At 60.6% G+C, this 115343-nt stretch carries 100 protein-coding genes and 1 riboswitch (1 of these 101 only partly in view); of the genes, 42 read left to right on the top strand and 58 right to left on the bottom strand.

Annotated features, from left to right (window positions below; all coding sequences use genetic code 11):
- From gltB to N6L25_RS10870, 9 genes are all read right to left on the bottom strand, one after another.
- Positions 1-2460, bottom strand: the 5' portion of a protein-coding gene (gene gltB, locus N6L25_RS10830; RefSeq protein WP_271980113.1) for a glutamate synthase large subunit. 1989 nt of this gene lie to the left of the window's left edge; 2460 of the gene's 4449 nt are visible here — the first part of the coding sequence; the start codon lies at positions 2458-2460; its stop codon lies off the left edge, out of view.
- A gap of 213 nt (positions 2461-2673) precedes the next feature.
- Complete coding sequence (locus N6L25_RS10835; RefSeq protein WP_271980115.1) at positions 2674-4212, bottom strand: AAA family ATPase; 1539 nt, start codon at positions 4210-4212, stop codon at positions 2674-2676.
- Positions 4213-4227: 15 nt separating this feature from the next.
- On the bottom strand, positions 4228-5343 hold the full coding sequence (gene aroB / locus N6L25_RS10840) for a 3-dehydroquinate synthase (RefSeq protein ID WP_271980117.1): 1116 nt from the start codon (positions 5341-5343) through the stop codon (positions 4228-4230).
- Positions 5336-5902 carry a shikimate kinase AroK gene (gene aroK, locus N6L25_RS10845; protein ID WP_271980119.1) on the bottom strand — a complete coding sequence of 189 codons (567 nt, stop codon included), beginning with the start codon at positions 5900-5902 and terminating at the stop codon, positions 5336-5338. Before aroK ends, aroB begins: the two co-directional genes overlap by 8 nt.
- Before the next feature lie 125 nt (positions 5903-6027).
- Positions 6028-8076, bottom strand: coding sequence for a type IV pilus secretin PilQ (pilQ, locus tag N6L25_RS10850; protein WP_271980121.1), 2049 nt, complete (start codon positions 8074-8076; stop codon positions 6028-6030).
- Positions 8077-8141: 65 nt separating this feature from the next.
- Positions 8142-8690: a pilus assembly protein PilP gene (locus tag N6L25_RS10855; RefSeq protein WP_271980123.1), complete on the bottom strand. Its 549-nt coding sequence runs from the start codon at positions 8688-8690 to the stop codon at positions 8142-8144.
- A 2-nt stretch (positions 8691-8692) separates the two neighbouring features.
- Entirely contained in the window at positions 8693-9304 is a 612-nt protein-coding gene (locus tag N6L25_RS10860; protein WP_271980125.1) for a type 4a pilus biogenesis protein PilO, read from the bottom strand.
- A complete protein-coding gene (locus N6L25_RS10865; RefSeq protein ID WP_271980127.1) occupies positions 9301-9867 on the bottom strand; it encodes a PilN domain-containing protein in 567 nt (188 codons plus the stop codon). The genes N6L25_RS10860 and N6L25_RS10865 overlap by 4 nt, the downstream gene beginning before the upstream one ends.
- Complete coding sequence (locus N6L25_RS10870) at positions 9867-10931, bottom strand: pilus assembly protein PilM (protein WP_271980129.1); 1065 nt, start codon at positions 10929-10931, stop codon at positions 9867-9869. The genes N6L25_RS10865 and N6L25_RS10870 overlap by 1 nt, the downstream gene beginning before the upstream one ends.
- Before the next feature lie 185 nt (positions 10932-11116).
- On the opposite strand from N6L25_RS10870, the gene N6L25_RS10875 reads away from it, so the two are divergent.
- A complete protein-coding gene (locus tag N6L25_RS10875; protein WP_442915231.1) occupies positions 11117-13561 on the top strand; it encodes a penicillin-binding protein 1A in 2445 nt (814 codons plus the stop codon).
- A 69-nt stretch (positions 13562-13630) separates the two neighbouring features.
- Here the strand turns inward: N6L25_RS10875 and N6L25_RS10880 are convergent, their stop codons facing one another.
- Positions 13631-14896, bottom strand: a complete 1266-nt coding sequence (locus N6L25_RS10880) for a malic enzyme-like NAD(P)-binding protein (RefSeq protein WP_271980497.1) — start codon at positions 14894-14896, stop codon at positions 13631-13633.
- A gap of 304 nt (positions 14897-15200) precedes the next feature.
- Complete coding sequence (rpmE, locus tag N6L25_RS10885) at positions 15201-15422, bottom strand: 50S ribosomal protein L31 (protein WP_271980134.1); 222 nt, start codon at positions 15420-15422, stop codon at positions 15201-15203.
- A 259-nt stretch (positions 15423-15681) separates the two neighbouring features.
- Here rpmE and N6L25_RS10890 point away from each other — a divergent pair, with 259 nt between their 5' ends.
- The 6 genes from N6L25_RS10890 (at position 15682) to N6L25_RS10915 (ending at position 22816) form a co-directional block, all read left to right on the top strand.
- On the top strand, positions 15682-17841 hold the full coding sequence (locus N6L25_RS10890) for a primosomal protein N' (protein WP_271980136.1): 2160 nt from the start codon (positions 15682-15684) through the stop codon (positions 17839-17841).
- 137 nt (positions 17842-17978) lie between these two features.
- Complete coding sequence (gene argS / locus N6L25_RS10895) at positions 17979-19664, top strand: arginine--tRNA ligase (protein ID WP_271980138.1); 1686 nt, start codon at positions 17979-17981, stop codon at positions 19662-19664.
- Positions 19665-19697: 33 nt separating this feature from the next.
- Entirely contained in the window at positions 19698-20327 is a 630-nt protein-coding gene (locus N6L25_RS10900) for an SPOR domain-containing protein (protein WP_271980140.1), read from the top strand.
- A 200-nt stretch (positions 20328-20527) separates the two neighbouring features.
- Complete coding sequence (gene hslV / locus N6L25_RS10905; protein WP_271980143.1) at positions 20528-21058, top strand: ATP-dependent protease subunit HslV; 531 nt, start codon at positions 20528-20530, stop codon at positions 21056-21058.
- 12 nt (positions 21059-21070) lie between these two features.
- Positions 21071-22399: an HslU--HslV peptidase ATPase subunit gene (gene hslU, locus N6L25_RS10910; protein WP_271980145.1), complete on the top strand. Its 1329-nt coding sequence runs from the start codon at positions 21071-21073 to the stop codon at positions 22397-22399.
- A 57-nt stretch (positions 22400-22456) separates the two neighbouring features.
- Positions 22457-22816, top strand: coding sequence for a DUF971 domain-containing protein (locus N6L25_RS10915; RefSeq protein WP_271980147.1), 360 nt, complete (start codon positions 22457-22459; stop codon positions 22814-22816).
- A gap of 13 nt (positions 22817-22829) precedes the next feature.
- Here the strand turns inward: N6L25_RS10915 and N6L25_RS10920 are convergent, their stop codons facing one another.
- From N6L25_RS10920 to N6L25_RS10930, 3 genes are all read right to left on the bottom strand, one after another.
- Positions 22830-24068 carry a patatin-like phospholipase family protein gene (locus tag N6L25_RS10920; protein WP_271980149.1) on the bottom strand — a complete coding sequence of 413 codons (1239 nt, stop codon included), beginning with the start codon at positions 24066-24068 and terminating at the stop codon, positions 22830-22832.
- Between the two features lie 205 nt (positions 24069-24273).
- A complete protein-coding gene (gene ptsP / locus N6L25_RS10925) occupies positions 24274-26583 on the bottom strand; it encodes a phosphoenolpyruvate--protein phosphotransferase (protein ID WP_271980152.1) in 2310 nt (769 codons plus the stop codon).
- Positions 26584-26641: 58 nt separating this feature from the next.
- On the bottom strand, positions 26642-27145 hold the full coding sequence (locus tag N6L25_RS10930; protein WP_271980154.1) for an RNA pyrophosphohydrolase: 504 nt from the start codon (positions 27143-27145) through the stop codon (positions 26642-26644).
- 165 nt (positions 27146-27310) lie between these two features.
- Here N6L25_RS10930 and N6L25_RS10935 point away from each other — a divergent pair, with 165 nt between their 5' ends.
- Positions 27311-27967 carry an HAD family hydrolase gene (locus N6L25_RS10935; protein ID WP_271980156.1) on the top strand — a complete coding sequence of 219 codons (657 nt, stop codon included), beginning with the start codon at positions 27311-27313 and terminating at the stop codon, positions 27965-27967.
- A 9-nt stretch (positions 27968-27976) separates the two neighbouring features.
- Complete coding sequence (locus tag N6L25_RS10940) at positions 27977-28723, top strand: imelysin family protein (protein WP_271980158.1); 747 nt, start codon at positions 27977-27979, stop codon at positions 28721-28723.
- On the opposite strand, the gene N6L25_RS10945 is transcribed toward N6L25_RS10940, so the two are convergent.
- The 7 genes from N6L25_RS10945 to thiC form a co-directional block, all read right to left on the bottom strand.
- Positions 28720-29916, bottom strand: coding sequence for a class I SAM-dependent rRNA methyltransferase (locus tag N6L25_RS10945; RefSeq protein ID WP_271980160.1), 1197 nt, complete (start codon positions 29914-29916; stop codon positions 28720-28722). The two genes, N6L25_RS10940 and N6L25_RS10945, sit on opposite strands and share 4 nt — an antisense overlap.
- 139 nt (positions 29917-30055) lie before the next feature.
- The gene (gene gcvH, locus N6L25_RS10950; protein WP_271980163.1) at positions 30056-30454 is read right to left on the bottom strand and encodes a glycine cleavage system protein GcvH; all 399 of its coding nucleotides are present in this window, start codon (positions 30452-30454) and stop codon (positions 30056-30058) included.
- Positions 30455-30510: 56 nt separating this feature from the next.
- The gene (locus N6L25_RS10955) at positions 30511-31092 is read right to left on the bottom strand and encodes a YqiA/YcfP family alpha/beta fold hydrolase (RefSeq protein ID WP_271980165.1); all 582 of its coding nucleotides are present in this window, start codon (positions 31090-31092) and stop codon (positions 30511-30513) included.
- A 2-nt stretch (positions 31093-31094) separates the two neighbouring features.
- Complete coding sequence (gene cpdA, locus N6L25_RS10960) at positions 31095-31898, bottom strand: 3',5'-cyclic-AMP phosphodiesterase (RefSeq protein ID WP_271980168.1); 804 nt, start codon at positions 31896-31898, stop codon at positions 31095-31097.
- Positions 31899-32102: 204 nt separating this feature from the next.
- Positions 32103-32588, bottom strand: a complete 486-nt coding sequence (locus N6L25_RS10965) for a DUF1249 domain-containing protein (protein ID WP_271980170.1) — start codon at positions 32586-32588, stop codon at positions 32103-32105.
- Positions 32581-33222, bottom strand: a complete 642-nt coding sequence (locus N6L25_RS10970) for an NUDIX domain-containing protein (RefSeq protein WP_271980172.1) — start codon at positions 33220-33222, stop codon at positions 32581-32583. Before N6L25_RS10970 ends, N6L25_RS10965 begins: the two co-directional genes overlap by 8 nt.
- Positions 33223-33351: 129 nt before the next feature.
- On the bottom strand, positions 33352-35226 hold the full coding sequence (thiC, locus tag N6L25_RS10975) for a phosphomethylpyrimidine synthase ThiC (protein WP_271980174.1): 1875 nt from the start codon (positions 35224-35226) through the stop codon (positions 33352-33354).
- Positions 35227-35307: 81 nt separating this feature from the next.
- Positions 35308-35420, bottom strand: a riboswitch (TPP riboswitch).
- A gap of 185 nt (positions 35421-35605) precedes the next feature.
- Here thiC and N6L25_RS10980 point away from each other — a divergent pair.
- Positions 35606-36973 carry a TolC family outer membrane protein gene (locus tag N6L25_RS10980; RefSeq protein WP_271980176.1) on the top strand — a complete coding sequence of 456 codons (1368 nt, stop codon included), beginning with the start codon at positions 35606-35608 and terminating at the stop codon, positions 36971-36973.
- Between the two features lie 59 nt (positions 36974-37032).
- On the opposite strand, the gene waaA is transcribed toward N6L25_RS10980, so the two are convergent.
- Complete coding sequence (gene waaA / locus N6L25_RS10985) at positions 37033-38289, bottom strand: lipid IV(A) 3-deoxy-D-manno-octulosonic acid transferase (protein ID WP_271980179.1); 1257 nt, start codon at positions 38287-38289, stop codon at positions 37033-37035.
- Between the two features lie 171 nt (positions 38290-38460).
- Between waaA and lpxL the strand changes: the two genes are divergently transcribed.
- The 11 genes from lpxL to N6L25_RS11040 all read left to right on the top strand — a co-directional run bounded on the left by lpxL (position 38461) and on the right by N6L25_RS11040 (position 50569).
- A complete protein-coding gene (lpxL, locus tag N6L25_RS10990) occupies positions 38461-39408 on the top strand; it encodes an LpxL/LpxP family Kdo(2)-lipid IV(A) lauroyl/palmitoleoyl acyltransferase (RefSeq protein WP_271980181.1) in 948 nt (315 codons plus the stop codon).
- A complete protein-coding gene (locus tag N6L25_RS10995; RefSeq protein WP_271980183.1) occupies positions 39408-40361 on the top strand; it encodes a mitochondrial fission ELM1 family protein in 954 nt (317 codons plus the stop codon). The genes lpxL and N6L25_RS10995 overlap by 1 nt, the downstream gene beginning before the upstream one ends.
- Positions 40358-41476: a glycosyltransferase family 4 protein gene (locus tag N6L25_RS11000; protein WP_271980186.1), complete on the top strand. Its 1119-nt coding sequence runs from the start codon at positions 40358-40360 to the stop codon at positions 41474-41476. The genes N6L25_RS10995 and N6L25_RS11000 overlap by 4 nt, the downstream gene beginning before the upstream one ends.
- Complete coding sequence (locus tag N6L25_RS11005; protein WP_271980188.1) at positions 41476-42519, top strand: glycosyltransferase; 1044 nt, start codon at positions 41476-41478, stop codon at positions 42517-42519. Before N6L25_RS11000 ends, N6L25_RS11005 begins: the two co-directional genes overlap by 1 nt.
- Positions 42516-43181 (top strand): YrbL family protein, encoded by a 666-nt coding sequence (locus tag N6L25_RS11010; RefSeq protein ID WP_271980191.1) that lies wholly within the window; start codon positions 42516-42518, stop codon positions 43179-43181. Before N6L25_RS11005 ends, N6L25_RS11010 begins: the two co-directional genes overlap by 4 nt.
- Before the next feature lie 118 nt (positions 43182-43299).
- Complete coding sequence (locus N6L25_RS11015) at positions 43300-44202, top strand: lysophospholipid acyltransferase family protein (RefSeq protein ID WP_271980500.1); 903 nt, start codon at positions 43300-43302, stop codon at positions 44200-44202.
- 91 nt (positions 44203-44293) lie between these two features.
- A complete protein-coding gene (locus N6L25_RS11020; protein WP_271980194.1) occupies positions 44294-45406 on the top strand; it encodes a glycosyltransferase family 4 protein in 1113 nt (370 codons plus the stop codon).
- Between the two features lie 100 nt (positions 45407-45506).
- Positions 45507-46355 (top strand): glycosyltransferase family 2 protein, encoded by an 849-nt coding sequence (locus N6L25_RS11025; RefSeq protein WP_271980196.1) that lies wholly within the window; start codon positions 45507-45509, stop codon positions 46353-46355.
- A gap of 44 nt (positions 46356-46399) precedes the next feature.
- Complete coding sequence (locus N6L25_RS11030) at positions 46400-47563, top strand: glycosyltransferase (protein ID WP_271980198.1); 1164 nt, start codon at positions 46400-46402, stop codon at positions 47561-47563.
- Positions 47564-48086: 523 nt separating this feature from the next.
- A complete protein-coding gene (locus tag N6L25_RS11035; RefSeq protein WP_271980200.1) occupies positions 48087-49403 on the top strand; it encodes a Coenzyme F420 hydrogenase/dehydrogenase, beta subunit C-terminal domain in 1317 nt (438 codons plus the stop codon).
- Positions 49400-50569 (top strand): polysaccharide pyruvyl transferase family protein, encoded by a 1170-nt coding sequence (locus N6L25_RS11040; protein WP_271980203.1) that lies wholly within the window; start codon positions 49400-49402, stop codon positions 50567-50569. Before N6L25_RS11035 ends, N6L25_RS11040 begins: the two co-directional genes overlap by 4 nt.
- A gap of 9 nt (positions 50570-50578) precedes the next feature.
- Here the strand turns inward: N6L25_RS11040 and N6L25_RS11045 are convergent, their stop codons facing one another.
- Genes N6L25_RS11045 through N6L25_RS11070 form a run of 6 tightly spaced genes read right to left on the bottom strand, consistent with a single transcriptional unit; the run spans position 50579 to position 55676 of the window.
- A complete protein-coding gene (locus tag N6L25_RS11045; RefSeq protein ID WP_271980206.1) occupies positions 50579-51460 on the bottom strand; it encodes a glycosyltransferase family 2 protein in 882 nt (293 codons plus the stop codon).
- 18 nt (positions 51461-51478) lie between these two features.
- A complete protein-coding gene (locus N6L25_RS11050; RefSeq protein WP_271980209.1) occupies positions 51479-52144 on the bottom strand; it encodes a hypothetical protein in 666 nt (221 codons plus the stop codon).
- A 33-nt stretch (positions 52145-52177) separates the two neighbouring features.
- Entirely contained in the window at positions 52178-52924 is a 747-nt protein-coding gene (locus tag N6L25_RS11055; protein ID WP_271980211.1) for a glycosyltransferase family 32 protein, read from the bottom strand.
- 47 nt (positions 52925-52971) lie between these two features.
- Positions 52972-54249, bottom strand: coding sequence for an O-antigen ligase family protein (locus N6L25_RS11060; protein ID WP_271980213.1), 1278 nt, complete (start codon positions 54247-54249; stop codon positions 52972-52974).
- Positions 54246-54929: a hypothetical protein gene (locus N6L25_RS11065; RefSeq protein ID WP_271980215.1), complete on the bottom strand. Its 684-nt coding sequence runs from the start codon at positions 54927-54929 to the stop codon at positions 54246-54248. Before N6L25_RS11065 ends, N6L25_RS11060 begins: the two co-directional genes overlap by 4 nt.
- A gap of 33 nt (positions 54930-54962) precedes the next feature.
- Positions 54963-55676, bottom strand: coding sequence for a 3-deoxy-D-manno-octulosonic acid kinase (locus N6L25_RS11070; RefSeq protein ID WP_271980217.1), 714 nt, complete (start codon positions 55674-55676; stop codon positions 54963-54965).
- 156 nt (positions 55677-55832) lie between these two features.
- Between N6L25_RS11070 and N6L25_RS11075 the strand changes: the two genes are divergently transcribed.
- On the top strand, positions 55833-56891 hold the full coding sequence (locus tag N6L25_RS11075; RefSeq protein ID WP_271980219.1) for a glycosyltransferase family 9 protein: 1059 nt from the start codon (positions 55833-55835) through the stop codon (positions 56889-56891).
- 436 nt (positions 56892-57327) lie between these two features.
- On the opposite strand, the gene N6L25_RS11080 is transcribed toward N6L25_RS11075, so the two are convergent.
- The 3 genes from N6L25_RS11080 to glnE form a co-directional block, all read right to left on the bottom strand.
- A complete protein-coding gene (locus N6L25_RS11080; RefSeq protein WP_271980221.1) occupies positions 57328-57732 on the bottom strand; it encodes a DUF6165 family protein in 405 nt (134 codons plus the stop codon).
- An 82-nt stretch (positions 57733-57814) separates the two neighbouring features.
- A complete protein-coding gene (locus tag N6L25_RS11085; protein WP_271980224.1) occupies positions 57815-58741 on the bottom strand; it encodes a branched-chain amino acid transaminase in 927 nt (308 codons plus the stop codon).
- Positions 58742-58818: 77 nt separating this feature from the next.
- Positions 58819-61722, bottom strand: coding sequence for a bifunctional [glutamate--ammonia ligase]-adenylyl-L-tyrosine phosphorylase/[glutamate--ammonia-ligase] adenylyltransferase (gene glnE / locus N6L25_RS11090; RefSeq protein ID WP_271980228.1), 2904 nt, complete (start codon positions 61720-61722; stop codon positions 58819-58821).
- Positions 61723-61818: 96 nt separating this feature from the next.
- On the opposite strand from glnE, the gene N6L25_RS11095 reads away from it, so the two are divergent.
- The gene (locus tag N6L25_RS11095; protein WP_271980229.1) at positions 61819-62967 is read left to right on the top strand and encodes an ion channel; all 1149 of its coding nucleotides are present in this window, start codon (positions 61819-61821) and stop codon (positions 62965-62967) included.
- 172 nt (positions 62968-63139) lie between these two features.
- Here the strand turns inward: N6L25_RS11095 and N6L25_RS11100 are convergent, their stop codons facing one another.
- The 5 genes from N6L25_RS11100 to typA form a co-directional block, all read right to left on the bottom strand.
- On the bottom strand, positions 63140-63976 hold the full coding sequence (locus N6L25_RS11100) for a CYTH domain-containing protein (protein WP_271980231.1): 837 nt from the start codon (positions 63974-63976) through the stop codon (positions 63140-63142).
- A gap of 98 nt (positions 63977-64074) precedes the next feature.
- A complete protein-coding gene (locus N6L25_RS11105; protein ID WP_271980233.1) occupies positions 64075-65061 on the bottom strand; it encodes a porin in 987 nt (328 codons plus the stop codon).
- A gap of 557 nt (positions 65062-65618) precedes the next feature.
- Positions 65619-66074 carry a D-aminoacyl-tRNA deacylase gene (dtd, locus tag N6L25_RS11110; protein WP_271980235.1) on the bottom strand — a complete coding sequence of 152 codons (456 nt, stop codon included), beginning with the start codon at positions 66072-66074 and terminating at the stop codon, positions 65619-65621.
- A 66-nt stretch (positions 66075-66140) separates the two neighbouring features.
- Entirely contained in the window at positions 66141-67103 is a 963-nt protein-coding gene (gene pip, locus N6L25_RS11115) for a prolyl aminopeptidase (protein WP_271980237.1), read from the bottom strand.
- 238 nt (positions 67104-67341) lie between these two features.
- Entirely contained in the window at positions 67342-69153 is a 1812-nt protein-coding gene (typA, locus tag N6L25_RS11120; RefSeq protein WP_271980239.1) for a translational GTPase TypA, read from the bottom strand.
- Positions 69154-69761: 608 nt separating this feature from the next.
- On the opposite strand from typA, the gene glnA reads away from it, so the two are divergent.
- From glnA to glnG, 4 genes are all read left to right on the top strand, one after another.
- Positions 69762-71165 carry a glutamate--ammonia ligase gene (gene glnA, locus N6L25_RS11125; RefSeq protein ID WP_271980242.1) on the top strand — a complete coding sequence of 468 codons (1404 nt, stop codon included), beginning with the start codon at positions 69762-69764 and terminating at the stop codon, positions 71163-71165.
- 359 nt (positions 71166-71524) lie between these two features.
- Positions 71525-72046 (top strand): DUF4124 domain-containing protein, encoded by a 522-nt coding sequence (locus tag N6L25_RS11130; RefSeq protein WP_271980244.1) that lies wholly within the window; start codon positions 71525-71527, stop codon positions 72044-72046.
- Positions 72047-72313: 267 nt separating this feature from the next.
- Positions 72314-73396, top strand: coding sequence for a nitrogen regulation protein NR(II) (glnL, locus tag N6L25_RS11135; RefSeq protein WP_271980246.1), 1083 nt, complete (start codon positions 72314-72316; stop codon positions 73394-73396).
- The gene (gene glnG / locus N6L25_RS11140; protein WP_271980248.1) at positions 73393-74820 is read left to right on the top strand and encodes a nitrogen regulation protein NR(I); all 1428 of its coding nucleotides are present in this window, start codon (positions 73393-73395) and stop codon (positions 74818-74820) included. Before glnL ends, glnG begins: the two co-directional genes overlap by 4 nt.
- 47 nt (positions 74821-74867) lie before the next feature.
- On the opposite strand, the gene N6L25_RS11145 is transcribed toward glnG, so the two are convergent.
- The 5 genes from N6L25_RS11145 to N6L25_RS11165 are packed head-to-tail and all read right to left on the bottom strand — an operon-like array spanning position 74868 to position 79880.
- Complete coding sequence (locus N6L25_RS11145; RefSeq protein WP_271980250.1) at positions 74868-75824, bottom strand: Ldh family oxidoreductase; 957 nt, start codon at positions 75822-75824, stop codon at positions 74868-74870.
- A complete protein-coding gene (locus tag N6L25_RS11150; RefSeq protein WP_271980252.1) occupies positions 75824-77014 on the bottom strand; it encodes a carboxylate--amine ligase in 1191 nt (396 codons plus the stop codon). The genes N6L25_RS11145 and N6L25_RS11150 overlap by 1 nt, the downstream gene beginning before the upstream one ends.
- Positions 77015-78106, bottom strand: coding sequence for a hypothetical protein (locus N6L25_RS11155; protein WP_271980255.1), 1092 nt, complete (start codon positions 78104-78106; stop codon positions 77015-77017). It abuts the gene before it with no gap.
- Positions 78107-78161: 55 nt separating this feature from the next.
- A complete protein-coding gene (locus N6L25_RS11160; protein WP_271980258.1) occupies positions 78162-78869 on the bottom strand; it encodes an RraA family protein in 708 nt (235 codons plus the stop codon).
- 15 nt (positions 78870-78884) lie between these two features.
- Positions 78885-79880, bottom strand: a complete 996-nt coding sequence (locus N6L25_RS11165; RefSeq protein ID WP_271980260.1) for a hypothetical protein — start codon at positions 79878-79880, stop codon at positions 78885-78887.
- A 1082-nt stretch (positions 79881-80962) separates the two neighbouring features.
- Here N6L25_RS11165 and N6L25_RS11170 point away from each other — a divergent pair.
- Positions 80963-81439 carry a CHASE domain-containing protein gene (locus tag N6L25_RS11170; protein ID WP_271980262.1) on the top strand — a complete coding sequence of 159 codons (477 nt, stop codon included), beginning with the start codon at positions 80963-80965 and terminating at the stop codon, positions 81437-81439.
- A 103-nt stretch (positions 81440-81542) separates the two neighbouring features.
- Here N6L25_RS11170 and ssb read toward each other — a convergent pair whose 3' ends face one another.
- Positions 81543-82085 (bottom strand): single-stranded DNA-binding protein, encoded by a 543-nt coding sequence (ssb, locus tag N6L25_RS11175; protein WP_271980264.1) that lies wholly within the window; start codon positions 82083-82085, stop codon positions 81543-81545.
- Between the two features lie 79 nt (positions 82086-82164).
- The gene (locus tag N6L25_RS11180; RefSeq protein WP_271980266.1) at positions 82165-83532 is read right to left on the bottom strand and encodes an MFS transporter; all 1368 of its coding nucleotides are present in this window, start codon (positions 83530-83532) and stop codon (positions 82165-82167) included.
- Between the two features lie 170 nt (positions 83533-83702).
- Here N6L25_RS11180 and uvrA point away from each other — a divergent pair, with 170 nt between their 5' ends.
- On the top strand, positions 83703-86546 hold the full coding sequence (uvrA, locus tag N6L25_RS11185; protein ID WP_271980267.1) for an excinuclease ABC subunit UvrA: 2844 nt from the start codon (positions 83703-83705) through the stop codon (positions 86544-86546).
- 194 nt (positions 86547-86740) lie between these two features.
- Here the strand turns inward: uvrA and mqo are convergent, their stop codons facing one another.
- Positions 86741-88228: a malate dehydrogenase (quinone) gene (mqo, locus tag N6L25_RS11190; RefSeq protein ID WP_271980268.1), complete on the bottom strand. Its 1488-nt coding sequence runs from the start codon at positions 88226-88228 to the stop codon at positions 86741-86743.
- Positions 88229-88279: 51 nt separating this feature from the next.
- On the opposite strand from mqo, the gene N6L25_RS11195 reads away from it, so the two are divergent.
- The gene (locus N6L25_RS11195) at positions 88280-88558 is read left to right on the top strand and encodes a hypothetical protein (protein ID WP_271980269.1); all 279 of its coding nucleotides are present in this window, start codon (positions 88280-88282) and stop codon (positions 88556-88558) included.
- 416 nt (positions 88559-88974) lie between these two features.
- Complete coding sequence (locus N6L25_RS11200; protein WP_271980270.1) at positions 88975-89946, top strand: calcium/sodium antiporter; 972 nt, start codon at positions 88975-88977, stop codon at positions 89944-89946.
- Between the two features lie 470 nt (positions 89947-90416).
- Here the strand turns inward: N6L25_RS11200 and msrB are convergent, their stop codons facing one another.
- A complete protein-coding gene (msrB, locus tag N6L25_RS11205) occupies positions 90417-90842 on the bottom strand; it encodes a peptide-methionine (R)-S-oxide reductase MsrB (protein ID WP_271980271.1) in 426 nt (141 codons plus the stop codon).
- A gap of 145 nt (positions 90843-90987) precedes the next feature.
- Complete coding sequence (msrA, locus tag N6L25_RS11210) at positions 90988-91623, bottom strand: peptide-methionine (S)-S-oxide reductase MsrA (RefSeq protein ID WP_271980272.1); 636 nt, start codon at positions 91621-91623, stop codon at positions 90988-90990.
- Between the two features lie 345 nt (positions 91624-91968).
- On the opposite strand from msrA, the gene N6L25_RS11215 reads away from it, so the two are divergent.
- Positions 91969-92943 (top strand): metallophosphoesterase, encoded by a 975-nt coding sequence (locus N6L25_RS11215; RefSeq protein ID WP_271980274.1) that lies wholly within the window; start codon positions 91969-91971, stop codon positions 92941-92943.
- Between the two features lie 9 nt (positions 92944-92952).
- Here N6L25_RS11215 and N6L25_RS11220 read toward each other — a convergent pair whose 3' ends face one another.
- From N6L25_RS11220 to pqqA, 11 genes are all read right to left on the bottom strand, one after another.
- Positions 92953-93432 carry a CDP-archaeol synthase gene (locus tag N6L25_RS11220; RefSeq protein WP_271980275.1) on the bottom strand — a complete coding sequence of 160 codons (480 nt, stop codon included), beginning with the start codon at positions 93430-93432 and terminating at the stop codon, positions 92953-92955.
- A gap of 36 nt (positions 93433-93468) precedes the next feature.
- Entirely contained in the window at positions 93469-94851 is a 1383-nt protein-coding gene (locus tag N6L25_RS11225; protein WP_271980276.1) for a class II fumarate hydratase, read from the bottom strand.
- Positions 94852-94900: 49 nt separating this feature from the next.
- Entirely contained in the window at positions 94901-95173 is a 273-nt protein-coding gene (locus N6L25_RS11230) for a hypothetical protein (protein WP_271980277.1), read from the bottom strand.
- Between the two features lie 102 nt (positions 95174-95275).
- On the bottom strand, positions 95276-97039 hold the full coding sequence (locus N6L25_RS11235) for a hybrid sensor histidine kinase/response regulator (RefSeq protein ID WP_271980278.1): 1764 nt from the start codon (positions 97037-97039) through the stop codon (positions 95276-95278).
- Complete coding sequence (gene ercA / locus N6L25_RS11240; protein WP_271980279.1) at positions 97023-98186, bottom strand: alcohol dehydrogenase-like regulatory protein ErcA; 1164 nt, start codon at positions 98184-98186, stop codon at positions 97023-97025. Before ercA ends, N6L25_RS11235 begins: the two co-directional genes overlap by 17 nt.
- Before the next feature lie 198 nt (positions 98187-98384).
- Positions 98385-100268: a S9 family peptidase gene (locus N6L25_RS11245; protein ID WP_271980280.1), complete on the bottom strand. Its 1884-nt coding sequence runs from the start codon at positions 100266-100268 to the stop codon at positions 98385-98387.
- The gene (pqqE, locus tag N6L25_RS11250) at positions 100261-101406 is read right to left on the bottom strand and encodes a pyrroloquinoline quinone biosynthesis protein PqqE (protein WP_271980281.1); all 1146 of its coding nucleotides are present in this window, start codon (positions 101404-101406) and stop codon (positions 100261-100263) included. The genes N6L25_RS11245 and pqqE overlap by 8 nt, the downstream gene beginning before the upstream one ends.
- Entirely contained in the window at positions 101403-101666 is a 264-nt protein-coding gene (gene pqqD / locus N6L25_RS11255) for a pyrroloquinoline quinone biosynthesis peptide chaperone PqqD (RefSeq protein ID WP_271980282.1), read from the bottom strand. The genes pqqE and pqqD overlap by 4 nt, the downstream gene beginning before the upstream one ends.
- Entirely contained in the window at positions 101666-102427 is a 762-nt protein-coding gene (gene pqqC / locus N6L25_RS11260) for a pyrroloquinoline-quinone synthase PqqC (protein ID WP_271980283.1), read from the bottom strand. The genes pqqD and pqqC overlap by 1 nt, the downstream gene beginning before the upstream one ends.
- Positions 102424-103353, bottom strand: coding sequence for a pyrroloquinoline quinone biosynthesis protein PqqB (pqqB, locus tag N6L25_RS11265; protein ID WP_271980284.1), 930 nt, complete (start codon positions 103351-103353; stop codon positions 102424-102426). The genes pqqC and pqqB overlap by 4 nt, the downstream gene beginning before the upstream one ends.
- A 53-nt stretch (positions 103354-103406) precedes the next feature.
- A complete protein-coding gene (pqqA, locus tag N6L25_RS11270; protein ID WP_007153157.1) occupies positions 103407-103478 on the bottom strand; it encodes a pyrroloquinoline quinone precursor peptide PqqA in 72 nt (23 codons plus the stop codon).
- A 403-nt stretch (positions 103479-103881) separates the two neighbouring features.
- Between pqqA and N6L25_RS11275 the strand changes: the two genes are divergently transcribed.
- From N6L25_RS11275 to N6L25_RS11320, 10 genes are read left to right on the top strand one after another with little or no spacing between them, the layout of a single operon-like run.
- Complete coding sequence (locus N6L25_RS11275) at positions 103882-104526, top strand: hypothetical protein (RefSeq protein ID WP_271980285.1); 645 nt, start codon at positions 103882-103884, stop codon at positions 104524-104526.
- Between the two features lie 50 nt (positions 104527-104576).
- Positions 104577-105368, top strand: coding sequence for an FHA domain-containing protein (locus N6L25_RS11280; protein WP_271980286.1), 792 nt, complete (start codon positions 104577-104579; stop codon positions 105366-105368).
- A gap of 19 nt (positions 105369-105387) precedes the next feature.
- Positions 105388-105756 (top strand): FHA domain-containing protein, encoded by a 369-nt coding sequence (locus N6L25_RS11285; protein ID WP_271980287.1) that lies wholly within the window; start codon positions 105388-105390, stop codon positions 105754-105756.
- Complete coding sequence (locus tag N6L25_RS11290) at positions 105753-106598, top strand: MotA/TolQ/ExbB proton channel family protein (protein ID WP_271980288.1); 846 nt, start codon at positions 105753-105755, stop codon at positions 106596-106598. Before N6L25_RS11285 ends, N6L25_RS11290 begins: the two co-directional genes overlap by 4 nt.
- 25 nt (positions 106599-106623) lie before the next feature.
- Entirely contained in the window at positions 106624-107214 is a 591-nt protein-coding gene (locus N6L25_RS11295; protein ID WP_271980289.1) for an FHA domain-containing protein, read from the top strand.
- Between the two features lie 13 nt (positions 107215-107227).
- Positions 107228-108094, top strand: coding sequence for a PP2C family protein-serine/threonine phosphatase (locus N6L25_RS11300; RefSeq protein ID WP_271980290.1), 867 nt, complete (start codon positions 107228-107230; stop codon positions 108092-108094).
- Positions 108095-108121: 27 nt separating this feature from the next.
- Positions 108122-108820, top strand: a complete 699-nt coding sequence (locus tag N6L25_RS11305; RefSeq protein ID WP_271980291.1) for a hypothetical protein — start codon at positions 108122-108124, stop codon at positions 108818-108820.
- A complete protein-coding gene (locus N6L25_RS11310) occupies positions 108817-110640 on the top strand; it encodes a M4 family metallopeptidase (protein ID WP_271980292.1) in 1824 nt (607 codons plus the stop codon). Before N6L25_RS11305 ends, N6L25_RS11310 begins: the two co-directional genes overlap by 4 nt.
- Positions 110637-111566 (top strand): PP2C family protein-serine/threonine phosphatase, encoded by a 930-nt coding sequence (locus N6L25_RS11315; RefSeq protein ID WP_271980293.1) that lies wholly within the window; start codon positions 110637-110639, stop codon positions 111564-111566. The genes N6L25_RS11310 and N6L25_RS11315 overlap by 4 nt, the downstream gene beginning before the upstream one ends.
- Positions 111563-113524: a serine/threonine-protein kinase gene (locus N6L25_RS11320; protein ID WP_271980294.1), complete on the top strand. Its 1962-nt coding sequence runs from the start codon at positions 111563-111565 to the stop codon at positions 113522-113524. Before N6L25_RS11315 ends, N6L25_RS11320 begins: the two co-directional genes overlap by 4 nt.
- Positions 113525-113787: 263 nt before the next feature.
- Here the strand turns inward: N6L25_RS11320 and exaC are convergent, their stop codons facing one another.
- Complete coding sequence (gene exaC, locus N6L25_RS11325) at positions 113788-115305, bottom strand: acetaldehyde dehydrogenase ExaC (protein WP_271980296.1); 1518 nt, start codon at positions 115303-115305, stop codon at positions 113788-113790.
- Between the last annotated feature and the right edge of the window lie 38 nt (positions 115306-115343).

Genomic DNA, 115343 nt, shown 5'->3' on the forward strand with positions numbered 1-115343 from the left:
TGCGGCATATTCCTGGTACTGGCCATACTCGCCGCTGGTGACCGCATCCTGCAGGGTGCGGACCACGTCCGGATTGAAGGCGTGGTATTCCTCGCCGTGAATGTACTTCAGCAGACCACCCTGGGAAATCGGCTTGCGGCGCTTCCAGGCCACCGCCGCCAATTGCTCCTGATCCTGCTGGAAGTCGTAGAAGCCGGCACCCTGGATGCGGCTGGGCACACCCTTGAAGCACAGGTCGACCACGTCGTCGGCCAGGCCGATGGCTTCGAACAACTGGGCACCACGGTAGGAAGTAATGGTGGAAATACCCATCTTCGACAGGATCTTCATCAATCCCTTGTTGATGCCCTTGCGGTAATTGTTCTTCGCCTCGATCGGATCCATCAACAGCTCGCCGGTGCGGATCAGATCATTCAGCACCTGGTAAGCCAGGTACGGGTAGACCGCCGTGGCGCCGAAGCCAAACAGCACGGCAAAGTGGTGGGGGTCCCGAGCCCAGCCGGTTTCCACGATCAGGTTGGAATCGCAGCGCAGCCCCTTGTGGACCAGGTGGTGGTGAACCGCAGCGGTCGCCATCAACGCATTGACCGGCAATTCATCTTCGTTCAGGTCCTTGTCGGACAGCACCAACAAGACCTTGCCAGCGCGAACCGCCTGTTCGGCCTCATCGCACACATTGCGGATCGCCTGCTCCAGACCGACTTCCGGCCGGTAACTCAGGCGGATGCGTGCCACTTCAAAACCCGGACGGTCGTTGTTAACGACGCGCAGGTATTTGGCCGGCGACAGTACCGGCGTGGACAGAATGATCCGGTTGGCGTGTTCGGGACTCTCTTCGAAGACATTGCGCTCGGCCCCCAGGCAGGTTTCCAGCGACATGACAATCGCTTCCCGCAGGGGATCAATGGGCGGATTGGTCACCTGGGCAAACTTCTGACGGAAGTAGTCACCCACATGGCGAACACGGCTGGACAACACGGCCATCGGCGTGTCATCGCCCATGGAGCCAACAGCTTCCTGGCCATTCTCCGCCAGCGGACGCAGCACTTGATCACGCTCTTCGAACGAGACCATGAACATTTTCTGGTGGACCAACAGCTCATCGGATTCCATCAGCTTGAATTCCGGCGTCTGCTGATTCAGTGTCGCCTCGACCCGCAGGCCATTTTCACGCAGCCATTGCTTATACGGCTGGGCTGCTTTGAGGCGGTCGTCGATGTCTTTGGTATGCAGGACCTCGCCCGACTCGGTATCGATAGCCAGCATCTGGCCAGGCCCCACCCGACCCTTGGCAACCACATCTTCCGGCTGGTAGCCATAGGTACCAATTTCCGAGGCCAAGGTGATGAAGTCATCCTTGGTGATGACCCAACGCGCCGGCCGCAAGCCATTGCGGTCCAGCATACACACGGCATAACGACCGTCGGACAGCACCAGCCCGGCAGGACCATCCCACGGCTCCATATGCATTGAGTTGTACTCGTAGAACGCACGGAGGTCGGAATCCATGGTATCCACGTTCTGCCAGGCCGGCGGAATCATCATGCGCGCGGCACGGAACAGATCAACACCGCCCGCCAGCAGGACTTCCAACATGTTGTCCATGCTTGAGGAGTCGGAGCCGGTAAGGTTAACCAGTGGCTGCAGGGTCTGCAGATCAGGCAGGTCGGGCGAACTGAACTTGGCAGCCCGCGCCAACGCCCAGTTACGGTTGCCCTCAACGGTGTTGATTTCACCGTTATGAGCCAGATAGCGGAACGGCTGGGCCAGCGGCCAACGGGGCATGGTATTGGTGGAGAAGCGCTGGTGGAACACGCAGATCGCGGTTTCCAGCTCGGGATCGCCCAAGTCCTTATAGAAATTGGCCAGATCCGCAGGCATCATCAGGCCCTTGTAGGACAGAGTCCGGTGGGACAGGCTGCAGATGTAAAACTCGGAGTCTTCCGCCATGTCCCGCTCGGCGTGGCGACGGCCGACAAACAGGCTGATGGCAAAATCACGCTCGGCCTTGCCGGCGGGCTCAACAAACACCTGCTCAATTCGAGGCAAACAGTCCAACGCCATGGGTCCCAGGCAGTCGCTGTCGGTGGGAACCTCTCGCCAGCCGATCACCTCCAGCCCCTGCTCTACCAGGCGTTTCTCGACAGCGGCACGCCCTGCGGCAGCCTGGTTCTCGTCCGGATTAAGGAAAACCTGACCGACGGCAAACAGCTCGCCGGGCGCCTTGCCGAAGGCCGTTTTGGCGGCCTTGCGCAAAAACGCATCCGGGCTTTGAATCAGAAGGCCACAACCATCGCCGGTCTTTCCGTCTGCAGCAATACCACCACGGTGGGTCATGCAGGTCAGAGACTCGATGGCAGTTTGCAACAACTTATGGCTGGCCTCGCCCTTCATGTGGGCAATCAGACCAAAACCACAGTTGTCCCTGAATTCATCGGGATGATACAAACCTGTCATCATAAGCGTTCTCTCGCGTATAAATGCTTTTCAATCAAAGGGTTATACAGTAAAAATCAGCCCTATCACCCTCTGACACTGAAAATGGGGGCTGGCTATTTTACACACGTACAAATACGTACGCAATTTGGCGGCAAATCCAAGGCGGCCGAGAACCGGTGCCAGCCCTTGTGGGGCGCGCCCTGAAGGTATTTTTGTAGGACTTCTGGCAGAGCCTCAGATATCGGCCAATGTCCGAATCCAGGGCTGTTCCTTGCGGAGACTGGTCGGTAACTGCTCCAATGCGATCCGAGCTTCCGAACGGTCTGAAAACTCGCCATAGAATACCACAAACCAATCCTGGCCATCGCGCAGGCTTCTGGTATAGCGAAGCTGCGGTACATTACGGTGAATTTCCATAAACCGTAGCGCTGTGCGCTCTTCATAGCCCGCAATGTATTGCGCGGTAAAGCCGGCACGGGCACGCAACTCGCCCCGACCGACAAATCGTTCCGGCCGCAGGGGCTGGAATTGGGACTCCACCTCCGCGCCAGCTGTCGCCAGCGACTCCGGCGGGGCCGTGGCTGGCTCTGGCTCTGGCTCTGGCTCTGGCTCTGGCTCTGGCTCTGGCTCTGGCTCTGGCTCTGGCTCTGGCTCTGGCTCTGGCTCTGGCTCTGGCTCTGGCTCTGGCTCTGGCTCTGGCTCTGGCGAGAGGTTGGCAGCAACAGAGTCACGGCGCAAGCTCCCGAATTCGTCGTCCGGCAACCTGGAAAAGGCCGGCTCCGTCGCTGCCAGTTGAAGCTCCGGATGCCCGGGACCGATGGTGACGCTCCTGCGTTCTGGTGGCGATTGAGCAGCCCCAGGTTCCGCCGGACCCAGCGTGTCTTGGTACTGCTGCGACATCAGCCACCAGGATCCGAACAGCAACACCAGCGCCAACACCGGCCAACGCCAGGTGCTTAACAAAGCAGACCCATGGCGCGGCCTTGGCCCCTGCGCCATATCCAACCACACGGCAGGCGCCACCCGCTTCAACCGACCAAAACTGCCCTGACTGAGATCCGTTAACCGCTGCAGCATTAACGGACTGAGCAACTTGTCCACCGCCCCGCCAGCCTGCACCACCCGCGGCTCCAAATAGCCACGAACCTCTTGCTGGCTTAACGGGTGCAAATGGATCTGGTGAACCCCAACAGGCTCACCCGCTGCTTGAAACCCCAAATGTCCGGCCAGCAGGTCCGTGCCGCAGAATACCGGAACCGCAGCAGCAGCGGTGTCAGCAGCCAGAAATGCGGACAACAACAATCGCATCAGCTCGGCAGGGACCTGGTCAGCGTCATCAATCAACAGCACCAGACGACGCCCCTTCCGGGTAGCGGTCTCACTCCAGCGAAAAAAACCGAAAATCGCCTCTTGGGCGCCTTGATCTGGCTGTAAACCCTGGTGAGCAACAGCGAGCAAGGCTTTAGTGAGAGTTTGGGCACTGGTCAGCTGGGAGCCATCCAGGAAATGGAAGTCCAAACGGGCGGCCTCGCTACGCACAAGCTCCGCCAGCAAACGAGTCTTGCCGGCCCCACGAGCGCCCGTTAGCAACAGGGCAATGTCTCCAAAGCCGCAAAGGTGCCGCAAGGATTCCAACGCATGATGACGCTGCGCGTCGGGAAAAAAGGGCGCCTCGATGGCGAGCGGATCTTCACGGAGGCCATACCGCTCCTGCAGTCGCGGAAACAAGCCTCCGCCCTCACGACCATTCAACCCTTGCTCGACCGACTTCATCCCAGACCCTATTCCTTATTCGCGCCCAGAGCCCTGACAAGCGCCCTGACAGAACGTCGCCAGTGTTTCCTGCAGCCGATCCGGATCGGCACCCGCCACCACGACCGCCTCACCCAATGCATTCAACAACACCAACCGCAATGCGCCATCAATGTTCTTTTTGTCGACCGCCATCAAGCGGCGAAAATCGTCCGGCTGCATGCCCGCAGGCACGGTGATGGGTAACTTCGCCTGACAGACAATGCGCTCCACGCGTGCACGATCCGACTCGGAGATCAGCCCCAGCCTCCGCGACAGATCAGCGGCCATTACCATACCGCTGCCTACCGCCTCCCCATGCAGCCACTCGCCATAACCGGCATAGGTTTCTATGGCATGACCAAAGGTATGCCCAAGATTCAAAATCGCGCGAAGACCGCCCTCGCGTTCATCCTGCGCCACCACGTCGGCCTTGCAGGCACAGGAGCGATAAATGGCCTCGCTCAGCGCTGAAGGCTCCAGCTCCGACAACCGCGCCATTGACTGCTCAAGCCAATCCAGGAATACGGTATTCCGAATCAGGCCGTACTTGATCACCTCCGCCAATCCCGCTGCCACTTCCCGCTGCGGCAACGTCTGCAGAGTATCGGTGTCAATCAGCACCACCTCCGGCTGATGGAAGGCGCCAATCATATTCTTGCCCAGCGGGTGGTTGATCCCGGTCTTACCGCCCACCGACGAGTCCACCTGAGACAACAGAGTGGTTGGAATCTGGATAAACGGCACTCCACGCTGGTAACACGCTGCGGCAAACCCTGTCATATCACCCACCACCCCACCGCCCAAGGCAACCAACGTGGTCTTACGGGTATGGCGATGTTCGAGCAAGGCGTTAAAAATCAGATTCAGGGTCTGCCAGTCCTTGAATTTTTCGCCATCGGGCAACACCACGCGGGCAACCTGCTTGCCGGGAAAACAGCGCTCTGCGGCCTCAAGATACAGCGGTGCAACGGTCTCATTGGTGACTATCATCACCTGTTGGCCAACCACATAGCGGTTGAGATTCTGGGTACCGAGCAGTCCTGCCCCGATCAAAATGGGGTAGCTTCGCTCCCCCAGCTCAACGGTAAGCTCTCGCAGTGCATCAGGCATGATTTCGACCTTCTTTCTTGACTCGCCGTTTGTGGCGCGGTGTCTTGGGCTTCAATCGATTAAGCAGTTGTCGCACCACCAAACGAGGGCTTTTCTTGTCGGTGTGCATAACAATATGCGCCAGTTTTCGGTAAAGGGGGTCCCTAACCTCAAACAGCCCCCTAAGCACAGCCTCGGGATCATCGTTCTGCAGCAAGGGCCGATTGCGATCCTTACGGGTTCGCTCCACTTGCTGTTCGATCGATGTCCGGAGATAAACCACCGTTGCATCATGGCGCAAAAAGGCGTGATTCTCGGGTTTCATGACCGCGCCCCCCCCTGTCGCAAGCACGGTCTGTGTCATCGCCGACACCTCTGAAAGCATGGCGGATTCGCGTTGCCGGAAGCCGTCCTCGCCTTCAACATCAAAAATCCAGGGTATGTTCGCGCCGCACCGTTCCTCGATCAGCCGATCCGAGTCGATAAACCGGTAGCCCAGCTCTTTGGCCAGCATGCGCCCAATGGTGCTTTTTCCGGCGCCCATCGGCCCAACTAGAACAACACGTTTTGGCAACGACATGACAAATAACTCTTACCTCATTCGGCGGGTGAGAATAGCACAGGGCTTGCCAAACCATAAGCTGGCACCGAATGACGGACAAAAAAAAGCCGCCGATGAATCGGCGGCTCGCCCCACGAGACAGATCAGTCGATCAGGTCACCCTCAAAGATTTTCGGGGTAATAAATATCAACAGTTCACTGCGCTCATCGATACGGGTGTTCTTGGTAAACAAACGCCCGAGGTAGGGAATATCACCCAGGAACGGAGTCTTGACTGTGGTGGTAGCGGTTTCGGACTGAAATATACCCCCCAGCACTACGGTTTCACCATTGCGCACCAAGACCTGGGTGGTGACTTCGTTCGTGTTGATACTAGGGACACCGGCGGTTTCTTGGCCGCGGGAGTCCTGATTTACCGTCAGGTCCATGATGATCTTGTCATCGGGGGTGATTTGAGGGGTTACTTCCAATGACAAAGCGGCCTCCTTGAAGGATACGGAAGTCGCCCCACTGGAGGAGGCCTCCTGGTATGGAATCTCCTCACCGGACTTGATCTTCGCCGTTTGACGATCTGCGGTCACTACTTTTGGCTGGGCCACAATTTCTGCCTGACCGTCACTCTCGAACGCCGAGAGTTCCAAATCGATCAGGAAGTCAGTGCCGATGTAGCCAAAGGCGACCGAAGACGTATTGGCACGAGTCACTCCCAAATCAACATTCAGGTCCGCAGGCAGATTAAGCGGTCCAGTCGTAGCGATACCCGCCGCTCCAATTTGACTGCCGCCAACGACGAAGCGATCAGAGCCGCCATCTGCGGTACCTCGACCCTCAGCCCCCCATTGCACGCCAATTTCCTCGGCAAGATCAGTTTGAGCGCGCACAATACGGGCTTCAATAAGCACTTGACGCACAGGCACATCCCAGGTTTCCACCAAGCGACGAATTTGTTCCAGTTTCTCGGTGGACTCTCGTACGCTGATCGTGTTGGTACGCACATCCGACGAAATAAAGCCCCGTGATGAGATCAGCTCCTTGTCAGCCTGAATCAGGGCAACAATATCGGCTGCCTTGGCGTAGTTTACCTGAATGATATCCAAGCGTACCGGCGCCAACTCGGCGATCTGCTTGTTGGTCTCGAGCTCAAGCTTTTCCCGTGCCGCTATTTCATCGGCGGGAGCAACCAGCAACACATTGCCAACCTGACGCTTATCCAGCCCCTTGGTTTTCAGAATCAGATCCAGGGCCTGGTCCCATGGCACATTCTGCAACCTCAGGGTGATACTGCCGCTGACGGTATCACTCGCCACCAGGTTCAAACCGGTAAAATCCGCAATCAACTGAAGTACCGAACGAACCTCAATGTCCTGAAAATTGAGCGAGAGCTTTTCGCCGGTGTATGGAAACTTCTCTTCACGCAGACTTTCCGCTTCTTCCACGGTCAACTGCTCAACACTGACGGTAAACTGCGTTCCCGACTGGTAGGCGATGTAATCGTAATCCCCCTCCGGTCGAATCTCCACCACAGCCGAGTCACCCTCCACAAAGGTATCAATGCGGGTAACCGGAGTGGCAAAGTCACGCACATCAAGACGACGGCGCAGCTCCATCGGAACCTTGGTTTTGTCCATCACCAGACGAATCTTGCCGGCCTGTTCGGACAGATCGACCGAGCGGCTTGCACTGCCCAAGTCGACAATCACCCGACCCTCGCCACCTTCGCCACGACGGAAGTCCACACCGGCCAGACCATCCATCGACGCTGCGGAAGGTGTCGCAGCCACAGGCTGTGCCGGCGCCGAGGGTGAAGCTACCGTTTCCTCACCAATCACCAGCACCAGCGAGTTCGCCGTGCGTGTCGTCTTGTAGGGTTGAAGTTCCTGCAAATTGAAAATCAACCGGGTCCGGTCCTGGGTCTCAACGATGGTCATACTCTGGGCGTTGCCCGTACCCAGGGAAATGCTCCTGGACTCCAGACCGCTTTGGGTATCCCGCAGGTCCACCGCGATGCGCGCCGGTCGTTCGATGGTGTAGCCTGATGGCTCAGGCGGCGCCCCATCAAACTTGAGCGTGACTTCTGTCCTGTCACCAGACAAGGAGGAGAATGAGACATCCTCCAGGGTGACTGCGCTGGCCAGACTGGAAAGCAATCCCAGTGCTACCGCGCCGACGAATACATTTAGTTTTCTGAACATCGCGAGCCTCGACCCCAAGCTATTTTGTTCGTGCATTTTATTCTGACTAGTCATAGTGCCGCTCCTCAGCCCTCATCCTGGTTCAGTGACAAGGACCGGGGGCGCTCAACCCAACCACCCCGGCCATTGGGAACGATTTCTATCAGTTCAACTCGATCCTCGCTGACACCGATAATGCGGCCATAATTCGTGCCCATGAAGTTGCCCGCACGAACCCGGTGAATACCACCCTCGCTGTCGGCAATCAGCGCGTACAGCGAACTGCCCGCACCGCTCAAGGTGCCTACCATGGTGAGCTCATTGAGACCAAAATTCTCGAGCACCTCTTTGGGCCGGTCCAGATCCGGCTCAATGTTGCTCTCCGGCGCCTGATCCACCATGGTGAGCTGGACATCGATGGGCGGCTCAAACGGCGCACGCCGATCTGCCGCAGAGTAGCTAAAGGCCTCATAGGCCTTGAACTCCGGAAGCGGCTCCACAAACCCTCGTGGCTTGGCCCGGGTTTCCGCCATGAATTGGTCCAGATCCGAATACCCATCGCCTTGCGAGCAGCCGGTTAACAGTGACGCCAAGCAAATACCCAGCCAGGCCCTTACCGCATGTTTTCCTGCCATGCTTATTCTCCAGCCCGGTATCGGTAAGTGCGAGCGGTCACCTGCATATCGAGGTTCTCGCCATTACCGCCAATTGGTTTAATGGTTAAGTCGTGAAGCGTCACAATCCGGGGCAAGCCGGCCACACTGCTGACAAAGGATGCCAGCTCATGGTAGGAGCCCGACACCTGAATATTAATCGGCAGCTCTGCGTAAAAGTCGCGACGCTGCTCCGGCTGCAACTTGACCGCCTTCAGGTCCAGGCCATTCCCCAGTGCGGTATTCGTGATGTCCTCCAACAAGCCGGGTACCTCCGTCTCACTGGGCAACTGCTGCACCAGCGCGGCAAAGGTTTCCTCCATCTCGGCCATCTGGCTCTTGAATACATCCAGGTTCGCGACGCGATAGGCCTTGCTCTCGTATTGCTGCTTGAGTTCTTGCTCTTTCTGAGCCACTCGGTCCAGCTGGCTGTAGAGGTCCTTCACAAAGAACCAGTAACCGCCACCCAGGATCAGGCCAAAGACAATGAGTACGACGATGAATTTGATCGGTGCCGGCCAGATACCTGCGTTATTGACGTCAAGATCGGCAAGATCAAATTCATTCAGGCTTTTCAGAGAGTCCGCAAGGCTCATTCACTACCCTCCCCTTCGGGCTCTGGAGTTTTCTGTTTCACGGACAGGTTGAACTGACTGTAGCCTGCCCGCGCGCGGTCGGCAGCTGCGACATTAGTGAGATTTGGGCTGGCAAACCAATCCGAACCGTCAAACTGCCGCATCAGGCCGGAGATGCGGCTATTGGATTCCGCCATCCCCACCAGCTCCAGGCTCGTCCCTTTTCTATTGAGACTGGTGTAATACAACCCCTCGGGCAAAGTCCTGACCAACTCGTCAAACACCCGAACAATGACCGGTCGCTTACCCTGCAGATCCTGAATGACCCGCATCCGCGCCAGCAACTCGTCTCTTTTCCGCTTCAGATCCTCGATCTCCTTGATCTGCGCATCCAGCTCCTTCGTGGCTGTCTGGATGTAGGCATTCCGGGATTCCTGATACGCAATGCGATTATCGACATCAGTCTTCCAGAGAAAAGCCAGCGCAGCTGCGAGAACCGCCGCTCCCACGATCATCACCACAAACTGCTGCTGCTTTTCGGCCCGGAGTTCTTCACGCCACGGCCTGAGGTTAATCTTTGCCATTAGTCAAAGCTCCTCATTGCCAAGCCGCAGGCAATCATCAGTGACGGCGCATCGTTCCCCAACGCAGAGGCGTTTACCCGCGAGCCCACCGCCATATCCGCAAAGGGATTGGCCACCAGCGTTGGCGTGCTCGTTTTCTCTTCAACCATGTCAGTCAACCCCTGAATGGATGCCGTACCACCAGCAAGCACCACGTAATCGACAGCATTGTACTGACTGGCGCCGAAGAAAAACTGCAGCGCACGAGCTACCTGCTGCACCACTGCTTCACGGAACGGCGTCAACACTTCCGACTCATAATCATCGGGCAACCCGCCCTGTTTCTTGGCCAGACCAGCCTCTTCCAGGGATAACCCGTAGCGCCGCTGAATCTCTTCCGTCAGCTGCTTGCCGCCAAAAATCTGCTCACGGGTGTAAACCGTTTTGCCTTCTGCCAGCACACTCAGGGTTGTCATGGTCGCACCGATATCGACGATGGCCACCACCAGATCCTCACCCTGGGATTCGAACTGGGACTCAATCAAGGAAAAAGCCCGCTCCAGGGCGTAGGCCTCCACATCGACAATCTTGGTGGTAAGAGCGGCGATTTCCAGGGCGTCCTCCCGGACATCCACATTTTCTTTACGACAGGCCGCCAGCAATACCTCAACCTGGTCCGGATTGGACTCAGACGGGCCCTGGACCTCAAAGTCGATCGCCACTTCATCGAGCGGATAAGGAATGTACTGATCGGCCTCAAGGGCGATCTGGTCTTCCATTTCGAACTCGTTAAGGCCACCGTTCATCTGGATCAGCTTGGTAATGACCGCCGAGCCGGAGACGGCCACAGCGACCTGCTTAAGGCTGGTCCGGGATTTAGAGGCCACCCGTTTAATCGCCTCGCCAACGGCTTCAACGTCGGTAATATTTTTTTCAACGACGGCATTTACCGGGAGTGGTTCGACCGCGTAGCTTTCTACTTTGAAGCGGTCGCCCTGTTTCGAGAGCTCCAACAGCTTGACTGAGCTGGAGCTGATGTCCACACCCAGAACTGCACTGGATTTATTTCCAAACAATCCGAACACGCGCTCACCCTATACCTGGTTACCTGCACCGGGTTATGTGTTTTTTATTTAAGAGAATTTATTCCGTTTTCCGTCTACAATGCCAATTCCCAATCATTGAGTGACACTGTAGCAGTGAAGGGGTCACCCTCTTCCTAAAGCAATTTCTCAAATGATAGACCTATATCCAATAGTTGTCAGAAAAAATGTCCCGAATCTTTCGAACCTCACGCATCCTTGCCTGGCTTTTCCTGACCGGATTTAGCGTGGCGGCGATCACCTTCGCCAGCTTTTACCTTTACTTGAGGCCGGGGCTCCCAGCCGTCGAGCAACTTACTGATATTAAGCTTCAAACGCCTCTGCGGGTCTACAGCGCAGACAACAGATTAATAGCAGAATTCGGCGAAAAGAGAAGGGCACCGATCACAATCGAACAGATCCCTACAATCCAGTTACAAGCCTTTCTGGCGGCCGAGGATGCCAATTTCTACCAACACATCGGGGTCGACTTCAAAGGCCTGCTGCGGGCTGCCATCGAGTTGGTGACCACCGGCCGAATCCAATCCGGCGGCAGCACCATTACCATGCAGGTTGCAAAAAATTACTTTTTGTCACGGGACAGAACATTTATCCGCAAGTTCAACGAGATACTGCTGGCTGTTCAGATCGAGCGTGAACTTGAGAAAGACCAAATCCTCGAACTCTACCTCAACAAGATCTACCTAGGGAACCGGGCCTACGGCCTCCAGGCCGCCGCCCAGGTTTATTACAACCGCAACATCAATGAGCTCAGCCTCGCCCAGATGGCGATGCTGGCAGGACTCCCGAAGGCCCCCTCGGCATTCAACCCGCTGGCCAATCCCGATCGGGCACAAATTCGCCGCAACTGGATTCTCGGCCGCATGCGCGACCTGGGTTACATCACCCCGGACGCCTTCGAACTGGCTTCCTCCGCACCGCTGACCGCCAGCTACAACGCCCCGGCAACGGAAGTGGATGCCGATTACGTGGCCGAGATGGCGCGCTCCGAACTGGTCAGCCGCTTTGGCGAAGCCGCCTACACCGACGGCTACTCCGTCACACTCACGGTTCACTCAAACAAGCAGCAGGCCGCCACCGAGGCCCTGCGCAATGGACTGCACGCCTACGACCATCGTCATGGCTTCCGTGGCGCCATTGGCAACCTGGAACTGACAGACCTTTCGAGCGATGACATTCAGCGCCAATTGCGCAACTACCCAAGAATCGAAGCGCTTTACCCGGCGGCTGTCACTTCGGTTAGCGACGACGAAGGCAGAGTTGCACTGATCGCCCGGGATCTTGGCCCTGTGCAGATGGATTTCTCGACAATGAGCTGGGCCAGGACCTACCGCACCGAGAGTGTGACCGGCCCAGCCCCCGAACATCCGTCCGACATCGTCAGCGCTGGCGACGTTGTGTACGTCGAGCCCGTCAACGCCGATGCCACAGAAATTGGGGACGAACTGGCCGTGACAAACGTCGCCCTCTCACAGCTGCCCGATGTTCAAGGCGCGGTCATATCCCTCAATGCGAAATCGGGCGCCATCGAGGCACTGGCCGGCGGCTACAGCTTCAATCAGTCCAAGTACAACCGTGCCACCCAGGCCACACGACAGCCCGGCTCCAACTTCAAGCCCTTCGTTTACCTGGCGGGACTGGAACGCGGACTCACCCCAGCCTCCATTTTTAATGATGCCCCCATTGTCTTCGACGACTCGCAGCTGGAAACCGCTTGGCGCCCCGAGAACTCCTCGGGCCAGTTCTATGGTCCGACCAGGTTGCGTGAGGCGCTGTACCGCTCACGCAACCTGGTGTCTATCCGCCTGCTTCGGGATACCGGCATACAGAATACACTCAACTACATCAAGCAGCTTGGCATCCCCACCGAGCAGATCCCGGCGGACCTTTCGCTGGCTCTGGGCAGCGGCCTGCTGACCCCGATGGAAGTAGCCCGCGGCTATGCCGTCCTGGCTAATGGCGGGTTCGACGTCCAGCCCTATCTGATCCAGGAAATCCGCGCCAGCAATGGCGAGAGCCTCTATTCGGCCCCCGAGGTCATGCTCTGCGAGGACGAGTGCCAGCTGCCCCATCGCGATCCGTTCGAGGAGCCGGTGAACATCCGCCCAATGAAGCGACTTGCCGACGAGCGCTCGGTCTACATTCTGCACTCTATAATGAGAGACGTCATACGTCGCGGCACCGGACGTCGGGCCCTGACCCTTGGCCGCACCGACCTCGGCGGCAAAACCGGCACCACCAACGATCAGCGCGACGCCTGGTTCAGCGGCTTCAACCACGACCTTGCCACCACAGTGTGGGTTGGCTTTGATCAACCCAGCCCAATGGGGCGGGGTGAATTTGGGGCCACTGCCGCCCTACCGGTCTGGATTGACTACATGAACGTTGCCCTCAACGGCACCGCTAACGCCTTCATGCCCCAACCCAACGGCATCGTGACTGTACGGATCGATCCGGCCACCGGCAAACGCGCTCGCCCAGGCCAGGAGGAAGGCATCTTTGAGCTGTTCAGGGAAGAAGATGCTCCGCCACCACTGGAGGCAATCAGTGGCAATGGCACCACATCCCCAAGCAACGGTTCGGAAACCTCGCTTCCCACCGAACTGTTCTGAGCCCAGAACAGCAGACACAAAAAAACCGGCGGGTATCAACCGCCGGTTTTTTTGTGTCTCAACCCAGGATTATCGGATGTCATCCATGGATTTGAGCGGGTAGTGCTCCGGGTAGCCCTTGCGAGCAACACCGCTGTCCACTGCCGCGCGAGCGACAGCAGCAGGCACAGCTTCCAGCAGACGCACATCGAGAGGCTTCGGAATAATGTAGTCCTTACCAAACTCGAAGCTGTCAACGCCATAGGCGTCACAGATCTCCTGCGGAACGGGCTCTTTGGCCAGCTCGCGAATGGCGTGAACTGCCGCCACCTTCATTTCCTCGTTGATCGCGGTAGCCCGAACATCCAGCGCACCACGGAAAATGAACGGGAAGCCCAGTACGTTGTTAACCTGGTTCGGATAATCCGAACGACCGGTGGCCATGATCAGGTCATCGCGAGCCGCCAGGGCAACTTCAGGACTGATTTCGGGGTCCGGATTGGAACAGGCGAAAACGATCGGCTTCGGCGCCATCTTCTTAAGCTGCTCAGCACTGAGCAGATCCGGGCCGGACAGCCCCAGGAATACGTCAGCGCCGTCAATTGCATCGTCAAGAGTGCGCTTGTCGGTCTCAGTGGCGAACATCGCCTTATACTGGTTCAGGTCTTCGCGACCGGAGTGAATCACACCCTTACGGTCCAGCATATAGATGTTCTCGGACTGCACACCACAGCTGACCAGCAACTTCATGCAGGCAATGGCAGCGGCGCCCGCGCCGAGACAAACCACCTTGGCTTCCTCAATCTTCTTGTCTTGAAGCTCGAGGGCGTTGATCATGCCGGCGGCGGTGACGATGGCCGTACCGTGCTGGTCATCATGGAAAATGGGGACATTGCACTTTTCGATCAGCGCGCGCTCAATTTCAAAACATTCTGGCGCCTTGATGTCTTCCAGATTGATACCGCCAAAAGTATCGGCAATACGCTCAACGGTTTCGATAAAGGCCTGCGGGCTTTCTGAATCCACCTCGATATCAAACACATCGATACCGGCAAAGCGCTTGAACAGTACACCCTTACCTTCCATCACCGGCTTGCTTGCCAGCGGGCCAAGATTCCCCAGCCCCAGAATCGCAGTACCGTCAGAGATGACCGCCACCAGGTTACCCTTGGCAGTGTATTTGTATGCATTCTCTGGGTCTTTTGCGATCTCGCGGACCGGTTCGGCAACCCCGGGACTATACGCCAGAGAAAGATCGCGCGAAGTCTGGGTAGCCTTAGTGATCTCTACACTAATTTTACCTGGCCGCGGGTGGGCGTGATATTCAAGGGCTGCTGTTTTCAGATCTTGAGACATTGCCACTGTTCCGTTTGTCACGTTAAAAGGACGGAGATACGTTGTCGCTGACCCCACCCTGCGGCAGTCGCCGTAACCGGGCAGAAATCGGCTTTCACAAGCCTGGTCAACTGTGCTCTCTTTATATCCCGCCAGGGCCTTACCCGGCGGAGCGCGCCATTATGGCGCGAAGGCCCGGCTCAAACAAGGCCCCTGTGCAGAATATGACCAGCCCGACCAACAATTCCAGCAACCGCCGAGGCAACCGTCAGATACAAAAAAAGCGCCTCGAAAGGCGCTCTTCTTCTGTAACCCAAATCGTGGATTACGCTTTCTTGCCAGCGATACGACCGCCAAAACGCTTCTGGAAACGGTCGATACGGCCACCGGTATCCATGACCTTCTGCTTGCCGGTGTAGAACGGGTGACACTGTGAGCACACGTCCAGCTGCAGGTCTTGGCCAACGGTGGAACGGGTCTTGATCACATTACCGCAGCTGCAGGTGGCAGTAATGTCTTCGTACTTGGGATGGATACCTTCTTTCATGGCGAACCTCAGTAGGTCATGCCGCTACCTGATCGCGGAGTTGCCAAAAACCTATAGAGCAACTCGGGCGCCAGGCACCGCATTGAATCAATGGAAAAGACCGTGCACAATCAAGCCCGGCCTTAAACAGACCGCGAATCTTACTTGCATACGCCCCGCTTAGCAAGCACAGCCGCAAACCAGGATGAGAGCTCCAGCCCCCAACCTGTACGCAGTTGCCCCAACCACAACCACCACAGCAAGCTGAACCGGAGCCCCTGTGACCGCGACTGTCCGCATCGCCCTCAATCGACCGCTACGCAGGCTGTTTGATTATCAGCTTCCTGACTCACTATCGCTGCAACCAGGGCATCGGGTGCGCATTCCTTTTGGCCGCCAGTCGGCCATCGGCATCGTTGCGGCAACGGACACCCCGCCGCCGGCCAACCTGACCCTCAAAGCGGTCGCCGAAGCGCTTGAGCCGTGGCCCGCCCTGCCCGCCGAAACCCTGTCCCTGTTAACCTGGGCTGCCGCCTATTACCAGCACCCATTGGGGGAGTGCCTGTTCATGGCACTGCCTCCGGCACTTCGCCGTGGCCAGCCGGCGACCGCGAAACAGGAGCAGCACTGGATCCCCCAAGGCAATGTCGAGGACATCCCCAAACGCGCCCATCGCCAACGGGCGCTGCTGGAGTGGCTACAACAGCAGGGTACGCCCACACCAACCGGCGCCATCACCCAGGCAGGCTTTAGCCGCGCACAACTGAGCCAGCTTGAGGAGCGCGGCCAGGTGAGAGCGGTCGACGCGGCCCCAGCCAGCACCAGCGAATGCGCCACCTTGCCGCCATTGTCCACCGCCCAACAAACAGCGCTCGACAAGCTGACAGGACCGGACCACGGCTTCAGTGTCAGCCTGTTATACGGCATCACCGGCAGCGGCAAGACGGAACTCTACCTGCATTATTTGGAGCAATATCTGGCGACCGATCAGCAGGCCCTGGTCCTGGTTCCCGAAATCAACCTGACACCGCAAACCGTAGCCCGTTTTCGTCGCTACTTCGGCGAACGCATTGCCGTCTGGCACTCGGCACTCAACGATTCACAGCGCCTGGAAACCTGGCTTCGAATTCGGCACGGCGAGCCGGTGATCCTGATCGGCACCCGCTCAGCCGTGCTGCTGCCATTTACCGGCCTTAACACCATAATCGTGGATGAGGAGCACGACGGCTCCTACAAGCAGGGCGAAGGCTTCCGCTATTCCGCCCGGGACCTGGCGGTCTATCGCGGGCACCTCAATCACTGCCCGGTAATCCTGGGGTCCGCGACGCCGTCACTGGAGTCCTACCACAATGCCCGTAACGAAAAGTACCGCCTGGTCAAACTCGAACAGCGGGCCGGCAGCAGTCGGCCCCCGACGGTAAGACTGCTGGACGTCCGCAGCCGCCCGCTCGAAGGAGGCCTCTCTAGACCAGCTCTGAACGCCATTCAGCAATGCCTGGCTTCCGGCCAACAGGCGCTGATCTTCGTGAACCGCAGGGGCTTTGCCCCGGTCATGATGTGCTTTGACTGCGGACACCTGATGGAGTGCCCCCGCTGCGACACCCGGCTGACCTACCATCGCCGTGATCGCGCCATGCGCTGCCACCATTGCGATTATCAGACCGCTGCCCAGGAACATTGCCCCAAATGCCAGAGCGAGGCGTTCAAGCCCATCGGTCAGGGTACCGAGCGAACGGAATCGGTGCTTGCCGAGCAGTTCCCCGACACCCCGGTGGTGCGGGTCGACCGCGACAGCACACAACGCAAGGGCAGCATTCAGTCCATTCTTGAGCGCGTGAACACCGGAGCCCCCTGCATCCTGGTAGGCACCCAGATGCTGGCCAAGGGCCACGACTTCCCCAATGTCACCCTGGTGGTGGTGGTCAATGCCGATGGCGGTCTGTTCAGCGTCGATTTCCGCGCCCCAGAACAACTGATCCAGACCCTGCTGCAGGTCAGCGGTCGCGCCGGCCGCGGCACGGTACCAGGCAAGGTACTGATCCAAACCTGTCACAGCGACCACCCCCTCTTGACCGCCCTGTGTGACGGCAGCTATCTGCCCATGGCCGACCAACTGCTGCAAGAACGGGAGAGCGGGCAACTCCCGCCGTTTCGCGCCATGGCGATACTTCGAGCCGAAGCCCCCACCATGACTGCCAGCCTAAGCTTCCTGGACCAGGCTCGCACCCTCACCGCAGCAACCCCGATTCAGGTATGGGGCCCCCTGCCCGCCGTTATTGCCCGCCGCGCCGACCGTCACCGGGCACAGCTGGTGTTGGTCAGTGATCAACGCAAACGCCTCGGCCAGACGCTTAGCCGGCTGATCCCAGCCCTCGAAGAACTTCGGCAGCCGACCGGGCTCCGCTGGCAGATTGACGTCGATCCCCAGGAAACCGGATGATCCCCCCAAGTCAGGCATCGTCTCGCCACCACCCGGTTTCATTGAGAATCAGCGGGCTTTCCGGGATAATAGCCCCCCTTAATCCCTTGGCGCCGACGCGCCACCTCCCAACCCCACAAGCCGAATCATCCGACAGCATGAAAGAGATCGTTACCGAACTGCTCGAGTCCGCCTTGGCGACACTCCAATCCGAAGGCACGTTACCCTCGGACCAGACCTTTTCCCCCCAGGTCGGCAACACCAAAGACAAGGCCCACGGTGATTACGCCTGCAACGTGGCCCTGGTCGCCGCCAAAGCTGCCGGATGCCCGCCACGCCAACTGGCCGAGGCGCTGATCCAAAAACTGCCGGCCAGTGCGGCAGTTGACAAGGTGGAAATCGCGGGCCCCGGGTTCATCAACTTCTTCATGAGCACGGCCAGCGCCTTTGAGGTGGTAAACACCATTCTGGAGCACGGCCACGATTACGGCCGCAACAACCATGGCCAAGGGGAACCGGTGCAGGTCGAATTCGTGTCGGCCAATCCCACCGGCCCCCTGCATGTCGGCCATGGCCGTGGCGCTGCGATCGGCGATTGTCTGTGCCGGCTGCTGGAAGCCAACGGCCACCGCGTCACCCGCGAGTTTTACTACAACGATGCCGGCGCCCAGATCAACAATCTGGCGCTGTCCGTCCAGGCTCGAGCCAAGGGACTGAGCCCTGACGACGACAGCTGGCCAGCCGACGGCTATCGCGGCGACTACATTGTGGACGTGGCCAACGGCTACCTGGCGGGCGATACCGTCACCGCCGATGACCGGGAAGTCACCGGTCATCGGGACCCAGACAACCTGGAAGCCATCCGGGACTTTGCCGTGGCCTACCTGCGCCGGGAACAGGATCTCGACCTGAAGGCTTTCGGCGTCGCCTTCGACGTCTACTTCCTGGAATCGTCGCTGTATCAGGACGGCAAGGTGGAGGCGACCGTGGAGCGCCTGACCGAAAACGGCTTCACCTACGAAAAAGACGGCGCCATGTGGCTGATGACCACCGAGTTCGGCGACGACAAGGACCGGGTCATGCGCAAGCAGGACGGCGGCTACACCTATTTCCTGCCGGACGTGGCCTACCACCTGGACAAGTGGCAACGGGGATTTACCACGGTCATTAACGAACAGGGCGCCGATCACCACTCCACCGTCACCCGGGTGCGGGCGGGACTGCAAGCCTTAGATTCAGGCATCCCCAAGGGCTGGCCCGACTACGTCCTGCACCAGATGGTGATGGTCACCCGCTCCGGCCAGGAAGTAAAAATCTCCAAACGGGCCGGTAGCTATGTCACCCTGCGGGACCTCATTGACGAAGTAGGCCGGGACGCCACTCGCTTCTTCCTCGCCGCACGCCGGGTGGATTCCCAGTTGACCTTCGATATTGATCTGGCCCGCTCCCAGACCAATGAAAACCCGGTGTACTACATTCAATATGCCCACGCCCGTATCTGCAGCGTGCTGCGAAGACTGGCGGACGAAGGGCAACCCCGCAACAGGAATGAGAGCCTTGGTGACTTGGCCCTGCTGACTCTGGACGAGGAGAAAGACCTCGCCAACCAGCTTGCCCGCTACCCCGAACTGGTGGCCAATGCGGCAGCCCAGCGGGAACCGCATCACCTGACCCATTACCTGCGCGAATTGGCAGGTCAGTTCCATACCTACTACAACGCCCACAAGGTGCTGGTGGAGGACACCGCCATTCGCGATGCCCGCGTCAGCCTCTATTTGGCGGTACGTCAGGTGATTGCCAACGGCCTGGATCTGCTGGGAGTCAGCGCGCCTGAAGAGATGTAGGCGCCATCAACAGCCGACAGGGTAACCGCCGCCATGCCGCGAGATTATGCCAAGCAAAGCCGGCCCGAGCCGGCACCCCGGCGCACGCCCCGCAAGGCTGCGCCGGCCAAGCGTTCCGGCAGGCCCCAGCCTGCCCGCCATCAGTCAGGAGGGTTATCTGTGCGCTGGATCCTGTCGCTGGCCGCCGTTGGCGGATTCATCGGCTTTATCTTCTATCTCAATACCCTGGAGCCCGGCACGCCATCGGCCCAACCAGCGGACAACGACCGTCAGTCCCAGCCGGAAGCGATCAGCACCAACCGTAACCAACGGGCACCTGCCGAGCAGCCGCAGAACTTCCGCTTCTACGAGATGTTACCGGACTCGGAAGTCATCCCCCCCAAAGTGGAGGAGTACACCCCCGGGCCGGCACAGCAGACCTACAACTACCTGGTTCAGACCGGCTCGTTCCGGAGCCAGAGTGATGCCGAGCGGCAACGGGCCCAGATCGCCTTCCAGGGACTGCGGGCAAAGGTCAGCCGGATCGATCTCAATAGCGGCTCCACCTGGTATCGGGTCAATGTCGGCCCCTTCACCACCCGCAGCCAGATGAACTCGGCACTGGACAAGCTGGTCGCCATCAACATCCAACCGCTGGTGCGAAAAATCCCCAAGGACGGCTGAGCCCCGTTGCCATGGCCCCGGGTCGGGGCCATTCGGGCCAACCGGCGGCCGTTACTGCCATTTCCCCGCTACCCCACCATAGGCAGCGCTTGAAATTCTCCTCTGCGCCTCCATAACTCCCCAACAATCTTCGTTCACTCAAAGATTTTTCACCTATTTTTCACCTGAGGTTTTTTTCACCTTGGGCATTTGGAGCCGACATGACTACGATTCTTTCCGTACGACGCGATGACGAAGTCGCCATGGGTGGCGACGGCCAGGTATCCCTCGGCAATACCGTCATGAAAGGAAACGCACGCAAAGTACGACGGCTGTACAACGGCCAGGTGCTGGCGGGCTTTGCCGGCGGCACGGCAGACGCTTTTACCCTGTTCGAGCGGTTCGAGGCTCAGCTGGAAAAACACCAGGGCAACTTGACCCGCGCGGCGGTGGAACTCGCCAAAGACTGGCGCACCGACCGGGCCCTGCGACGGCTGGAAGCACTGCTGGCGGTGGCCGACAAGACCGCCTCGTTGATCATTACCGGCAACGGCGACGTCATCGAACCGGAACAGAACCTGATTGCCATTGGCTCCGGCGGCCCCTTCGCTCAGTCTGCGGCCCGCGCGCTGCTGGAGAACACCGACCTCAATGCCCACGAGATTGTCGAGAAAGGCCTGGATATTGCCGCTGACATCTGTGTCTACACCAACCACAACCGCACCCTCGAGGTGCTGTCTGTCAACGATTGATCCGGAGCGACCATGTCTGCCATGACCCCTCGAGAGATTGTCCACGAACTCAATAAACACATCGTCGGCCAGGACGACGCCAAACGCGCAGTCGCCATCGCCTTGCGGAATCGCTGGCGCCGGATGCAGCTCGACAGCACCCTGCGTGAGGAGATCACCCCCAAGAACATCCTGATGATAGGGCCCACCGGTGTCGGTAAAACCGAAATCGCCCGACGATTAGCCAAACTGGCGGACGCGCCCTTCCTCAAGGTGGAAGCCACCAAGTTCACCGAGGTGGGCTATGTTGGGCGGGACGTGGAGTCCATCATCCGCGACCTGGCGGACGCCGCTGTGAAGATGCTCCGTGAACAAGAGATGAAGCGCCACGAAAACCGGGCACTGGACGCCGCGGAAGAGCGCATTCTCGACGCCCTGCTGCCACCGGCCAGGGACTTCGCCGACGACAACCGGGAAGGCCAAGACTCCGCCACTCGCCAGCTGTTCCGCAAGAAACTCCGGGAAGGCGATCTCGACGACAAGGAAATTGAGATCGAGCTGAGCAGCCCCAAAGCCGGCATTGAGATCATGGCACCTCCCGGTATGGAGGAGATGACCTCTCAGCTGCAAAGCATGTTCTCCAATATGTCCTCCGAACGCCGCAAGACCCGCAAGCTGAAAGTCGCGGACGCCCTGCGCCGGGCCAAGGACGATGAGGCCGCCAAACTGGTCAACGAGGAAGAAATCAAGCAAAAGGCCATTCAGGCCGTTGAACAAAATGGCATCGTATTTATCGATGAGATCGATAAGGTCGCCAAGCGCTCGGAGAATGCCTCCACCGATGTCTCCCGGGAAGGGGTGCAGCGCGACCTGCTGCCACTGATCGAAGGCAGTACGGTCAGCACCAAATACGGCTCAATCCGCACCGACCACATCCTGTTCATCGCCTCGGGCGCCTTCCACCTGGCCAAGCCCTCGGATCTGATCCCGGAGCTGCAGGGCCGGCTGCCCATACGGGTCGAACTGCAGGCACTGACGCCGGAGGATTTCAAGCGCATCCTCACCGAGCCCGACGCCTCCCTGGTTCAGCAATACGAGGCCCTGGTCGGCACCGAAGGCGTCAGCCTGACGTTTGCGGAAGATGCCATCACCCGCATTGCCGAAGTCGCCTGGAAAGTGAACGAGAGCACCGAGAACATCGGCGCCCGCCGTCTCCATACCGTGCTCGAGCGGCTGCTGGAAAGCCTGTCCTTTGAGGCGGGAGACAGTGTCATCGATCACTTCGAGATCACCGCCAGCTATGTCGATGAGAAATTGGGCAATCTGGCCGAGGACGAAGACCTCAGTCGTTACATCCTCTAACCCGCAACCGCCAAGGCAGGCCTGACGACCCCGGCCTGCCGCTTTCGGACCGCCACTATGACAACCGAACGCCCCAGCAACATCCGTATCCGCAAACGAAGCCGACTATTGCACCTGGATTATGCCGATGGCAGCAGCGCTGAGCTCCCTTTCGAACTGCTGCGGGTTTACTCACCGTCGGCAGAAGTTCGCGGGCACGGCATGGGAGCCGGGGTGCTGCAAACCGGTAAGCAGGATGTGGAAATCACGGGTGCGGAAATGATTGGCAACTACGCCCTGAAGTTGAGCTTCAGCGATGGCCACGATTCGGGCCTGTTCACCTGGGCGTATTTGCGTGAGCTGGGCCAGCATCAGGACGATTACTGGCGCCGTTACCTGGCCCGCCTGGAGCAGGAAGGGGGCTTGAGAAGCCCCTGATCCGTACCGGAAATTACAGGGCTTTCTGGATGAGCTCTGTCACACCGAAACCGTTAGCCAGCTTCCCCTTCTGGGCTTTACGGCGGTTCTTCGCTACGTAAAGCGGCAGCATTTCCCCATACAGACTGGTACTGATGGTACGTTGCTCATCTTCCAGCCGATCCCGCCGCAGCCGAATGCCATAGCGCAGCAATTTAGGCTCCAGCTCGTCCGCCCGCTTCAGCAGATCTCGGCGGGTCATCTGGTAGGCGTGCTCGCACACCATCCGTCGTGACTGGAAGCTGAAGACATTGGAGAAGAACAGCTTGGCATCGTCACGGGTCGGCTCGAACAGCAGCAGCTCCTTGTCCGGATAGTCCCGGGAATACTGGGCAATACCCGCCTGCATGCGCGAATAGACCATGGTGCGGAACATCTGGGAAAGCAGGTTGGGCATACCGGAGTGGGTCAGCGTACCGGGTGTCATGGTGCCGGCACGGACCGCGGCACTGGCATCTATGGGCACCTGGGGATTGACCGCAAAAACCAGGTCAGCGCCGTCCTCAAAGGCGACGGACGCATGCACCGCCTTGCGCAGGGTACCATCCACGTAGTAGCGGCCATCGACGTTAACCGGCACGTAGATTCCTGGGGCCGAGGTACTGGCCTGAATCGCTTTGGAAATCGGTACATGATCGAAGCCCGGGGCACCGAAACAGACCGCTTCGGTGCTTTCCACATCGGCTGCGACGATATACAGGCTGCGCTTCAGCTGACGGAAGTCGTTGGTGCGTCCCAACATGCTGAAGGCCCGCTGCAAATAGTCATGCAAGCCTTCATTATCGAACAGCCCCGCCGGTGCCACCTGCGACAAGATGGTCAGGGCCTCCAGCAGACTCTGGTCATAGGGGTTGTTAACAAACCGGGCCAGTGCGGTTGCCACCAACCTGGGCACCGCCAACAAACGACCGCCGATTTCCCGGAAGGCCGGCCGGTAGAACACTTCCGGGTGGAACGGGTGGACTTCCGCCTCGTTTCGCACAAAGATCCGACACAACTGCGCCGTGGTCACCTGGTTCGCCAGATTGGCGGCCACGAACGACCCCGCGTTTACGCCGACGTAAACATCAATGTCGTTGAAATCCAAGCCGTCCAGGGCCTCATCCAGCGCCCGAAGCGCGCCAATTTCGTAGATGCCCCCCAGAGGACCGCCGCCGCCCAGCGCGAGCCCAATACGTGGCTTGGGTTTGATTTCAGTGTGCGTCGCTGCCATAGCTAACAATCCAAGGTCCGACAGTGGGTCCTTTCAACTTAACACCCACTTTTAGAGTACTCACCCTATATTCCCGAAAACAGGCCAAAGTGATCCCAAATTTACCACGAAAGTCGTAAATCCAATGCAAAACTGAAAAGCCAACTGAACACTGTAATAACGATGAATAATGTTAAGGAACCGCTGATGAACGCCCTAAAACCGTTTATTGCAGCATCTGCTCCTTAAGAGCCGCCGCGGTGGCGGTCTTGCCGGGTCGCAAATAGCGGCCGAAGCCGGCACTGCGCAGGGAGAGATCGACGCAACTCTTGATGACATGAGGCGAATCCAGCAACAGCACATCTTCCAGCAGCTGCCCGGCCCATTCCAGGCTCAGGTTGCGGATCACGGACTTGACCTTGGGCAGGCTGGCGGCGTTCATCGACAGGGCGTCATAGCCCATCGCCATCAACAGTACCGCACCGCCGGGATCCCCGGCCAGCTCGCCACAGATGCTGACCGGCTTGCCTGCGGCATGGGCATCGTGGGCAATCCGCACCAACGCCTGCAGCACGGCCGGGTGATAAGAGTGGTACAACTGGGCAACCCGGGGATTGTTGCGATCAACCGCCAGCAGGTATTGGGTCAGGTCGTTGGAACCCACGGACAGAAAATCCACCCGATCCGCCAGTTCCCGGACCTGATACACCGCCGCCGGGACTTCCACCATCACACCCACCTTGGGCATGTGGATGTCGTATCCCTCTTCGCGCACCTCATGATAAACCCGGTAAATCAGGTGCAGGGATTCCTCGACTTCCGAGATATTGCTGATCATCGGCAACATGATCTGCAGATTATTCAGCCCCTCACTGGCCTTGAGCATGGCCCGCACCTGAACCAAAAAAATCTCTGGGTGATCCAGGGTCACGCGAATGCCGCGCCAACCCAGGAACGGGTTCTCTTCCTGGATCGGGAAATAGGTTAACGCCTTGTCGCCGCCGATATCCAGGGTACGCATGGTCACCGGATTGGGGGCAAAGGCCTCCAGCTGTTCCCGGTAGTATTCCCGCTGCTCCTGCTCGGAAGGGAAACGATCTTTGATCATGAACGGCACTTCGGTCCGGTACAGACCGATGCCCTCGGCACCGTGACTGAGGGAGCGCACCACATCGGTCATTAGGCCGGTGTTTACCAATAACGACACCCGGTGGCCATCGGTGGTCTCACAGGGCTTGTCCCGCAATACCTCCAGCCCCCTGACCAGCTCGTCCTCTTCGTCGCAAATCTCCTGGTACACCGCCCTCAGGTCCGCTGAGGGCGAGGCGAAGAGCTGGCCTTCGAAGCCGTCGACAATCAGTTCCTTGCCATCGAGCTGGTTCACCGGAATATCGACCAGTCCCATGACCGTCGGCACCCCCATGGCACGGGCTAGAATGGCAACATGGGAGTTCCCTGAGCCCCGTACCGACACCAGCCCCACCAACTGATCTCTGGGCACCTCGCCCAGCATGGCCGGAGTCAGCTCCTCGCTCACCAGCACGGTCCGTTCCGGATAGACCCGCTCCTGCTGGTTACCTTCCTGCAGGTGGGACAGCAGGCGACGGCCCAGATCACGGATGTCCACCGCCCGCTCCCGCAGGTACAGATCGTCCATCATTTCAAAGTGGCGGACATACTGCTGAACCACTTGTCGCAACGCCCCCTGGGCCCACAGGCCCTGCTGGATGCAGTTGACCACTTCGCCGGGCAACGCGTTGTCCCCCAGCATCCGCAGGTAGACCTCGAACAATGCCTGCTCTTCCGGCCGCAGCTGGGAAGCCAGCCGACGGGCGACACGCTCGATATCCTCCCGCACCGCAGTGACCGCGTCACTGAACAACTGGAGTTCCTGATCGATGTCCTCGGCCTGTTTCTCCGGAACCGCATCCAGGTCGGCGGCAGGATAGACCGCCACCCCCTGACCAATGGCCACGCCCTGGGCCCCGGCAACGCCGCTGAAACTGACGTCCTTGGCCTCCGCCCCGGTCAGGGACAATCCGCTGATCGCCCCAGTCGCCTCGCTGTGGGCAATGACACCGGCCAGCTGTGCCGACACGGTGACCAGGAAAGCCTCCTCCCCTTCGTCAAAACAGCGAGAGTTTTCCCGCTGCTGAACCACCAATACCCCCAGCACCCGGCGATGGTGAATGATCGGAACACCAAGGAAGGACCGGAAGCGTTCCTCACCGGTCTCCGGGAAGTAACGATAGCGGGGGTGGGACGGGGCGTCTTCGAGATTGATGGGTTCTTCCCGAGACCCCACCAGGCCAATCAGGCCTTCCGAGTAGCCCAGGCTGACCTTGCCGACGGCCTGTTGATACAGGCCCTCACTGGCCATCAGGATGTAGCGGTTGCTGTCCGGATCGAGCAGGTAAACGGAGCAGACCTCCGTCCCCATCGCCTTCTGCACCCGGGATACAATAATCCCCAGCGCCTCCTGAAGATCGCGGGCGCTGTTAACCTCTTGTACCAGGCTTCGCAGTATTTCTAGCATATCCGGACCAGTTACTCACCGTTATTGATACTGTGTGCGCTCTGCCAGTCACCCACCGTTATGACTGTTTGCGGGGCCACTGTTCCATATTACGGAAAAGTCGCGGCGCAAGCTCCTTTAATGCACGCCGGTAAACTTCGCGTTTGAACGAGACGACTTGCCCCAAGGGGTACCAATAGCTAACCCATTGCCAGCCATCGAATTCCGGCGAATCGGTGCCATCCACGCACACATGCGCATCCGGCGAAAGCATCCTCAGCAGGAACCATTTCTGTTTTTGCCCAACACATATCGGGTGCGAGTTATGTCGCACCATGCGTCGTGGCAGGCGATACCGCAACCAGCCACGGGTGCAACTGATAATTTCCACATCGGCCTCGCCAAGCCCGACCTCTTCTGCCAGCTCCCGGTACAGAGCCTCTTCCGGTGACTCATGGGTCTTGATGCCACCCTGTGGAAACTGCCAGGAGTCCTGTCCGATACGTCTTGCCCACAGGACTTCGCCCCTGTGGTTGGCCAAAATGATTCCGACGTTGGGCCTGAAACCATCTGAATCGATCACGGCACAGCCCTCTGATATGTCAGTATTATTCGTGTCGGTAAAAAGTGTCCAAGTTGGCCTCATTCTTACAGAAAGACCAGAATTCGGCAAACCAGGCCAACTGCAGCGGGCCGTGGTAGACTTGACGCCCCCTTTTACCAACCACGTTTAGTCAGGAGCCCACCGGTGACCCTTGCGATCTTTGACCTCGACAACACCTTGCTGGCCGGCGACAGCGACCATGCCTGGGGCGAATTCCTGGTAGAGGAAGGCATTGTTGATGCCGAGCATTATCGCAAGGAGAACGATCGCTTCTATCAGGAATACCTCAACGGCGAACTGGACATCCATCGCTATCTGAGTTTCGCCCTTGCGCCTTTGGCGGCACACGACATGCCGCAGCTACTGGCCTGGCGCGAGCGATTTCTCGACAAAAAAATCCGTCCGATGCTGCAAGACAAGGCGTCGCAACTGCTGGATCAGCACCGCCAGCAGGGCGATACGTTAATGATCATCACGGCAACCAACCGCTTCATTACCGAACCGGTGGCTGAACTGCTGGGAATCGAACACCTGATCGCCACCGACCCGGAAATTGTCGATGGCCGCTTTACCGGCCAGGTGGCCGGCACCCCCAGCTTCCGCGAGGGCAAGGTGACACGGCTGCAAGCCTGGCTTGAGGACCACCAACTGAGCCTGGAGGGCGCCTGGTTCTACAGCGACTCCAACAACGATGTGCCGCTGTTACGCCAGGTTACCAACCCGGTGGCGGTGGACCCCGACCCGAGCCTGGAGAAACTGGCCCGGCAGTTGGGCTGGAAAGTGCTGTCGCTGCGGGATTGAGGAACCACCGTGATACCACGCATTACGTTGCTCCCCCTGTTGGGCCTGATACTGACCGCTTGCAGCCCTGCGCCAGAAGACGCCCCCGCATCGCTGGCACCGCAGGCGGAGCCAGCGCTGGCGGCACGCAGCAACGCGTTATGCCAGGCAACGCACCGGCTTCAGCAGCAGGTGGTGGCGTTTCTCGATGCGCCGACTGAAGCCTCGCTGGCCAACGCCCGTCAGACCTGGCAGGCGGCCCACCAAGCCTATCGCCTAGTGCAGTCGGACTATGCGCTGGCCGGTCTGACACCGCCACAAATTGCCGATTCCCGCGATCCGATAGATGCCTTTCCCCTGCTGCCGGGCTACCTGGACCAGGTTCCAGGCTACCCGAACAGTGGCGTGGTTTTTTCGGACGTGCCGCTGACGCCCGAATTTCTGGCTCGGGAACATCAGTCCACCGACTTCCACTACGCCATTCTGGGCTTCCATCCGCTGGAGTTCATGCTGTGGGGCAACCCGGGGGAGAATGCGGCCGACCAGGTCAACAAATTCCTGGGTGGCCCACCTAAGCCTGAGGCAGAAGCCATCGACGTGTCAGGGCGGCGCAAGGACCTGATCCGACTCATGGCCCATAGCCTTGACCAACAAAGCAAGCGGCTGTGTGAAGATGAGGAGCAACGCCGGCTGACCGCGGTGCTCGCCAGCTCGCCGACGCCGACGCCGTTAACGCTGGAAACCGATGCCGGCGCGGTGGCCCACCAGACGCCCTAGAAAAAGCTGGTCAGTGAGCGAACGAAGCAGGACTTGATGTAATCCGTCTCCGGGATACCGGGGATCACCGGGTGATCCGGCGCCTGGTGCCCCTGCTCCAGAAGCTGCACAAAGCGATCGACCTTGCGCCCGCTGCTGCGAATGATATCCACCAGGCGCTCCTGGGACAGGTGCATGGAGCAGGACGCCGACACCAACACGCCATCACGGGCCAACAACCGCAGGCCCAGTTGATTGAGCCGGGCGTAGGCCTGCTCGCCGGCTTTCTGGTCACGTCGGCGCGGGATCAGCGCTGGCGGATCCAGCACCACCACGTCGTACTTTTCCTTCTCGGCGGCCAGGGCCTTCAGCGCCTCGAAGGCGTCCCCTTCCAGCGTGTCCACGTTATCCAGGCCGTTCAAGGCGGCGTTATGGTGCACTGCGTCAATGGCCACCGATGAACTGTCAATACAAGTCACCTGCCGGGCACCGGCGTTGGCCGCCTGCACGCCCCAGCCACCGACGTAGCTGAACACATCCAGCACCCGCTTGTCGGCAGCATAGTGCTGAAGTCGTTGCCGATTCATACGATGGTCATAAAACCAGCCGGTCTTCTGCCCCCCGGCGAGCGGCACCTCAAATCGGGCGCCGTTCTCCAGCACCACCAGGGTGTCGCACGCGGGCCCATGAACCTGTTCAACATAAGCGTCAAGGCCTTCCACTGCGCGCATCTTGCCATCGTTCTTGAGCACGATGGCCTGCGGATGCACCAGCCGTTCGATGGCCCGGACGATGGTGTCCCGCAGCAACTCCATGCCCGCCGTGGAGATTTGCACCACCACCGTATCACCGAACCGGTCAATCACCAGGCCGGACAAGCCATCTCCGTCGCCGAACACCCAACGGTAATAGGGCTCCGGAAACAGCCGTTGCCGCATCAGCAGGGCGGCTTCCAGACGTTCAGCGAGACGTTTCGGCGTCATGCCGTGGGTAGGATCACGACTGATCAGCCGGCCACAGATCAGCGCCTGGGGGTTGACGAAAACCGTCCCCAAAGGTTTGTCAGTAGCGGCGCGCAGTTCGGCCTGGCAACCGGGCTCGAAGCCGGTCAGCGGGGAACGACGAGTGTCCACCTCGTTGCTGTATACCCACAAGTGACCAGACCTGATACGACGTTCTGCCCCTTTGCGCAGGTAAAGAACCGGAAATTGCATGGCGACGACCTTTTGATGGAATGTGAGTGCGCAATGACTCTTGGGAGCCTCTAACTAGCTCCGAATCGCCTGTGCACGATTTGCAGCTTTCAGAGCGTGCCCTGCGGGGTATCCAGAGCCAGAGCTGATCCGGAGCTAATCAGAGGCTTCCTTGCTCTGTCACCAAGTCTGCGTAAGCGTCGGCGTCCAGCAGGCTCTCCAGCTCACCAGGGTCTGCCAGCTTCACCTTGAACATCCAGCCTTCCCCGTAAGGGTCTTCGTTCACCTTTTCCGGCTCGTCTTCCAGGTCTTCATTGACCTCAAGCACCTCACCGGTCACCGGACTGAATACGTCAGACGCAGATTTGACCGACTCGGCCACGCCCGCTTCCTCGCCGCCGTTGACGGTAACGCCGACATCGGGCAAGCCGATGTAAACCACATCCCCCAGTTGCTCCTGGGCAAAGTCGGTGATGCCGACGGTGGCGGTGCCATCCGCTTCGACCCGCACCCACTGGTGGGTTTCAATGTATTTTACGTTGGCTGGAATGTCGCTCATGTTGGAATCCTTGGCGTATTTTTTCGCGCAGTTTACCCGAAGACGGCCCTCGTGCTCTACGGTGCCATCCCAAGAAAGCTCAGGATGGCCGGCACCACGACATCAAAGTTCTGGAAGCGATGGTCGCCACCCGCCTGAATCCAGCAGGGCGAATGCGGGTGGCGACGCAACGCCTCCCGGTAATCGAGGGTTTCATCGCCGGTTTGCAGCAGCAGAAACAGGTTCTCCGGCTGTCGGATAGTGCCCGGCTCCAGCGCCCTCAGCGCCCGCATGTGCTCGCTGGTGAGCGTGTAGCGCTCGCCAGTGTAGGGGTTGTGCTGCGGGCCGAGGTAATCGTGCAGCAGATCGTAGGGGTGGATCGCCGGGTTGATCAACGCCGCGCGGATGCCCAATTGCTGGCTCAGCGCCGTCGCGTAATAGCCCCCCAGGGAACTGCCGATCAGACCGACCGGGCGCCCGGCCACCGAGGCCAGGGCATCGCTGGCCCGCCGATAGGCCTGTTGCGGGTCAAAACCAAGCTCCGGCACCACCAGCTCAATGTCTGGATTGAGATCCGGCAGCCACGCTTTCAGCTCATTGGCCTTTTGCGACCGGGGCGAGCTATTGAACCCATGCAAATAGATGATCGCCGGGCGCATGGTCAGTAACCGGGGCTGTCAATGTCCAGCTCAAACCGGAATCCGCTGGCGCGGCCAACCCCAGTCTGGTATTCCCCCGACGCCGACAGTTCCAGCCAGCGGTAGCCGGGCGGCAACGGCTCAACGGCGAACTCATCCGAGCCCGCGGTAAATTGCACGCAGGTAGAGGGAGACGCCAGCAAGCGGACATCGCCTCGGGTCCGATCCAGTTCCTGGTGGATATGCCCCCACAGCACCACCTTTACCTGTGGGTGGCGATCAATCACCTGCCAGAACGCATCACGGTTTTTCAGCCCGATGCGATCGAGCCATTGGGAGCCAACGTCCACCGGGTGATGGTGGAGCGCCACCAGGGCGGGCAACTCGGGGTGAGCCGCCAGCTGCGCCTCCAGAAACGCCAGCTCGTCATCCGTCAATTCGCCGTGAACCTGGCGAGGCACCGACGAATCCAGCAGGATAAACTGCCAGCCACCCAGGATCAGCTGCTTGCGCCCCGAGGCCTCTCCGGCGACGCGCGCCAACACGGACGCGCAGTCATGATTACCCGACAACCACAGCGAAGGGCAGCCGAATACCGCCAGCTTCTGTGCAAACAGCCGATAGGCCTCTTCCGAACAGTCCTGGGCCAGGTCGCCGGTGGCGAGAACCAGATCGGGCTGAATGCCATCACGCTGAACCTGAGCAAGCACCGCATCGAAACTGTTGCGGGTATTCACGCCCAGCAAATCGCCCTGCGGGTCGGCCATCAGATGGGGGTCGGTCAGCTGAAGTACTCGTAAGGCACGAGGAAGGTCACGTCGAGTCATGGCACCTGGTCATTACGTTTATCGCACGGCTCCCTTGCCCCACGACGATTCAATCGGATGTTGAGTTTCCTGTCGAGTCTCCCGGCGGACTCAATGGCTCAGTTGTATTAGAAATCTACCAGACGGGACGCCAGATTCAGCAATGGCGATCACATTCTGCCGCTCCGCCGTCCTAATGAGACAGCCAGCTTATTCAGTGTAGACCTAACTGACACCGTCACCCACCGACCACAGGCCCAGCTCGAACGGGGCGTGGCCAAACTTCAGGCAATAATCCAGCCAGTCTGCCAGAAAGCCGTTTACCTGTACTTTCTCATCGGGATGATGCATGTAGCGGTTCGGATAATCATTGACCGGGGCGATGCGGCGATCACGGTAACAACTGATGACTTCCGCCATGGTCGCATCGTGGTAGATTCGCACGGTCAATTCCGGATTGTTCAGCCACTTGCCGCCATTGTGGATCTGCTCCAGCAACAGCGTCTCGGTGAAGCGCGCCGTCTGCAACACCCGCATGCGCACCCGGCCCAGGTAAAGATCTTCCCGGTGCAACTCAAACTCAGCGACCGGCTGCCCCCCGGACTCCAGCTGACGCAACCGCTCCAGCCGGCGGTAGTTGCCCTCGCACAGCGCCCCCAGCCTGCGCAGGTCGGGCACGTAACGACGCGGCCTCCTGACCCACTCAGTCATGTCCGCTCCAGGCGTCCCGCAGGCGGTGATGGTTGAGCTGCAACCACTGCAGGGCGATGATAGCCGCGGCATTGTTGATGCGACCGTCGCCGATCATGGCGATGGCCTCGCTGAGCGGCACCACATGCACCCGGATGTCTTCATGCTCGGCTTCGATGCCGTGGATGCCCCCGGCCGATGCGGTGGATACGTGGCCGCAGTAAAGGTGTATCAGCTCGGTACTGCCACCGGGCGAGACCAGATAATCACAGACTTTCTCCAGCTCCTGGAAGGTGAGGCCGGCTTCCTCCTGCCCTTCGCGGTGGGCCACTTGCTCCGGCGATTCGCCGTCTTCATTCATGCCCGCCACCAACTCCAACAGCCACGGTGATTGCGAACGCCCCAACACCCCGGCACGGAACTGCTCCAACAGCACCACTTCCTCCCGGTCCGGGTCGTAAGGCAGGACACAGGTGGCATCACCGCGAATGAACAACTCGCGGGTGAACTGGGGCATCTGGCCGCCAGCAAAGCGGGGGTGAGTGAGCCAGAGTTTGTCCATGCGGAAAAAGCCCTGAAACACCGTTTCGCGCTTGGCAATGCGGACATCGCCCTGCCCGAACGGGCCTGGAGAGTTTGCCGTATCTTGCACCATGGGCTGGTTATTTACTCCTGCTTCCGAGACTACCAAGAACCAACGATAGCCGGAGCCCTGTCCGCAATGCAAGCTTAAGCGGAAGGTCCCGGGCCGCCCGCTGGCGCACCCGGGTTAAGCGGTCCTTACTCAGATCTTGTCGTAAAGTTTGCTGCCCGAGGCTTTGAACTGCTCAGACATTTCCTGCATGCCGGCATCCACGGCCTCGGATTCCCCCAGCCCCTTCTCCTTGGCGTAATCCCGGACTTCCTGGGAGATCTGCATGGAACAGAACTTGGGGCCGCACATGGAGCAGAAGTGCGCCACCTTGGCGGAATCCTTGGGCAGAGTCTCATCGTGGAAAGCGCGGGCGGTATCCGGGTCCAGTCCCAGGTTGAACTGGTCCTCCCAGCGGAACTCAAAGCGGGCCTTGGACAAGGCGTTGTCCCGCACCTGGGCGCCGGGGTGCCCCTTGGCCAGGTCGGCGGCGTGGGCAGCGATCTTGTAGGTGATGATACCGGTCTTGACGTCGTCCTTGTTGGGCAACCCCAGGTGCTCCTTGGGGGTGACGTAACACAGCATGGCGCAACCGTACCAGCCGATCATCGCCGCACCAATGCCGGAGGTGATGTGGTCGTAGCCCGGTGCAATGTCGGTGATCAGCGGTCCCAGGGTGTAGAACGGTGCCTCGTCGCAACACTCCAGCTGCTTGTCCATGTTCTCCTTGACCAGATGCATCGGCACATGGCCCGGGCCTTCGATCATCACCTGAACGTCGTGCTTCCAGGCAATCTTGGTGAGCTCGCCGAGGGTTTCCAGCTCGCCGAACTGGGCCGCGTCGTTGGCATCGGCAATGGAGCCCGGACGCAAGCCGTCGCCGAGACTGAAGGACACGTCGTAGGCCTTCATGATCTCGCAGATTTCCTCGAAATGGGTGTAGAGGAAACTCTCGGTGTGATGGGCCAGACACCACTTGGCCATAATAGAGCCGCCGCGGGAAACGATGCCAGTCACCCGGTTGGCAGTCAGCGGAACGTGATGCAGCCGCACCCCGGCGTGAATGGTGAAATAGTCCACCCCCTGCTCCGCCTGCTCAATCAGGGTGTCGCGGAAGATTTCCCAGGTCAGGTCCTCGGCGACGCCGCCCACTTTCTCCAGGGCCTGGTAAATGGGGACAGTACCAATGGGCACCGGCGAGTTACGAATGATCCATTCCCGGGTTTCGTGGATGTTCTTGCCGGTGGACAGGTCCATGATGGTGTCGGCGCCCCAGCGGATGCCCCAGGTGAGCTTTTCCACCTCTTCCTCGATGGACGATGTCACCGCTGAGTTGCCGATGTTGCCGTTGATCTTCACCAGGAAGTTGCGACCAATGATCATTGGCTCGGATTCCGGGTGATTGATGTTGGCGGGAATGATGGCGCGGCCACGGGCCACTTCGTCACGGACGAACTCCGGGGTGATTTCCTCCGGCAGTGTCGCCCCCAATGGCTGTCCCGGATGCTGCTGCAACAGCCCGCGCTCGCGGGCTTCCTGCAACTTCTGGTTTTCGCGAATGGCGATGTACTCCATCTCAGGCGTAATAATGCCCTGGCGGGCGTAGTGCATCTGAGTGACGTTCTGGCCGGTTTTCGCCTTGAGCGGCTGACGCTCATCCATAAAACGCAGCGGATCGAGCTGGGGATCTTTCATCCGACGGCAGGTGAACTCCGAGCTATAGCCGTCCAACGGCTCAACGTCGCCCCGTTCTTCGATCCACGCGGAGCGCAACGGCGCCAGCCCCTTGCGGATGTCGATGCTGGCATCAGGGTCGGTGTAGGGACCAGAGGTGTCGTAAACCACCACCGGCGGATTTTTCTCGCCACCCATTTCGGTGGGGGTGTCGCTGACGGTAATTTCCCGCATCGGCACCCGGATGTCCGGACGGCTGCCCTCGACGTAGATTTTGCGGGATTGCGGCAGCGGCTTGACCGCGGCGTGGTCGACCTGGGCAGATTCACTGAGGTGCGGAGGTATCGTCGTCATAGTAGCGTCCCTAGAAAGTGTCGGTTTATTCGGGTCGCGTATGACGGGAACTCGCACTCCCTGCTTGGTCAGGGCTCGTTCCGGAGGTGTTGCCTCGAATTCCTACGCCGGCATTATCCGGGTCAGGTCAGCGGGTTCAGCCATGCTATCTCAGCCAGCCCCTTTCGATCGGACCAGCACCCCGTCAAGACGCGATATATCAGTCATTGGCACCGCAAATAGGTGCCAGATGCAAGTGTAGAGATCAACTCAAATATTGTCCATAATGGCTCGCGCTTGCCCCTTAAGCCAATAGGATTGGCCGGGCCTGTGGCGCTGGACTCAGTCGCTGTTACCGGCGAGATCGCGGCTCCGCAGTTCTATACATTCAGGAGATGACATGAGAAAACGACTGCTTTCCGGACTGGTTGGCCTACTTGTTGCCCAGCCTGCCCTGTCCGTCGATCTGATCGAGACTTACCAGAAAGCCCTGTCCTACGACTCCGGGATCGCAGCCGCCCGCGCCAGTTACGAGGCCCAGCAGGCCAACGTGGATGTGAGCCAGAGCGCCCTGCTGCCACAGGTTTTTGCTTTCGGTGATGCCGACTACACGGACCTGGATGGACCGAGTGTCGACAACGGCGAACGCACCCTGTCCTACGGCGTGCAGCTCACGCAGCCCATTTTCCGGGCGGACAACTGGTACCGCTATGACACCAGCAAGTACCAGAGCGAGTCGGCGCAGGCCCAGTACAACCTGGCCCAGCAGCAACTGATTCTCGACGTCGCCACCGCCTATTTCAATGTCTTGCGGGCTGCCGACAACCTGACCACCGCCAGGGCCGCCGAAGCCGCGATCCAGCGCCAGTACGAGCAGGCCCAGGAACGTTTCGACGTCGGCCTGATTGCCATCACCGAAGTTTACGAGGCCCGCGCCAGTTACGATTCCAGCAAGAGCCTGCGCATTGCTGCCGAAAGCGACGTCGACATTGCCCGGGAGCAGCTGGCCAGGCTCACCGGCGAATACACCGAGCAGCTGGACAACCTGACCCAGGAGTTCCCCCTGGCCCGCCCCGAGCCGCTGGACCCGACGGCCTGGGAAACCACCGCGCTGGACCAGAACTGGCGCATCCAGTCCGCCCAGTACGACCTCAAGGCCAGTGAATCCACCCTGAAAACCGCCAAGTCCGGCCACTACCCCACCCTGGACCTGAACGCCTCCTACGGCGATTCCGACGTGGACGGCAGCCGTCCCGGCATGATTGACGGCACCACCACCCAGGGCTCGGTCAGCCTGACCTTGAACGTGCCGCTGTACACCGGCGGTGGCACCCAGGCGAGCGTTCGCCAGCAGCGCTCCCTGGTGGACGTGGCCGAGCAGACGCTGGCCACTGTCCGCAGGGACGTCCGGGTGAACACCCGCAGCCTGTACCGCACGGTCAACACCAACATTGAATCGGCCGCGGCCCTGGACCAGACCATCGTGTCACGACGCAGCGCGCTCGACGCCACCCGGGCCGGCTACGAAGTCGGCACCCGCAACATCGTCGAAGTGCTGGATGCCGAGCGCAACTACTATGTAGCGCTACGGGATTACGCCAATGCCCGCTACGACTACGTGGCGAACACGCTGCAGCTGAAACAGGCCGCCGGAACCCTGAGTCCGCAGGACCTGATGGATCTGAACCAGTGGCTCAGCGCCACTGCGCCGGGCATTGAGGCGCTGGCGCATGATAACGAAACCATCAATCCCCGCCGCGGCAACTGACCCTGCCATTGGGCAGAACGGGGACAGGATCAAACCTGTGCCCGCTCTGCCTCCAGCCGTCAAACCCGCCCGACGATACCATCCACCACCCGCGCCAGCGCTCCGCGGTTGGCTTCGACCACGGCCAGCGCATTGCTTCCGGACTGCTCCGCCAATGTCCGGTCGACAATCAGGGCGCTCACTCTTGCCGCCAACTGCTGATCATCTCGGGTGATGAACACCGCATCGCCGCTGGCCAGCTGTCCGTAAATGGTTTCAAAATTGAAGACGTGGGGCCCGGACAACACCGGCATGCCCCAGGCCGCCGGCTCCAGCGGGTTGTGGCCGCCCCGCTCAATCAGCGAGCCGCCAACGAACGCGATGTCCGAAGCGCCAAACAGCATCAGCAGCTCGCCCATGGTATCGCCGAGATAGACCTGAGCGGCAGCCGGCGATTCTTGCCGTGACCGGCGCGCCAACGACAGGCCCTGTTCGGCAACGAGCGCGGCGACAGCATCAAACCGCTCCGGATGGCGCGGTACAATGACCAGCAGACAGTTCGGGTGCTCGGCCAGCACCTGGCGGTGGGCATCCAGCAGCTGACGGTCTTCGCCGTCATGGGTGCTGGCGGCAATCCACACGGGCCGCCCAGCGCCGAGTGTCGCCCGAACCTGGCGGGCAGTGGCCCGCAGCTCCGATGAAATGTCCACATCGAACTTGATGCTGCCGGTCACCGACACCGTGTCCGGCTTGGCACCTATGCGCAAAAAGCGATTGGCGTCTTCGCTGGCCTGGGCGGCAATCCAGCCGATACTGGCCAGTATCGGCCGCACCAGCGAGCCGACCCGCTGGTAGCCTTGGGCGGAGCGTTCCGACAACCGCGCATTGATCAGGAAAATGGGCACCTGACGTTGGCGTGAAGCAGCGATCATGTTCGGCCACAACTCAGTCTCCATGATGACCAGTGCCTTGGGCCGGACCCGTTCGACGAACCTGCGTACCGAACCAGGCGTGTCGTAGGGCGAGTAGGAGTAACGCACCCGATTACCAAAGGTGGCGCGAGCACGCTCGAGACCGGTGGCAGTCATCGCGGTCATGAGAATCGGGACGTTGGGGTTACGATTGAGCAACGCCTTCACCAGCGGTGCCGCTGCGATGGTTTCGCCCACCGAGACCGCATGCACCCAGATTACCGGGCCACCAGCGGGCGCCACAAAACCCAGCCGCTGCCGCCAGTTCCGCCGCAGCTCGGGATTCTCCCGCCCACTCCACCAAAGTCGCAGCAGCACAAAGGGCAAGGCAAGACGAAAGAACAGTGAATACAGGAAATGCAGCATCATGACTCCAGCTTGATGGGTGCGACGGCCATTCTACCGAAACCGCGCCGCGTTCGCCCGACCCCGCAAGCCTCCGGCCAGCGTTAAGAAGTCTCGAATCCCCATTCAAGTCTTTGGTGGCACTCCTGCGACTGCTAAACTGCCGACCAGGATAGTAATGGACGGATCATTGTGAGCAAACAAAGGAAAAAGACACGCGAGACCCGCTATTCACGTTACTGGCAGCCACGTTGGTGGCCAACCTGGCTGCTCATCGCACTGATGTGGCTCGTCGCCCAGCTTCCGGTTCGACTGCAATGGACCCTGGGCAAGGTGCTGGGGGAACTGGCCTACCGACTGATCCCCAGGCGCCGTCACATAACGGAAGTCAATATCCGGCTATGCTTTCCCGAGCTCTCCGTCAAGGCGCGCCAGGCGCTGGTTCGCAAGGCGTTTCATTCAAATGGCATTGGTATTATGGAAATCGGCCTGGCCTGGTTCCGCAATCCCGAACGCTTTCGCCAGATGACCCAAGTGCACGGCCTGGAACACCTGCAGGCCGCCCTGGACAACGGCAATGGCGTGCTCCTGCTGGGGGGGCACTACAGCACCCTGGACCTGGGCGGCAGCCTGGTGTCACTGTACATCGACGCCGATGTCATGCAGCGGGACCATAATAATCCCTTGCTGAACGCGGTGATGACCCGAGCCCGCGAGCGCCGCTACGGCGTGGCCCTGGACAGCAAAGACCTGCGTGGGCTGCTCAAGCGGCTGAAGCAAAACCGCACGGTCTGGTACGCCACCGACCAGGATTATGGCCGCAAGGGCATTGTCTTCGCGCCCTTCTTCAACGTGCCTGCCGGCAGCATCACCGCCACCTCACGCATCGCCGAACGCAGCCGCTGCGCGGTCATCCCGTTCAGCCACTTCCGCCGCTCCGGCCAGCTCGGCTACGACATCTACTTCCAGCCGCCGTTAGCCAATTACCCCTCCGGCGACGATCTGGCCGACGCCACCCTGGTCAATCACACCCTTGAGCAGGAAATCCGCCACCACCCCGATCAGTACCTCTGGATGCACCGGCGCTTCAAGACCCGGCCATCGAGCAGCGACCCGAACCTGTACAAGGACTCCACCTGATGGCTACCGCCCGCCCCCTCCAGGGGCCTGCTCCCGTTGTCTGGCTGTTGACCGACAATAAACCGGGTCACCGGAACCAGTTACAGGGCCTGGCCAACCGCTTGCGGGTCCTGGCCGGGGCGAGCATTCACTGGCTGGAGGCGAAGCGCCACCCGGTGTCACTGCTGCGTGCCCTGATGGGATTGCCGCCCAAGCTCGATGGCACCTTACCCGCGCCCAACCTGATCCTGGCGGCGGGCACGGGCACCCATCGGCTGCTGCTGTCCCTGCGGCGGTTGCGTCGCTGCCGGACCACGGTTCTGATGAGGCCCTCCTTTCCGCTGGCCTGGGTCGATGCCGCCATTATCCCGCGCCATGACAACCCACGCCCGAGCCACCACGTGCTGCCCACCGATGGGGTGCTGAACGCCATAACCCCGCTGTCGCGACTCACCGACAAGCCGGAAGCACTGATTCTGATCGGCGGCCCGTCACGGCACTTCGACTGGACCAACAACGTCGTCGTCGATCAGATCCTGCACCTCATGCAGCAGCACCCGGACTGGCGCTGGACCCTCAGCGGCTCCCGCCGCACGCCCGCCGAACTGATGGAACGACTGCAGAGTCTGGAGAGCCCCAAGGTCACCGTCATCGACCATCGTCGCTGCGGTAAAGACTGGCTGGCCAGCCAACTGGCGCAATCGCGGGCGGTCTGGGTGACCCCGGACAGCGGCTCCATGGTGTTCGAGGCGGTGACCTCCGGCGTGCCCACCGGCCTATTCGAACTCGTCCCCAGCCCCCACAGCCGTATCGCCGCCGGCATCGCCACGCTGCTTGAAGACGGCCGGGTGGCGCTGTGGAGCGATCAGGCCGGGGTGATGGATCAAGGCAGCCTGCTGACCCCCCGCTTGTGGGAAGCGGATCGCGCCGCCAACTGGTTGATCGACACTTTACTCACGGATGCGCGCCCATGAGGGTCTTGCAGGTACTACCGGCGCTGGAGAGCGGCGGCGTCGAACGGGGCACGGTGGAATTCGCCGCCGAACTGGTCAAGCGGGGCCACGAGTCCTTTGTGCTTTCATCCGGCGGTTCCATGGCGTCGCTGCTGACGCGCCAGGGCAGCCACCACATCACCCTGCCGGTCCATCGCAAGTCGCCAGCGTCATTTGGTCAGATCCGTCCGGTCCGGCAGTTGCTGCGCGACCTGCAACCGGACGTGGTCCATGTCCGTTCCCGCATGCCCGCCTGGATTACCCGACTGGCCTGGAACGGACTGCCGGCGGACGAACGCCCGGCGCTGGTGTCCACTTTCCACGGCCTGTACTCGGTGACGCCGTACAGCGCCATCATGGCCAAGGCGGAACACGTCATCGCGGTATCGAACTGCGTTCGGGACTATGTGCTGCGGCACTACCCGGTGCCGCCGGATCGGTTGTCCGTTATCCAGCGCGGCGTCGACACCGCCAGCTTCTACGGCCACACCCCAAACGCCGATTGGACACGGGCCCTGTATCGCGACTTTCCGGAGTTGGAACACAAACGCCTGGTGCTGATGCCTGGCAGGATTTCGCGCTGGAAAGGCCAGCTGCTGTTTCTCGATGCTATGGCTGAGATGGCACGCAAACACCGGGACCTGCATGGCGTCATTGTCGGTGGCGTGGAGCCCGGCAAGCACCGGTTCCTGCAGGAACTCGAAGTGCACCGCAGCGAGCTGGGGCTGGACGACAAGGTGACCTTTCTGGGGCAGCGGGCCGATATGGCAGACCTCTACAGCCTGGCGACCCTGGTCTGCCATATGTCCACCAAGCCCGAGCCGTTCGGCCGCACCGTGACTGAAGCGCTGGCCGCAGGCACACCGGTCGTTGCCTTCGACCGTGGTGGTGTGGCGGAGACCTTGCGAGCGTGCTTCCCGGAGGGGCTGGTGACGCCGGACCACATTCGCGAGTTCGCCGATCGGGCCGTCGCCTTGGCCAACGCCCCTCGCCGCCACATTGAGTTACCCGAACGCTTCCGGCTGGAAGCCCAAACGGAAGCCACTCTGGCGGTTTATCGCCAGCTGCTCGAGGCAAAGCAGGCGGAGACTGCCTGATGTCCCCGCCGCTGACCATTGCCCAATTGCTGGCCACCCCCGGATCGGGCTGGGGCGGTATGGAACAGCACACCCTGAGCCTGGCCCAGGCACTGGCGGCACGCGGTCACCGAGTCCATGTTCTGGCCCACCCCGATTACGCCAATCGCTTCCCGCAACCGCTGAACTTTCAGCCCCTGCCCATGCAACTGGGACGCCGCAACCCCTGGCTGCGCCGCCGGTTGCGCCGAAGCCTGCGTCAGTTGGCAGCGGACGTTGTACACGCCCAGGGCAACAAGGCCGCTGCCCTGTTGTCCGGCACCGAGCTCGGCGAGGCGGTCCGGTTAGGCACGCTGCACGGTGTCAAATCGTCCCACGCCGACTTCGCCCGGCTGGATGCGATCATTGCGGTCAGCAAGGGCGTGTTCGAGAGCATCCAACATCCGCGCAAGCAGTTGATCTATAACGGCATCGTCCCGCAGGCCTCGCAACCGCGGGATCGGCTCGCAGCGCTCAGCCCCCACCACGCACGGCCACTGGTCATCGCCGCCGGGCGACTGGAGCCGGTGAAGGGCTTTGAGTCACTGATCCGGGCCTGGGCCCACCTGGCGCCAGCAGGACAACTGGTGATTGTGGGCCAGGGCAATCAGCAGCCGCAGCTGCAGGCTCTCATCAACGACTCAGGGCTGCAGCAATGCATTACCCTGGCCGGTTACCGCAACGACCTGCGGGATTGGCTCGGCCACGCCGACGCCTGTGTGCTGAGTTCGCAACGGGAAGGTTTCGGCTACCTGGTGATCGAGGCCTTGCAGGCCGGGTGCCCGGTGCTGGCCACCCCGGTGGGTTGTGCGCCCGAACTGCTACCGCCGGACTGCCTGGCGGTAGACTCCAGCGGGCCCGCGCTGCAAAACCTGCTGCAACAACACCTGCCGAGACTGACACAACTGCGAGCGCAGCAGGCCGATGCCATGGCCCGGGCCCGGGAGCACTTCACCCTCGTGGCCATGACCGAGCAGACCGAGGCCTGTTACCGGGCGCTGCTTTCAGCGGGAGCCGGCCCGTGATCGACTTAAGCCAAGCTGAGCCATTCGCCAGTGGCGCCAACCGCCTGTGCTTCCGCCACCCTGAGCAGCCGGGCCAATGCCTGAAAGTACTGAAACCCGGCATCCTGAACCAGCGTTACCAGCACCAGCCCCGACTGAAGCGACTGCTGGGCAGGCAGCGACTGGACGACAACCGCCAGGAACAACAGGGGTATGAGCAGCCCGCCATCGCCGGCCGAATTGCCGGCCCTGATGAGGCCCTGCTTTGGCGGCACCTCCCCCGGCTGTACGGCACGGTCCAAACCACGCTCGGCCCGGCCAACCTCAGCGACCTGATCACCGACAGCAACGGCGAACCGGGCCGGACCCTGGAGTTTTACCTGCGACAGGGGCTGACCGACGAGCTGTCCCAGGCCATTGAGCAATTTTGCCAATGGCTGCTGGACACGGAGATCCAGAGCCGCAACCTGTTGCCTCATAACCTGGTGCTGTCCAACCGGAGCGGGCGACCGGAGCTGTTCCTGGTCGACGGGCTCGGCGCGCCGATGGTGCAGCGGCTGCTGGCGCGCCATCCAACGCTGCGACAACGGGCCATCCAGCGCAAGATTCGCCGTTTCCACCGCCGCATCCAGTGGGAACTGGGCGGCCGCCGCGAACCCTGGGAAAGCGTGCAGAATCGCTGACCCGACCAGAACCGAATCGCCCCAACGTGGCGACCTAACGGCCCTTGCCGGCCATGAACGATAGTGATAGCTTGCCGCACACGCTCAATCTGTGATCCGGGACCCTGTCAACGTGACTCTGTCAAAAGCCTCCTTCCTTATATTCGCCCTTAAACTGGCCGGCAAATTGCCCCTGCGGGCCGCCCAGGCTATCGGTCGCTGGCTGGGAACATTGAGTTGGTGGCTTAGGTCCGAATCGAGACGGGTTACCGAAATCAATCTCGGCATCGGCTTTCCCGACCTCTCCACCCAGGAGCGCCAGGCCCTGGCCCGGGACAGCCTGGCTCATACCGGTCAGACGGCCCTGGAGATTCCGTTGATGTGGGAATGGCCGGTGGACAAATGCCTGGGGCTGATTCAGGAAGTGGAAGGCGAAGCGCTGGTCACCGAGGCCATGGCCAGTGGTCGAGGGCTGATCCTGCTGGCACCGCACCTGGGCAACTGGGAACTGGCCGGCCTGTACTTCTCGTCCCGTTTCAAGATGGCGGCGCTGTACAGCCCACCCCATATTCGCGAATTCGAGGACTACATGATCCGGGTCCGGGGACGATTGGGCTCCGAACTGGTGCGCGGCGACCGCCGGGGACTGGCCCGCCTGGTCGCCTTGCTGCGGGAAGGCGGCGTGGCAGGCATCCTGCCGGACCAGTCCCCCCGCGGCAAGGGCAACGCCTACGCACCGTTCTTCGGCATGGAAGTACGTACCATGACGCTGGTATCAAAGCTGATGCAGAGGACCGGCGCCCAGGCCCTGATCACCTACGCCGAACGCCTGCCGGCCGGCCAGGGCTTCCGCCTGGTGGTGCGGCCCGTGGTGCCGGGGCTGGCCGACCCCGATCCGGTGGTGGCCACCACCGCGCTGAACCACTCCATCGAACAGTGCGTACGAGCACTGCCCGCCCAGTACCAGTGGGAATACAAGCGCATGCGTCACCGCCCCACCGGCGAGGTCAACCCCTACTACCCGGATCGCCGCTGCAAGTAGGCGCCGTTTATGGTGCTTCTGAATAACTCCTTAAGAAAACCTTAACAGTCGCTGGGTAGAGTGTGGTCATCGCAATTAGATGGCCAAACCGATGCGCGTACTCTTTATCAAGCCCCACCCCGATGCTTCCGAACTGCACCTGCTCCTCAGCCTGCACCGCTTAGGGGTTGCCATCCGGGTACTGGCATCGCCCCATTCCCTGGCTCGCCCCACCCTGGAGCAACACGGGCTCTTTATTGCAGCCCGCCCGGGCCGGGGCAAATGTCAACCGGCGTTGATCGCCCAGATCCGCCAACTGGTGCGAACACTCGGCATTACGGTGATCCATGCGGTCGATTCCTCATCCCTAGCCAATGCCATCTGGGCCAGCTACTTCACCCGAGTGAGGATCATCGGCTACCGGGGCACCAATTCCCGGATCCGTCGCTTCGACCCCACCTACTGGCTGGGCATCCTGAATCCGCGCGTGGCCCGGGTCATCTGCGTCAGCCAGGCCATCCACGATTACCTGGCCCGCTTCCTACCCCGCCACAAACTGGTATTGAACGCCAAAGGCTACAGCCAACAATGGCTCGACTCCGACCCAACCCCACCCGATCGGTTTCCTTCGCTGCCGGCAGGCTGCCCGACGGTGATGACTATCGGCAACTCGGCAGGGCGGCCCCACAAGGGTCTCCGGTATCTGATCGAGGCTTTCCACCAGACCCGCTCGGACAGCGCCCACCTCGTGGTCATCGGCGACTACGACGCCGACATCCCCGAGCTGGTACGATCCGGCCCCGCCGCCCGGCGTATCGTTCTGGCTGGGCCTCAACCCCGCGCTGCACACTGGCTGAAGTGGGCCGATGTCTATGCCCAGCCGTCCACGGTCGAAGGTCTGCCGCGGGCGGTGAAAGAAGCGATGGCTCAGGGCGTGGCCACGGTGATCACCGATATACCCGGGTCAACCGAACTGATTGAGCATGACCGCAGTGGTCTGGTGGTGCCGCCGGCGGACCCAGGCGCCCTGGCCAGGGCGCTGGAGCAGCTACTGGGTTCAGCGGCACTGCGGGAACGGCTGGCGCAGGCCGCCGTACATCGACTGCAAACCCGGTTCGCGCCGGAGCGCTTTGTCCAGACAACCCTGGAGCTGTACCGGAGTTTGGATCAGCGCCGGCAGCCGGGCTTTTCCCGCCTTGCTTCCGACAGGCCCGCGGCCCGATGAGGTGCCAATCACGATGCTAAAACCTGTATACTGACGCCAAATTGGACGGCAGCCCCCTCGTTAGCCCTGCCGTCAGTGAAAGGAGTAGCCGGAAAGCCTTATGCTAAAGCGTCAGCCCCCCAAGCCACCTGAGAACATTGGCGTCGTCATCACCACCTATAACTCCCCGCTGTGGCTCGAGAAGGTGCTGATCGGCTACGAGCAGCAGACCTTTCGCGAGTTCCGAGTGATCATTGCCGACGACGGCTCCGGTAGCGACACCGCCGAGATGGTGCGCAAATACCAGGAACGGGGCCGGCTGACCATCGACCACGTTTGGCATGAAGACCAGGGCTTTCGCAAGTGCCAGATTCTCAACAAGGCGATCCGGGAAACCGAGTGCGACTACCTGATCTTCACCGATGGCGACTGCATTCCCGAACCCAATTTTGTGGCCACCCACGCGCGGCTGGCCCGGCCCGGCTATTTCCTGTCCGGCGGCTATATCAAGCTGACCATGCCGGTATCGGAACTGATCACCGAACAGCACATCCGTGACGGCGACATCTTTTCCATCGACTGGCTGGTGGCCCAGGGACAACCCAAGACCCACAAGCTCACCAAGCTGACCCGCTCGGCGTTCCGCCAGAAGCTGATGAACACCATCACCCCCGCTGCCGCCAGCTGGAACGGCATGAACAGTTCCACCTGGACCAAGGACCTGGTCGCCGTCAACGGTTTCAACGAGGACATGCAGTACGGTGGCCTGGACCGGGAGTTGGGCGAACGTCTGTGGAACTATGGGCATAAATCCCGGCAAATCCGCTACACCACCGTGTGCCTGCACCTGGATCACGCCCGCGGCTATGCCAAGCCGGAAATTTGGGAGAAGAACCGCGCCATTCGCAAAGCGGTCAAGAAACACCGTACCCACTGGGCGGAAAACGGCATCGTCAAACAGCGGGGCTAACACCCGCCCCGCTGACTCGAAACCCCTCACGTCAGGAATTTCCCATGAGAACCCTGGTTGTTATTCACAGCCTCAAAATGGGCGGCATGGAGCGTGTGGCCGTCAATCTCGCCGACGCATTCGCCGAGCAGGGCCATGACAGCCACTTGCTGTCCTGCCGCCATCGCCCCAACGATTTGAAGCCCGCCCACGCAGCAGTACACCTGCATCATCATGACCAACTGCAGGCGCTGCTGAAATCCGTCATCGGCATTCCCGTGTTTTTGCTATCCCGCCTGTTGCTGGGGGTGATTCTGCCCAAGTCCCACTTCATGTGGGTGGGCTGGCTCAATGGCTGGCTGCTGCAACGGCGCATTCAGAAACTGGAGCAACACTACGGCCGCTTTGACCGCATCATCTTCCGTGGCCTCGGCACCTTCAAGTATTTCTGGTCATTCCGGGACGATCGCAACACCTATGTACTTGAGAACGTCATCCATCACGACCGGCCGGCCTGGCAGAAGCGCCTGGAATGGAAACTGGTCTTCCACCATCGCCATCTGGTCTGCGTCTCGTCCGGCGTGCAGGAATCGGCACAAGCAGCCTTCACCCGGGGTGGAATCGAGCCGCTGAGCCTGCGGGTGGTTACCAACCCCTGCCCGGTTGAACAGATTCGCGCCCTGGCCGAGCAAAACGATCCGGACATTCCCGACGAGCCCTACCTGCTCAACGTCGCCCGTCTGGTCCCACAAAAAGGCCACGAACTGCTGCTGGAAGCCTATGCCAAGGCCCAACCACCCCATAAGCTGGTGATTGTCGGCGACGGCGCCTTGCGCTCCGCGCTGGAGGCGAAGGCCCGCGCCCTGGGTATTGGCGAGCGGGTCCTGTTTGCCGGCCTGCGGGCCAACCCCTACCCCTGGATGCGCCGGGCCGAGCTGTTTGTGCTGGCCTCGGAATACGAGGGACTGGGCATTGTGCTGACCGAGGCCCTGGCCTGCGGCACCCCCATCCTGTCGGTGGACAGCCGGGGCGGCGTGCGGGATGTATTCCGTGGTGAACTGGAAGCGTTCCTGACCCCGCGTACCCCAGACGGTCTGGCCGACGGCCTGAAAAAGGTGCTCGCCCAATTGCCCATCGAGGTGAAGCCCGACTGGCTGGCACCCTTTGGCAGCGCCGTGGTGGTAGAAGCGTTCCTGGACAGCCACCCCGGCAACGGTCAACCGCAATGAGCATCACCGAAAAAGGCCGCTTTCAACAGCTGCGACGCAACTGGAACAGCCGCTTGCGGGCCCGATGCATTAATAATTACAATCGCCGGCAGTTCTAAATAGAGCACCCGGCGATGACCATTGGTTCCGTGCGGGACACTATGCTGTTGAGCGCTGAAGGGCCATCCGGCTGCGAGAAAGATGAATCGGACTTGATCCTAATTCAAACTGGCGTTCACCATTTGCTATCCTTCTCAATTCCTGAACTTGCACAATGGCCAAGTTTACGTGTTGGCACCACCTACCTACGCAGAACAACAATTCCAAGCGGCTTTAAATGATATTATTGCGGCGACTAAAAGAGCTCCCATCAAACAAGAAAGCTCTTCGTGACTCCGCATCAAGAGCATTGCTCGGCCAGAAGGACATCGTTATGGGGCATCACCCTCGCACAATTACCACAGATCTGGAACAGACCGTGATTTCAAATGGTCTATGCATAGGGTGCGGCACTTGTGCGGCTATCAAAGGTTCGCCATTCTCAATGGCATTGAACGAGCACGGCCAATATGAGGCTTATGCGGTCACCCAGAATGATCGGACGCAGCCTCAGCCATCCGCTTCTGCGAGCAAGGTATGTCCTTTTTCTGCGAACGTGCCGGATGAGGATACGATTGGTCTCGGCCTTTTTTCAGACGCATGCGGTCAAAAAGTAGATGGCCTGGGCTATTTCAGATCACTCTACGGGGGGCACGTTACGCAGGAGGGCTTTAGAGAGAGGGGCAGCTCTGGTGGTTTTGGCTCCTGGATTCTCAATGAACTGCTCGAAACTGGGGCCGTCGATTACGTCATTCATGTGCGGCCAGCGGCCCCCGAGCAGAGTGAGAATCTTTTATTCAGCTATCAACTATCGGGTTCGCCCCAAGAAATAGCCCTGGGAGGCAAATCCAGATACTACCCCGTAGAACTCTCGGAAGCACTGAAAGAGGTAAGAAAGACACCGGGTCGCTATGCAATCATCGGCCTACCCTGCTTCATCAAAAGTATCCGGCTCTTACAGCAGAATGATCCGGTGATGAAAGAACGGATCCGGTTCTGCATCGGGCTCGTGTGTGGGCACCTGAAAAGCTCAGGCTATGCCGAGAGCCTTGCATGGCAAGCCGGAATTGCTTCGGATCGTCTCAAGCGCATCGACTTTCGCGTCAAGGATAATACTGACAGGGCCGACAGGTACTGCACATTGGCGGCCAGTGACACCGAAGAGCGAATCATTCCAACCAAAGAGCTACTAGGAACAGACTGGGGAGCAGGCACCTTCAAGTACAAAGCTTGCGATTTCTGTGACGATGTCTTTGCGGAAACCGCTGATCTAGTGCTAGGAGACGCCTGGTTGCCCCAGTACGTCCACGACCCTCTGGGCACCAACCTTCTCGTCGTCAGGAACAAACACCTGGAGGGGCTTCTTCTCTCAGCAGCCGAGGATGACCGCATCGAGATAAAACCCCTCAGCGTGGAAGAGACGCTTCTATCCCAGGATGCGGGACTGAGGCACCGGCGGGAAGGGCTGAGCTACCGGCTGCGTCTTGAACAGGATGCAGGCCACTGGACACCCCCGAAACGTATATCGGCATCGTCAAAGCGACTTCCAAAACACGAACGGCAGCGCCAATTGCTGCGCATCAGAATGCGCGAGATCTCACACACCTCCTTTTTAAAAGCCAAGACCGCTGGAGATCTGTCGATATACCTTGATAGCTTCGGCACGGTGTACCGGGAATACAAACGTATTCGACCAGGACTGATCGAAAAATTACTTGCAAAGCTAAAGAAACTGAAACAGAAGTTGCTAGGTCGCCCATGAAAATAGCAATCCTTACTCAACCTTTGGGCCACAACTACGGTGGACTCTTGCAGGCTTACGCTATGCAAATAGTGTTACGAGAGCTCGGTGTCGACGCCGAAACTCTCGACAGACGCAAACCTGTCCGACCGATAAAGACCTACCGCGATTACGGTAAGTACGGCATAAAAAAACTTCAAGGGCGCATAAAAACGATACCTACAAAGGCCCGGAAGTCATTTGTACACAGCAACCTGGAAGCATTTCGATCCAAGCATCTGAAAATGTCACCTACGCTGCACTCCTCACGCAAACTTGCCACCTATTGCAAGAATCAACGCTTTGACGGGTATCTGGTGGGAAGCGATCAGGTTTGGCGGCCGAGGTATTCCCCATGCCTCCCCAACTTCTTTCTGGATTTCACCGCCAGCCCCGCTTTCGCACATACCGTTAAAATAAGTTATGCGGCGTCATTTGGCGTAGACCAATGGGAGTTTTCAGATAAACAGACTTCTCAAGGCAGAGCACTGGCCAGCGAATTTACCGCAATATCGGTTCGTGAGAAGTCTGCTGTCACACTTTGCCGGGAGCATCTCGGAGTAAAAGCCGAGTGGGTCCTGGATCCTACAATGCTGCTATCCCAAGCTCACTACGAGGCCTTGATTTCGAAGGCTCCGGAACAGCCGAAACGTTCCGGTGTGTTCTGTTATGTTTTGGATGAAAGCTCGGAGAAGCGCAGCATCATTTCAGCTGCCGAAACACTTTTAGGGAAAGAGACGTTTACGGTAAAACCCCGACACTCGTTACAAAACACAGCGCTTGCCAAGATAGACTCCTGTCGATACCCAGCGGTTGAAGCCTGGCTCCAGGGGGTTAGAGACTCCGACTTTGTCTTAACAGACTCATTTCATGGAACCGCATTTGCCATTCTGTTTAACAAGCCGTTCCTTGCAATCGGCAATCCAGGACGTGGCCTATCGCGATTTCAATCTCTGCTCGGCCTATTAGGGCTCGAGGAGCGCTTGATAACCTCGAAGGACAAGCTCTCCCAGGCGCTTTTGGATACGCCAATTGACTGGCCGGTGATCAACCAACGACTGGAGTCGGCAGCCAAAACGTCCAAAGCGTTTCTGGCCAGTGCTCTGGCGGTTCACCAGAACGAACCCGAGCAACTGAACGATCGCTAAAAGCGCAGGTCAGCTACGCCAGAGCCTCGATAACAAGAGTCGACGCCATGCCCTTAAATCGAAAGGGCGAACCCGCAAAAGAAGCTTGAGCGTCTTCTCATAGTCGTTTTTCCAACCGGCCAGTTTTTGGCGTTTGGCCACAAGATTCAAATAGCGGGAAGCAAGCCTGGGGTGGCTAAGGATAAACGCCCGATGCCGCTCCAGAACCCTTGTGTCACAGCCCGCCTGCCGCTGCAGGTTCGCATCGGTACTTAACCTCGGACCGGCGTGAATATAGAAATTCACAAGTTTATCCGGAACGGAACTGCAGCCTACGCCTTCGGAAAGCAATCTGAACACAAATTCGCGATCCTCAGATACAGCCAGGCTTTCATCAAACCCGCCCCTGGCCCGGAAAGTCGCCGTACGAAACATCATACCCGTTGTACGGGTATAGGCACTGGCAACGTATGATGCCTCAGTTCCAGTAGTGCCGGAGATCAGGCATGGGTCGCTCTGAGCAACGGACTCTTCGTTTTTGACGTTATCGATGACTCTTAACGCTGGCCAAGCAAACCCCACCGCTTCACCGTACTCGACCATCAGCTTCAGCAGCCGTGACGCATAATCCGGCTCGAGGGTGTCATCATCATCCAGAAATGCGATAAATTCAGATTTCGCCAGCCGTGCTCCCAGGTTTCGGGAAGCGGCAGCCCCGATTGGGCTGGGGTTTCGGTGAACGATCAGCCTTTGATCGTGAGAACCCAAGGCCTGCTCGACGGGCTCGGCACTTCCATCATCAACAACGATAAGCTCCCAGTCACCCAGTGTCTGAGCATAAACAGAAGCAACTGCTGCCAGCAGCATTTCGTGTCGATTATGAGTAGGTATTACAAAGGACAATCTGGGCATATTCGAACCATTTACGGTCTATGACGGGAGCGGATGGGAGGCAGAGCAATGCCTGTATTGCGGCAATGAATCCAGAGCTGAGAGGTGGACCACTCCTAACTGGGCAGGAAAATACTCCAGCCCGGCAGCAATGGCGATCGCCAACCGGTGATTACCCTTGCCGCCAAAGAAAGGCCTACCCTCAGGGCCAAGATGAACAAGAACGCCACCCTCCTCACGGAAGTTACCGGCCACCAGCTCGCTCCGGGTTCGGAGCCGCCGCTCTTTCAGCACGGCTTCGTAGAGGACGTCCAACTGTTCGTATCGCTTCAACACCTCTGCACGAGTGGAAAGACGATCAACTTTTCCTTTCTCGTCAATCCACGCCATCATCTGATTAATCAAACCGGTTTCTTCCCAAGAGACGCCCCTTACCCAATGGTCAAGGCACGCCTGAATGGTCACCCAGTCGTACAGGGAACGAGACAGGTCTTCCGGCCAAACAGTAACGACTAACGCACTCTTTTTTGAGCTCCAATGCTTCAGGCCGTATTCCAGGTCCCTGGTTCTCACCCAGAGGCGCTCTGCATATTTTGGTGCGTTGTTTCCGAACTCGAGCCTGTTCGAACGGTCTTTTCGGGTCGCTCTGGCTCTGGTCGTCCAATTGCGTCGAAACTGAGCGAAGCGACCTTTCTCAGTAATCATTGCACAACCTGTCGGTAAAATAAGATTGCGCCATCAGTCCCCACCGACCTTCTGAACCATTGCCCGTAATTGCGCGCGGGTTGCTTCAATTAAATCGCTGCTCTTGCTCGCTTTCATACTCGCATAAGTCGCTTTCGTCCCCGCAAACAGCTCACAGGCATAAATGGGGCCATGGCCCGTATACAGTTCACCGGAGTGATGAATGGGGAGAAAAAAATGGCTCGGCAAAATCGTCGCGTCACTGTTTTCAGCATCACGTATAGCATTAGTAAAAGGTACAGGTCCGGTTGTCTGCCAGACCTTTCGTTCCTTGAACTTGAGCCGCTTCCAGACGAATCTCCGAGAGACATTCTCGATGCTGTTTACATAATCGATAACTTTTTTGATAGTTCGGTGGCCTGGAACGGCTCCAACATAACCATTCGCCACCAGCCCCGGTCGAACCCTCTCATTTTCCCAAACCGCAAAAAGATCGCAGGAAAAAAGCCAATCCGGCAGGCGTTGCAAACAGACCGAATCTGCATCTAGAGCAATCCCCCCCTCAGCGTACAGAATTTCCCAACGCATAAGATCTGCTACGCCCGCATATCCACGATCAAGCTGGGCAATTTTTTCCATCTGTGCAGAGTTTAGCCACTCTCTTTCTTTCCACTCACGATTACCCCAGACCTTAACTTCCACATCTGGGTGAAACTCTCTCCAGGTCTCGATATAAGCATCGGGGCGAAGCGATTCGTCACCTATCCAGATGAAATGAAACTTACGAGGGATATTTGTCATAGACCCACTTCCAGCTCGAAACTTCGGCACAAAAACATATATAGACTCTAACGTTGTGTTGCCCTGGCAGTTTCAGCGTCTATGCCACCAGCAACATTGTTCGCTACCAACAACATGGCTGGAACCCAAAATGCAAACCAATCAAAGTGGAATGGAGCGAGGGCGTTCCCCCCGTCAAACATCAGAACCGTTGCCCCGACCACCATCGCTACAACCATATAGCGCTCACTCTTGATGGGCGAATCAGCGAATACCGCTTTTATGACCACGGGCACCCAAACCAGGCACCATAAAAGCAGGCCAATTGCACCCGTAAAATAGGCAACGGACAAAAACATATTGTGAGGATGGTCAAACCACTGCACTCCCCCACCAACCGTCTTTACTTCAACCGGAGCCGGGGCATTCGTCACCCCATGACCCAAAACTGGGGCATCAAGAATTGACTGTAGTGCCGAGATCCAGATGGCGGGACGCCATGACAAGCCACGACTCAAGAAAAACTCGGGAGCGATCCAATAGGCGATTATCCCAGCAAACAGCCCCAAAGCCAGAAGCCAATACCAGACCTGGTTTCGGTAAACTAGCGCCCCCCCCAAAAAAGCGACGATAATCGCCAGCTGCCCCGTTCTCCGTTCGAGAGCAACCAGGAACAAGCACAGAACGACCAAAGCAACCACACCGATGAAACGATAAGCTCGATTTCCTGGTTCGGCGAGCAACCCGAGTAACAACGCTGCCTGCGGTGCAACCATCATTGTGGCGTGCATGGCATTGATCGGCTTGACGCCATATTGGCCTAACGATTCCTGACTGACTCCGTGGTACAAGGTAACGCCCCAAGGCGCTCCATACACCACATACATGACAACCAGGTGCCACAGGCACAGCAGCGCCACTCCTATACAGGCCACAAACAGTGCATTCTTTAACAACGAGGAGCGCCCCGAAACCCGGAAATACAAGAACACCAAATACAACGCCAGAACCTGAAGCGCGGCACGCAGAGTCTTTGAAATATCCGGCGATTCAGCCCAAAGAGTTGAAAAAACGGCATAGAGCACAAACAGAAGCAGCGGCAATGACCCTAGAAGCACCTCACGGGTAATCCAGCCGCGATATAGCATTAGCGGGAAAAGGACACACAAGGAGGGCACACTAATTAGCAAGTCATAAATATTGTAACCGGCCCCTGTAGACCTCTGCCAGAGAAGCATGGAAAACAAACAAAGCATGCTCAGGAAAAACCACGGCTGCAGCGCCCAGCCTCTTACACCACCTGATCCCAAAACCTTTCCCCCGCGAACACTCAACGTTTCATTCAATCAAACTGACGGGGAGCAATATTTCTACTCGCACGCTTTTCATTCAATGTATTCCGCCAAAACTGCAGCTTCTCCAAATACAGCGCACGATCCCAATCGTCTGATTTTCGCTCGGACGACAAAGCGCCAAGGTATCCAGCACTCAGCGCCACAGGCAGCTCCCCATCAGGCAGCCTCGCAGCGATATTCCCAAGATTGTTCATAGCCACACCGCATGACAGTTTCTTTGAATACACCCGAATATCGTCTTCATCCACCATGGCCAGCTCATTCTGGTCATTCACCAGAAAATTGGTTAGGTTCCCATCCGGCTGCTCGATCCCACACTTGTGTACTTCAGCAAGCGTCTGACCCAGTAGCCGGATAAGTTGCAGCTGTCGTTCAGGAGCTGCTTCACGAAGCACTTCCCGCATTGGCCGGTACCCATCCAAAAATGCAGTGGCAAAACAGAAACACCGACGCTGTGCCAGCCAGCCGGAATAGACAATCTCGGGAACGGGACCGCCGACCCGACGAATCCTGAGCCCCCTACGCTGCGCCCGAATCCAATGAATGAACCCAAACAGTGGGCGCCGGTAACATTTGATAGCGGCGTCACGCCCGTTTATCCGCCCATGGTAGGTAATTCGGGTACGGCGGGTGTTGGCATGGAGTTCTGATATCAGTTCGATCTCAGTCATTCGGGTGTTGTTCTGTCATGAGGTAAGGGTGTGTCAACCGGCATAGGCGGCACGCAGGCACTGCCACAGCCGTTCCCGCTGCGCTTCCGGCAATGACTGGCAGCGTTTCTCCACCGAGCGCTTCAGCCGGCCCAGGTTGCGCTCGCGCCAGCCATTTCCGGTGCCAGGCTCGTGCAGGCGGCAGCGATCAAAATCGATCAGGTAGACCCGATTCCCCGCCACCAGGATGTTGTCGACGTTGAGGTCGACATGGTCCAGGCCGGCATCATGGAATCGCCGAATCATTTGCCCGACCTGCTGCCAGAGTCCGTCCTCCCGCAAGCGGTCGCTGGCTGGCAGCGGCTCCGCCCCGGGAATCCGCCGGACCAGTATCGCGGCCTGGTAGAGCCACGGCGCACGCTTACAGTAAAAGGCCGCGACCGGTTCCGGCACTGGCAACCCCAACGCTTGCAGCTGCCGGAGCAGGCGGAACTCGGCAAACGACCGGCAGCGACGCTCGGAGACAAACAGGTAACTGCGTTGCGAGACCTTGGCGGGCAAGCCGCCACGGCGATAATGCCGCAGTACCCAGTCGCCCTCGTGTTGATGGATGAACCAGGCACCGCCCCTGCCGCCTTCGCTCACCGGGGTGGCCTGATCACCCCACCAGCCGGGATCAAACCAGTCGGGCTGCGCGGCGCTTTCGGAGGAGCCGCAGCTCAGCAATGCGCAGTGGGGTCCCGGCAGATAAACCTCGGAATCAGCCATGAAAAATTGTCACCAGATGTTTCTACCGGGTCATGCGTCTGCCCCGGGGCTATCGGAGGACGTTCGCCGGGGAGTGCGTTAGAATGGCGCCAAGTTTACCAATGAACACAGGGGCCTCGCTACCGGCGCGGCCACCCCCGAGACGGAACCCCCGCCATGAACTCCATTTGCATACTTCGCCTGTCCGCCCTGGGCGACGTGACCCATGTCATTCCCGTGGTCCTCAGCTTGCGAGAACAGTGGCCGGACCTGAAGATCACCTGGGTCATCGGCAAGATCGAGGCCAAGCTGATCGGCGATCTGCCCGGCGTGGAGTTCATTGTCTTCGACAAGAAAGCCGGGCGGCAGGGCTATGCCGACCTTCGCAAGACCATGAAGGGCCGGCGGTTCGATGCCCTGCTGCACATGCAGGTGGCCTTCCGCGCCAACCTGGCGGCCAGGTGCATTCCTGCACGGATCAAGATTGGCTACGACAAGGCCCGCAGCAAGGACCTGCATAGCCTGTTCATCAACCGGCGGATCGCGCCGGCCGCGCACCAGCATGTCCGCGACTGCCTGGCCAGCTTCCTGGAGCCCCTCGGCCTGCAAGCGGCCCCGCCCCGCTGGAGCATCCCGCTGTCACCCGAGGACCATGCCTTTGCCCGCGCCCAGCTGGCGACCGACCGCAGGAACCTGGTCATCAGCCCCTGTGCCAGTCACACCCTGAGAAACTGGCCGGCCGAGCGTTACGCCCAACTGGCGGATTACGCGATTCGCCAGCACAACATGAAGGTCACCCTGGTGGGCAGCCCCGCGCCTTTCGAGCTGGATTACTGCGCCGCCATTGAGCAGACCATGTCCGAACCGGTCCACAACATCTGCGGCAAGGACACCCTCAAGCAGCTGACCGCCCTGCTGAGCCACGCCGACCTGGTGGTGGCGCCGGACACCGGGCCGGCCCACATCGCCAGCGCCGTGGGCACCGATGTATTGGGCCTGTTCGCCGCCAGCAACCCCAACCGCTCTGGCCCCTACAACTCTCTGCACTGGTGCGTAAATCGCTACCCGGAGGCACTGCGGAAATTCACCGGCAAATCGGTGGAACAGGCCCGCTGGGGCGCCAAGGCGGAATTTGAGGGGGCGATGGAACTGGTGACAGTGGAAGACGTGACCGCGATGCTGGACAAGTGGGTGGCCGAACAAGACTCCGTCATCGGCCAAGCGAGTCGGGCGTAGACGGAAAGCGCCTCCAGGCAGGCTAGTCCTTCGCGCCGGTTTATCGGGGTGGACTTGATGCGGTTCGCTGTGCTCACCGGCATCCTACACGCAATCGTCCTGGTCAGCTGGGGCATTGGTAGGATGTGGAGAGGCGTAGCCGAACCGCATCAATCGCACCGGATCGATCAGGCTGGGTCTGATGCGGCTCGCTGTGCTCACCGGCATCCTACGCGCAATTGTCCGGCGCTCAGCCAGTATACCTATCTGAAAAGTCCAATCGCGGCCAGCGGAGGCGCTTTCGGAACAGCGGCATGGATGCCGCGGCGCACGACAGGTACATGGAGGTACCTTGGAGGGCGGTGGAGAAAGCGCCTCCGCTGGCCGCTGGCGCAAAACGAGCAGGTTACTGCCTCATTTCGTAGGCCATTCAATCAGCGGAGGGGAACGCCGCAAGTTACTGCTTGGCAGTGTAATCCTGGTAGGACTTCTCTTCCACAAAGCGGGAACCCAGCGCCAGGTTGATGTCTTTCTTGATGGCGGCACGCTTGTCGTTGGTAACGTAAACCGCCCGCGCCAGTTCGATGAACCGGTCACCAAAGTCCTGGGCCGCTTCCTGGTCGCGGATATCGTCTTCGATTTCCCAAAGCTGCTCGTTAACCGCCTTGAGTTGCTGGCGCAGCTCGGCGATGGCCGCCTGATTTTCCACCGCTTCATCCCAGGTGCGGCTGAGTTCGTCCAACTCGAGGCGAACGTTCTTCACCTTGGCGGCATCCGCGATGCGCTCGGATTTGATTTCGAGAATGGTGATCTTGTCGAGCACCTCGCCAAAGGAGACCGGCACCTTGATAACGTCAGTCATGTTGTCGTCCTGGAGTGTGGAGTAGATCAAAAAGGATGGAGCGACGGAACCGCGCTGCGGCTCCGCCAAAGGGTCATGGCGATCAGCCGTTCACCAACGACAGCCAGTCGCTGTTGGCCTCTCGCTTACCTTTTACCGCATCGAAGTACATGGCCTGCAGCTTTTCCGTCAGCGGGCCGCGCTTGCCAGCGCCAATCAATCGGCCATCCAGCTCGCGGATGGGCAGCACTTCCGCGGCGGTTCCGGTGAAGAACGCCTCATCGGCGATGTAGACTTCGTCCCGGGTGATACGACGCTCACGCACCGGTACACCCAGCTCCTTGGCAAACTCGATGATGGTGTGGCGGGTAATGCCTTCCAGGCATGAGGTCAGCTCCGGCGTATGCAGCACGCCATCCCGCAGGATGAAGATATTCTCGCCGGAACCCTCGGCCACGTAACCTTCGTTATCCAGCAGCAGCGCCTCTTCGCAGCCACTGGCGATGGCTTCGTTCAGGGCCAGCATGGAGTTGATGTAGTTGCCGTTGGCTTTGGCCTTGCACATGGTGATGTTGACATGGTGGCGGGTGTAGGAAGAGGTTCGCACCTTGATTCCCATCTCCTTGGCCTCCGGCGACATGTAGGACGGCCAACTCCAGGCCGCCACCATCACGTGAACCTTGAGGTTATCCGCCCGCAGGCCCATGCCCTCAGAGCCCAGGAACACCATAGGACGCAGGTACGCCTCATCCAGCTTGTTCTCCCGAACCGCGGCGCATTGCGCCTCGTTAAGCTCGTCCTTGCTGAACGGCATCGCCATGTTGAGGATGTGTGCCGAGCGGAACAGCCGGTCGGTGTGCTCCTGCAGACGGAAAATCGCCGGGCCCTGATCGGTGTTGTAGGCGCGCACGCCCTCAAAACAACCGAGTCCGTAGTGGAGGGTGTGGGTCAGGACGTGGGTTTTGGCTTCGCGCCAGGGAACCATTTCACCGTCCAGCCAGATCAGGCCATCGCGATCCGCCATCGACATTTGTACGTGCTCCTAAGCAGGCAATTTCTCAAAGTCAGGCATTCTAGCAGGAAAAACCGCCGGTACGAAGTACGCCGTTACGCCAGCATAACCCGCTGCCAGACCTGTTGAATGTAGGCGCGCTCGTCCGCAAACGCATCTCCGGCCACGCGGCTGGTCAGGTTCTGCAAGGCCCGGCGATGAATGGTCGAGCGCAGGGTGATAAACGCCTGCCGCAGCTGTTCGGTATCGGCCACCGGCAGCACCCCCGCCCGCCCCAGCTCCTCAAGCTGGCGAATGTTATCCGACCACTGGGTCAGCTCCGGATGTTGGGCACTGTGCGCCAGCATCAGGTACTGCACCAGGAACTCGATGTCGACGATGCCGCCGGAATCGTGTTTAACATGAAACACCGACGGCGGCCCGGAAGCCGGTGCCGGGGTGCCCAGGCTGGCGCGCATTTTTTCCCGCATCGCCACCACTTCCGTGCGCAACGCCATGCCGTCCCGATGCTGGCACAGGAGGTCGTGGCGCAGCTGCTCAAATGCCGCCAGGGTGTCCGGACAGCCCGCCACTCCTCGGGCGCGAGCCAGCGCCTGGTGCTCCCAGGTCCAGGCATCGTTGCGTTGGTAACGCTCGAACGAGGACACAGTGCTGACCAGCAGTCCGGAATTGCCGGACGGACGCAGCCGCATGTCCACCTCATAGAGCTGACCGGACGGGGTTTGCGTACTGAGGATGTGTACGATGCGTTGCCCCAGCCGGGTATAGAAGACCGCGTTGTCGATCGGCTTCTCGCCATTGGTGGACAAGCCGGGGTCTGCCTTGTGCACAAACACCAGATCCAGGTCCGAGGTGTAGCCCAGTTCAATGCCCCCCAACTTGCCGTAGCCGATCACCGCAAAATCGGTATCGCTGACACTGCCATCCGATCTCAGGGGATAGCCGTGGCGGCTGACCAGGTTGGCGAAGGCCACTTCCACCACATGGTCCAGCACCGCTTCGGCAATCCAGGTCAGGTAGTCGCTGACCTTCATCAGGGGCAAGGTGCCCCGCAGCTCGGACGCGGCCACCCTCAACACATGCGCCTTCTTGAAATGGCGCAGCGACTCCATCTGCTCTTCCAGATCTTCGTAGGGGATTCGCAGCATCTGCTGGCGCAGGTCGTCCACCAGCTCACTCTTGGTTGGCGGGTGGTACAGGCTCTCGGCATTCAACAGCTCATCCAGCAGCAACGGGGTTTCCGCCAGCTGGCTGGCAATCCAGGGGCTCTCGCTGCACAAGCGCACCAACTGCCCCCGGGCTCCGGGATTTTCCAGCAGCAGCACCAGGTAGGCGGTCCGGCGCATGACCGCCTCCACCAGCTGTAGGACCCGCGACAGGGTTTCGGAGGGGTTGTCCACCCGGGTAACCGCCTCCAGCAGCACCGGCATGAACTGATTCAGGCGCTGCCGGCCCTGGGTCTGCATGGTCTGGGCCTGGCGTCCACTGCGCACTTCCAGCAGGCTCTTCAAGGTAGCCTCCGGCGCCTCGAAGCCACGACCCGCAAGCCAGGTGATGGCCGTCGCGTCGTCCAGTTCCCCCAGCCACAGCGCCTGCCAGCCTTCATCCAGTTCGGCGCTGGTCTCGGTCTCGTCGTCCAGCGCTATGATATCGGCGAAGTGGCTGGCCACCCTGGCACGATGCTGGTCGAGGGCGGCCAGACAATCCGCCCATTGCTCGAACCCCAGGATCAACGCCACCCGGGCCCGGGTCGGCTCATCTTCAGGCAGCAGCTGAGTCTGCTTGTCGGCTACCCCCTGCAGGGCATGCTCAAGGTTGCGGAGAAACACATAGGCCTCCCGCAGCTCGCTCACCACATCGGGTGGCAGCAACTCCAGCTTTTCCAGCTCCGGCAGAATGGCCAACAGCTCCCGCTGCTGCAGCTCCCGATCGCGACCGCCGCGGATCAGCTGAAACGCCTGCACCATAAACTCAATCTCGCGGATGCCGCCGCTGCCCAGCTTGATGTCCTTCTCCAGGCCCTTGCGACGAACTTCGCGACTGATCATGGACTTCATCGTGCGCAGGGATTCAAACGCACTAAAATCGATGTACTTGCGGTACACGAAGGGACGCAGGCTCTCCATCAACGCCGCGCCAGCCTGTTTGCCGCCAGCCACCACCCGCGCCTTGACCATGGCATAACGTTCCCAGTCCCGCCCCTGATCCTGATAGTAGGTTTCCAGGGCCGGGAAGCTGAGGGCCAGCGCCCCGCTCTGACCGTAGGGACGCAGCCGCATGTCGACCCGAAACACGAAGCCATCGGCGGTGATCTGATCCAGCGCCTGGATCAACCGCTGACCAAGGCGGATAAAGAATTGCTGGTTGTCGAGGGAGCGACGGCCGCCCCGGGTCTCACCGCTGCTGGGAAAGGCAAAGATCAGGTCGATATCGGAAGACACATTGAGCTCGCGCCCGCCCAGCTTCCCCATGCCCAGGACCACCATCGGCTGGGGCACCTCGTCGCCGGTGACCGGGTCCCGACCATAGGGGGTACCGAGCTGAAGGCAGGCGTCGGCATACAACCAGGTCAGCGCCCCTTCGATACTCAAGTCGGCAAAAGCGCTGGTGGCGGCGATGGTTTCGGCAAGATCCGCCCACTTCAACAGATCCCGCCAGATGATGCGAAACTGGGCCTCCTTGCGAAAACGCCGCAATGCCTGATGCAACGAAGGCTCATCGGTGACCGTCGCCAGATAGGTCTGCCAGCGTTGCTGAAAAAAAGCCTCAGTGGTGGGCTGACGAAGCGACAGGGCCTGGTGGCTTTGCTCAACCAACCTGACGTCACCCTGCAGCGTGCGACGCAGAAACTCACTACGGGCCAGGGCCTCGACGACATCCTGCCCAGAAATTTCGTCGCTTCCCACCCAGACGGGGAGGCCGTCTGGAAAAACCGTCAGCCATTCGCCGGCCACTTCGGCAGCCAGTATTTCAGGAAGCCCTTCCCACGGCTCAGACATGATGCAAACCCCTGTCGCTCTGTTATATTTTCACGGTCTACGGGTACCGATACTGGTACTCTATATCGAATCACCAACGGACTGAACCACTGACCCATGCGACGAGACCGCCGGCCACTGAATCCGGAGCAGCGATTTTCCCATTTGCCCATGTCCGGCATGATCAAGGCCCGCATCAAGCGCCTGTTCCTGATCCTTGCGGCGCTGCTGGTCTGCCACACACTGGTGCTATGGAGCGCGGAAGGCCTGACCCTGTTTGAGGCCACCTGGCTCACCATGACCACAGTGGTCACCGTGGGCTACGGCGACTACGCCCCGCAAACCGTGATCGGCCGCCTGAGCACCATCGGATTAATGTTCATTGCGGCCATCACTGTGCTGACCCTGATTGTCAGCGACTTCATCGAGTACCGCTTCTACCGACGCGAACGCATTTTAACCGGACGCTGGATCTATAAAATGAAAGACCACATCGTGATCATCAACACCCCAAGGCATGGCGGCGAGCAGTATTTCATGCGCATTGCCTCCCAGATCCGCGCGGTACCGGGCTATGAAACCACGCCCATGCAGATCCTGACCCGGCAATATCCCGATGGCCTGCCACCTGAACTGGCCGACATGGGACTGACGCATTACCACGGTTCGGGCAGTGATCCAGAGGCCCTGAAAGCCGTGCAGGCGGTCTCGGCCCGTCACATTCTGCTACTGGCAGCGGATGAGTCCGACCCCGCGTCCGACAGCCTCACCTTCGACATCGCCCACCGGCTGAGCGAAATTAACCTTGGCAGCCGGGTAACTGCAGAAGTGGTACGGGACGAGAACCGCTCCCGCTTCAAACCGCTGGGTATCCGCACGGTAATCAGGCCGGTGCGGACCTATCCTGAGATCATGGTCAAGGCAGTGGTGGCGCCGGGGTCAGAGCGGGTACTGGAAGACCTGTTCAATTACGAACAGGACCACCCCCACCGCTACGACATTACCCTGGATGACCTGAACTGGGCAGACATCGTCAGCGCCCTGATTCGCCACGGCATCGGCACCGCCCTGGCCTACATCGACCATGAAAACGAAGTGGTCTGCCACCCGGAGATCGACCGGGAGATCGAGGGCAAGGGGCTCATTGTGCTGGTGAAGTCCCAGGACACCCCCACCGTGGAGGTGGTGCAGCAGGCGCTGGAGCGCTACCGGGAATTTGTCACGAAATGGCATGAAATGCAGGCACGGGCCGGCAATTCCCATTAACCCGCCGATAAGGCAAACAACATGGGATAGCCGATGCGGTTCGGCACGCCTCACCGGCATCCTACCAACGCCTCAGGCCATTCCCACCCGTAGGATGCCGGTGAGCAACGCGAACCGCATCAACTCCCGCACCGGTTCGGGGACTGACTTGAATGCCCCCCAGGCTCCAGCCTTACGACAACAACCCCAATTGCAGCCGCCCCAGCTGTTCGACCAGCGCCGGCTCCGTCTTGCCTCGCAGCGCCTCAAAGCGCGCCCAATCTTCTGGCGCGGCGGTCCGGCGAATCCGCTCGGCCAACTCAGCCATGGCACCATGCAACTCCCCGGTCGCCTCGCCCGTCAGCCACAGTACGCTGAGGCCGTGGAAGAGGCGACTGACCGCGTCGGCATCCGACCCTAACGGCTCCGGTTCGTGCAGGCCCGCCAGATGGTAGCCCTGCTCCGCCTTGCTGATCAGGTTGACAAAAAGCGGTATCTGCTCGGCGACCAAGGCGGCCCAGTGCAACAGGCGCGATTCGTGCCCGGACACCAATTCAAACTCCAGCTCACACAAGGGCATGGCCTTACCAGCCGCTTTGATTTCACCTTGGTCGAAGGCGCATTCAATCACTGCCTCGCCATCGTCCAGCATCACCACCCGGCGCTGGAAATTGGTTTCGAACACCGCGGACAGCTCGGCCAGATTCAGGCGGCCCGCCAGAGGGGTATCTGTCAGCAGCTCCAGGTTCAGGAATTCACCGCTCAGCGGCCACTCCCATTCCTGGCGGCGATGAGCACCGTTGACGAACTCGCCCTGGGTTTTCAGGGTCTGGATATAGCGCTCACCCGCCTGCCGCACCCGCAGAGCCGCCCGCTGGTGATTCAGGTCCGCCGTCGGGGTGTCGTAATAGGTGTTGATCAGCCATTTGGTGACGCCGGCCGTTGCCTGCGGTAGTGATGAGAGCCAATGATAGGCGGATTCTGAGGCTTCGGGGCTGAGAGTGAGCTTGATTTCGAGTTCTTGGGGCATGGCAAACCTGTCAGAAAGGTGATTTGCCGCCAGCATACCGAAAAAAAACGGCGACCCGAAGGCCGCCGTCTCATTACGTATTTAGGTCTAGGCCAGACTTAGAATACGTAGGTAGCACCCAGGGCTACGCCAGTCTGCTCAACTTCGTTGTTGCTGTCGAGCTCTGCGTCGATCCACTCGCCCTCAATGTACACGTACATGTTGTCGGACAGATTGTGCAGGGCTTGAGCCAGGATGCGATTGACTTCCAGATCGTTATCGAAGTCAGCAAACTCGTAGGCCAGAGCGAAGTTGTTGGCACCCATGCTGTAAACACCCAGCAGAGAAGCCTTGTCAACGCCATCTTTCACGGTTTCAAAAGCGGCAGACACAGTCAATGCGTCCAACTTCTGAATGACTGAAATACCGTAGGCGTTTTCATTGTTAATGGTCAGCTCAACACCGTCATAAACTTCGATTTCATCAACGCCATCGTTGGAATCCACACCTACTGCAATCGTGGTGGAGTCGCCCAGGGAGTAGGCCGCAGTCAGCACGAACGGCTGGCTCTTGCTGCCCTTGCCTTTGTCATCGTCTTCACCGTTGATTTGCACACCACCGCTCAGCACCAGGCCACCGAAGGAGGGGGATGAGTACTGAATCATGTCGCCTTCGCCAGTGACACCCAGATCACCAACGCCGTAGAACTCGAAGTAGTCGTTGTAGTTGATGGCATCTTCGTACACAGTGTCGTCAGAACCGCCCCACACTTTACCGAAGTCGCCTTTCAGGCCGACGTAGGCTTCGTCCAGGGAACCCAGACCGTTGCTGGAGGACTTGTCGTCAGCGTCGAATTCCAGCTCGGCCTTGAAGAAGCCTTCCAGGCCCGGGGCGATCTCGTGGCTGCCTTTCAGGCCGATGGTGGAGCCGTTGTCTTGGAACTCGTAGCTGTTGCCGCTAGAAGTAACGCCAAGAATGGTGGCTTCAGCATCTGAGTAAGAAGTGGCGAGCTGAATGTTACCGTATACGGTGGCTTCGGCGGCGACTGCGTTGGCAGAAACGACAGAAGCGGCTGCAATAGCAGATGCGATGAGCGTCTTTTTCATGTTGCGTCTTCCTTTAGTGAGTTAACTCAGGTTTTAGCGTCTTCGGGTTCAACCCGTTTTTTTTAATGACTTCAACAATCAAGCCAGGAACGCGCCCGATTGTGTGTCGTAAAGATGTCACTTTGATGACAAATAGTAAATGACGACTTAAGTTTTAATCCAAGCCAAGAGCCAGCGTCTACAACTCCGTTCCACCCGGCCGCTGCACTCGCGTGAGCTTCCCCGGATCGGATACATTTCAGAGACGGCAGCACCGTTCCCTTAAAGGTCAGCCAGTTACAAGGCTTTATTAAAGCGCTTAATGATGAAAACGTTTTAATACAACGCTTTCTCATTTGCAAATATTAATACCGGATTTTTTAGTCCGTTTTGTGACAGTTCGCTATGCTTTTATAGCGCTCTTTCGCAAGAGGCAGGTATACAAACAAAGGACCAAGAACCTATTCCTGCATAAATTTCAATAATATACAAAAAAATTAGCGCGCCAAGCGCGCGCCACCCCCCGAAAATGCATCGGCTCGTGCACCAAAGTTGTCCCGTTATGACTGAGCGGATGCTTAGCTTTCAGGCGGGCTCTCAAGCAGGAAGGTCACCGGGCCATCATTGACCAAAGAAACCTGCATGTCCGCCCCGAACACCCCTTCGCCCACCCGGTCTGCCCCCAAGTCCTGGCGAGCCATTTCAACGAAGGCAAGGTACAGCGATTCGGCCAGCTCCGGCGCAGCCGCCGTGGAAAAACCAGGACGGGTGCCAGAGCCGGTATCAGCCGCGAGAGTAAATTGAGGCACCACCAGAAGAGATCCGGAGATATCCCGGACACTGCGATTCATTCGGCCCTGGTCGTCGGGGAAAACGCGATAGGAGAGAATCTTTCGGCAAAGTTCGGAGGCCTGGCGCTCGCTGTCATGGCGCTCCACACCCAACAACAACAAAAGGCCTGTCGGAATCTCGGCGACCAGCTCCTGATGAACCACAACGCTGGCCTGAGTAACTCGCTGGATAAGGCCTTTCATGTTTCCTCTGTGCTCGGTTTTGGATGCAGCGATTCTAACCGCCGCCTCCATCACCCGCAACAGATCTTACTGAGAATCGTTTACCGCCTTGGCCGCCACCTCATCTACCGCTCGCAGCAAAGCGTCGACGATGGCCGGTTCCGACGCCGAATGACCGGCATCGCGAATGATCCTCAAGTCCGCCCCCGGCCAGGCCTTGCTAAGCGCCAGCGCGTTGTCCAATGGGCACACCATGTCATAGCGGCCGTGGACGATGATGCCGGGGATACCCTCCAACGCAGGTGCGTTACGGAGAATCTGGTCCGGCTCCAGGAAGGAATGATTCATGAAATAGTGGCATTCGATGCGAGCCAGCGCGATCGCCACGTGGGGATGACCGAAGTGGTCCACCACCGACGGGTTGGGGTGCAAGGTGGCGCAGCGCCCCTCCCACACGGCCCAGGCTTTTGCCGCCTGAATCTGTTCCAACTCGTTACTGCTGGTCAGGCGCTGATAATAGGCGCTCACCAGATCACCTCGCTCATCGACCGGTATCGGCGCCAGGAAATCTTCCCAGTAATCCGGAAATACCCGGCTGGCGCCCTCCTGATAGAACCAGTGAATATCCTGGGGCCGACAGAGGAAGATTCCCCGCAGCACCAACCCCATCACCCGGTCGGGATGGGTCTCGGCGTAGACCAGACTGAGGGTTGACCCCCAGCTGCCACCGAACAGCAGCCAGCGGTCGATGCCCAGGAATTCCCTCACCCGCTCCATATCCGCCACCAGATCCGCCGTGGCATTCCCGTCCAGTTCCGCCAGCGGCGTGGAACGACCGGCACCACGTTGGTCCAGCAGGATGATGCGATAACGCTCGGCATCAAAGAAGCGACGATAGTACTCCTCGCAGCCCCCCCCAGGTCCGCCATGCACCACCAGGATCGGAAGGCCTGCCGGATTTCCGCATTCCTCCAGGTACAACTCGTGGGGCGGGGCCACCTTCAAGCGGTGACGGGCATTGGGCTGTATTTCCGGATAGAGATTGAGCATGGTGCAGAGCCACCGACCAGTGTGTAAACCTGCATGGAGTATGGCACGAAAACCCAGGTCTCGCCGTGCAGGCGCGTTCACCCCGTAGGATGCCGGTGAGCGCAGCGAACCGCATCAGCAGCAGCCAGGCAAACCTACGGGCACGACGCGATTCAGCAAGCCTCTCCAGCATCCTCCAAGAACCAAAAAAAGGGGCCGAAGCCCCTTTTTTGGTTGCGCTATTTGGTTGCGCTCAACCTTACTTCTTGTAAGCCCGGCGACGCTCATTTTCCTTGAGCAGCTTCTTGCGCACCCGAATGGATTCCGGAGTCACTTCCACCAGCTCGTCATCGTCGATGAACTCCAACGCCTGCTCCAGGGTCATCCGAATCGGCGGTGTCAGCATGATGTTCTCATCGGAACCGGAGGCACGAATGTTGGTGAGCTGCTTGGCTTTGGTCGGGTTCACCACCAGGTCGTTATCCCTGCTGTGAATACCGATCACGATACCCTCATAGACCTCGGTACCCGGATCGATGAACAGCCGGCCGCGATCCTGCAGACTGAACAGGGCATAGCCCAGTGCCTTGCCATCGACCATGGACACCAGCACGCCGTTGATCCGGTGCTCGATATCGCCGCCCTTCACCGGGCCGTAATGATCGAATACGTTGGTGAGGATGCCAGTACCGGAGGTCATGGTCAGGAACTGGCTGCGGAAACCAATCAGGCCACGGGCCGGCATGATGAACTCCATGCGAGTACGGCCGCGACCGTCCGGCACCATGTTCTTCATTTCGGCGCGACGCTCACCCATGACTTCCATGATGGAACCCTGGTGCTGATCCTCGACATCGATCACCACGAACTCGTACGGCTCCTGAATCTCGCCGTCGACCTCCCGCTGCACCACCTCCGGACGGGACACACCCAGCTCAAAGCCTTCACGGCGCATGGTTTCGATCAACACCGACAGGTGCAACTCACCACGACCGGAGACCTTGAACTTCTCGGAGGTTTCGCCCTGCTCGACCCGCAGCGCCACGTTGTGCAACAGCTCCTTGTCGAGACGCTCTTTGATGTTGCGGCTGGTGACAAATTTGCCTTCCTTGCCGGCAAACGGCGAATCGTTGACCTGGAAGGTCATACTGACCGTCGGCTCGTCCACGGTCAGCGCGGGCAGCCCTTCCGGGTTCTGCGGATCACACAGGGTATCGGAGATAAACAGCTCACCGATGCCGCTGATGCAGACAATGTCGCCGGCCGTGGCTTCTGCCACCGGCACTCGCTGCAGGCCGTGGAAGCCTTTCACTTCCAGCACCTTGCCATTGCGTTTCTTGCCATCCCGGTCAACCACCGCTACCTGCTGGCCCGGCTTCAGGCGACCACGCTTAATGCGGCCGATGCCGATAACACCGACATAGCTGTCGTAATCGAGCTGGGAAATCTGCATCTGGAAAGGCGCTTCCAGATCAACCTCTGGCGCCGGTACGTTCGCGAGAATGGCGTCGAACAGCGGCGCCATGTCGTCCGCCAGTTGGTCAGGCTCCGGCCCGGCAACACCGTTCAGAGCGGAGGCGTACACGATGGGAAAGTCCAGCTGCTCATCGGTGGCACCGAGACTGTCGAACAGATCGAACACTTCGTTGATCACCCAGTCCGGACGAGCGCCGGGACGATCGACCTTGTTCACCACCACGATGGGACGCAGCCCCTGATCGAAGGCTTTCTGGGTGACGAACCGGGTTTGTGGCATTGGGCCGTCCTGGGCATCCACCAGCAGCAGTACGGAATCCACCATGGACAGCACCCGCTCAACCTCACCACCGAAGTCCGCGTGTCCCGGGGTGTCAACGATGTTGATGCGGTAGTCCTGCCAGTTGATGGCGGTGTTCTTGGCGAGGATGGTGATTCCCCGCTCTTTCTCCTGGTCGTTGGAGTCCATGACCCGCTCGTCACCGGAGCTCTTGCGATCCAGGGTGCCGGACTGCTGCAGCAGCTTGTCAACCAGTGTGGTCTTGCCGTGGTCAACGTGGGCGATGATGGCGATATTACGAAGTTTCTCAATCACAACAGTATCCTGCGACATGCGTAATGGCCTGAGAGGGTCATCGGGGAGGTGGACGCCACCAACCTCACGCACGCCGTCTCAAATCCGTTAAATATAAGGGACCCGCTTAGGAACCCCTGAAGAACCCTCCGATGCCGCTGGGGCAGGGCATTGGTTGGGTCAGAAATAGCCGGCGCAGTATAGCGGAAAGTGCGGTTAGAGAATATGAAGAATAACCGCGAATCCCGCAGCCGGCTCATCCCTCCACCACCACCGCACCAATATAGTGCGCCACCGCGCATTCTTGCACTATTTTGGTTCTGGACTAACTTGCATTATGTCGATTTGGAGAACCATTGGCGCGCACAAAGCGGTCAGAACAAGCGCCACTGCGCTGTTCTGGAGCATTCACCAAAAACTGGCAAGCCGATTGCTTGTCGTTGGGCTACCGAATATAGCCGCCAGCTTTTTTTGCAGGTATGCTGATGCCGCTTCTGCTAAGCTGCGCGAACCTGATAACAGAGGCCGGGATCAGGAAGCCTGCGTCAACGCCGGCTTAACGACAGCTATACCCGGCAATATGAACACCGCAATCCCGCCCTGCGGGTAAACCAACGGAGCTTGCAATAATGTCCAAGACGATTGATCTGATCAAAGAACACGAAGTTAAATGGATCGACCTTCGATTCACTGACAGCCGCGGTAAAGAGCAACACGTAACCCTGCCGTCCTCTGAGGTCAACGAAGATTTCTTCACTGACGGCAAGATGTTCGACGGTTCGTCAATTGCTGGCTGGAAGGGCATCAACGAATCCGACATGATTCTGATGCCGGACGACAGCAGCTCCGTCCTGGACCCGTTCACCGAAGAAACCACGCTGAACATCACCTGCGACATCGTCGAGCCGTCCACCATGCAAGGCTACGAGCGTGATCCGCGCTCCGTTGCCCGTCGCGCCGAAGAGTACCTGAAATCCACCGGCATTGCCGATGGCGCCCTGTTCGGTCCGGAGCCCGAGTTCTTCGTGTTCGATTCCGTCAAGTGGGAAGTGGACATGAAAGGTGCTGGCTACAGCATCCACTCCGAGGAAGCCGCCTGGGTTTCCGGTGAAGACTTTGATCGCAACAACATCGGACACCGTCCTGGCGTTAAAGGTGGTTACTTCCCGGTTCCGCCGGTTGACAGCCTGCACGACCTGCGTGGCGCCATGTGCGCCGCCATGGAATCCATGGGCCTGGACATCGAGGTTCACCACCACGAAGTGGGCACCGCTGGCCAGTGCGAAATCGGCGTTGGCGCCAACACCCTGGTGAAGAAGGCCGACGAAGTTCAGATCCTCAAGTACTGCGTACATAACGTGGCTCACGCCTACGGCAAGACGGCCACCTTCATGCCCAAGCCCGTCGTTGGTGACAACGGCTCCGGCATGCACGTTCACATGTCCCTGAACAAAGACGGCAAGAACATCTTTGCCGGTGACGGCTACGCAGGCCTGAGCGAAATCGCCCTGTACTACATCGGCGGTATCATCAAGCACGCCAAAACCATCAACGCCTTCACCAACGCCTCCACCAACAGCTACAAGCGTCTGGTACCGGGCTTCGAAGCCCCGGTTATGCTGGCCTACTCTGCCCGTAACCGCTCCGCTTCCATCCGTATCCCGTACGTGAACAGCCCGAAAGCGCGTCGTATCGAGGTTCGCTTCCCGGATCCGTCCGCCAACCCGTACCTGGCCTTCGCTGCCCTGATGATGGCTGGCCTCGACGGCATCCAGAACAAGATCCACCCTGGCGACGCCATGGACAAGGATCTGTACGATCTGCCGAAGGAAGAAGCCCTGAACATCCCGACCGTAGCCGAGACTTTCCAGGAGTCCCTGGATTGCCTGGAGAAGGATCACGAGTTCCTGACCCGTGGCGGCGTCTTCACCGAAGACATGATCGCTGGCTACATCGACCTGAAGCGTGGTGAAGTTGAGCGTCTGAACATGACCACTCACCCGGTTGAGTTCGACCTGTACTACTCCTGCTGATCCTTCGGGACTCCAGCAAGACCTAAAGCCCCGCCCCGTGCGGGGCTTTTTTTGGTTCTTCGCAGGCCGACTGCGGCCTGCGAAGAACCATGTTTCCCAGCGTAGGATGCCGGTGAGCGAAGCGAACCGCATCATCCCCCTCGAAGCAGCAACATGCAGATGCGGTTCGCTACGCTCACCGGCATCCTACGGCCTCCATACCAGAGGCCCTGTGCGGGGTGTGGCGCCGAGCAAAGGACACCGTATTGTCCAGCCGGCATCCCATTAACGCTCTGTAACCATTAACAAATTGCTTGACGTTGCATTGTCTGTGGGCGCTGCCGATAATCGAATGAAAGAACCACAACGGACAAGACGCTATGACACTCAGACTCGGAGTTCTCGTCGGCCTACTGGCCTTTTCTGCCGCCCCTGCAACCGCCGAGATCTATCGCCAGGTGGATGCCCAAGGCAATGTCACCTACTCGGACGAACCCAGTTCCGGGGCTGAGACGATTGAGGTGAGACCCGTCACCACCATCACCCTACCCAAACTGGAGGCTATCGCCACGCCCAGCCCCGACACACCAGCGGCACCCGAGCGCGAAAGCTATCAAAGGCTACGCTTCGTCGCCCCCGGCAACAACGACGCCTTCCATAGTGGCAGTGGCGACGTAGAGTTCCGAGTCTCCAGCGCCCCTGCGCTAAAACAGGGCCATAAGTTCGAAATCACGCTGGACGGCCAACCCGTGGGCCAGAGCCATTCCGGCAGCGTCATGGTGCGCAACGTTTACCGCGGCACCCACACCGCCCAGGTCCACATTGTCGATGAGAATGGCATACGGGTAAAAACCGGCGACAGCGTTACCTTCACCATCCATCGTCCTTCCGTCCTGAACTGACCTCCCCCCGCTCCTGTGTCGGTCGCCCGCTGAGCGCGGCCGGCGCAGCACCAAATTGGTGCGCTCGCACCGAATAAAAGCCATACTTTGATCATGCAGAGGGCAAAACCGGACACCGGAACCGTGACCCAGCCACCCCCTGCACCATGGAATCGCGACCCCAGCGCGGCGATGGGGCTTTCGGGCATTGTTTTTGCGTCGATTTGCCCCGCTTGTCCAAAGTGGTTCGCTTTTTGCAGTTTGGGTTTGCATCGCAAGGGGAACTACATGGCAACAACAACAGGCTTCAAACACATTCTGGACAATCTCACCACTGCCGTGCTGGTACTGGACCCAACACTGAACGTGCAGTATCTCAATCCGTCCGCCGAAAGCCTGTTTGAAACCAGTATCACCCGAGTCCAGGGCACGCCGGTCGTGGATCTGCTGGTGGACTCGGAGGAGGCCCTGGACACCCTCCATGCCGCCGCCCTCAATGGCCAATCCTACACCAAGCGCGAAGCCGAATTTCTGCTCACCTCCGGCACTCGGCTGACGGTGGATTACTCCACCTCACCCATCGGCCATGACGTAGTGGAGCTGCTGATGGAAATTCAGCCCCGGGATCGGCTACTGCGTATCAGCCGTGAGGAAGACATCATCACCCAGCAGGAAACCAGCCGCATCCTGGTGCGGGGCATGGCCCATGAAATCAAGAACCCGCTGGGGGGGATTCGCGGCGCCGCACAACTGCTGGACCGAGAACTGGCAGACGACGGCCAGCGGGAATACACCCAGATCATCATTGATGAGGCTGACCGCCTGCGCAGTCTGGTGGATCGCATGTTGGGCCCTAACCGGGCCCTGTCGATGGCGCCAACCAACATCCACGAGGTGCTGGAACGGGTAAAATCCCTGCTGGAGGCCGAGAGTCGCGGCCAGATCCTGTTCCGGCGGGATTACGATCCCAGCATTCCGGAATTCAAGGGCGACAAGGAGCAGCTGATCCAGGCCTTTCTCAATATCGCCCGCAACGCCATGGAAGCCGCGTTTGAACACCAGCGCGATGACACCACCTCGGAACGGCCCACCATCACCCTGCGCACCCGCGCCCTGCGGCAGTTCACCATTGGCCACAAGCGCCACCGTCTGGTGTGCCGCGTTGATGTGATCGACAACGGCCCCGGCATTCCGTCAGATCTGCTGCAGAACATCTTCTACCCGATGATCAGCGGACGGGCCAGCGGCACCGGGCTGGGGCTATCCATTACACAGAGCATCATTGGCCAGCACCGCGGACTCGTGGAATGCGAGAGCGAACCCGGCCAAACCGACTTCATCATCTTCCTGCCCTTGGAGGAAAAGCAATGACCCAATCGGCAAACGTCTGGATTATCGACGATGACCGAAGCATCCGCTGGGTGCTGGAGCGGGCCCTGAGCCAGGCCGGCATGCAGCCTCGGGTATTTGAGAACGGCGAAAGCATCATCGCGCGCCTGGATCACGAACGGCCGGACGCCATCATCAGCGACATCCGCATGCCCGGAGTCGATGGCATTACCCTGCTGTCCAACATCGTCGAGCGGCACCCAGACCTTCCGGTGATCATCATGACCGCCCATTCCGATCTGGAAAGCGCGGTGACCAGCTACCAATCCGGCGCGTTCGAGTATTTGCCCAAGCCCTTTGACGTGGACGATGCAGTGGCTTTGGTCAAGCGTGCCGTGGCCCATAGCCATGAGCGCCGCGCCACCAGCGAACCCCAGCCCGACAGCAGCCAGCGGAACACCGAGATCATCGGTGAAGCGCCCGCCATGCAGGAAGTTTTCCGGGCCATCGGCCGACTGTCCCATTCCAACATCACGGTCTTGATCAACGGTGAGAGCGGTACCGGTAAGGAGCTGGTGGCGCAGGCGCTGCACAACCACAGCCCCCGCGCCAGCCATCCGTTCATCGCCCTGAACATGGCGGCCATTCCCAAGGACCTGATCGAGTCCGAACTGTTTGGTCATGAAAAAGGTGCGTTTACCGGCGCTGGCGCAGCCCGCCAGGGCCGTTTCGAACAGGCCAACGGCGGCACCCTGTTTCTGGACGAAATCGGGGACATGCCGGCGGACACCCAGACCCGTTTGCTACGGGTATTGGCAGACGGCGAGTTCTACCGGGTCGGCGGAACCACCCCCATCAAGGTCGACGTGCGGATCATCGCCGCCACCCACCAGGACCTGGAGCAATTGGTGCAGAGCGGCTCCTTCCGGGAAGACCTGTTTCATCGACTGAACGTCATCCGCGTTCACCTGCCCAAGCTGTCCGAGCGGCGGGAAGACATTCCCCGGCTGATGGAGCACTTCCTCAAACGCGCGGCAAAGGAGTTGGCGGTGGAACCCAAGCTGGTCAGGCCGGAGGCGAAGGAGTACCTGTCCACCCTGCCCTGGCCGGGCAATGTTCGCCAATTGGAAAATACCTGTCGTTGGCTGACCGTGATGGCCAGTGGCCGGGAAATTCACATCGATGACCTGCCCCCGGAACTGCTGCAGCAGGCGGAAAGCCCGCCCACTGGCCAGACCTGGCAGGAAGGTCTGCGCGGCTGGGCGGATCAGGAGCTCAAGCGGGGCCACAAGGGCATACTGGATACCGCCGTGCCGGAATTCGAGCGCATCATGATCGAAACCGCCCTCAAGCACACCGGCGGCCGCCGCCGTGACGCCTCCATACTGCTGGGCTGGGGGCGCAACACCCTGACCCGCAAGATCAACGAACTGGGCATGGACAGCGAAGGGCATTCCGACGACTAGACGTTTGGCGGGTGCAGGGTTGCGCCGGGACCGCTCGGTGTCGCTCTCTACCCCGCCCTTTTCAGAACCTGCAGACTTGACCAGACATCGTCATCCACTTGGATACCCTGTTGCTGGGATTGCCGGAGCGTTGCGGCCCGTTGCTCACCGGGATAAAGCACCGCCTCGCCCGACTGCCTGAGCCATTCGACCAGCAATTCCATCCGACCCACAAACGCCTCCAGCGGCATGAGCCGTGCGATGTCGATAACACAGAAAAAATGACCGTTGTTGCCCGGTTGCTCGAAATCTTTATACATGGAGCGCACCTGGTGGCTGAAGCCGGCGCCACTCAGCACCCCTGACAGGATCTCGACCACTAAACCCACCGCATAGCCCTTGGCGCCACCAAAGGGGGCCAGGATTGACGTTTGCGTCTGCTCGCCCGGAGCCTTTTCCGCTTGCCTACGCAGGGTGGAACCGGCCTGTTCGGAGGTGGCCATATCCACGATCAGGGGCGCGCCGTCCAGAGCCGGGCAGGCAAATGCCAGAGGATTGGTGCCCAACACTGCCGCCTCTCCTCGGCAGGCTTTCACCTTGGGGAAGGAATTACTCAGGGCAATGCCCAACATCCCCTCACTCGCCGCCATCTGGGCATAGTAGCCAGTGGGGCCAAGATAGTTGGAACGGCGCACCAGCACGATACCGACGCCTTCGGCGCGGGCCATCTCGACGGCGCGGACCATCGCCTCATGCCCCACGAAGTGCCCCAGGCCGTTACCGCCATCGAGCCGACCAATGGCGGCCGACACCCGCTCAAAAGTGGGCTTGCAGGGCGAGGCGTACAGACCCTGCCTCAACCGCTGGCACAGAGTGGGCAACCGCCAAACCCCCTGGTTAGGTCGCCCCGCCGCGTCAGCCCAGGCCAGTACCCGGGCCACCGTGGCGGCCTCGTCGGGTGCGGCGCCAGCCTGCACGAGCAACGTTTTGGCCAGCTGCTGAAGCACTTCTTGATTGGTAATCATCAGGCTTTCAACTTTCCTCGAATACGCTTGGTCAACTGGGCCCAGACATCGAACAGGAACGGCTTGGGGTCCCGAACACTGAGATAACAGAACACGTGGGGACGCAGCACGCTGCGAATCCAACTCCACAGGGTTAGCTTGCCCAGCGCGTGCAGTTCCCGGAAGGAATCAAAATCATCCAACGGGATCCACAGTGTCATGTTGTCCCGAAACGATTGCTGCTCCGGGTGGGTGCCAAAGACCAGAAAGTTATAGATCAGGTTCGGCATGTCGACTCCGCTGCGAGTCACCAGTTCCTGTGCCCCGGTGAACCGGGCATTGCACTCGATGACTTTCAGCTGCCCGTCGCGGGGATCGGTCTTGAACTCGATGTTGCCGAGCCCGGTGAACGCCATGGCCTGAAAAAACTGGCGACCGGCCTCGGCCGTCTGAGGTAGCCACTCGGTAATATGGTAGGCGCCGGCACCAAAATTTGGCGGCGCACGACGAATGACCCGTTTGGTGAACTCGAACAGCACCCGCCCCTGCTGATCCCGGTATACATAGTAACTACTGAGCAAGGTGTCCGGACCCGGTACAAATTCGCACAACATGAACTCGATGGACGCCCCCAACACCCGCTGCGCCTGCTCAAGCAATTGTTCTTCATTCTCGATCAGGAACAGCTTCTTGTTAAACCGACTCTGAAAAACATGGGAGTGGATGGGCTTGATCAGCACCGGATAGCGCAATTGGCCAAGCAATCGCTGAACATCCTCGAGCGAAGCGACCGGCCAGTATCCAGGCGCCTGACAACCCGCCTGTCTAGCCAAGTCGATGGTTTTTTGCTTATCCAGCAAATCCAGCTGGTGTTGTGGATCCTGGATATCGAAGACATACCGTTGCTGCAGGCTCGCCTTGAAGCGAGCCACGAAATCGATCGCGCAATCCGAGCAGGGAAAAACCACTGCGCCCTGTGGTAGCTGTTGAGACTCAACCAGCAGGTGATGGTAGTAGTCGACAGACTCCTGGCCCTTGGCAATCGGCAATCGTTGATGGATATAACGGGAACGCAACACCGGGCTCGATTCAGGAGCAACCACAAACAGCCGGATGCCAGCCCGACCGAGACTTCGCGCCACCGAAGTGGTGTTAGCCAGGCCGCCCAGCAGAATCACCGGTGGTTTCATCCCGAGGACTGAAGTCTCCACTTATGTGTCCTTTTGCTTGTGCCGAGCCAGGCAATACGCCATCAGTTGCTCCGCCACCGGGGGTTTATCAGGGGCGGAAGTCAGATAGTGATGGTGCAGGCCCGGGTGGGCATTCAACTCGTTGATCACTCCGCCACTTTGCGATAATGGCACGGAAATATCGTCGGCGATCACGTCTACTCCGCAAAAACTGAGGCCCATGTGGCGACTGGCGGTGATGGCCAACTTGGCGATGTCCGGATGCACCAGATCGGTCACATCAACGTTCTGTTCCGCCGCATTCTGGTTCACCACATCCTTCACTCGCACCCGTTGGCCAGCCGCAGGCACAGAACTTAACCGCAAGGATTGTTTCGCCAACGATTGCCGACACTCAAAATCGATTTGAATGGGAAACAACGACACCACCTTGCCATTGCTCATACGTCGTCGATTTTCCTGCTCAATCAAGTCTTCGATACGGCTTCGGCCATCACCGGTGACCATCGGAGGGTCCCGGCGTACGGCGTGGATCAGCCTGTCGTTCAGCACCAGCAAGCGAAAAGAATGGCCGGGTATGGTCTCTTCGATCAGCAGGTGCTTACTCCAAACGGCCGCCTCAATACTGGCCGTTTCCAGGGCTCGGCGGGTTGTCACATCGGTACTGACACCGCTGCCCGCGCCAGTGTCGGCGGCGGGCTTAACCACGCACGCGGCCGACTGCTCGATCATGAAGGTCTGGGCCCGGTCAATGGATGCCAGGGTGTACTCCTGATACCTGGGAGCCCGATAACCGGGAATATCCGCCAACAGCCGATGGGTTAACGGTTTGTTGCCCGACAGCACCGAGCTGATCCGCCGGTCCAGGTCAATGCCGGAGACGTTGCCACGAACCCAGTGGCCCTGGCCGTTACTGGCCTGCCAAAACCCGTAACCCAATTTCTCAAAACTTAATTCCAATGCCTCCGCCGCTTGCTGCCATAGGGCGTCATAAAACCGGGCCCGCAAACCCAGGTCTTCGAACTCCGATAGCTGGCGCTTCTTTTTTTGAGGAAACAACTTCAATAACTTGGCAATCTTGTAGCGCAGATTCAATCGAATCGAGTCATCCATTATCGGGGAGCCTCTGAATAACCCCTGTATGACCACCGCTCAGTGCGGACGCCAATCAATCAATAACGCAGTCATTATGCGCCAGTAACTTGTCCACCCACTCATTGGAGAAGTTGCCTTTCTTCACTTCCGCGACATACTGCTCCAACCCGGGCTTCTTCGCTTCGAGCCGGCCCAGCACTTCCTCGGCAAACTCCTTGCGGACGATCACGGCGCCGTTGCGGTCTGCGACCACGATGTCGCCCGGGTTCACCACCACGCCGCCGCAGTTGACCGCGTAGTTGATTTCACCGGGTCCACGGTGCAAAGGCCCCATGACACAGTTTCCCCTGGCGAAGACCGGCAGGCCCACTTTGCGGACCTCCTCCAGATCCCGGATCAGGCCATCGATAATGAACCCGGCCGCGCCCTTGTGCCTGGCCTTGCTCGCCACCAGGTCGCCAATCACCGCCGTGTTGCGGGTGCCGGAGGAGTCCACCACAATGACGTCGCCAGGCTGAATCAGGTCGAGGGACTTATGCACCATCAGGTTGTCGCCCGGAAAAACCTTCACCGTGACCGCAGGCCCCACCAGCGGCATGCCATTGGTTAGATTCTGAATATCACTGGACACCGCATAGAGCCGGTTCAGCATGTCAGAAATGTCCGTGGTTTCGAATTCCGCGTACCGGCGGATCAGCTCGCTATCGGGTCGTTCAATCCGGGTTTTGACTCGAAATCCCGGACCAGGATTCATTTCCGCAGACGTGGGTCGGTTGGCCATGGCTAGTATCCTTTTTCAATCCAGATGAATGAGATCAATGGCTCCGAGATTGATAAGCCTCCGCAGCTTGGGCAGGAACTGACCGAACTCGCTGTCGTCCAGTCCCATCCGCGTCAGGAGATCGGCTGCCGTCAGGCCCCGATCCAGCCGGGTAAGCAGCGCCAGTTCGGCTTCGCCGATCGTGGCTTCTTTTTCCCCCCAGACATTGAGCTGAATGACCTCAGTCCAGTACAGCCGGGTGTAGTAGCGGCTGATCTTCTCCAGCCTTGGCGACACCATCATCGGTTGTGACAACAACTGCTCATCGGCCAAGTGATTGAGTCGGTCCAGGCTGGCGGTGCGTTGCGGCAGGGTCCGGGGGTCCTCGCCGAGCGGGTCCAGATCGATACCGTTGAACTTCAGGTAGAGCAAACTGGTATTCGCCGGATTCACCCGCTCGTGATACATGGACGCGCCCTTGAAAATCAGTACGTCTCCTGGCGGGACATCCAGCTTCACCGGTTCGATGGCGGCCAGTTGCGTCTCCGGCAGCTGCGCCTCATCCAGGCTGGTGCGATACAGTGCGGTGCTGGCGTAAGCGTTTACATCGCGATAATGCTCCGGATAGAGAATGAGGTAGGAATCGTCAGGCACCACCAGCGGTATCCCCACCGTCACCTGCGAGGCCACCCGATCCTTGTGCGGGGGCGGGTTGGACGGGGCTTCCCCCTCATAGACTTTGACGTGCCGTTCACACAGCGTAACCCGCTCTCCGGGCAGACCGGCAACGCCGCCGACCACCGCACGTATTGCCCGATCAAAATCCATATCGTCAGGAAAATCGAAAAGGTACTGACGTTTCTTGCCTTTAAACCGCCATTCTTCCAGGGATTGGGCTTCTGCCTCCGCCGCATGCAGAAAGTTCAGCGCATAATCCAGAAAGGCCTTGTTCAGGCCCTGTTTGAGATGAACATACCCGAAACGTTGATAGGCCTGAGCCGCATCATCGGGGTCAAAGTCGAATACATTCATGATAATCCCTTGCATTTGCTTACTTGGCTGACGTTGAGGAGCCCCCCTAACAACACCCTGCCACTCAGGCTCTCGACGGGTAAGGCGAAGGGATAGCTCCGGCCAACTGCTGAGAACAATCGCATCACAGCAGTGTGTTACGCAAAATTAACACCAACCTTCTTATGTCTGCGTTTTCTAAGACTTAACTGCTTTTTCGGAAACAAATTGACGGGATAAATGTAAAAATAATCGACGTTTCCTGGACATCGGCGTCAGTAACCGTCTCTTACGGAATCTCCTAAGGAACCTCTGATCAATCATAGTCCATGAATTGAACTCCGAGATGCCCAAGCGCCTTACTCGCTTGATGGCAGGGATTCAGCGTGGCGCCGCGGCCCAAAACCAGCCAGATGTCCACGAAGCAGACGCTGAGGGCCGCAGGCGGCTTTGGGGCCGAACAACCCAATTGAGGGGTGAATTTGCTGTCCCGACAGTAGCGAAGCAGCCAATCGGCCTTGCCTCGCAGCCCATGTAGAATTCCGGGCTGATCTCATCGGGTTAGCCACCTGAAGGAGGGCTGGCAGACGCCCCAAACGAGTGTTTTTTGGCGTTGGCTCGATACCGGTTGCATCGGTAGAGGATGACAACTCTGCAGAATTACGTCTGCAAGGATAACGTCTATATTATTGGTACTTACGGGGACCTAGGGAGCCTCTGATTAACTCCGGATCCCCTCTGGCATTCAGAGCCATTCACAATCAAGGCGCGACTTTGCAGTAATGTCTGGACCTTGCAAAAAGGCGCAACGCCGAGTGTGGATGGCTCTGAACGCCCCGCAGGGCGCGCTCTGAAGGCTGCACCTGCGGCGTTGCGGCTCTTGCCAAGGGCTTACGGCCATTAGCTGCGAACCGCGTCTTGCATCTACAGCCTTCAGAATCGCGCAGAGGCGATTCGGAGTTAATCAGAGGCTCCCTAGCACTGCGCCGAGAGCGCTACCCCGGCACTCATGGGATATTCCGATACGCTGTACAGATCTTGGGCGATTGGCCTGTTCGACACCTTGAAACCTGGAATCCGGATTAAATGAAGGGAAGCGATGCATGCTAATTCACCTGAACAGTTCATTCTTGAATCGTTGGGCGCGGATCACTCTCATTGCAGGGTTGTGCTCGAGCGGGTTGATCGCGTGGCAGCTCCATGTCAGTAACGAACGCAGGATCAATAGCGCGGTCACCGAAGCATTCGAACAGGCAAACCACGCGGTGCGCAATCGCATCGACCTGTATCAGTATGGCCTGAGCGGAGCGAGAGGCGCGGTATTGTCCGCTGGCGAACACAGCATCAGCCGGGAACTGTTCCAGCGCTACAGTCGCTCCCGGGACACCGATCGGGAGTTTCCCGGTGCGCGGGGGTTCGGTTTCATACGTCGGGTGCCGCAGGCTGACGAGGCCGAGTTCGTCGAGCGCTCCCGAGCCGACCTGTCGGCAATCGTTGCCGGTTCGGAACCGAAACCGGCCGATGAACCTGCGACCGCCAAGGCGCTGTCTGTTGCCGAAACGCGAGACCGACCGAAATAGCTGCTGAACTCCGCCATACCGAAAAGCATCAGGACAAAAAAAAGGATTCAACAGCCAAGCCATTGAATCCTTTTATCATCGAGGGCGCCGCTGACGCTAGCGGTCAGAACGGAATATCGTCGTCAAAGTCGTCCACCGCCTCCGGCATGCCACCTGGCTGCGCCGGCGGCTGCTGCGGCTGGCTGTAGCCACCAGACTGGCCCTGGTAACCACCACCCTGCTGCTGCGGTGCCGGCTGGCTGTAGGACTGCTGCTGGGGCCGGCCGGCCGGGGCGCCCTGACTCATACCGCCTTCGCCGCCACGGCTGTCCAGCATCTGCATCTGACCGTTGATGTCCACCACCACTTCCGTGGTGTAACGGTCCTGGCCACTCTGGTCCTGCCACTTGCGGGTCTGCAGCTTGCCTTCGATGTAGATCTTGGAACCCTTGCGCAGGTATTGCCCCGCCACTTCGGCGATCTTGCCGAACATGACAATCCGGTGCCATTCGGTCTTGGGTACCATTTGGCCGCTCTGACGATCCTTGTAACTTTCATCCGTCGCCAGGGTCAGGTTCACCACCGCGTTGCCGTTCGGGGTGTAGCGGGTTTCCGGGTCCTGGCCCAGGTTGCCAATCAGAATAACCTTGTTAACGCCTCGTGCCATGTTTCGCTCCTGAGTCTGTCTGCTAAATCCGCCAGCCATCCCTTGCCGGCGTTGGGGTTCATAGGAATCGGGAAATTGATCAGGAAGTACCCTGCCGCACAAAGTCGAAGTCGGCAAGGCAATCTTCTTCAAATTGGCTGCGATCGACCTTGAGATAGGCGGTATCGGTGCCCTCCAGGATCACCACATCCTGTACGCCGGGCAGGTTGCGCAACGCTTGGTCCACTGCCTCAACCCTGTCCCGGGCGGTTTCCCGCAACTTTAACACGAAACTGGTGGTATAGCTTGGCGTCGGCATGGTGAGCGCCAGCGCCAGCCAGATCACCAGGATCAGTACCATCGGCCACAACACCCCCATCAGCCCGCCCTGCGCCAGCAGCAGGCCTCCCAGGGCGCCGCCCGCAAAGGCACCGAGGAACTGGGAGGTGGAGTAGACGCCCATCGCCGTGCCCTTGCTCGCCGCCGGCGACTCTTTGCTGATCAGTGACGGCAGACTGGCTTCCAGCAGGTTGAACGCCATGAAAAACAGGAACAGGATGCCCCAGGCCACGCCAAGGCCGGTACTGGCAACGCTCAAGCCGGCGGTGGCCAGGGTCAGCAAGCCGATAGCACCGGACAGCACCGGCTTCATCCGGCGTTTTTTCTCGCCGATGATGATGAACGGCACCATGGCGAAAAAGGAGGTCACCATCACCGTCAGATAAAACCACCAATGGGATTGACTGGGCAGCCCCAGCTCATCCTGCAGCAGCACCGGCACCACCAGGAAGATGGCGGTCAGTACCAGGTGCAGGGCGAAAATACCAAAATCGAGACGCAGCAGCCGGGTATCCGTCAGCACCTGCCCCAGCATGGCCTTGGCCGGCCGGGTGTCGGCGCTGGACTGGTGATGATGGGGCGTGGGCACAACCCGGTAGACGATCACCAGGGCCAGCAGCGCCAGCGCCGCGGTAATATAGAAGATCCCGGACAGGCCAAACACCGAGGCCAGCAGCGGCCCCAATACCAACGACACGGAAAACGACAGGCCGATGGAAATACCGATGGTCGCCATCGCCTTGGTGCGTTCCTCTTCGCGGGTCAGGTCACTGAGCAACGCCATCAGCACACTGGCGATAGCGCCGGCGCCCTGCAGCACACGGCCGGCAATCACGCCGTATATCGACTCCGCCCCGGCAGCCACCAGGCTGCCTGCCGCAAACAGCACCAGCCCGATGTAGATCATCCGCTTGCGGCCGACCCGGTCCGACAGCAAGCCAAACGGAACCTGCAGCAAGGCCTGGCTGAGACCGTAGCCGCCAATGGCCAGCCCGATCAACGCCGGAGTGGCGGCGTGCAGATCGTCGGCCAACAACACGAACACCGGCAGCACCATGAACAGCCCCAGCATCCTCATGGCGTACACAGAGGCCAGAGCGGTGACGGAGCGCTTTTCCAGGGCATTCATACAGCAGCGATTCCTCGAACACGAATTCTGGCGGCAGGGAGCACCTGCGCACGATTGGGCAGGCCGACCAGCCGGAAAGCGCGCATTGTAGCAGAACGCCGGCAGGCAGGGCATTGCATGGAAGCCGGCCGAACACGGTATACTTTCCGTTTTATTTTCCCGAGGGTGTTATGGACCATATCCAAGTAAAAGGGGCGCGAACCCACAACCTGAAAAACATCGACCTGGATATGCCTCGGGACAAACTGATCGTGATCACCGGTCTGTCCGGCTCCGGCAAGTCCTCGCTGGCGTTCGACACGCTGTACGCCGAAGGCCAGCGGCGCTACGTCGAATCCCTGTCCACCTATGCCCGCCAATTCCTGTCGATGATGGAAAAACCGGACGTCGACCACATCGAGGGCTTGTCACCGGCCATTTCCATCGAACAGAAATCCACCTCCCACAACCCCCGCTCCACGGTCGGCACCATCACCGAGATTTACGACTACCTGCGCCTGCTGTTCGCCCGCGCCGGCGAGCCCCGCTGCCCGGACCACGACCTGCCACTGGAGGCCCAAACCGTCAGCCAGATGGTGGATCAGGTGCTGGCGTTCCCCGAAGCCAGCAGACTGATGATCCTGGCACCGGTGATTCGCGACCGCAAAGGCGAGCACGTGCATGTAATCGAGACCATGAAGAGCCAGGGCTTCATCCGCCTGCGGATCGACGGCACGGTGTACGACATCGACGAGGTGCCAGCCCTGGACAAGAAGCGCAAACACCGGATCGACGTGGTGGTGGACCGATTCAAGGTCAAGCCCGGCCTGGAGCAACGCCTGGCGGAAAGTTTCGAGACCGCCCTGGAACTGGCGGACGGCATCGCGCTGGTGGCGCCCATGTCCGGCGAGGGCGAAGAACATACCCTGTCCGCCCGCTATGCCTGCACCCAATGCGGCTACGCCCTCAGCGAACTGGAGCCGCGGATCTTTTCCTTCAACAACCCCGCCGGCGCCTGCCCCACTTGCGACGGTCTGGGGGTGAAGCAGTTCTTCGATCCGGAGAAGATCATCCAGCATCCGGACGCCACCCTGGCCGAGGGCGCCATCAAGGGCTGGGATCGCCGCGCCGTGTACTACTTCCAGCTGCTGACCAGCGTCGCCGAGCACTACGGCATCGACCTGGATACCGCCTTTGTCGACTTACCCGAAGATTTCCGCCAAACCATCCTCTACGGTTCCGGCAGCGAAGACATTCCGTTTCGTTACGTCAATTCCCGCGGCCATGTCATGGAGAAGGCTCACCCGTTTGAGGGTATCCTGCCCAACCTGGAGCGTCGCTACCGGGAAACCGACTCCCAGAGCATGCGCGAAGAACTGGCCCGCAACCTCAGCCAGCAACCCTGCAAGGAGTGTCAGGGGTCACGCCTGCGACGCAGCGCCCGGCACGTCTTTATTGAGGACCGGAACCTGCCAGACATCACCCGGCTGCCGGTGGGTGATGCCTTCGGCTACTTCGAACGGCTGACGCTACCGGGACGCAAGGGCGAGATCGCCGAAAAAATCCTCAAGGAAGTCCGGGAACGGCTGAACTTCCTGGTCAACGTGGGACTGGAATACCTGACCCTGGAGCGCAGCGCCGACACCCTGTCCGGTGGCGAAGCCCAGCGCATCCGCCTGGCCAGCCAGATCGGCGCCGGCCTGGTGGGGGTCATGTACATCCTCGACGAGCCGTCCATTGGCCTGCATCAGCGCGACAACGACCGCCTGCTGGCCACCCTGACCCATCTGCGCGATCTCGGTAATACGGTGATCGTGGTGGAACACGACGAAGACGCCATCCGCGCCGCCGACCATGTGATCGACATCGGTCCCGGCGCCGGCGTACATGGCGGCCAGGTGATTGCCCAGGGCACGCCCCAGCAGATCATCGCGGCGCCGCAATCGCTGACCGGCCAATACCTGTCCGGTGAGAAGGCGATTGCCGTCCCCGCCAGCCGCAATAAAGGCAACGGCAAGTTACTCTCGCTCACCGGTGCCTGCGGCAATAATCTGCAAGAGGTGACACTCAATATCCCCCTGGGCATCATGACCTGTGTCACCGGCGTTTCCGGCTCCGGCAAGTCGACGCTGATCAACGGCACCCTGTACCCCGTCGCCGCCGCCAAGCTGAACAAGGCCACCAGCCTGAATCACGCGCCCTACGACAAGCTCTCCGGCCTCGACCAGCTCGACAAGGTCATCGACATCGACCAGAGCCCCATTGGCCGCACGCCCCGCTCCAATCCGGCCACCTACACCGGGCTGTTCACGCCCATCCGGGAGTTGTTCGCCGGCACTCAGGAAGCCCGCTCCCGTGGCTACAAGCCAGGGCGGTTCAGCTTCAACGTCAAGGGTGGCCGCTGCGAGGCCTGTCAGGGCGACGGCGTAATCAAGGTGGAAATGCACTTCCTGCCCGACGTCTACGTGCCCTGCGATGTCTGTAAGGGCAAACGCTACAACCGGGAAACCCTGGAGGTTCGCTACAAGGGCAAGAACATTCACGAAGTGCTGGAGATGACCGTGGAGGAAGGCCGCGAGTTCTTCGATGCAGTGCCGTTCATCGCCCGCAAGCTGCAGACCCTGATGGACGTGGGCCTATCCTACATCCGCCTGGGCCAGAGCGCGGTCACCCTGTCCGGCGGCGAGGCCCAGCGGGTCAAGCTGGCCAAGGAGCTGTCCAAGCGCGACACCGGCAAGACCCTGTACATTCTCGACGAGCCCACCACCGGTCTGCACTTCTACGACATTCAGCAGCTGCTGAACGTGTTACAGCGGCTGCGGGACCACGGCAACACCATTGTGGTGATTGAACACAACCTGGACGTGATTAAAACCGCGGACTGGATTGTCGACCTGGGACCGGAAGGCGGCTCCGGCGGTGGTCAGATCATCGCCGAGGGCACGCCGGAGGCGGTGGCAAACAGCCCAGCCTCCCACACCGGCCGCTACCTAAAGCCAATGCTCAACAAAAAGACGGACGCGGTGATCGCCTAGGAAGCCCACGGGGGACGGGGATGGGGACGGAATTGAATTCCGTCCCCGAAAGGATCTTGCAAGCCGATGCTGAGCAAGGCGCCAGCGGCGACGGCTTGATCAGAACTCGCTTTCGGGAGCCCAACCGGGGACAGAATCCGATTCTGTCCCCGTCCGCGCAATTCAGCGCATTCGACCGATCCTACAAAGCCGACTCAGTCCGCGTTGAGCTTCAGGGTCGACAGGGTGCGCTCGCGCACGGTGTTGAGCAGCGCCTCATCCTCCACCAGACTCTGGCCGTAGGACGGTACCATGCCCTTCATGCGCTCCAGCCATTCCGGACTCTGCATCCGGTCGGCAAAGCAGCGCTCAAGCACGTTGATCATCGCGTTGGCGGCGGTGGACGCTCCCGGCGAAGCGCCCAGCAGTGCGGCCAGGCTACCATCGTTGGCGGCCACAATCTCGGTACCGAACTCCAGTTTGCCGCGTCCTTCGGCATCTTTCTTGATGATCTGAACCCGTTGGCCGGCGTTCTGCAGCATCCAGTTTTTCTCCTCCGCATCCGGGAAGAAATTCCGCAGCGAGCCCACCCGCTCGCCATGGGACTGAAACACTTCCTTGATCAGATAGCGGGTCAGGTCCATGTTGTCCCGGCTCACCGACAGCATGGGCCGCAGGTTGGAGGTCTTGACCGAGCCGAACAGGTCGAAGGCCGAGCCCTTCTTCAGGAACCGCGTGGTGAAGCCGGCAAATGGGCCGAACAACAGTGCCGGCTCGCCGTTGATGATGCGGGTATCCAGATGCGGCACCGACATCGGCGGCGCACCAATGGGCGCCTTGCCATACACCTTGGAATGGTGCTTGGCCACCACCTCCGGGTTCTGGCACACCAGCCACTGACCGCTGACCGGGAAGCCGCCGTAGCCCCGGGCCTCTTCAATTCCGGATTTCTGCAACAGCGGCAGCGCCCCGCCGCCGGCGCCGAGGAACACAAAACCGGCTTCCAGCTTCTTCACTTCCCCGGTCTTCTGATCACGCACCCGCACCTTCCAGCGACCATTGTCGCGTTGGGCCAGGTAATGGACCGGGCTGTTCAGCATCAGCTCGAAGTTGGGCTGGCTCTCCAGGTACTTCACCATGCTGCGGGTAAGGGAACCAAAGTCCACATCGGAGCCGTGCCGAATGCGGGTGGCGGCCACCGGCTGCTGCGGATCACGGTTCTGCACGATCAGCGGCATCCACTGTGCCAGCTCCTCGGTGGATTCGGTGTATTCCATTTCCCGGAACAGGTGGTGCGCCTTCAGCTTCTCGTACCGCCGACGCAGGAATGCGACATCTTGCTCGCCCCAGACGAAGCTCTGGTGCGGGGTGCGATTGATGAAGGAAGACGGCTCGGGCAGCATGCCCCGCTCCACCAGGAAAGACCAGAACTGCAGCGACACCTCAAACTGTGCATTGATCGCCAGGGCGCGATCGATGGCGACGTCGCCGTCGCCGGTTTGAGGCGTGTAATTGAGTTCGCAGTAACCGGCGTGGCCGGTACCCGCGTTGTTCCATCCGTCGGTGCTTTCATGGGCAACGTGATCAAGACGTTCAACCATGATGATGTCCAGGGACGGATCAAGCTGCCGGAGCATCATGCCGAGGGTGGCGCTCATGACGCCACCGCCGACCAGCACTACATCTGCCTGTCTTGCGGCCATGGGTAATTCACCTTAACAAGTTTTTGAACCTGTCGCCCCCGGAGGGTTACGTTGGGGGCAGATAAAAATTCGGCTAATTATCCCGTTTTTTTACGAGATAATAAAATTGATCATCGCGGTGAGGCGTGGGTACGCGAATCGCCAACCGTTACGATGTTCATCTGCCTGCCAGATGCCGGAGCAGGCGGGAGTGGCGGTAACGCCCAGGAACATCCGGCTTCGACCAGCCGGGAGCTGCTCAACGGGGCAGATAAACGCCCGGTGACCACCGATGCCATCACCCGCCAGCGCCCCGGAGAAAACCGGATCGCCGCCAAAGTATCCCGCTAGGGATTTGCCTCTCCAGTACCGGCAAAACCGAAACCAGCGCCTTTGCCGGTGGATTGCCGGAGAGTATCGCAGAAATCGCCGGGCAATGGGTTGTCCCTTTTGACATAACGGCAATCACGCTCATGACATAGCTGAACGCGCGGTGCATGATCGCTTTGGCTTGCCAGGGATCATTCCGCAGGGCGTACGGCAGCGTTTCAGCCTCCCGATCAGCCCGTTCGGCGATATTTTCGCATTCTTGGCCCACAATAGCACTGCCACTTTGGTGCCCCAGGGCCACAATTTTTCACTTCGGTTTCCTGGCACGGGGAAACGGGGCTGACCTTGACCACCGAGATGGGGTATCTTGGCCACCATTTTCCGGGTTCGAACCGGACTGTACCGGCCCGGCAACCTATTCAATCGAGGTGTAACGCATGTTTTTGGCATTGGCAGCGGTCCTTGCGGGCCTGGTCCTTCTGGTTTGGAGTGCCGACCGATTTGTGGACGGGGCTGCGGCGACCGCCAAGCACCTGGGCATGCCCACGCTGTTGATCGGCATGGTGATCATCGGCTTCGGCACGTCCGCGCCAGAACTGGCGGTATCGGCCATGGCCGCCTCCGATGGCAATCCCGGGCTGGCGCTGGGCAACGCCTACGGCTCCAACATCACCAACATTGCCCTGATTATCGGCCTGGTCGCACTGATCAGCCCCATCGCCGTCCACTCCCAGGTGCTGCGTAAAGAACTGCCGCTGCTGCTGGCACTCAGCGCCATTGCCGGATTTCAACTGCTGGACGGCGAACTCACCCGGCTCGAGGGCTGGTTCCTGCTGGCGGCATTTACCGCCGTCATGGGCTGGACCATTGCCCAGGGCATTCGCGGCAAGGAGGACCCCTTCGGGGGGGAAACCGAGGCCGAGCTGGTGGACCGCCCCATGGCCTTGAAGGCGGCACTGGCGTGGCTGGTGGTTGGTCTGGTGCTGCTGATCGCCAGTTCCCGCCTACTGGTCTGGGGTGCGGTCTCCATCGCCCAGGGCTTGGGGGTCAGCGACCTGATCATCGGGCTCACCATTGTCGCCATTGGCACCTCGCTTCCGGAACTGGCCTCCTCCATCGCGGCGGTGAAGAAAAACGAGCACGACCTGATTCTCGGCAATATTCTCGGCTCGGGTATTTTCAATACCCTGGCGGTGGTGGGGCTGGCGGCCACCATCCATCCCCTCACCGTCGACATGGCGGTGCTCTACCGCGACTGGACCCTGATGACGGTACTGACCGCCGCGCTGATGGTCATGAGCCTGCGGGTGTTCAGCTCGGAGCGCAGCATCAGCCGGCTCGAAGGCGCGATGCTGATCACTACCTACATTGGCTACACCGGCTATCTGGTATCCACGGTCATTCTCTAGGGAGCCTCTGATTAACTCCGGATCACCTCTGAACGCCCCGCAGGGCGCGCCCTGATTCGGGCCATTGAATCCAAAAACCGCGAAATTATAGCGCTGACTGTCCACCCGTAGGCAATGCCTTATCGGCGATCCGATGGTTTGGCATTGCCTATGGGAACATGAGATTGATATGAGTTCGGACTGAGAGAACCGGGGTGTCGCGGGCAAAGCGATAGGCGCCCAGAATAGGAAGCGGTCAGCCGAAAGGCTTCGGGAGCGGGCGCAGTCTGCCCTAGAGGCAGGTTAGTGGGACAGCGAGCGTTGACTTAAAACAAAAAACCGCCGTCCCTGGCGGTTTGTGGGCATCCTGCCCCGAACAAAGGTGAGCCCCAAAGGGCCACACACGACAACAACTCAGTCACTAAACTCCACCCCAGCCTAGTCCGCCACTATGACAGCCCTATGACAGCCCTATGACAGCCGACCCAGACTCACTCGCTGGCGTGAAAATCCATGGCAATAGAGTTCAGGCAATAACGCTGACCGGTGGGTGGTGGGCCATCGGGAAACACATGGCCCAGGTGGCTGTCGCAGCGGGGACAGCGGATTTCGGTGCGGGCCATTCCCAGGGTGCGATCCTCAAGATAGCGGATGTGATCGGGATCAAACGGCTGGAAAAAGCTCGGCCAGCCGGTGCCGGAATCAAACTTGGCCTCGGAACTGAACAGCGGCAGCTCGCACAACCGGCAGCGGTAGACACCAGCCGCCTTGTTATCGAGCAGCGTGCCACAAAACGGCCGCTCGGTGCCGTGGTCCAGTAGCACCGCCCGCTCTTCGGCAGTCAATCCGGCGGCACGCCGGGCAATGTCGTTGTCATCGAGCGGGGTCAGATCATACCCGCTTGCGGAAGTCGCCATCACTTGCTCCTTTTTCTTTCAGCAGCGCGTTTATTTCAGTAGCGCCGTTATCTCATCAGCGCCTTCATCTCAATCACGCTCATTCGTCTCGATGGCGCCGGCTCATAGCTGCTCGCAGTAGTGGCCTCACTGGTCTCAGCGGCCTTCACTCGTCACGAAATTCCGGCTTGAGCTGGGCCCCGAAGGCCTGCCGCAACTTTTCCACCTTCGGCGCCGCTACCGCCATCACGTAGGGCTGAAAAGGATTACGGGCGGCGTAATTCTGGTGATAGCCTTCGGCGGGATAGAACGCCTGCAGGGGCTCCAGGCTAGTGACAATGGGTTGCGGATACACCCCAGCCGCTTCCAACTGACGGATGTAGGCCTCCGTGACCCGTTTTTGCTCGTCGCTGTCATAGAACACCGCCGAGCGGTACTGGGATCCCCGATCATTGCCCTGGCGGTTGAGCTGGGTGGGATCGTGGGCCACCGAGAAGAAAACCTTCAGCAGCTGACCAAAACTGATCCGGGTGGGGTCATAACAAATTTCCACCACTTCGGCGTGGCCGCTGGTCCCGGAGCAGACCGCCTCGTAGTTGGCGCTCGCCTCGGAACCGCCGGCGTAGCCAGACGCCACCCCAAGGACGCCATCGACGGCGAGGAACACCGCCTCCACACACCAGAAGCAGCCGCCGGCAAGCACCAACCGCTGTTGCCCGGTTGCGGCCGGAAGATCCAGCTCCGGGTCCGGGAACCGACTACGGGGGACATTCATTCCAGGGATCGAACAGGACGTACTCATATCGGCCTCGCTTACCAATGCGCTTGCTCACACAGAACCCAGTCTGACGTCGCCGGCGGTGTTTTTCCAGTGAGTCCTCCGGCATCGTCGCTGCCCCTCGTCGCTGCCCCTCGTTGCTACCCCTCGTTGCTACCCCTCATCGCTACCCCGGCTCACAGTCAGACCCGGTCAGCGCCGCACCCCCCATGGAAGACCCACAAACCGCAGCAAAGTTCCGACCCCAGCGTTCGTCAGCCAGTCCGCTTGGGGCACCCCCGGCAAACATGAACATTGCGCCATCCCGGTTGCAGCGAGGCCAGACCGAACCATACTTAGAAACAGGCCCTGTTAACTCTGGACTTGAGTATGACTGCCCGTGCCCCATCACCTGTGTCGAAGGACGCACTACTGGATTACCGGCTCAGCCTTCGCCTGGGACCGGTTCACGCCCGTCAGCGACTGGGTATTGAACGGGAATACGAAGCCCGGGTCTTCGGCCAGGACCATCACTCGTTTCACCTCGAAAACTGGCCCTCTGCCCCCCGGCTAATCCGCTTCTGCCTGAAATTGTCAGGCCTGCTGCAGCGGGGACAGGATAACAGTCGCGCACTGGGGGTGACCGAGAACAGCTTCCGGGTCCCGGAACTGCCTGCCGCCTTCGAGGGCTACCGCATCCTGCACCTCAGCGACCTGCATGTCGACATGGACGAGCTCAACCTGAAGGCGGTGATCGGTCAGATTGGCCAACTTCAGTACGACCTGTGTGTACTCACCGGCGACTACCGCAAGCTGACCTGGGGCCCCATCGATGCGGCCCTGGAAGGCATGGCGCGGTTGCGCGAGGCGATCGTTGGCACACCGCTGGCGGTGCTGGGCAATCACGACAGCATTCGCATGCTGCCGGCGCTGGAAGACATGGGCTTTCGCCTGCTGCTCAATGAAAATGCGGAGATCGAACGAGGTGACGATTCCATTTTCGTAGCTGGTGTGGACGACGCTCACTTCTTCAAGGTCCACAACCTCCACAAAGCCGGCGATGACATTCCCGCCGGCGCGGTCAGCATCCTCCTCAGCCACACCCCGGAAATCTGGCGAGAGGCGGCCCATGCCGGCTACGACCTGTTCCTGTGCGGACACACCCACGGCGGCCAGATCTGCTTGCCGGGCGGCATTCCCATCACCCTGGATTCCGACTGTCCGCGCTCATTGGCTCGGGGCTATTGGCGCTACCACGGCATGCAGGGGTATACGTCCCCCGGCTGCGGCACCTCGGTGGTCAATGTGCGTCTCAACTGCCCGCCGGAAATCTCCCTGCACACCCTTACCCGAGGCCCACGGTAACCGCGGTTCTCAGTGGGGATGACGCCGAATGCCGAGACGATACAGCAGCGGCGACAAGACCACGTTGGCCAACCCAAACACCACCACCACCAGTACGGCCTCCAGCCAGGGTAGCGGCAACACCAGCGCCCCGTAGACCATCGGCAACGCCGCCTCAGGCACCTGGTCCAAGCCCCGGAACTGGGCACTGGCAGCCAGCCCCATGCGCCGTTTCACAAAGCTGCTGAGTAAATCACCAGCCAACGCCAGGAGGCCGAACACCAGGCCGAAGCTGCTCCCCAGTCCCATCAGCGACGCCCCCAGGGCACAGGCAAGCCCACCACTGACCAGGCCCCGCCAGGTCTTGCTGCTGCCGAACAGCGGGCGGCCATCGAACCAGCACCGCCCGCCGTCGATGGGCGCCGACCAGCGCGTACCGAGCAGGCGATGGGCGATCACCGGCATGCCGTTGGCCAGCACCAGCATCACGAACAGCGTTACCGACAACACCCGCAGCCCTCCAGCACCGGCGACGTACCGGCTCCGTCACTCTCCGGCCACGCCTCCCTGGGTCAGTTTCAACGGATCCAGGAGGTGCTCCAGACGATCCCGCCCCAGCCCGCAGCGCTCATCCGCCACATCAATGATTGACCGACCGGAGCGGTAAGCCTCCTTGGCAATCTCCGCCGCCAGCTCATAGCCGATTTCCGGGTTGAGGGCGGTCACCAGTACCGGGTTCTTGCCCACCGCCTCATCCAGAATCTGGGTATTGACGGTGAACCCCCGGATCACCTTGTCCGCCAGTGTGGTGGCCGCATTGGCCAACAGGTTGATCATATCCAGCAGGTTCGCTCCCACTAATGGCAGCATGACGTTGAGCTGAAAGTTGCCCGACTGTCCCGCCAACGCCACCGCGCTGTCCAGGCCCATGACCTGGGCCGCCACCATGGCGACGGCCTCGGGAATCACCGGATTCACCTTGCCGGGCATGATGCTGCTGCCCGGTTGCAGCGCCGGCAGGCTGATCTCCGCCAGACCATGAATCGGTCCACTGTTCATCCAGCGCAGATCGTTGGCGATCTTGGTCATGACCACGGCCACGCCACGCAGTTGGGCCGACAGATGCAGCGGCGCGTCCACCGCGCTCTGGGCGACGAACTTGTGCTCCAAAGGGGTAAAGGAGAAACCGGTCGCGGTGTGCAGAAACCGACTGAACTGCTCCGGAAACTCGGTCATCGCATTGACACCGGTGCCCACGGCAGTGCCGCCCTGAGGTAGCGCCAACAATTCCTCAATGGCACGCTCCAGCCGCTGTTCAGCCGCTGAGAGCTGTTCCCGCCAGGTCCGCAGCTCCTGCCCCAGGGTCACCGGCATGGCGTCCATCAGGTGAGTACGGCCGGTCTTCACCTGTTGGGCGTAGGTGGCTTCGCGCTCGTAGATCATCCCCCGCAGGTGGGACAGCGCCGGCAGTAACTGCAGTTGGACCTGAGTCACTGCACTGAGGTGAATGGCGGTGGGGATCACATCGTTGGAGCTTTGGCTCATGTTGACGTGATCGTTCGGATGCACGTCCTGACCCTTGGCTCGAGCCAGGTTGGCGAGCACTTCGTTGACGTTCATGTTGGTGCTGGTGCCAGATCCGGTCTGGTAACGGTCAACCGGAAACTGGTCGGCGTGTTGCCCCTCCAGCACTTCGTCACAGGCCTCCAGAATGGCGTCCCGCACCTCAACAGCCAGCAACCCCAAACTGGTATTGGCTTCCGCCGCCGCCCGTTTGATCTGCACCACCGCCCAGATGAAGGCCGCCGGCATGGGCTGGCCGCTGATGGGAAAGTTTTCCACCGCCCGTTGGGTCTGGGCCGCCCACAGGGCCGTCGACGGAACCTGCACCTCGCCCAGACTGTCCGCCTCGGTTCTGTACTCAGTCATGACAACCTCCCTTCGGCCACCGTCATCCAGTGCCCGCCCGCGACGAGCGCTAGTGCTTCAGCCGGACGTGGTCACAGATTCCAGTGATCTGTTCGAAATTGAAGATCAGGGTATGCACGGTATTGGTGTAGGAATCATGCAGGTGAAACTTATAACGTTTCTGGGGCTCACCCTGTAAGAAGGCATCGTATTCCCGCACCAGCTCGCGGACGTCGCCGCCGGAGTCGCGAGTCCAGGTCGCGTTGAACGGCCCCAGTACGGCTCCGCCGGCGAGGCAGACCGTCACTTCATGATTGGTCAGCGCGTTTTCCGAATTCTGCATTGCACACCCCTCCAAAAAAAAAAGACTCAATAGGCACCGCCGGAGAACGACGAAAGTCCCCGTGGTTTCTACAGTGTAGGCCAGAATTCTGGAGAGGAATCCTTATTCCGCCGCAACCGGCGAGGAAAGCAGGCTGGTGAGTAGCGCCCGCAACCGGTTGGGTTTGACCGGCTTATTCAGCACCGGCAGATACTGGGTCTGGAACAATCGCCGCGACTGGTCGCTGCGATCGGCGGTCACAATGGCGGCGGGAATGTCGGCGTGAAAATGACGACGCAGGGCATAGATGGCTTCACAGCCGGTCCGCCCGTCATCCAGGTGAAAGTCCGCCAGAATCGCATCCGGCACTCGGTCGAAGCCCACCCCGGAGCGCAGCACACTGTCGGCGCCGGTGCCGCAGACCACTCGACAGCCCCAGCGTTCCAACAGCGCACGCATGCTGGCGAGAATGTCAGGCTCGTTATCGATCACCACCACCAAGGCGTCTTGCAGGGAATCGGTGACGGCGGCGACCGCCGGTTCGACGGCACGACTGCTCAATCCGACGTCCCAGTCCACCAGGGGCAACGTCAGGGTAAACCGTGAGCCCTTGCCGGGCACCGACCGAACATCCACTGGCGACGCCAGTACCCGGGCCATGCGCTCGACAATGGCCAGACCGAGCCCAACACCACGCTTGCCGCTCGCATTGTGGGGCGACAGCTGGTGAAACTCGGCAAAGATGTCCTGGAGTTTGTCTTCCGCAATACCAATGCCGGTGTCCCAGATCTCGATGGTCAGCGACGAGCGCCGCGGCCGCATCGCCAGCAGCACCCGACCCGCGTCGGTATATCGGAAAGCGTTGCTGAGCAGATTGCGCAAGATGCGGGAGAGCATGCGGGGGTCGGTATGAACCGTGGCGGCTCGCGACCGGACCCGGAACCCGATACCGGCGTCCCGCGCCACCGGTTCGAATTCCTCGCCCAGGGCCGTGACCAACTCGCCGACATCGACGTACACCAGATCCGGTTTCATGGCCTGCTGGTCGAGTTTGGAGATATCCAGCAGGTCCGCCAGCAAGTCCTCGGTACTCTCCAGAGCCCGGTGGACCCGCTCCACCATATGGGCATCCTTGTCCGGCAAGCGGCTGTCCTGCAACGTCGACACCAACAGCCGGGCAGCGTTCAGGGGTTGCAGCAGGTCGTGGCTGGCGGCCGCCAGGTACTTGTCTTTGCTGCGATTGGCCTCCTTGGCCGCTTCCACCGCGATCACCAGCTCCTGCTCAACCTTCTCCCGTTCGGCAATCTGGTGGCGCAGGCCCTCGTTGGCGGCCTTCAGCGCCTGGGTCCGCTCATCCACCCGTTGTTCAAGCTCGGTGTTCAGCTGCTCCAGGCGCTTGCGGGCGTCGACCCGGTCGGTAATGTCGAGCACGAACGCCTCGACCACTTCGGCGCCCAGATCCGGTCTCCGCAGCAGCGTGATGGCAACATCCACCGGCTCGCCATCGGCCCGACGTAACCGCGTCTCCCGGGCAATCACCCGGCCGAAATCCAGCATCTCCTGGCGCAGGCCGTCGAATTCGCCGATGGTATAAAACAGCTGTTCCCGCAGTCGGCGCACCCGCTTGCGCAGATCCTCCGGGCTGACGTAGCCGCACAGCGACGCCATCGCCGGATTCAGGGCGAGGAACCCCCCTTTGAGGTCACCCTGGAAGATCCCGTGCAGCGCGTTTTCAAACAGCCACTTGTAGCGATTACGCTCCGCCTCCAGCTCCTCGACGCGCTCCTGCAGTTCCGGGTAATAGTTCTTGCGAACCGACTGGCTCCCCAAGCCCAACAGGTCGTCGACGTCGTAGCCCCCGGGGCGCGGATCAGAGTGCTTCTTCATAGACCACTTCAACATCCCGCTGGCACGATTCGCGAGGGTTGGTCAGGATGCACGGGTCCTGCATGGCGAAGCGGGACAGCTGGGGAATATCCGAACTGGTCACGCCGAGCGCAGCCAGATGGCTCTCCAGCTTCACCGCCCGTTTCAGCACGACAATCCGCGCCATCAAGCGTTTCCTGACCTCCGCTGGCAGCATGCCACGGGTATCAATGCCCATGGCTTCGGCGATGTGCTTGAAGCGTTCCGGGGCCGACGAAAAGTTGTACGCCACCACATGCTCCAGCAACAACGAGTTGCACAGCCCATGGGGCAGGTCCAGGTAGCCGCCCAGGCTGTGGGACATGGCATGGACCGCGCCGAGAATGGCGTTGGAGAACGCCAGCCCGGCCTGCATCGAGGCCAGCATGATGTGTTCCCGCAGCTGGCTGTCGTCCGGCGCCCGCAACAGCGGTTCCAGGTAGCGGTTGATCAGGCGGATCGCCTCCAGGGCGTGGCTGTCGGTCAGCGGACCGCTGCCGGTGGACACATAAGCCTCGATGGCGTGCACCAGCGCATCGATGCCGGTGCAGGCAGTGAGGAAGTCATCCATGGTCTGGGTCACTTCCGGATCGATCAGTGACACATCCGGAACCACCGCCTTGCTGATGATGGAAAACTTGAACCGTCGCTGGGGGTCGGAAATGATCGCAAACTGGGAGACGTCGGCGGAGGTGCCGGCGGTGGTGGGAATCAGGATCAGTGGCGGCGATGGCAGCCTCAGGGTGTCTACCCCCTCGAATTCCAGGATGTGCCGGTCATGGGCGATGACAATACCGATGCCCTTGGCGCAATCCATCGGGCTGCCGCCGCCGACTGCCACAATGACGTCGCAATGCCCGGAGCGGTAGAGTTCCGCGCCGGTCATCACCTCTTCGGCGCGGGGGTTCGCGGAAACGCCGGTGAACACGGTACACGCCAGCCCCTCCTCGCGCAGGCGCTGTTCGATGTCCGCCACCCAGCCGGCGGCCGCGACACCGGGATCGGAAACCAGAAACACATGACGGGCGCCGTAGTTACTGGCGAAATTGGCCACAGACTTGCGAGCACCGGCTCCGAAAACGATTTCCGGTGCGACAAATTTGCGCAGTGTCGATACATCGTGACTCATGGGCGCTCTCGCTGCTTTTTATTATTGTGGTTTGCGTACTACGGTGTACTACTTACTGAGCACTACTTACCTGTGTACGACTTACTTGTGTACGACTTACCTGTGTACGACTTACCTGTGTACGACTTATCTGTGTACGACTTATTTGTGTACTACGCGCGCCTTTCCCTGGCGGCACTGCCATTTATTTTCCAGAGTTTAACCCAAGTTGTTCGGCGCTTCATCGGGGTGCATAGACTGTTGCCGGTAAAATTCTAACAGCGCCGCCAGCATAGCGGATTGATTGCGCTGCTGACGAAAGCCATGGCCTTCCTCCGGGTAGACCTGCACCGGTGCCGCCACGCCGGCTTGCGCCATGGCCGCCACCATGCGTTCGGTCTGCTCCGGCACCACCACCGTATCCTGCCCGCCCTGAAAGAACGCCACCGGCCCGCACATGCGTTTGGCCTGCAGCACGGGCGTGCGCGCCAACCAGCGCTCCCGGTATTGCTGCGGCTCCCCCAACAGCCAATCGAGGTAGCCGGATTCAAAGCGGTGGGTCTGCTGCCGCAATCGAGCGGGATCGCTGACCCCGAAGATACTGGCCCCGGCGCGAAACTGATTGCCCGCCGCCATCGCCAGCAGGGCGGTGAAACCACCGGCGCTACGCCCCTGGATAAACAGGCGACGGCCGTCCGCCAGGCCCTGCGCCACCAAGTAACGGGCGGCGGCACCAACGTCTGCCACATCGCTCGCCCCCCACTGCCCCGCCAGCGCCAGTCGAAACGCCCGCCCTGCCCCGGTACTGCCCCGGTAGTTCACCTCCGCGACGGCGAAGCCGTGCTGACACCAGAACTGCACCTGGGCATTGAACACCGGGTACGCCGCCGATGTAGGCCCGCCATGTACATTGACAATCAACGGCGGGAGCCCCGACTGGGTGCGGTCGCTGGGGGCATAGTAGAAACCGCTGACCGGCGCAGAAAGGTCGGTGGACGCCGCCGGTAGCCGGAACCGCTGCGGCAGGCTGACCTGGCCGGGCGCCAGCAGGCGCTCGCCACCGGCCAGCACAGCAAGGCCGTCCGTCGACTCGAGGTCCAAGCGCACGACACTGACGGCGGCATCGGCCCGGCTGGCCAGACCATACAACTGGCCGCGGTAGACCTGCAGGCTGCGAAAATCGGTGTAGTCCGCTCCCACTTGCCGTGGCTGCGCTCCCGCCTGGCGGCATAGCCATAACTCACCCTGCCCCTGGCGGTAACAGACCCGGGCCCAGCCACCCTCCGGCAGCGCCTGGTGGTGAGCCTCCGCCAGCTGCCAGGGGGCATTGGCGTGGTCCAGCGCCTGGCCTGCCAGCGCGGTCCAGCACGGCGCATCGAGGCCGTCCACCCGATAGGGCTGCCACCAACCCCGATGATCGGAGAGTACACAGAGCCGGTCGCCGGCAAAGCTCGGCTGTTGTACCGATGCCGGCTGCGGCGACGGCACCGGCCTGGCCTGACGCAACGGACCGCCGGGACTCAGCGCCGCAGTCCACAGCGTGGATTCCTGCCAGGGCATGGCCGGCAACGTCCAGCTGACCCAGGCGATGCGTCGGCCATCCGCTGAGACTGCCGGGGCACTGTAGAAATCAGCCCCGGCATGCAACACCGTGATACGACCATCCTGGGTCACCGCCACCAGCTCCTGATCCGGCCGCTGGCCTGCCGCGTCCGGCCATTCCCGCACGGCCAGAATCCGGGCTCCGGCGACATCCGCCACCAAGCCCCCATAGCGTGCGCCCTCGGTTCGGGTCAACGGCGCGACGCCACCGGTTTCCGGGTCGATGCGATCAATCTGTTGCGTCTCGGCATTAACGCCGTACACCAGCGTGTCGAAGGCACACATGGCACCGCCGCCGTAGCCATTGACCCGTGAACGCAGGCCGTAACCGGCCGGGGTCAGGCAGCGGGCATCGCTGTGCAGGTAGCGCCAGAGTCCGCAGGCACCGGTGCGCGGATCCAGCTGCAGCCAGAACAGCCCGGCGGCACTGGCGCGCAGGGTTTCACGCTCCAGCTGGGCAGCCGCAGCGCTCTGCGGCGTCAGGACGGCGACGCTATCCACTGCGATAAAACAGACGCGAGTTGCTGGTGTTTCGATAGGTCAGGCTCTCCAGCCCTGCGCTGGCGTGGTCCGCCGCCCGCCTGGCCGCCAGGATGCGGTCGTGGTGAGGGGATTTGTCGCAGACCGGATCGGCGTTGTCGGCATTGCCGGTCAGCAGATAGGCCTGGCAGCGGCAGCCGCCGAAATCCTTGCCCTTTTCGTCGCAGGAGCGGCAGGGTTCCGGCATCCAGCTGTCACCGCGATAATGGTTGAAACCGGGGCTGTCGTACCAGATCTGCCGCAGCGACTCGTCGCGGACGTTGGGAAAGTCGATGGGCAACAGGCGCGCGCTGTGGCAGGGCAAGGCCGTGCCGTCCGGCGCCACCGTCAGAAACAGGCTGCCCCAGCCATTCATGCAGGCCTTGGGGCGTTCTTCGTAATAATCGGGCGTCACGAAGATCAGCTTTATGGCCGAGCCAGCCGCCGCCAGACGCTGACGCTGCTCGTTGACCTGCTGCTCCGCGGTGGCCAGTTGCTGACGGGAAGGCATCAATCCTTCCCGGTTGTGAAAGGCCCAGCCGTAGTACTGACAGGTGGCCAGCTCGACGTAGTCGGCCTCCAGTCGCCGACACAGGTCGATGATGTCAGGCATCTGGTGGATGTTGTGCCGATGAATAACGAAGTTGAGCACCATCGGGTAACCGGCGGCCTTGACCGCACGGGCCATGGCCAGCTTCTGTTCGAACGCCTTGCGGGAGCCCGCCACGGCGTTGTTCAGTTCCGGGTCGGAGGCCTGGAAACTGACCTGAATATGGTCCAACCCGGCGTCGCGGAACTGGGCGACCTTGGCCTCCGTCAGCCCCAGGCCAGAGGTGATCAGGTTACTGTAGTAGCCCAGCTGTCGGGCCTCGGCAATCAAATCCGGTAGATCCTGGCGCACCAGCGGCTCACCGCCGGAAAACCCCAGCTGCGCGGCCCCCATTTCCCGACCCTGGCGCAACACGCGCAGCCACTGCTCGGTGGTCAATTCCTGTTCCTGCTGGGCATAGTCCAGCGGGTTGGAGCAATAGGGGCACTGCAGTGGACAGCGGTAGGTCAGTTCCGCCAACAGCCACAGCGGCGGTCCGATCGTAGGCTGATTGCGCGCTGCCGGCGTCATGACAGCGCCACCCAGTGCTGCGCTTCGGCATCCCGCAGGAAACCGGCAACGTCCTCGGCGAGCGAGCCCGCTTCGGGAAACCGCTGTTCCAGCCGATGGACAATCTCCGCCACCGAACGGTCACCATCCACCTCCGCCAGGATCGCGCCGGCACTGCCGTTGAGCCGTACCATGCCTTCCGGGTACAACAGCACATAACAATCCTGTGCTGGCTCCCACTGGAAGCGAAAGCCCGGACGGAACTTCGGCACCCGGTCCATCACAGTCCCAGTCCCCGGTGCCAGACCGGCTGATCGGTCACGGTATGGTAGGGCGGCGTCTGGTGCACATACGCCATAGTCAGGGCATCCAACATAGACCATAGGATATCCAGCTTGAATTGGAGTATTTCCAGCGCCCGCTGCTGCTGCGCCGCGGTGATGAAGTGATCCAGGGTGATGGTCAGGCCATGTTCCACATCCCGTCGCGCCTCGGACAGCCGCTTGCGGAAATAGGTGTAGCCCTCGCTGTCAATCCAGGGGTAATGCTGGGGCCAGCTGTCCAGCCGCGACTGGTGAATAGCCGGCGCGAACAGCTCGGTCAGAGACGAACAGGCCGCCTCCTGCCAACTGGCGCGACGGGCGAAGTTGAGGTAGGCATCCACCGCGAAGCGCACGCCGGGTAGCACGTGGCGCTGGTCGATCACCTCCTCGCGCCTCAGCCCCACCGCCTCCGCCAACGACAGCCAGGCCTCAATCCCGCCCTGATCGCCGCCGTGGCCGTCGTGATCGAGCACCCGCTGCAGCCACAGCCGGCGCACCTCGGCATCCGCACAGTTGGCCATGATGGCGGCATCCTTGCGGGGAATGTTCACCTGGTAGTAATAGCGGTTGGCCACCCAGCCCCGGATTTGCTCCGGCGTACACCGGCCGCTGTACATGGCACGGTGGTAGGGGTGATGGATATGGTAGAACTCGCCCTTGGCGCGCAGGGCTCGTTCGAAATTCGCCCGGGTCATTGGGGTCCGTACCGCAACGTTCATGGCGCCTCCACCAGGTCCAGGTGCATGCCGTCCCAGGCCACGTCAATGCCGTGACGTGTCAGCTGGGCCCGCTCCTGCGAATCTTCGTTCAGAATGGGGTTGGTGTTATTGATGTGGATCAGGATCTTGCGCTTCACGTTCAGACTGTCGAGCACTTCGATCATGCCGCCCGGGCCACTTTGGGCCAGATGTCCCATCTGCTGACCGGTCTTGCTGCCCACTTCGCAGCGCTGCATTTCATCGTCTTGCCAGACGGTGCCATCCACCAGCAGCACGTCGGCTTTCGCCATCCAGCCGAGGATGCGATCGTCCGGCTGGCCCAGTCCGGGTGCATAAAGCAGGCTCGTACCGGTTGTCGAGTCCTCGACAAACAGACCGACGTTATCGCCCGGATGGGGGCTGTCCCGCCGTGGCGAATAGGGCGGCGCATTGCTCAACAGTGGAATAGCGGTGAAGCGCAGCGACGGCGCACAGTCGATGACGAAGACCTCGTCGTCGTCGCAGGGCATGGGCCGCCAGTTCAGGCCACCGTTCCAATGGGACAACATGGGGAACAGCGGGAAGCCGGAGCTGAGGTCGTCATGGACCTGCTCGGTGCACCAGACATCGAAGGGACAGCCCTCACGCAGGGACAGCAGGCCGGTGGTGTGATCCACCTGGCTGTCCATCAGCAGGATGGCGCCGATGCCGGTGTCCCGCACCCGCCGTGCCGGCTGCATGGGGGCAAAGGCCGCCAGCTGGGCCCGGATATCCGGTGACGCATTGCAGAGGATCCAGCGTTCGCCGTCATCGCTGATGGCAATGGACGACTGGGTGCGAGGCGCCGCGCGCAGGGTACCGTTACGCACCCCGGTGCAGTTGCGGCAGTTGCAGTTCCATTGCGGAAAGCCACCGCCAGCGGCGGATCCCAGAATATGAATTTGCATCACGGAACTCCAGAAAAAGAGAATGGCCAGACGCTCGGGCTGGCCACCAACTCTTAACGATTGGCGAAGTACATGGTGACTTCAAAGCCAATTCGCAGGTCTTCATACGCTGGTTTGGTCCACATGGCGTGTTCTCCTTCTATTGTTGTCGTAAGCAGGATCGGTTAGCGGCTCAGCCGTTAACACTTCTTAGATGCTAGCGCTCACCTGCAGGGGTCAACATGGTACTTTGGAAGCAATTTTGCCAGTACCAACGACCCCATGGCCGAACCCGGCGCATTCCGCCGTTGGCCCCTCCCCGATTGAACTCACGGGTGTTTGGGGATACCTTATTCGACTATAGTCATAACCAGACGATATTAAGGAGCCTCCAATTAACTCCGAATCGTCTCTGCATGGGTGAATTGCCCTCAGGCAAGCCCGTCCAGGCAACGAACGACATCCTAACTACAAATACCCTAAAGGAAATGCGGTGCCGCCACGGCATTTCCCGATCGATTAGCAGACCAGCAGGACGGTGATGCAGCAATGAGGCGCAAGGACCGGGAACTCAACATTTTTTCCATGTCGGCACTGGACCTGTTCGCCTCGGCTCTGGGCGCCTTCATCCTGATCACCCTGATCCTGCTGCCCTATTACCTCAAACAGGGCCCTCAGGCGGAGCCGGCTCCCATTGAGTGCCCGATCCCGGAACCCACCCCGGAGTGTCCGGTGTGCCCGGCACCGGCCCCGGTCCCCCAGTGCCCGCCACCGACCCCGACGGAAATCAAGATTGCCGACAACCTGTTGATCATGCAGATGTCATGGTCCCAGTCAGCGGACGTCGACATGCACGTCAAGACCCCGGATGGCGAGTACAACTACCAGCGGGTCAGCATTCCCGGCGCGCCCGGGCGCTTCACCCTGGACAACCGCTCCGGTGGCAGCGCCGAGCGTCCGGCACTGGAAATCTGGATGGCCTACAACCCGACTCCCGGCACCTACGAGATCTGCTACAACCTGTACAGCACTGGCTCGGCCCGGCCACCGATACGGGTCGGCGGCCGCCTCGACAAGCCCCATGGGCCGGTGGTGCTGCCGGTTACGTCATTACGCCAGACCGGACGCGAGCAGTGCGTGTTGAAGTTTTCCATTGACGATGAATTCAACTACACCCAGCTATCGCCGAGATAGCCAGGTAAGGACCGCCAGGACTAAGTGAATAAGGGATGAGGAATAAAAGCATGAGAGAAAGGCAATCCGGCCGCTACCGGGCGCTCGTGTTGGCCGCCTTCCTGACGGGCTCGGTCGCAAGCCTGGCGGAGGCGGACAGTGCGGCAACCGGGGCCATGGACAGCCCGGCCATCGACACCGAATCGCCTGCGCCCCAGCAGGATTCCGCCCCTGCACCTGCTCTCGAAACCGATACGCCCGCGACCGAAAGCGGGAGCGGCGAGGCCACACCCTCGACGCCAGCAGCCGAGGCCCAGGACAACCCCGGCGCTGACGCCAGCCCCACCGAGCCCGCGTCTGGCGAGCCTGGCAGCGCCGATGCGGAGCCTGGGGCCACCATCCCTCCGGACAATCGGCCTGCTGCCGTCATCGGCATCGGTCTGCTGCTGGCGCTATTGGCGGGCCTGCTCTGGCGGCTGACCCGCAATCGCCAACGCCCGACGTTGGCCGAGGGCGCCTCGGAGACGGCCCCGGCCAGCCAAGACGGCGTCGCGGGCTACCTTCACATTGCCGACGCCGGGCACCAGCGTACCTACACGCTGAGCCAGGGCACCACCAGCCTGGGCCGCAGTGGCAACAACGACATCGTGCTCAGTGACGACACCGTTTCCGCCAACCACCTGGTGATCAAGCTGGAACGCAACGGCGGGGTCCTGGTCTCCGACCTCAACTCCAGCAATGGCACCCGGCTCAATGGCAAAGACGTGGTGCAGGCTGCCATGGTGCCGGGCGATACGCTGGAGCTGGGCAAGGTGATGATCCGGTTTGCCGTCAGCGCCACCCAGCCAACCTCATCAAGTTGAGTGATCACAGGAGCGCAATATGACCTCTTTTACGGTAGGCCGGGGCGTACAGGCCGATGTTCGGTTGAGTCACGATACCGTGTCGCGCCTGCATTTGAAGGTAACGCCCATCTCCGACAGCCAGTGCCTGGTGGAAGACCTGGGGTCGGCCAACGGCACCTGGGTGCTGCGGGATGGACAGCGATTCGCCATTGGCCATGAGCCGCTGGCCAACCACCTCCAGCTGACCCTGGGCGACTATCCGGTTACCCTGACCCAGCTACTCAACCTGCACCAACAAGCCCAGGCCGGAGCTGAACAGCCCTCCGGCGCCGACCACCAGACCCGAGACCCGTTCAGTCGTTACGTCAGGACAGAAGATGGACGCTACGTAAGGAAACCCAAATGAACCTATCCAACGCCATGCTCATTCGGCTGATCGGCCTTGTTCTGGCGATTCTGTGGGTGCTGCTGCTGAGCTTTGTGCTGCCGCTGGATGCCACCACCGAGGGCGGCGCTCGCTTCTCCTGGCACGCCTTCCTGATTGCCACCGAGGACCCGATGTACCCGGTCAACATCCAGGTGATGATGTGGCTGGCGTTTTTTTACTGCCTTGCCGAGCTGGTGATCAAGTGGATCAACCTGTCGGAAGAGAACCTGCAACTGGAGCTCTTCGACCTCTACCGCAATCCGGATCACGTGGTCATGCCGTCGGGCCAGGGCGAGGTGGCCATCCCGCTGGACCGCAACGAAGCGCTGAAACCGGAGCTGCTGGCCGCCATCTACTACGCCAAGCGCAAGCAGGTGCCGGAAACCACCCTGATTGGCAGTTTCTTCAAGAAGATCAACCACCAGTTCCAGAGCACCAACGACGTGGGCGATGTCTACAGCATCGTCAATTCGCTGATCGAGCTGAAGCTGCACGAAGTCGACCTGCGTTACACGGTGATCCGCTACCTGGCCTGGCTCATTCCTACCCTGGGCTTTATCGGCACCGTCATTGGTATTGCCGTTGCCCTGGGTCAGGCCGGGGCGATGGCCGCCGACGATCCACAACTGCTGCAGGAGGTGGTGCCACTGCTGGCCACCGCGTTCTACACCACCCTGCTGGCGCTGCTGCTGTCCGCCATCGTGATGATCGCCATCCAGCTGGTCCAGGCCAAGGACGAAGCCACCGTCAACAACGCCGGTAGCCTGTGCCTCGAAGCCATCGTCACCAACCTGAAACCCCGGTCTTCCGGCATTCAATAACCGTTCTGCAACGGGGAGATAGACCATGAGCAGATTCGACAAATCCGGCGACGACACCACCCCCACCCGACTGATTCGTCGCAGTGGAGACAACGACAGCGCGGGCGAACAAGCCACCCGCAAGATCGACTACCCCGCCGAGGCATCCATGACCGGGGCCAACACCGGCCGGGCCAGTGATGCCAGCTCCGAGCCGGTTCCGGGCAGCCCCAAGACCGTGCTGTTCCGGCCCTCACAACAGGACGCCGACGCGCAAGCCAGCGCCGACGCCGAACAACCGGTTGTCGCCTGGCTGGTGGTCACCGACGGCCCCGGACGCGGCCATGCCCTGGCCATTTCCTACGGCCTCAACCGAATTGGCCGCGCTCCGGATCAGGCCGTCAGTCTGCCGTTCGGCGATGACCAGATTTCCCGCAGCCATCACGCCGCCATTGAATACGACCCAAAACTGCGGGCGTTTTACCTGAGCAAGGGCGAAAATCTGGTGTACCTCAACGGTGCAAGGGTTGGCAGCGGTAACGAACAGGCGCTCAACAGCGGCGACCTGATCGAACTGGGCAACACCAAACTTCGGTTCGTGGCGTTCTGCGGTCCGGATTTCGACTGGAACGACTGAGCGGCAACCCATCATGATCGCCCTATGGAGCGCCACCCAGATACAAGGCAGCCGGGCCTACCAGGAGGACCGCTACGCGGTGGTGGAGAACAACACCATCCAGTATCGGGGCCAGAGTTACCCGTTTGACCCCGGCCTGTTCCCAAGCCACTACTCGCTGTACGTGCTGGCCGATGGCATGGGTGGCATGGGCCATGGCGACGAGGCCGCCACCGCCGCGGTGGAGGTGTTTGTCGAGAACTTCATCAATCTCGCCCAGGCCTCGCCGGAGCCAGCCCAGCACCTGCGCCAATGCCTCGATCGCGCCAACCAGGCCATTGCCGACATGGTCGCCCGCGACCCGGACAAAGCCGGCATGGGCACCACCCTCATCGCCGTGCTGTGGGACAGTCAGAACCACACAGTGCGGTGGTTGTCGGTGGGCGATTCGTTGCTCAGTCTGCTGCGCGGCGACCGGTTACAGGCGTTGAACGAAAAGCACACCTTCCAACGCCTGGCCGACCGCTACGCCGAGCAGGGCGACCCGGCCAAGGCCAGGGAGCTGAGCGCCTTCGGCGCCGCCCTGAGCAGTGCGGTGGATGGCCGGGCCATCCCGGAAGTAGACCTGCCGGATCAGCCGCTGGCCATGGCCAGCGGCGACCTGATCATACTGGCGAGCGACGGCCTCGAAACTCTCAGTACCGAGCAGGTGCGCTCGACACTGACCGCCGTGACCGCCCAGTGGTCACAGGCCACCGACCTCGATGACGCAACCGCGCTGCTCATTGCCGGTCGCGAAGCCCTGCTGGAGCGGCTCAGAATGGCCCAAGCTCCCCACCAGGATAATTGCACCGTGGTGCTGATCGGATGGCTGGCCCCGCCGCCGGCATCCTCGGCCTAACCCGCAGTCGCACAGGAGTCCAACGACATGCGAAAGGGAATACTTGCCGTACTCATCCTCGTGCTGGTGGCAGCCGTGTATTGGCAACAGTCATCCGACCAGCCCGACGATGGCGGTGCCGCCACCGCCACTGACAGCGGCAAGCCGGCGGAGCCGCCGGTGGTTCAGGACACCAAGCCGGTGACCACGACACCGCAAGGGCAGCTGCCACCGCTACGGGACATCCCCATCGATGGCCAACCCGAAGTGGCGAACCCGCAGCAGGCCCAGGATCTGGTGGATCAGCAGGCGCTGAATCTGGGCCCCGACGCCAGCCTGCGGGTCAGCACCAGCACCGCCGATGACTACGGCACGACCTACTACCAGCTTGAACAGACCTACAAGGGCATTCCGGTGTTCGGCGCCCAGGCGTTACTGGAAGTGACCCATGGCCGGGCCGAGCGGCTTAACGGAGCCTGGCAGGAAGCACTTGAACTCGACATCGAGCCCCGCTACCCCGCTGCCGAGGCCCTGCGACTGGCCCTGGATCAACGCGGGGTACCCGCCGAGCGCACGGTGACAACACTGACCGAGCCGTCACTGGTGGTCTTTGTCACCGATCAGGGCCCCAGCCTGTGCTGGCGTATGACCGCCACCCTCAGCCATCCCCAGTCGATGCCGGAACGCTACCTGGTGGACGCCCATACCCCGACCATCTACCACCAGGAACCGGTCCTGCAACGATGAAGCCGACCCATGTATTTCGCCGTCCCCGGCGGCTCGTCACTTTGCTGGGCCAGGCCTGGCTGCTGGGCCTGGCCTGGCTGCTGCCCCTGACCGCGCAGGGCTCGGCACGGATCGAGGCCTTTGATTACCGCGGCAAATGCCTGTCGGACCGGTTGCAGGAAGTCCTGGCGACTCAGCCTCGGGACGTCGCCATCGGCCAGCTGCCGGCACGGCTGGCCTCTACCCGGGTGGAACTGAACTCCGCCAGCGGCAAAGCCGCGAATGCGATCGAGAGCCTGCAGCTGGCGGAGCGGTTTTTTCGCCTGGAGTTGGGCTGGAACTCGGTCGACGGCGAGTCGGCGCCGGTGGTGCTGCTGGCGAACCTGTCGGCAAAAATGAGCGGCTCCTGCGACGGCATGAACGCCTTCTATATGAACCTGGCACCGCAGACCGCCCACGTCATCGCCATTTTGTACGGCCACCGCCAGGCGACCGAAGACCTGGCCCACGACCTGGATGTGGTGGGGCACGAGTTCAGCCACGGCGTCTTCAAGTCCACCCAGGGCGAGGACCGGCTGCTGGAAAAGGCGGCGATCAACGAAGGGGTGGCGGATATGTTCGGTGTCACCGTCCGCGCCTGGAAGGAATCGGGACAGGATCTCGCCGCCACCCGGGTTCGGCAAGACAGCTTCCGTGTTGGCCAAACCTTTGCCCAGATTGCCGACCGCTACTATGACGCCCCCATGCACCTGGGCGCGATGCGGGATATCAGCAACCCCCTGCCCTGGGAAACCGCCGACCATTACAGCCTGGCAGCCGAGCGGGTGTTCCAGGAGGAGCATGCCCTCAGCGGGGTGGTCAGCCTGGCCTTTGCGCTGATGGTGCAAGGGGGCCAGCACCCGCGCCTGGCTCAGGGGCCAACCGTCCAGGGAATCGGCTTCGACAAGGCCATTCGCATTGTGTTCTACACCCTGAAGCACCGGCTGCCGTTCAACACCATGCCGGAGTTCGCGCTGGCGATGCGACGGGCCGCGGGTAAGATTCACGGCACCGACAGCGCCGAGGTCCGCGCGGTACACAATGCCTTCGCCGCGGTGGGCCTGATGTCCGGGGCCATGGCGCCGCCCACCACGCCGCCGTCCTCCCAGGAACCGACGCCGGTTCCCGACCCGGTTCCGGTGCCACAGCCGGAACCAGAGACCGCGCCAGAACCAGAACCAGAACCAGAACCAGAACCAGAACCAGAACCAGAACCAGAACAGCAAACTCCGCCGCAAACCGCGCCGCAACCCCAAACCACGCCAGCGCCGCTGCTGGGGCCGGGGCTGGCGTTCATCGTGGCACTGCTGTCGTTCCTGGCGCTGTTGCTGGTGGTGGGCCTGGTGCTGAAGTCGACCCGGCGGCGTCAGATCCGCCAGGCCTACCGGCGCGCGTCGAACCCGCCACTGGCGGTGACCGGCTCGCCAGCCAGTGCCGACGAGCCGCCAACTCGGGTGGCGTCAGCAGGCTGTGTCGTGGACCTCGAAGTGGACCACACCCGCACCTCCCTGATGCTCGCCAACCAACCCTCCGTGCTGGGACGAGGACAACAACTCGCACTGCCCAACCAGCTGCGCGAGCGGCTCGCTCAGGACCCTTACCTGGCTCGCGAGCACTGTGAGCTGTGGTACCGGCAACACGGCAACTACCTTTACCTCCGCTGTCTGTCGGATAACGGCCTGCACCTGAATGGCCGGGCCGTCGCCAAGGGCGAAAAGGTCAAGACGGTGTTCGATGGCGCCATCACACTGAAGCTCGGCCATACCACGGTGACCCTGACCCGCCGGGGGCTGTGGCCATGACCCGGCCATCCGCAAGCCCGCCCCAACCGTCGCAGGCGGAAGTCCCAGGCGGTGCCGTGGCACAGATCCTGGGCCAGCGCCGGCAGCAGGAAGATTCCCTGCGCCTGACCGGGTTCACCAGCGGCGGCAGTCGCGGACTGCTGGCGCTGGTGTGTGACGGCATGGGCGGCCACCCCGGAGGCGATCGGGCCAGCGGGCTGGTGGCCGATCAGTTTATCGAGCATTTCCTAAACGCCAGCGGCACCATGCCCGAGCGTCTGCGCCGGGCCCTGACCGGAGCCCACGAGGCGCTGCAGCAGGCGGCCAGCGCCAACCCGGCGCTGGAGGACATGGGCACCACCTTGGTGGCGGCCTGCGTGGTGGGCGCGGAGCTGTACTGGCTCAGTGTCGGGGATTCGTTGCTGTGGCTGCTGCGACAGGGTCAGCTGCAACGGCTCAATGAAGACCACTCCATGGCACCGGTGTTCGAGCGTCTGGTGGCGATGGGGGAAATGTCCGCCACCGCAGCCGAGCAGGACGGCCAGCGCCATGCCCTGCGCTCCGTCGTGACCCGCCAGCCCATCCACCGAGTGGACGGGCCGGAGCAGCCATTGCGGTTGCAGCCTGGCGACGCCGTGCTGGTCGCCAGCGACGGCCTCGGCGATCTGGCCGCAGAGGACATCATCGCGGCGCTGGCGCCCTCCGCCGGCAACACCGAGCAGCGCCTGCAATCCTTGTTCGAGCGCCTGCAGCAGCGCCAGGACCCGCAGCAGGACAATGCCAGCGCGGTGTTGCTGGAGATACCGCCACACACCGACAGCGCCCTGGCGACCGGTGGCGGCATAACTCCGCGGAGCCCCTCGCGCTGGCTGCACCCGATCGGATGCATCCTCGTGGCGTTGATCCTGTTTTTGATTGTGACCGAAGTGGTGGGAGACCTGCAGTGACACAACCTTTGACTCTGGCGCTGGGTAACGGCACCCGCATTGCCGAATACCGGATCGAGCGCCTGCTCGGCGAAGGCGGCTTTGGCCTGACCTACCTCGCGCTGGACGAGAATCTGCACAAGCTGGTGGCGATCAAGGAATACCTGCCGGTGGATATTGCCATGCGAGGGTGTAACGCCCAGGTTATCCCCCGCACCGAGTCCACCCGGAACGACTTCAACTGGGGACTGGAGGCCTTCATCAACGAGGCCCGCACCCTCGCCAAGTTCCATAACCCCTACATCGTCCAGGTGTTCCGCTACTTCGAGGCCAACGGCACTGCCTACATCGTGATGGAGTATGTCGAAGGCCGCACCCTGCGCGAGACCGTGCAGGCGCTGGGACAGCTGCGCCAGGACGAAATCATGGCGATTCTGCTGCCGGTACTGGATGGCCTGATGGACGTGCACGGTGCCGGCATCCTGCACCGGGACATCAAACCCGAAAACATCCTGATCCGGGATAACGGCAACCCGGTGCTGATCGATTTCGGCGCCGCCCGCCAGGCCCTGGGGGGCAAGAGCCGCCCCATCACCGCCATCATCACGCCCGGCTACGTGCCCATTGAGCAGTACAGTACCCGGGGCAATGTCGGCCCCTGGTCCGATATCTACTCGCTGGCGGCGGTTGCCTATTTCTGTCTGACCCGGAAAAGACCGGAGGACGCCTCCGACCGGGTCATCCACGACGATCTGCTGCCAGCGCGGGAGGTCGCCAGCGCCCAAGCCTTGCCAGCCTTCCTCGAGGCCATTGATCATGGCCTGGCGGTGTCGCCCCAGGACCGCCCGCAAACCCTCGAGAGTTGGGTCCGGGCCTTACGCGGCGACACCGAGCCCGCCATGCCACCGACGCCGGCCGACGCCGCCACGGTCCGGGTTCCGCCGACGCCCAAGCCGGAGCCCGAGCCGACGCCTTCGCCAGCCGCCAGCGTGCCTCCCGCTGCGGCGGCGGTGGAGCGCTCGTCACACCGCCGAACCCTGGTGATCCTGTTGGCGCTGCTGCTGATCGCGCTCTCGGGGCTGGTGGCGCAACGCTGGCTGGCGACCTGGGAGCCGACCGACGACGCCAGCACCGGGCAAGGTGCCACCGGCGGCGACGCAACCGACGTCAGCGACAGGCCCGGTGAAAGCAACCACCCCGGCGACACCGAGGTGGCCGCTGCCGAACCAGCGGAGCCAGAACCTGAACCTGAACCTGAGCCCGCAACCACCTTTGCCCTCACCATCCACACCGATCCGGAGCAGGCGCGGATCATTTTGCTGGCTGACCCCCGCCGTTATAGTCCGGGTATGGAGCTGGAAGCCGGCCGTTACCGCTTCCGCATCAGCCTGCCGGGCTACCGCACGGTAGAGATCACGGTGGAGTCCGGTGGCGACGATGTGGTCAAACGGGTCAACCTGGAACACGACATTACCGCCGAGGAGCAGGCGCTGTTCGACCGCGCCAAGAGCTCCCAAGCGGTGGCCGACCTGGAGGCCTATCTGGCCAGCTACCCCCTGGGCAGTTACGCCGAACGGGTACGGGACTGGCTGGAGGCGGCGCGGGAGCGGGAGCAGCAGGTGGCCGAGGAACAGGCCCAGCAACGCCCCAAACTGGCGCTGAGGGCCTTCCGGGCGTGCGAGACGATGCCCTGGAAAGCCTCGGTACGGAACGGGCGGGCGGTGTTCAGCCTCCCCCAGGCCAGCCGCGGTGACGTGGGCATCAGGGTAGGCGGGAACACGGTGCGGTCGAGCCAGATCGCCGCCATCGACCAATCATCGCCGCTCTACGAGCTCTGCCGCAGTCCCAGTTGCTACGAGGTCACCGCGCCTTTCGGCCTGGCGGACTTCAGCATCAGCCGGGGCAGACAGGAAAGCACCGGTGAGGCCTGCTTCTATTACCCCGATGAGCGCAGCCACGACTATACGATTGAGTTTTAGATGCGACGTTATGCAGAGGCACCACAATAGCCGGACAGGCGTGGCGTTGCGGTCGCGGAAGGAAAAAAACGGCCCCGGGACAGGGCCGAAGAGATGGCAGGAAGACCCATTGATCCCCGCAGCGAAGGAGTCGCCGCGGGGCCCGACCAGACGCCGGGCACACAGTGCACATCCCTGTGCCGGCTCGTCACCGGGCTGACTCCGCGACAGCCCGGACACAACAACACCCCCGAAGCGGTGTTCAATAACTAGGGGTTCAACACTCAGAAGAAGCCCAGCGGGTTGGTGTCGTAGCTGACCAGCAGGTTCTTGGTCTGCTGGTAGTGCTCCAACGCCATCTTGTGGGTTTCACGGCCAACGCCGGACTTCTTGTAGCCGCCGAAGGCGGCGTGGGCGGGATAGGCGTGGTAGCAGTTCATCCACACCCGGCCAGCCTGAATGTTGCGGCCCATGCGGTACGCCAGGTTGGTATCCCGGGTCCAGACACCGGCACCGAGACCGAACTCGGTATCGTTGGCGATGGCCAGGGCTTCTTCCTCGGTCTTGAAGGTGGTGACACCCACCACCGGGCCGAAGATTTCCTCCTGGAACACCCGCATCTTGTTGTCACCCTTGAACAGGGTCGGCTGGATGTAGAAGCCGTCGCTGAAGCCTTCCAGCTGTTCACGGTCACCGCCGGTCAGCAGCTGAGCGCCTTCCTGCTTGCCGATTTCCAGGTAGGACATGATCTTCTCGAACTGTTCCTTGCTGGCCTGGGCGCCAACCTGTACCTCGGTGTCCAGCGGGTTGCCGCGTTTGATGGCCTTGGTGCGTTCGATGACCTTGGCCATGAACTCGTCGTAGATGTCCTCATGCACCAGGGCACGGGACGGACAGGTGCAGACCTCGCCCTGGTTGAAGAACGCCAGCACCACCCCTTCCACGGCCTTGTCGATGAACTCCGGCTCGGCGTTCATGATGTCGGAGAAGTAGATGTTCGGCGACTTGCCGCCCAGCTCAACGGTGGACGGGATGATGTTCTCCGCCGCGCACTTGAGGATGTGGGAGCCGACCGGGGTAGACCCGGTGAAGGCAATCTTGGCGATGCGCTTGCTGGTGGCCAGGGCCTGCCCGGCCTCGATGCCATAGCCGTTGACCACGTTGATCACGCCCGCCGGCAGCAGGTCGCCAATGACCTCCATCAGCACCAGGATACTGGCTGGGGTCTGCTCGGCCGGCTTCAGCACGGTGCAGTTACCGGCTGCCAGGCAAGGCGCCAGTTTCCAGGCGGCCATCAGCAGCGGGAAGTTCCAGGGAATGATCTGGCCCACCACCCCCAGCGGCTCGTGGAAATGGTAGGCCACGGTGTTGTGGTCGATTTCACCCATGTGGCCTTCCTGGGCACGGATACAGCCGGCAAAGTAGCGGAAGTGATCCGCCGCCAGCGGGATATCGGCATTGAGGGTCTCACGTACCGCCTTGCCGTTGTCCCAGGTCTCGGCCACCGCCAGCTTTTCCAGGTTGGCTTCGATGCGATCGGCAATCTTCAGCAGGATGTTGGAACGCTCGGTCACCGAGGTCTGGCCCCAGCTCGGTGCCACCTTGTGGGCCGCATCCAGCGCCAGCTCGATGTCTTCGGCGCTGGAACGGGGGATTTCGCAGATCACCTCGCCATTGACCGGGGTGATGTTCTCGAAGTACTGGCCCTTGACCGGGGCGACCCATTCGCCACCAATGAAATTGTCATAACGGGATTTGAAGGAGACGACGGACCCTTCCTGTCCGGGTTGTGCGTAGATCATGAGATCACCCTCTTGTTGTGGTATTCGTATGGCCTCGG

It is taken from the genome of Marinobacter sp. SS21, assembly GCF_028369065.1.
In the GTDB taxonomy this organism is placed as follows: domain Bacteria; phylum Pseudomonadota; class Gammaproteobacteria; order Pseudomonadales; family Oleiphilaceae; genus Marinobacter.

Coding starts and splice junctions, on each gene's coding strand:
- N6L25_RS11225 (WP_271980276.1), bottom strand. CDS start 94,851: ATGACTGAGTACAGAACCGAGGCGGACAGTCTGGGCGAGGTGCAGGTT.
- thiC (WP_271980174.1), bottom strand. CDS start 35,226: ATGACGACGATACCTCCGCACCTCAGTGAATCTGCCCAGGTCGACCAC.
- N6L25_RS10835 (WP_271980115.1), bottom strand. CDS start 4,212: ATGAAGTCGGTCGAGCAAGGGTTGAATGGTCGTGAGGGCGGAGGCTTG.
- N6L25_RS11005 (WP_271980188.1), top strand. CDS start 41,476: ATGTCCCCGCCGCTGACCATTGCCCAATTGCTGGCCACCCCCGGATCG.
- hslU (WP_271980145.1), top strand. CDS start 21,071: ATGTCTGCCATGACCCCTCGAGAGATTGTCCACGAACTCAATAAACAC.
- N6L25_RS11065 (WP_271980215.1), bottom strand. CDS start 54,929: ATGACTGAGATCGAACTGATATCAGAACTCCATGCCAACACCCGCCGT.
- N6L25_RS11275 (WP_271980285.1), top strand. CDS start 103,882: ATGAGGCGCAAGGACCGGGAACTCAACATTTTTTCCATGTCGGCACTG.
- N6L25_RS11020 (WP_271980194.1), top strand. CDS start 44,294: ATGCGCGTACTCTTTATCAAGCCCCACCCCGATGCTTCCGAACTGCAC.
- N6L25_RS11305 (WP_271980291.1), top strand. CDS start 108,122: ATGCGAAAGGGAATACTTGCCGTACTCATCCTCGTGCTGGTGGCAGCC.
- N6L25_RS11230 (WP_271980277.1), bottom strand. CDS start 95,173: ATGCAGAATTCGGAAAACGCGCTGACCAATCATGAAGTGACGGTCTGC.
- N6L25_RS11285 (WP_271980287.1), top strand. CDS start 105,388: ATGACCTCTTTTACGGTAGGCCGGGGCGTACAGGCCGATGTTCGGTTG.
- glnA (WP_271980242.1), top strand. CDS start 69,762: ATGTCCAAGACGATTGATCTGATCAAAGAACACGAAGTTAAATGGATC.
- N6L25_RS10855 (WP_271980123.1), bottom strand. CDS start 8,690: ATGGCAGGAAAACATGCGGTAAGGGCCTGGCTGGGTATTTGCTTGGCG.
- N6L25_RS10965 (WP_271980170.1), bottom strand. CDS start 32,588: ATGACTGAGTGGGTCAGGAGGCCGCGTCGTTACGTGCCCGACCTGCGC.
- N6L25_RS11215 (WP_271980274.1), top strand. CDS start 91,969: ATGACTGCCCGTGCCCCATCACCTGTGTCGAAGGACGCACTACTGGAT.
- pqqB (WP_271980284.1), bottom strand. CDS start 103,353: ATGCAAATTCATATTCTGGGATCCGCCGCTGGCGGTGGCTTTCCGCAA.
- N6L25_RS11030 (WP_271980198.1), top strand. CDS start 46,400: ATGAGAACCCTGGTTGTTATTCACAGCCTCAAAATGGGCGGCATGGAG.
- argS (WP_271980138.1), top strand. CDS start 17,979: ATGAAAGAGATCGTTACCGAACTGCTCGAGTCCGCCTTGGCGACACTC.
- glnG (WP_271980248.1), top strand. CDS start 73,393: ATGACCCAATCGGCAAACGTCTGGATTATCGACGATGACCGAAGCATC.
- N6L25_RS11235 (WP_271980278.1), bottom strand. CDS start 97,039: ATGAAGAAGCACTCTGATCCGCGCCCCGGGGGCTACGACGTCGACGAC.
- N6L25_RS11040 (WP_271980203.1), top strand. CDS start 49,400: ATGAAAATAGCAATCCTTACTCAACCTTTGGGCCACAACTACGGTGGA.
- pqqE (WP_271980281.1), bottom strand. CDS start 101,406: ATGACGCCGGCAGCGCGCAATCAGCCTACGATCGGACCGCCGCTGTGG.
- ptsP (WP_271980152.1), bottom strand. CDS start 26,583: ATGCTAGAAATACTGCGAAGCCTGGTACAAGAGGTTAACAGCGCCCGC.
- pqqC (WP_271980283.1), bottom strand. CDS start 102,427: ATGAACGTTGCGGTACGGACCCCAATGACCCGGGCGAATTTCGAACGA.
- N6L25_RS10955 (WP_271980165.1), bottom strand. CDS start 31,092: ATGCGCCCGGCGATCATCTATTTGCATGGGTTCAATAGCTCGCCCCGG.
- N6L25_RS10900 (WP_271980140.1), top strand. CDS start 19,698: ATGCCGCGAGATTATGCCAAGCAAAGCCGGCCCGAGCCGGCACCCCGG.
- N6L25_RS11180 (WP_271980266.1), bottom strand. CDS start 83,532: ATGAATGCCCTGGAAAAGCGCTCCGTCACCGCTCTGGCCTCTGTGTAC.
- aroK (WP_271980119.1), bottom strand. CDS start 5,902: ATGTCGTTGCCAAAACGTGTTGTTCTAGTTGGGCCGATGGGCGCCGGA.
- N6L25_RS11095 (WP_271980229.1), top strand. CDS start 61,819: ATGCGACGAGACCGCCGGCCACTGAATCCGGAGCAGCGATTTTCCCAT.
- waaA (WP_271980179.1), bottom strand. CDS start 38,289: ATGCTGCATTTCCTGTATTCACTGTTCTTTCGTCTTGCCTTGCCCTTT.
- N6L25_RS11155 (WP_271980255.1), bottom strand. CDS start 78,106: ATGGATGACTCGATTCGATTGAATCTGCGCTACAAGATTGCCAAGTTA.
- gcvH (WP_271980163.1), bottom strand. CDS start 30,454: ATGAGCGACATTCCAGCCAACGTAAAATACATTGAAACCCACCAGTGG.
- ercA (WP_271980279.1), bottom strand. CDS start 98,186: ATGAGTCACGATGTATCGACACTGCGCAAATTTGTCGCACCGGAAATC.
- glnL (WP_271980246.1), top strand. CDS start 72,314: ATGGCAACAACAACAGGCTTCAAACACATTCTGGACAATCTCACCACT.
- glnE (WP_271980228.1), bottom strand. CDS start 61,722: ATGTCTGAGCCGTGGGAAGGGCTTCCTGAAATACTGGCTGCCGAAGTG.
- uvrA (WP_271980267.1), top strand. CDS start 83,703: ATGGACCATATCCAAGTAAAAGGGGCGCGAACCCACAACCTGAAAAAC.
- N6L25_RS11025 (WP_271980196.1), top strand. CDS start 45,507: ATGCTAAAGCGTCAGCCCCCCAAGCCACCTGAGAACATTGGCGTCGTC.
- N6L25_RS10995 (WP_271980183.1), top strand. CDS start 39,408: ATGGCTACCGCCCGCCCCCTCCAGGGGCCTGCTCCCGTTGTCTGGCTG.
- N6L25_RS11080 (WP_271980221.1), bottom strand. CDS start 57,732: ATGACTGACGTTATCAAGGTGCCGGTCTCCTTTGGCGAGGTGCTCGAC.
- N6L25_RS11035 (WP_271980200.1), top strand. CDS start 48,087: ATGGCATTGAACGAGCACGGCCAATATGAGGCTTATGCGGTCACCCAG.
- N6L25_RS10865 (WP_271980127.1), bottom strand. CDS start 9,867: ATGGCAAAGATTAACCTCAGGCCGTGGCGTGAAGAACTCCGGGCCGAA.
- msrA (WP_271980272.1), bottom strand. CDS start 91,623: ATGAGTACGTCCTGTTCGATCCCTGGAATGAATGTCCCCCGTAGTCGG.
- N6L25_RS10980 (WP_271980176.1), top strand. CDS start 35,606: ATGAGAAAACGACTGCTTTCCGGACTGGTTGGCCTACTTGTTGCCCAG.
- N6L25_RS11055 (WP_271980211.1), bottom strand. CDS start 52,924: ATGACAAATATCCCTCGTAAGTTTCATTTCATCTGGATAGGTGACGAA.
- aroB (WP_271980117.1), bottom strand. CDS start 5,343: ATGCCTGATGCACTGCGAGAGCTTACCGTTGAGCTGGGGGAGCGAAGC.
- N6L25_RS11310 (WP_271980292.1), top strand. CDS start 108,817: ATGAAGCCGACCCATGTATTTCGCCGTCCCCGGCGGCTCGTCACTTTG.
- N6L25_RS11100 (WP_271980231.1), bottom strand. CDS start 63,976: ATGCCCCAAGAACTCGAAATCAAGCTCACTCTCAGCCCCGAAGCCTCA.
- N6L25_RS10970 (WP_271980172.1), bottom strand. CDS start 33,222: ATGGTGCAAGATACGGCAAACTCTCCAGGCCCGTTCGGGCAGGGCGAT.
- N6L25_RS10875 (WP_442915231.1), top strand. CDS start 11,117: ATGTCCCGAATCTTTCGAACCTCACGCATCCTTGCCTGGCTTTTCCTG.
- N6L25_RS10945 (WP_271980160.1), bottom strand. CDS start 29,916: ATGCAATTTCCGGTTCTTTACCTGCGCAAAGGGGCAGAACGTCGTATC.
- N6L25_RS11070 (WP_271980217.1), bottom strand. CDS start 55,676: ATGGCTGATTCCGAGGTTTATCTGCCGGGACCCCACTGCGCATTGCTG.
- N6L25_RS11300 (WP_271980290.1), top strand. CDS start 107,228: ATGATCGCCCTATGGAGCGCCACCCAGATACAAGGCAGCCGGGCCTAC.
- N6L25_RS10920 (WP_271980149.1), bottom strand. CDS start 24,068: ATGGCAGCGACGCACACTGAAATCAAACCCAAGCCACGTATTGGGCTC.
- N6L25_RS11165 (WP_271980260.1), bottom strand. CDS start 79,880: ATGAATGTATTCGACTTTGACCCCGATGATGCGGCTCAGGCCTATCAA.
- N6L25_RS10880 (WP_271980497.1), bottom strand. CDS start 14,896: ATGTCTCAAGATCTGAAAACAGCAGCCCTTGAATATCACGCCCACCCG.
- N6L25_RS11160 (WP_271980258.1), bottom strand. CDS start 78,869: ATGGCCAACCGACCCACGTCTGCGGAAATGAATCCTGGTCCGGGATTT.
- N6L25_RS10860 (WP_271980125.1), bottom strand. CDS start 9,304: ATGAGCCTTGCGGACTCTCTGAAAAGCCTGAATGAATTTGATCTTGCC.
- N6L25_RS11145 (WP_271980250.1), bottom strand. CDS start 75,824: ATGATTACCAATCAAGAAGTGCTTCAGCAGCTGGCCAAAACGTTGCTC.
- ssb (WP_271980264.1), bottom strand. CDS start 82,085: ATGGCACGAGGCGTTAACAAGGTTATTCTGATTGGCAACCTGGGCCAG.
- N6L25_RS11200 (WP_271980270.1), top strand. CDS start 88,975: ATGTTTTTGGCATTGGCAGCGGTCCTTGCGGGCCTGGTCCTTCTGGTT.
- N6L25_RS11295 (WP_271980289.1), top strand. CDS start 106,624: ATGAGCAGATTCGACAAATCCGGCGACGACACCACCCCCACCCGACTG.
- exaC (WP_271980296.1), bottom strand. CDS start 115,305: ATGATCTACGCACAACCCGGACAGGAAGGGTCCGTCGTCTCCTTCAAA.
- N6L25_RS11105 (WP_271980233.1), bottom strand. CDS start 65,061: ATGAAAAAGACGCTCATCGCATCTGCTATTGCAGCCGCTTCTGTCGTT.
- dtd (WP_271980235.1), bottom strand. CDS start 66,074: ATGAAAGGCCTTATCCAGCGAGTTACTCAGGCCAGCGTTGTGGTTCAT.
- N6L25_RS11050 (WP_271980209.1), bottom strand. CDS start 52,144: ATGATTACTGAGAAAGGTCGCTTCGCTCAGTTTCGACGCAATTGGACG.
- N6L25_RS11290 (WP_271980288.1), top strand. CDS start 105,753: ATGAACCTATCCAACGCCATGCTCATTCGGCTGATCGGCCTTGTTCTG.
- cpdA (WP_271980168.1), bottom strand. CDS start 31,898: ATGACTCGACGTGACCTTCCTCGTGCCTTACGAGTACTTCAGCTGACC.
- N6L25_RS11045 (WP_271980206.1), bottom strand. CDS start 51,460: ATGCCCAGATTGTCCTTTGTAATACCTACTCATAATCGACACGAAATG.
- hslV (WP_271980143.1), top strand. CDS start 20,528: ATGACTACGATTCTTTCCGTACGACGCGATGACGAAGTCGCCATGGGT.
- msrB (WP_271980271.1), bottom strand. CDS start 90,842: ATGGCGACTTCCGCAAGCGGGTATGATCTGACCCCGCTCGATGACAAC.
- N6L25_RS11075 (WP_271980219.1), top strand. CDS start 55,833: ATGAACTCCATTTGCATACTTCGCCTGTCCGCCCTGGGCGACGTGACC.
- pip (WP_271980237.1), bottom strand. CDS start 67,103: ATGCTCAATCTCTATCCGGAAATACAGCCCAATGCCCGTCACCGCTTG.
- pilQ (WP_271980121.1), bottom strand. CDS start 8,076: ATGTTCAGAAAACTAAATGTATTCGTCGGCGCGGTAGCACTGGGATTG.
- rpmE (WP_271980134.1), bottom strand. CDS start 15,422: ATGAAAGAAGGTATCCATCCCAAGTACGAAGACATTACTGCCACCTGC.
- N6L25_RS11085 (WP_271980224.1), bottom strand. CDS start 58,741: ATGTCGATGGCGGATCGCGATGGCCTGATCTGGCTGGACGGTGAAATG.
- N6L25_RS11130 (WP_271980244.1), top strand. CDS start 71,525: ATGACACTCAGACTCGGAGTTCTCGTCGGCCTACTGGCCTTTTCTGCC.
- N6L25_RS11280 (WP_271980286.1), top strand. CDS start 104,577: ATGAGAGAAAGGCAATCCGGCCGCTACCGGGCGCTCGTGTTGGCCGCC.
- N6L25_RS11000 (WP_271980186.1), top strand. CDS start 40,358: ATGAGGGTCTTGCAGGTACTACCGGCGCTGGAGAGCGGCGGCGTCGAA.
- N6L25_RS11170 (WP_271980262.1), top strand. CDS start 80,963: ATGCTAATTCACCTGAACAGTTCATTCTTGAATCGTTGGGCGCGGATC.
- N6L25_RS10915 (WP_271980147.1), top strand. CDS start 22,457: ATGACAACCGAACGCCCCAGCAACATCCGTATCCGCAAACGAAGCCGA.
- pqqD (WP_271980282.1), bottom strand. CDS start 101,666: ATGGACCGGGTGCCGAAGTTCCGTCCGGGCTTTCGCTTCCAGTGGGAG.
- N6L25_RS11315 (WP_271980293.1), top strand. CDS start 110,637: ATGACCCGGCCATCCGCAAGCCCGCCCCAACCGTCGCAGGCGGAAGTC.
- mqo (WP_271980268.1), bottom strand. CDS start 88,228: ATGGCCGCAAGACAGGCAGATGTAGTGCTGGTCGGCGGTGGCGTCATG.